Source organism: Dyella sp. 2HG41-7, from assembly GCF_021390675.1.
Lineage (GTDB): Bacteria > Pseudomonadota > Gammaproteobacteria > Xanthomonadales > Rhodanobacteraceae > Dyella_B.
The window spans coordinates 2925595-3040937 of sequence record NZ_JAJEJV010000004.1 but is presented as its reverse complement, the minus strand read 5'-3'; the positions used below and the strand labels follow the sequence as shown (position 1 = coordinate 3040937).

104 protein-coding genes and 13 tRNA genes (2 of these 117 only partly in view) are annotated in these 115343 nt (G+C 60.3%); 87 read left to right on the top strand and 30 right to left on the bottom strand.

Going from position 1 to position 115343, the window contains the following annotated elements; translation table 11 throughout:
* On the bottom strand, positions 1–63 hold the beginning of the coding sequence (locus L0U79_RS15000; RefSeq protein ID WP_233843058.1) for a hypothetical protein. Its footprint begins 390 nt before the window's first position; only the first 63 of its 453 coding nucleotides appear in the window; its start codon is at positions 61–63; its stop codon lies beyond the left edge, outside the window.
* A gap of 195 nt (positions 64–258) precedes the next feature.
* Here L0U79_RS15000 and L0U79_RS14995 point away from each other — a divergent pair, with 195 nt between their 5' ends.
* From L0U79_RS14995 to L0U79_RS14855, 29 genes are all read left to right on the top strand, one after another.
* Entirely contained in the window at positions 259–738 is a 480-nt protein-coding gene (locus L0U79_RS14995) for a YceD family protein (protein ID WP_233843057.1), read from the top strand.
* A gap of 19 nt (positions 739–757) precedes the next feature.
* Positions 758–952 (top strand): 50S ribosomal protein L32, encoded by a 195-nt coding sequence (gene rpmF, locus L0U79_RS14990; protein ID WP_233843056.1) that lies wholly within the window; start codon positions 758–760, stop codon positions 950–952.
* A gap of 196 nt (positions 953–1148) precedes the next feature.
* The gene (locus L0U79_RS14985; RefSeq protein WP_233843055.1) at positions 1149–2123 is read left to right on the top strand and encodes a beta-ketoacyl-ACP synthase III; all 975 of its coding nucleotides are present in this window, start codon (positions 1149–1151) and stop codon (positions 2121–2123) included.
* Positions 2124–2224: 101 nt separating this feature from the next.
* Entirely contained in the window at positions 2225–3172 is a 948-nt protein-coding gene (gene fabD, locus L0U79_RS14980) for an ACP S-malonyltransferase (protein ID WP_233843054.1), read from the top strand.
* A gap of 46 nt (positions 3173–3218) precedes the next feature.
* Positions 3219–3959, top strand: coding sequence for a 3-oxoacyl-ACP reductase FabG (fabG, locus tag L0U79_RS14975; protein ID WP_233843053.1), 741 nt, complete (start codon positions 3219–3221; stop codon positions 3957–3959).
* 299 nt (positions 3960–4258) lie between these two features.
* Positions 4259–4498 (top strand): acyl carrier protein, encoded by a 240-nt coding sequence (gene acpP / locus L0U79_RS14970; protein ID WP_233843052.1) that lies wholly within the window; start codon positions 4259–4261, stop codon positions 4496–4498.
* A gap of 198 nt (positions 4499–4696) precedes the next feature.
* Positions 4697–5935: a beta-ketoacyl-ACP synthase II gene (gene fabF, locus L0U79_RS14965; protein ID WP_233843051.1), complete on the top strand. Its 1239-nt coding sequence runs from the start codon at positions 4697–4699 to the stop codon at positions 5933–5935.
* A 269-nt stretch (positions 5936–6204) separates the two neighbouring features.
* A complete protein-coding gene (locus L0U79_RS14960; protein WP_233843050.1) occupies positions 6205–7554 on the top strand; it encodes an aminodeoxychorismate synthase component I in 1350 nt (449 codons plus the stop codon).
* Entirely contained in the window at positions 7554–8369 is an 816-nt protein-coding gene (gene pabC, locus L0U79_RS14955) for an aminodeoxychorismate lyase (protein WP_233843049.1), read from the top strand. Before L0U79_RS14960 ends, pabC begins: the two co-directional genes overlap by 1 nt.
* Entirely contained in the window at positions 8366–9406 is a 1041-nt protein-coding gene (gene mltG / locus L0U79_RS14950; protein WP_233843048.1) for an endolytic transglycosylase MltG, read from the top strand. The genes pabC and mltG overlap by 4 nt, the downstream gene beginning before the upstream one ends.
* Positions 9403–10038: a dTMP kinase gene (tmk, locus tag L0U79_RS14945; protein ID WP_233843047.1), complete on the top strand. Its 636-nt coding sequence runs from the start codon at positions 9403–9405 to the stop codon at positions 10036–10038. The genes mltG and tmk overlap by 4 nt, the downstream gene beginning before the upstream one ends.
* On the top strand, positions 10035–10970 hold the full coding sequence (gene holB / locus L0U79_RS14940; RefSeq protein WP_233843046.1) for a DNA polymerase III subunit delta': 936 nt from the start codon (positions 10035–10037) through the stop codon (positions 10968–10970). Before tmk ends, holB begins: the two co-directional genes overlap by 4 nt.
* Positions 10970–11881 carry a PIG-L deacetylase family protein gene (locus L0U79_RS14935; RefSeq protein ID WP_233843045.1) on the top strand — a complete coding sequence of 304 codons (912 nt, stop codon included), beginning with the start codon at positions 10970–10972 and terminating at the stop codon, positions 11879–11881. The genes holB and L0U79_RS14935 overlap by 1 nt, the downstream gene beginning before the upstream one ends.
* Before the next feature lie 103 nt (positions 11882–11984).
* Positions 11985–12338 carry a PilZ domain-containing protein gene (locus L0U79_RS14930; protein ID WP_233843044.1) on the top strand — a complete coding sequence of 118 codons (354 nt, stop codon included), beginning with the start codon at positions 11985–11987 and terminating at the stop codon, positions 12336–12338.
* Between the two features lie 298 nt (positions 12339–12636).
* On the top strand, positions 12637–12993 hold the full coding sequence (ndhC, locus tag L0U79_RS14925) for an NADH-quinone oxidoreductase subunit A (RefSeq protein WP_233843043.1): 357 nt from the start codon (positions 12637–12639) through the stop codon (positions 12991–12993).
* Entirely contained in the window at positions 12984–13541 is a 558-nt protein-coding gene (locus tag L0U79_RS14920) for an NADH-quinone oxidoreductase subunit B (RefSeq protein ID WP_233843042.1), read from the top strand. The genes ndhC and L0U79_RS14920 overlap by 10 nt, the downstream gene beginning before the upstream one ends.
* A gap of 11 nt (positions 13542–13552) precedes the next feature.
* Positions 13553–14281, top strand: a complete 729-nt coding sequence (locus tag L0U79_RS14915) for an NADH-quinone oxidoreductase subunit C (protein WP_233843041.1) — start codon at positions 13553–13555, stop codon at positions 14279–14281.
* A gap of 2 nt (positions 14282–14283) precedes the next feature.
* Positions 14284–15543, top strand: coding sequence for an NADH-quinone oxidoreductase subunit D (locus tag L0U79_RS14910; protein ID WP_233843040.1), 1260 nt, complete (start codon positions 14284–14286; stop codon positions 15541–15543).
* A gap of 19 nt (positions 15544–15562) precedes the next feature.
* The gene (gene nuoE / locus L0U79_RS14905) at positions 15563–16090 is read left to right on the top strand and encodes an NADH-quinone oxidoreductase subunit NuoE (protein ID WP_233843039.1); all 528 of its coding nucleotides are present in this window, start codon (positions 15563–15565) and stop codon (positions 16088–16090) included.
* Positions 16091–16101: 11 nt separating this feature from the next.
* On the top strand, positions 16102–17424 hold the full coding sequence (nuoF, locus tag L0U79_RS14900) for an NADH-quinone oxidoreductase subunit NuoF (RefSeq protein WP_233843038.1): 1323 nt from the start codon (positions 16102–16104) through the stop codon (positions 17422–17424).
* Entirely contained in the window at positions 17421–19748 is a 2328-nt protein-coding gene (nuoG, locus tag L0U79_RS14895; RefSeq protein WP_233843037.1) for an NADH-quinone oxidoreductase subunit NuoG, read from the top strand. The genes nuoF and nuoG overlap by 4 nt, the downstream gene beginning before the upstream one ends.
* Before the next feature lie 3 nt (positions 19749–19751).
* On the top strand, positions 19752–20774 hold the full coding sequence (gene nuoH / locus L0U79_RS14890; RefSeq protein ID WP_233843036.1) for an NADH-quinone oxidoreductase subunit NuoH: 1023 nt from the start codon (positions 19752–19754) through the stop codon (positions 20772–20774).
* 8 nt (positions 20775–20782) lie between these two features.
* Positions 20783–21274, top strand: coding sequence for an NADH-quinone oxidoreductase subunit NuoI (gene nuoI / locus L0U79_RS14885; RefSeq protein ID WP_233843035.1), 492 nt, complete (start codon positions 20783–20785; stop codon positions 21272–21274).
* Between the two features lie 11 nt (positions 21275–21285).
* Positions 21286–21939: an NADH-quinone oxidoreductase subunit J gene (locus tag L0U79_RS14880; RefSeq protein ID WP_233843034.1), complete on the top strand. Its 654-nt coding sequence runs from the start codon at positions 21286–21288 to the stop codon at positions 21937–21939.
* Complete coding sequence (gene nuoK / locus L0U79_RS14875) at positions 21936–22241, top strand: NADH-quinone oxidoreductase subunit NuoK (protein ID WP_115476769.1); 306 nt, start codon at positions 21936–21938, stop codon at positions 22239–22241. Before L0U79_RS14880 ends, nuoK begins: the two co-directional genes overlap by 4 nt.
* A gap of 5 nt (positions 22242–22246) precedes the next feature.
* Positions 22247–24310, top strand: a complete 2064-nt coding sequence (gene nuoL, locus L0U79_RS14870) for an NADH-quinone oxidoreductase subunit L (RefSeq protein ID WP_233843033.1) — start codon at positions 22247–22249, stop codon at positions 24308–24310.
* A gap of 14 nt (positions 24311–24324) precedes the next feature.
* Entirely contained in the window at positions 24325–25833 is a 1509-nt protein-coding gene (locus tag L0U79_RS14865) for an NADH-quinone oxidoreductase subunit M (RefSeq protein ID WP_233843032.1), read from the top strand.
* A gap of 12 nt (positions 25834–25845) precedes the next feature.
* The gene (gene nuoN / locus L0U79_RS14860; protein ID WP_233843031.1) at positions 25846–27282 is read left to right on the top strand and encodes an NADH-quinone oxidoreductase subunit NuoN; all 1437 of its coding nucleotides are present in this window, start codon (positions 25846–25848) and stop codon (positions 27280–27282) included.
* 89 nt (positions 27283–27371) lie between these two features.
* Positions 27372–27448: transfer RNA gene (locus L0U79_RS14855), tRNA-Met, on the top strand.
* Between the two features lie 83 nt (positions 27449–27531).
* On the opposite strand, the gene L0U79_RS14850 is transcribed toward L0U79_RS14855, so the two are convergent.
* Positions 27532–29676, bottom strand: a complete 2145-nt coding sequence (locus L0U79_RS14850) for a TonB-dependent receptor (protein ID WP_255682807.1) — start codon at positions 29674–29676, stop codon at positions 27532–27534.
* A gap of 495 nt (positions 29677–30171) precedes the next feature.
* Here L0U79_RS14850 and rimP point away from each other — a divergent pair, with 495 nt between their 5' ends.
* The 12 genes from rimP (at position 30172) to gyrA (ending at position 45799) form a co-directional block, all read left to right on the top strand.
* Positions 30172–30693 carry a ribosome maturation factor RimP gene (gene rimP / locus L0U79_RS14845; protein ID WP_233843029.1) on the top strand — a complete coding sequence of 174 codons (522 nt, stop codon included), beginning with the start codon at positions 30172–30174 and terminating at the stop codon, positions 30691–30693.
* Between the two features lie 48 nt (positions 30694–30741).
* On the top strand, positions 30742–32247 hold the full coding sequence (nusA, locus tag L0U79_RS14840) for a transcription termination factor NusA (protein WP_233843028.1): 1506 nt from the start codon (positions 30742–30744) through the stop codon (positions 32245–32247).
* Between the two features lie 144 nt (positions 32248–32391).
* Positions 32392–35196 carry a translation initiation factor IF-2 gene (gene infB, locus L0U79_RS14835; RefSeq protein WP_233843027.1) on the top strand — a complete coding sequence of 935 codons (2805 nt, stop codon included), beginning with the start codon at positions 32392–32394 and terminating at the stop codon, positions 35194–35196.
* A 170-nt stretch (positions 35197–35366) separates the two neighbouring features.
* A complete protein-coding gene (rbfA, locus tag L0U79_RS14830; protein WP_233843026.1) occupies positions 35367–35744 on the top strand; it encodes a 30S ribosome-binding factor RbfA in 378 nt (125 codons plus the stop codon).
* 57 nt (positions 35745–35801) lie between these two features.
* Positions 35802–36734 carry a tRNA pseudouridine(55) synthase TruB gene (truB, locus tag L0U79_RS14825; protein WP_233843025.1) on the top strand — a complete coding sequence of 311 codons (933 nt, stop codon included), beginning with the start codon at positions 35802–35804 and terminating at the stop codon, positions 36732–36734.
* A 151-nt stretch (positions 36735–36885) separates the two neighbouring features.
* Positions 36886–37155 (top strand): 30S ribosomal protein S15, encoded by a 270-nt coding sequence (rpsO, locus tag L0U79_RS14820; protein WP_233843024.1) that lies wholly within the window; start codon positions 36886–36888, stop codon positions 37153–37155.
* A gap of 78 nt (positions 37156–37233) precedes the next feature.
* Complete coding sequence (pnp, locus tag L0U79_RS14815; RefSeq protein WP_233843023.1) at positions 37234–39339, top strand: polyribonucleotide nucleotidyltransferase; 2106 nt, start codon at positions 37234–37236, stop codon at positions 39337–39339.
* 111 nt (positions 39340–39450) lie between these two features.
* Entirely contained in the window at positions 39451–40482 is a 1032-nt protein-coding gene (locus tag L0U79_RS14810) for a poly(R)-hydroxyalkanoic acid synthase subunit PhaE (RefSeq protein ID WP_233843022.1), read from the top strand.
* Positions 40483–40491: 9 nt separating this feature from the next.
* Positions 40492–41562 (top strand): class III poly(R)-hydroxyalkanoic acid synthase subunit PhaC, encoded by a 1071-nt coding sequence (locus L0U79_RS14805; protein WP_233843021.1) that lies wholly within the window; start codon positions 40492–40494, stop codon positions 41560–41562.
* Positions 41563–41627: 65 nt separating this feature from the next.
* The gene (mtnA, locus tag L0U79_RS14800; RefSeq protein ID WP_233843020.1) at positions 41628–42647 is read left to right on the top strand and encodes an S-methyl-5-thioribose-1-phosphate isomerase; all 1020 of its coding nucleotides are present in this window, start codon (positions 41628–41630) and stop codon (positions 42645–42647) included.
* Positions 42644–43054, top strand: a complete 411-nt coding sequence (locus tag L0U79_RS14795; protein ID WP_233843019.1) for a GtrA family protein — start codon at positions 42644–42646, stop codon at positions 43052–43054. The genes mtnA and L0U79_RS14795 overlap by 4 nt, the downstream gene beginning before the upstream one ends.
* A 138-nt stretch (positions 43055–43192) precedes the next feature.
* Positions 43193–45799: a DNA gyrase subunit A gene (gene gyrA, locus L0U79_RS14790; RefSeq protein WP_233843018.1), complete on the top strand. Its 2607-nt coding sequence runs from the start codon at positions 43193–43195 to the stop codon at positions 45797–45799.
* 58 nt (positions 45800–45857) lie between these two features.
* Here gyrA and L0U79_RS14785 read toward each other — a convergent pair whose 3' ends face one another.
* A complete protein-coding gene (locus L0U79_RS14785) occupies positions 45858–46349 on the bottom strand; it encodes a peroxiredoxin (RefSeq protein WP_233843017.1) in 492 nt (163 codons plus the stop codon).
* 138 nt (positions 46350–46487) lie between these two features.
* Here L0U79_RS14785 and L0U79_RS14780 point away from each other — a divergent pair, with 138 nt between their 5' ends.
* Both L0U79_RS14780 and L0U79_RS14775 read left to right on the top strand, forming a co-directional pair.
* Positions 46488–46940, top strand: coding sequence for an Hsp20/alpha crystallin family protein (locus L0U79_RS14780; protein ID WP_233843016.1), 453 nt, complete (start codon positions 46488–46490; stop codon positions 46938–46940).
* A 96-nt stretch (positions 46941–47036) separates the two neighbouring features.
* Entirely contained in the window at positions 47037–47936 is a 900-nt protein-coding gene (locus L0U79_RS14775; RefSeq protein WP_233843015.1) for a DnaJ C-terminal domain-containing protein, read from the top strand.
* Positions 47937–48008: 72 nt separating this feature from the next.
* Here the strand turns inward: L0U79_RS14775 and pilH are convergent, their stop codons facing one another.
* The 8 genes from pilH to L0U79_RS14735 all read right to left on the bottom strand — a co-directional run bounded on the left by pilH (position 48009) and on the right by L0U79_RS14735 (position 57736).
* Complete coding sequence (pilH, locus tag L0U79_RS14770; RefSeq protein ID WP_192674868.1) at positions 48009–48374, bottom strand: twitching motility response regulator PilH; 366 nt, start codon at positions 48372–48374, stop codon at positions 48009–48011.
* Positions 48375–48435: 61 nt separating this feature from the next.
* On the bottom strand, positions 48436–49431 hold the full coding sequence (locus tag L0U79_RS14765) for a YhdH/YhfP family quinone oxidoreductase (RefSeq protein WP_233843014.1): 996 nt from the start codon (positions 49429–49431) through the stop codon (positions 48436–48438).
* A gap of 11 nt (positions 49432–49442) precedes the next feature.
* The gene (locus L0U79_RS14760; RefSeq protein WP_233843013.1) at positions 49443–50039 is read right to left on the bottom strand and encodes a TIGR00730 family Rossman fold protein; all 597 of its coding nucleotides are present in this window, start codon (positions 50037–50039) and stop codon (positions 49443–49445) included.
* A gap of 103 nt (positions 50040–50142) precedes the next feature.
* A complete protein-coding gene (gene lpdA, locus L0U79_RS14755; protein WP_233843012.1) occupies positions 50143–51567 on the bottom strand; it encodes a dihydrolipoyl dehydrogenase in 1425 nt (474 codons plus the stop codon).
* A 123-nt stretch (positions 51568–51690) separates the two neighbouring features.
* The gene (gene odhB, locus L0U79_RS14750; protein ID WP_233843011.1) at positions 51691–52899 is read right to left on the bottom strand and encodes a 2-oxoglutarate dehydrogenase complex dihydrolipoyllysine-residue succinyltransferase; all 1209 of its coding nucleotides are present in this window, start codon (positions 52897–52899) and stop codon (positions 51691–51693) included.
* Positions 52900–52916: 17 nt separating this feature from the next.
* Positions 52917–55760, bottom strand: a complete 2844-nt coding sequence (locus L0U79_RS14745; RefSeq protein WP_233843010.1) for a 2-oxoglutarate dehydrogenase E1 component — start codon at positions 55758–55760, stop codon at positions 52917–52919.
* Between the two features lie 252 nt (positions 55761–56012).
* Entirely contained in the window at positions 56013–56528 is a 516-nt protein-coding gene (locus L0U79_RS14740) for a hypothetical protein (RefSeq protein ID WP_233843009.1), read from the bottom strand.
* Positions 56525–57736 carry a cupin domain-containing protein gene (locus L0U79_RS14735; protein ID WP_233843008.1) on the bottom strand — a complete coding sequence of 404 codons (1212 nt, stop codon included), beginning with the start codon at positions 57734–57736 and terminating at the stop codon, positions 56525–56527. The genes L0U79_RS14740 and L0U79_RS14735 overlap by 4 nt, the downstream gene beginning before the upstream one ends.
* Before the next feature lie 143 nt (positions 57737–57879).
* On the opposite strand from L0U79_RS14735, the gene L0U79_RS14730 reads away from it, so the two are divergent.
* A complete protein-coding gene (locus tag L0U79_RS14730) occupies positions 57880–58488 on the top strand; it encodes a hypothetical protein (protein ID WP_233843007.1) in 609 nt (202 codons plus the stop codon).
* Positions 58489–58504: 16 nt separating this feature from the next.
* Here L0U79_RS14730 and L0U79_RS14725 read toward each other — a convergent pair whose 3' ends face one another.
* Positions 58505–59257 (bottom strand): sulfite exporter TauE/SafE family protein, encoded by a 753-nt coding sequence (locus tag L0U79_RS14725; protein ID WP_233843006.1) that lies wholly within the window; start codon positions 59255–59257, stop codon positions 58505–58507.
* Between the two features lie 333 nt (positions 59258–59590).
* Positions 59591–60958, bottom strand: coding sequence for an adenylosuccinate lyase (gene purB, locus L0U79_RS14720; RefSeq protein ID WP_233843005.1), 1368 nt, complete (start codon positions 60956–60958; stop codon positions 59591–59593).
* Positions 60959–61060: 102 nt separating this feature from the next.
* Here purB and L0U79_RS14715 point away from each other — a divergent pair, with 102 nt between their 5' ends.
* Complete coding sequence (locus L0U79_RS14715; RefSeq protein WP_233843004.1) at positions 61061–62443, top strand: class II fumarate hydratase; 1383 nt, start codon at positions 61061–61063, stop codon at positions 62441–62443.
* Between the two features lie 33 nt (positions 62444–62476).
* On the opposite strand, the gene L0U79_RS14710 is transcribed toward L0U79_RS14715, so the two are convergent.
* The 6 genes from L0U79_RS14710 to L0U79_RS14685 all read right to left on the bottom strand — a co-directional run bounded on the left by L0U79_RS14710 (position 62477) and on the right by L0U79_RS14685 (position 66396).
* The gene (locus L0U79_RS14710; RefSeq protein WP_233843003.1) at positions 62477–63181 is read right to left on the bottom strand and encodes a YggN family protein; all 705 of its coding nucleotides are present in this window, start codon (positions 63179–63181) and stop codon (positions 62477–62479) included.
* Between the two features lie 125 nt (positions 63182–63306).
* The gene (locus tag L0U79_RS14705; RefSeq protein WP_233843002.1) at positions 63307–63828 is read right to left on the bottom strand and encodes a hypothetical protein; all 522 of its coding nucleotides are present in this window, start codon (positions 63826–63828) and stop codon (positions 63307–63309) included.
* Between the two features lie 49 nt (positions 63829–63877).
* Positions 63878–64843: an ABC-2 transporter permease gene (locus L0U79_RS14700; protein ID WP_233843001.1), complete on the bottom strand. Its 966-nt coding sequence runs from the start codon at positions 64841–64843 to the stop codon at positions 63878–63880.
* Positions 64840–65697 (bottom strand): ABC transporter ATP-binding protein, encoded by an 858-nt coding sequence (locus L0U79_RS14695; RefSeq protein WP_233843000.1) that lies wholly within the window; start codon positions 65695–65697, stop codon positions 64840–64842. Before L0U79_RS14695 ends, L0U79_RS14700 begins: the two co-directional genes overlap by 4 nt.
* A complete protein-coding gene (locus tag L0U79_RS14690) occupies positions 65694–66071 on the bottom strand; it encodes a GntR family transcriptional regulator (protein WP_233842999.1) in 378 nt (125 codons plus the stop codon). The genes L0U79_RS14695 and L0U79_RS14690 overlap by 4 nt, the downstream gene beginning before the upstream one ends.
* Positions 66072–66075: 4 nt before the next feature.
* Positions 66076–66396, bottom strand: a complete 321-nt coding sequence (locus tag L0U79_RS14685) for a hypothetical protein (protein WP_233842998.1) — start codon at positions 66394–66396, stop codon at positions 66076–66078.
* Positions 66397–66721: 325 nt separating this feature from the next.
* Between L0U79_RS14685 and L0U79_RS14680 the strand changes: the two genes are divergently transcribed.
* From L0U79_RS14680 to zipA, 4 genes are all read left to right on the top strand, one after another.
* The gene (locus L0U79_RS14680) at positions 66722–67024 is read left to right on the top strand and encodes a YciI family protein (protein WP_233842997.1); all 303 of its coding nucleotides are present in this window, start codon (positions 66722–66724) and stop codon (positions 67022–67024) included.
* Positions 67021–67281 (top strand): BolA family protein, encoded by a 261-nt coding sequence (locus L0U79_RS14675; protein ID WP_233842996.1) that lies wholly within the window; start codon positions 67021–67023, stop codon positions 67279–67281. Before L0U79_RS14680 ends, L0U79_RS14675 begins: the two co-directional genes overlap by 4 nt.
* 134 nt (positions 67282–67415) lie before the next feature.
* Positions 67416–70925, top strand: coding sequence for a chromosome segregation protein SMC (gene smc, locus L0U79_RS14670; RefSeq protein ID WP_233842995.1), 3510 nt, complete (start codon positions 67416–67418; stop codon positions 70923–70925).
* 11 nt (positions 70926–70936) lie between these two features.
* Positions 70937–71944, top strand: coding sequence for a cell division protein ZipA (gene zipA, locus L0U79_RS14665; RefSeq protein WP_233842994.1), 1008 nt, complete (start codon positions 70937–70939; stop codon positions 71942–71944).
* Between the two features lie 67 nt (positions 71945–72011).
* Here zipA and L0U79_RS14660 read toward each other — a convergent pair whose 3' ends face one another.
* Positions 72012–72593 (bottom strand): NAD(P)H-dependent oxidoreductase, encoded by a 582-nt coding sequence (locus L0U79_RS14660; RefSeq protein ID WP_233842993.1) that lies wholly within the window; start codon positions 72591–72593, stop codon positions 72012–72014.
* A 114-nt stretch (positions 72594–72707) separates the two neighbouring features.
* On the opposite strand from L0U79_RS14660, the gene L0U79_RS14655 reads away from it, so the two are divergent.
* The 17 genes from L0U79_RS14655 (at position 72708) to L0U79_RS14575 (ending at position 85988) form a co-directional block, all read left to right on the top strand.
* Positions 72708–73697, top strand: coding sequence for a LysR substrate-binding domain-containing protein (locus tag L0U79_RS14655; protein ID WP_233842992.1), 990 nt, complete (start codon positions 72708–72710; stop codon positions 73695–73697).
* Positions 73698–73738: 41 nt separating this feature from the next.
* On the top strand, positions 73739–74884 hold the full coding sequence (locus L0U79_RS14650; protein ID WP_233842991.1) for a pyridoxal phosphate-dependent aminotransferase: 1146 nt from the start codon (positions 73739–73741) through the stop codon (positions 74882–74884).
* Positions 74872–75675 carry an amidohydrolase gene (locus L0U79_RS14645; RefSeq protein WP_233842990.1) on the top strand — a complete coding sequence of 268 codons (804 nt, stop codon included), beginning with the start codon at positions 74872–74874 and terminating at the stop codon, positions 75673–75675. Before L0U79_RS14650 ends, L0U79_RS14645 begins: the two co-directional genes overlap by 13 nt.
* Before the next feature lie 172 nt (positions 75676–75847).
* Positions 75848–75924, top strand: a tRNA-Arg gene (locus L0U79_RS14640).
* Positions 75925–76095: 171 nt separating this feature from the next.
* Positions 76096–76172 (top strand) — tRNA-Pro (locus L0U79_RS14635).
* Between the two features lie 24 nt (positions 76173–76196).
* Positions 76197–76273: transfer RNA gene (locus L0U79_RS14630), tRNA-Arg, on the top strand.
* Between the two features lie 15 nt (positions 76274–76288).
* Positions 76289–76365 (top strand) — tRNA-His (locus L0U79_RS14625).
* Positions 76366–76380: 15 nt separating this feature from the next.
* Positions 76381–76456, top strand: a tRNA-Lys gene (locus L0U79_RS14620).
* Positions 76457–76697: 241 nt separating this feature from the next.
* Positions 76698–76782, top strand: a tRNA-Leu gene (locus tag L0U79_RS14615).
* Between the two features lie 83 nt (positions 76783–76865).
* Positions 76866–78158, top strand: coding sequence for a trigger factor (tig, locus tag L0U79_RS14610; RefSeq protein WP_233842989.1), 1293 nt, complete (start codon positions 76866–76868; stop codon positions 78156–78158).
* A 234-nt stretch (positions 78159–78392) separates the two neighbouring features.
* The gene (gene clpP, locus L0U79_RS14605; RefSeq protein ID WP_233842988.1) at positions 78393–79022 is read left to right on the top strand and encodes an ATP-dependent Clp endopeptidase proteolytic subunit ClpP; all 630 of its coding nucleotides are present in this window, start codon (positions 78393–78395) and stop codon (positions 79020–79022) included.
* A 107-nt stretch (positions 79023–79129) separates the two neighbouring features.
* The gene (gene clpX, locus L0U79_RS14600; protein WP_233842987.1) at positions 79130–80431 is read left to right on the top strand and encodes an ATP-dependent Clp protease ATP-binding subunit ClpX; all 1302 of its coding nucleotides are present in this window, start codon (positions 79130–79132) and stop codon (positions 80429–80431) included.
* A gap of 261 nt (positions 80432–80692) precedes the next feature.
* On the top strand, positions 80693–83206 hold the full coding sequence (gene lon / locus L0U79_RS14595) for an endopeptidase La (protein ID WP_233842986.1): 2514 nt from the start codon (positions 80693–80695) through the stop codon (positions 83204–83206).
* 329 nt (positions 83207–83535) lie between these two features.
* A complete protein-coding gene (locus L0U79_RS14590) occupies positions 83536–83808 on the top strand; it encodes an HU family DNA-binding protein (RefSeq protein WP_204632466.1) in 273 nt (90 codons plus the stop codon).
* 17 nt (positions 83809–83825) lie between these two features.
* Positions 83826–83900, top strand: a tRNA-Val gene (locus L0U79_RS14585).
* Between the two features lie 6 nt (positions 83901–83906).
* Positions 83907–83983, top strand: a tRNA-Asp gene (locus tag L0U79_RS14580).
* Positions 83984–84065: 82 nt separating this feature from the next.
* Positions 84066–85988 (top strand): SurA N-terminal domain-containing protein, encoded by a 1923-nt coding sequence (locus tag L0U79_RS14575; protein ID WP_233842985.1) that lies wholly within the window; start codon positions 84066–84068, stop codon positions 85986–85988.
* Between the two features lie 82 nt (positions 85989–86070).
* Here the strand turns inward: L0U79_RS14575 and L0U79_RS14570 are convergent, their stop codons facing one another.
* Both L0U79_RS14570 and gloB read right to left on the bottom strand, forming a co-directional pair.
* Positions 86071–87330 carry a LysM peptidoglycan-binding domain-containing protein gene (locus tag L0U79_RS14570; RefSeq protein ID WP_345778439.1) on the bottom strand — a complete coding sequence of 420 codons (1260 nt, stop codon included), beginning with the start codon at positions 87328–87330 and terminating at the stop codon, positions 86071–86073.
* Positions 87327–88091 carry a hydroxyacylglutathione hydrolase gene (gene gloB / locus L0U79_RS14565; protein WP_233842984.1) on the bottom strand — a complete coding sequence of 255 codons (765 nt, stop codon included), beginning with the start codon at positions 88089–88091 and terminating at the stop codon, positions 87327–87329. Before gloB ends, L0U79_RS14570 begins: the two co-directional genes overlap by 4 nt.
* A gap of 198 nt (positions 88092–88289) precedes the next feature.
* On the opposite strand from gloB, the gene L0U79_RS14560 reads away from it, so the two are divergent.
* From L0U79_RS14560 to dnaQ, 3 genes are read left to right on the top strand one after another with little or no spacing between them, the layout of a single operon-like run.
* Positions 88290–88967: a methyltransferase domain-containing protein gene (locus tag L0U79_RS14560; protein WP_233842983.1), complete on the top strand. Its 678-nt coding sequence runs from the start codon at positions 88290–88292 to the stop codon at positions 88965–88967.
* A gap of 43 nt (positions 88968–89010) precedes the next feature.
* Positions 89011–89454: a ribonuclease HI gene (rnhA, locus tag L0U79_RS14555; protein WP_233842982.1), complete on the top strand. Its 444-nt coding sequence runs from the start codon at positions 89011–89013 to the stop codon at positions 89452–89454.
* A complete protein-coding gene (gene dnaQ / locus L0U79_RS14550; protein ID WP_233842981.1) occupies positions 89451–90167 on the top strand; it encodes a DNA polymerase III subunit epsilon in 717 nt (238 codons plus the stop codon). Before rnhA ends, dnaQ begins: the two co-directional genes overlap by 4 nt.
* A gap of 12 nt (positions 90168–90179) precedes the next feature.
* Here dnaQ and L0U79_RS14545 read toward each other — a convergent pair whose 3' ends face one another.
* The 4 genes from L0U79_RS14545 to ppsA all read right to left on the bottom strand — a co-directional run bounded on the left by L0U79_RS14545 (position 90180) and on the right by ppsA (position 94656).
* Complete coding sequence (locus L0U79_RS14545; RefSeq protein WP_233842980.1) at positions 90180–90881, bottom strand: protein phosphatase 2C domain-containing protein; 702 nt, start codon at positions 90879–90881, stop codon at positions 90180–90182.
* Positions 90882–91281: 400 nt separating this feature from the next.
* A tRNA-Ser gene (locus L0U79_RS14540) sits at positions 91282–91371 on the bottom strand.
* Between the two features lie 75 nt (positions 91372–91446).
* On the bottom strand, positions 91447–92157 hold the full coding sequence (gene lepB / locus L0U79_RS14535; protein ID WP_233842979.1) for a signal peptidase I: 711 nt from the start codon (positions 92155–92157) through the stop codon (positions 91447–91449).
* Between the two features lie 126 nt (positions 92158–92283).
* Positions 92284–94656, bottom strand: a complete 2373-nt coding sequence (gene ppsA, locus L0U79_RS14530) for a phosphoenolpyruvate synthase (protein WP_233842978.1) — start codon at positions 94654–94656, stop codon at positions 92284–92286.
* A gap of 232 nt (positions 94657–94888) precedes the next feature.
* Here ppsA and L0U79_RS14525 point away from each other — a divergent pair, with 232 nt between their 5' ends.
* Together L0U79_RS14525 and L0U79_RS14520 are read left to right on the top strand one after the other, a co-directional pair.
* A complete protein-coding gene (locus L0U79_RS14525; RefSeq protein WP_233842977.1) occupies positions 94889–95704 on the top strand; it encodes a pyruvate, water dikinase regulatory protein in 816 nt (271 codons plus the stop codon).
* A 19-nt stretch (positions 95705–95723) separates the two neighbouring features.
* On the top strand, positions 95724–96188 hold the full coding sequence (locus tag L0U79_RS14520) for a DUF1249 domain-containing protein (protein WP_233842976.1): 465 nt from the start codon (positions 95724–95726) through the stop codon (positions 96186–96188).
* Between the two features lie 62 nt (positions 96189–96250).
* Here the strand turns inward: L0U79_RS14520 and L0U79_RS14515 are convergent.
* The 3 genes from L0U79_RS14515 to L0U79_RS14505 all read right to left on the bottom strand — a co-directional run bounded on the left by L0U79_RS14515 (position 96251) and on the right by L0U79_RS14505 (position 96560).
* A tRNA-Asp gene (locus L0U79_RS14515) sits at positions 96251–96327 on the bottom strand.
* A gap of 73 nt (positions 96328–96400) precedes the next feature.
* A tRNA-Glu gene (locus L0U79_RS14510) sits at positions 96401–96476 on the bottom strand.
* 8 nt (positions 96477–96484) lie between these two features.
* Positions 96485–96560 (bottom strand) — tRNA-Ala (locus L0U79_RS14505).
* Positions 96561–96709: 149 nt separating this feature from the next.
* On the opposite strand from L0U79_RS14505, the gene L0U79_RS14500 reads away from it, so the two are divergent.
* From L0U79_RS14500 to L0U79_RS14480, 5 genes are all read left to right on the top strand, one after another.
* Positions 96710–98476 carry a cation:proton antiporter gene (locus L0U79_RS14500; protein ID WP_233842975.1) on the top strand — a complete coding sequence of 589 codons (1767 nt, stop codon included), beginning with the start codon at positions 96710–96712 and terminating at the stop codon, positions 98474–98476.
* Positions 98477–98645: 169 nt separating this feature from the next.
* Complete coding sequence (locus L0U79_RS14495; protein WP_233842974.1) at positions 98646–99431, top strand: FKBP-type peptidyl-prolyl cis-trans isomerase; 786 nt, start codon at positions 98646–98648, stop codon at positions 99429–99431.
* 151 nt (positions 99432–99582) lie between these two features.
* Positions 99583–100926 carry a UDP-glucose/GDP-mannose dehydrogenase family protein gene (locus L0U79_RS14490; RefSeq protein ID WP_233842973.1) on the top strand — a complete coding sequence of 448 codons (1344 nt, stop codon included), beginning with the start codon at positions 99583–99585 and terminating at the stop codon, positions 100924–100926.
* A 2-nt stretch (positions 100927–100928) separates the two neighbouring features.
* A complete protein-coding gene (locus L0U79_RS14485) occupies positions 100929–101141 on the top strand; it encodes a SlyX family protein (RefSeq protein ID WP_233842972.1) in 213 nt (70 codons plus the stop codon).
* 31 nt (positions 101142–101172) lie between these two features.
* Positions 101173–101730: a DUF2058 family protein gene (locus tag L0U79_RS14480; protein WP_233842971.1), complete on the top strand. Its 558-nt coding sequence runs from the start codon at positions 101173–101175 to the stop codon at positions 101728–101730.
* Between the two features lie 42 nt (positions 101731–101772).
* Here L0U79_RS14480 and L0U79_RS14475 read toward each other — a convergent pair whose 3' ends face one another.
* A complete protein-coding gene (locus L0U79_RS14475; RefSeq protein WP_233842970.1) occupies positions 101773–103848 on the bottom strand; it encodes a 3-hydroxyacyl-CoA dehydrogenase NAD-binding domain-containing protein in 2076 nt (691 codons plus the stop codon).
* A 185-nt stretch (positions 103849–104033) separates the two neighbouring features.
* Between L0U79_RS14475 and L0U79_RS14470 the strand changes: the two genes are divergently transcribed.
* The 11 genes from L0U79_RS14470 to recO all read left to right on the top strand — a co-directional run.
* Positions 104034–104513 (top strand): hypothetical protein, encoded by a 480-nt coding sequence (locus L0U79_RS14470; RefSeq protein WP_233842969.1) that lies wholly within the window; start codon positions 104034–104036, stop codon positions 104511–104513.
* A complete protein-coding gene (locus L0U79_RS14465) occupies positions 104510–107098 on the top strand; it encodes an EAL domain-containing protein (protein WP_345778438.1) in 2589 nt (862 codons plus the stop codon). The genes L0U79_RS14470 and L0U79_RS14465 overlap by 4 nt, the downstream gene beginning before the upstream one ends.
* Before the next feature lie 119 nt (positions 107099–107217).
* Positions 107218–107814, top strand: coding sequence for an RNA polymerase sigma factor RpoE (gene rpoE, locus L0U79_RS14460; protein WP_233843915.1), 597 nt, complete (start codon positions 107218–107220; stop codon positions 107812–107814).
* Complete coding sequence (locus L0U79_RS14455; RefSeq protein WP_233842968.1) at positions 107811–108482, top strand: sigma-E factor negative regulatory protein; 672 nt, start codon at positions 107811–107813, stop codon at positions 108480–108482. Before rpoE ends, L0U79_RS14455 begins: the two co-directional genes overlap by 4 nt.
* Before the next feature lie 210 nt (positions 108483–108692).
* On the top strand, positions 108693–110108 hold the full coding sequence (locus tag L0U79_RS14450) for a DegQ family serine endoprotease (RefSeq protein ID WP_233843914.1): 1416 nt from the start codon (positions 108693–108695) through the stop codon (positions 110106–110108).
* 176 nt (positions 110109–110284) lie between these two features.
* Positions 110285–112075, top strand: coding sequence for a translation elongation factor 4 (gene lepA, locus L0U79_RS14445; RefSeq protein WP_233842967.1), 1791 nt, complete (start codon positions 110285–110287; stop codon positions 112073–112075).
* Positions 112076–112097: 22 nt separating this feature from the next.
* Positions 112098–112997, top strand: coding sequence for a signal peptidase I (gene lepB / locus L0U79_RS14440; protein WP_233842966.1), 900 nt, complete (start codon positions 112098–112100; stop codon positions 112995–112997).
* A gap of 130 nt (positions 112998–113127) precedes the next feature.
* Positions 113128–113514, top strand: a complete 387-nt coding sequence (locus tag L0U79_RS14435) for a DUF4845 domain-containing protein (RefSeq protein WP_233842965.1) — start codon at positions 113128–113130, stop codon at positions 113512–113514.
* 2 nt (positions 113515–113516) lie between these two features.
* The gene (rnc, locus tag L0U79_RS14430) at positions 113517–114176 is read left to right on the top strand and encodes a ribonuclease III (protein ID WP_233842964.1); all 660 of its coding nucleotides are present in this window, start codon (positions 113517–113519) and stop codon (positions 114174–114176) included.
* A 136-nt stretch (positions 114177–114312) separates the two neighbouring features.
* Entirely contained in the window at positions 114313–115248 is a 936-nt protein-coding gene (gene era, locus L0U79_RS14425; RefSeq protein ID WP_233843913.1) for a GTPase Era, read from the top strand.
* Positions 115249–115271: 23 nt separating this feature from the next.
* Positions 115272–115343, top strand: partial view of a DNA repair protein RecO gene (gene recO / locus L0U79_RS14420; protein ID WP_233842963.1) — the beginning only. Its footprint extends 639 nt past the window's final position; 72 of the gene's 711 nt are visible here — the first part of the coding sequence; its start codon is at positions 115272–115274; its stop codon lies off the right edge, out of view.

Genomic DNA, 115343 nt, shown 5'->3' with positions numbered 1-115343 from the left:
AGCCAGGGCGACTGCCAGTAAAATCAGCAGGACAGCCAGGCCGAGCGTCAGGTAAGTGTCCAAGGGATTGTCGGCTCAGGCGGTGGTTGGCGGCAGTCTGCCGCATGCGCCTCATTCAGGCAAAGCTGTAGGCAAGGGTGTGTGATGTGGTTTGCGCCCCCATTGTGGGAGGCGCGTGCGGTTGACTTAACGTCGCGAGAAACTTACTATTTCCCGGTTATGTCCGCGACACTGCCAGAGTCCGTGGACGCTTGGCGCATGGTTTCCGCGCGGCGTTCGTTCCAGGGGTCACTGCCCATCGCCGCAATGTCTCGCTTATGCGAGGCGCTGGCGGATGATGCAGGTTCGGCCCAGTACGAGCTCGATTTCGGTCGAGACGAGTACGGTACCGCCTACGTTGATGTTCGCGTTCAAGCGCCCTTGTGGTTGATTTGTCAGCGCACGCTCGAGCCGTTTGTCATGCCCGTGACGGTGGATAGCCGTCTGGGCCTGATTCGTTCCGAACGTGAGGAAGCCGCGCTTCCGCCGGGATGCGAGCCGCTGCTGATCGCCGAGGACGACAAGCTGAACCCGGTCGATGTGATCGAGGACGAATTGTTGTTGGCGCTGCCGCTGGTGCCGGTCAACCCGGACGGCGTGCTGCCCGAAGAAGTAATCCGCCCGTCGGAGGAAGCCCTTTCCGCCGAAGAGCGTCCCGATAACCCGTTCGCGGTACTGCGCGAACTCAAGAACAAATGATTTAGCTGGAGAAACCATCATGGCCGTTCAAAAGAGCCGCAAGACCCCGTCCACCCGCGGCATGCGTCGCTCGCACGACAAGTTGAGCACTGTCCAGTTGGCCACCGATCCGACCAGCGGCGAAGTGCATCGCCGCCACCACGTGACGGCCGACGGTTACTACCGCGGCAAGAAAGTGGTCGACACCAACGTCGCAGTGGTCGACGAAGACTGAGCACGCCCGGAGCGGTCCACGCTCCAGGAAGCCGGTTCGAACAAAGCGGCGCGGCAACGCGCCGCTTTGCGTTCTGTGAAACCTGCTGCAGAACCTATTGAACGGGCTGTCTCGGCAACGTAACGTTGCGATCTTGGTATTCGGCCTACCGTCATGACGGATGTCCGAAGCACCTCCGCCCGCTGATGGATATTCAATGGCTCAGATCTACTCCCGCATCCTCGCCACTGGCAGCGCGCTGCCGGAACGCGTTCTCACCAACGCCGATCTCGAAAAATTCGTCGACACCAGCGATGAGTGGATTCGCGAACGCACCGGCATTCGTCAGCGTCATATCGCGGCGGAAGGAGAGACCACGGGAGATCTTTCCACGCTTGCCGCGCAGCGCGCGTTGGAAGCGGCTGGCGTCAAGGCGTCGGAACTCGATCTGATCGTCCTGGGCACGACCACGCCCGATATCATTTTTCCCTCCACCGCGTGTCTGGTTCAGCACCGTCTGGGCGCCAACGGCTGCGCGGCGTTCGACGTCAACGCGGCGTGCTCCGGCTTTGTTTACGCCCTGGGCATTGCGGACAAATTCATTCGCAGCGGCCAATCGAAGAAAGTGCTGGTGATCGGTGCGGAAACGCTCACGCGCATGATCGACTGGAATGAGCGCGAAACCTGCGTGCTCTTCGGCGACGGTGCGGGCGCGGTCGTGCTGGAAGCCTCCAGCGAGCCTGGCATCTACGCCACGTGCTTGCACGCGGACGGCGGTCACAAAGAATTGCTGTACAACCCGGTCGGTGTATCGGTGGGCTTCAAGGACGAGCCCAATCACGGCGTGCGCATTCGCATGTCCGGTCGCGAAGTGTTCAAGGTAGCGGTCAAGACGCTCGATTCGCTGGTCGAAGAAACGCTCGGCGCGGCCGGCATGGACGCGTCGCAACTGGATTGGCTGATTCCGCATCAGGCCAACTTGCGCATCATCGAAGCCACAGCCAAGCGCTTGAACATGTCGATGGATCAGGTGATCGTCACCGTCGATCAACATGCCAATACGTCCGCAGGTTCGGTGCCGTTGGCGCTCGATGCGGCCGTCCGTTCGGGCAAGGTCAAGCGCGGTCAGAATTTGCTGCTGGAAGCCTTCGGCGGCGGGTTTACCTGGGCGTCGGCGCTGCTGCGTTACTGATCCAAAACGTTCTTGCCCCACGTCGCGCGCAGCCGAATACGGCTGCGTACGTCGCGCTTTGATGGCACCATTTCGTTTTTATCGGTGGACTGCGCCCGTTCATGACTCAATCGTCCGCATCGCTCGCTTTCGTTTTTCCCGGCCAAGGTTCGCAATCGGTCGGCATGCTTGCCGATTTGGCGGCCGCTCACAGCGACGTGAAAGCCACGTTCGACGAAGCCTCGCAAGGCGCAGGCGTCGATCTGTGGGCGCTTAGCCAGCAGGGTCCGGAAGATCAACTCAATCGCACCGAAAATACGCAGCCGGCCTTGCTTGCCGCGAGCGTGGCGGTGTGGCGCGTATGGCAGAAACTTGGCGGCGCGCAACCTGCGCAATTGTCCGGGCACAGCTTGGGCGAATACAGCGCGCTGGTTTGTGCAGGCGCGTTGTCGCTACACGATGCGGCGGCCCTGGTGGCCGAGCGCGGACGCTTGATGCAGGCCGCTGTGCCCCCCGGCGTCGGCGCGATGGCGGCGATCTTGGGCGGCGACGATCAGCAGATCGCTGCGGTGTGCGAAGAAGTTGCGCAAGGGCAAGTTGTTGCACCCGCGAACTACAACTCACCCGGACAGCTTGTGATTGCCGGCAACGCGGAAGCGGTCGATCGCGCGTTGGCGAAGCTCGCCGAGCAAGGTATCAAGAAGGCGGTGAAATTAGCCGTTTCCGTTCCGTCGCACACCGCGTTGATGCGCGAAGCGTCGGACAAGTTGGGCGAGCGCATGGCGTCTATCGCGTGGCAGTTGCCGACGATTCCTGTCGTGCAAAACGCCGAAGCGCGCAGTTACGCATTGCTGGAAGACATTCGCGGCGCGCTGCAGCGTCAGCTCTATTTGCCCGTGCGTTGGACCGAGTGCGTGCAAGCGCTGGTGGCCGGCGGCGCGACGTGCATTGCCGAATGCGGTCCGGGCAAAGTGTTGGCGGGTCTGATCAAGCGCATCGACAAGAGCGTTGAAGCGCGCGCGATCGGTACGCCTGTCGAACTCGAAGCCGCGCGCAACGAGTGGACTTGAAGCTTCTTTCATCATCGAATCTCGCTTCACCCAAGGACATCGAAGAATGAGCACACTGCAAGGTGAAATCGCACTGGTCACCGGCGCCAGCCGCGGTATCGGCGCAGCCATCGCCGACGAACTGGCGGCCATGGGCGCTACCGTTATCGGTACGGCGACCAGTGAATCGGGCGCGGCGGCGATCGAGGCGCGGCTCGCTCCTCACGGCGGTCATGGACGTGTACTCAATGTGACGGACGCGTCATCGTCCGAAGCCTTGATCGACGATATCGCCAAGCAATTCGGCGCAGTGTCGATTCTGGTTAACAACGCCGGCATCACGCGCGACCAACTGTTGTTGCGCATGCGCGACGAAGACTGGCAGGCCATCCTCGATACCAACCTTACGTCGGTCTATCGCATGTCCAAGGCGGTGATGCGCGGCATGATGAAAGCGCGCAAGGGCCGCATCATTTCCATCGCATCGGTCATCGGACTTACCGGCAATCCGGGGCAGGCCAATTACGCCGCGGCGAAAGCGGGCATCATCGCGTTCTCCAAATCGCTGGCGCGCGAAATCGGCTCGCGCGGCATCACGGTCAATGTGGTGGCGCCGGGCTTTATCGACACCGACATGACGCGCGGCTTGCCGGAAGAATCCAAGCAGGCGCTACTGGGTCAGATTGCTCTGGGTCGTCTGGGCGAGCCCGGCGATATCGCCAAGGCCGTTGGCTTCCTGGCCTCGTCGGCGGCGGGCTATATCACCGGCGAGACTTTGCACGTCAACGGCGGCATGTATATGCCCTGAGATCGGGCTTTCTCAAGCAGGCATGCTTGAAAAGGACCGGGCGGGCACAAGTTCCAGCCGGAAGATTCGCCGTTTCGTTTGAAACCCGGCGATTTGCTAGAAGTTGGTTAAACCGAAAAAAAGTCGTCACGGAGCCCGTTTTGGGCGACAATCGGCGCTTTCACGCCGCGCAACACCCGTGGCGGTTTGTATTTCTGGCATATAATTGGCGGCTTCGCGGCTTAGCCACTACAATGCCGCAGACTTTGCCGGTGGAAAAATCGGCAAGACGAACATATCCCTTGGGAGGCACACGCAACATGAGCACCATCGAAGAACGCGTCAAGAAAATCGTCGTCGAGCAACTTGGCGTGAAGGAAGACGAGGTTCAACCGAACTCTTCGTTCGTTGACGACCTCGGCGCGGATTCGCTGGACACGGTTGAATTGGTGATGGCGCTCGAAGAGGAATTCGAAACCGAAATTCCCGACGAGGAAGCCGAAAAGATCACCACCGTGCAGCAGGCCGTCGATTACATCAAGGCTCACACCAAGGAGTAATCCTCGTGGCGGGGCGAGTCACATCGCGTCCCCTGCACCACGTAGCGATATCGGAAGCTGCGCCATCTCGGCGCAGTTTTCGTTTCTGCAATTTGCAACGTCCGATCCCGTATGGTTTGCGTGATCGGCGCGCATCGCGATTTGCGGAAGGTGATGCCTGAGGGCTGATCTTTCCCGAACCAGCAAGGAATTCGATCCATGAGCAAACGACGTGTGGTAGTGACCGGCATGGGCATCATCTCGCCGGTCGGCAACGACATCGCCACCGCCTGGAACAACATCCTCAAGGGCGTCAGTGGTATTGGCAACGTTACGCACTTCGATGCATCGACGTATGCCACGCGCATCGCCGGTCAGGTGCGCGATTTCGATCCGGTGCAGTGGATCGCCCCGAAAGATGTCAAAAAAATGGACCCGTTCATCCACTACGGCATCGCCGCGGGTACGCAAGCCCTGCGCGATTCCGGATTGGAAATTACGGAAGCCAACGCGCCGCGCATTGGCGTGGCGGTGGGCGCCGGCATCGGTGGCCTCAATACCATCGAAGACACCTCCATCGATTTGCACGAAAAAGGTCCGCGACGCGTGTCGCCGTTCTTCGTGCCCAGCTCGATCATCAACATGGTGTCGGGCAATCTGTCGATCATGTTCGGTCTCAAAGGTCCGAACATCGCGTGCGTCACTGCATGCACCACCGCCACGCACAACATCGGTCTGGCGATGCGCATGATTCAGTACGGCGACGCGGACGTGATGGTGGCCGGCGGTTCCGAATTCGCGACCACGGGCACGGCGATGGCGGGCTTCTGCTCGGCCAAGGCGATGTCCACGCGCAACGACGAACCCACCAAGGCGAGCCGTCCCTGGGATAAGGATCGCGACGGTTTCGTGTTGTCCGACGGCGCCGGCGTGCTGGTGCTCGAAGAATACGAACACGCCAAAGCGCGCGGCGCGAAAATCTACGCCGAGCTGGTCGGCTTCGGCATGAGCGGCGACGCTTTCCACATCACCGCGCCCAGCGAGGGCGGCGAAGGTGCGGGACGCTGCATGGACTCGGCGCTGCGCGACGGTCAGATCAATCCGTCCGACGTGCAATACATCAACGCGCACGGCACCTCCACACCGTTGGGCGATCTCGGCGAAGTGCTGGCAGCCAAGCGCGTGTTCGGCGATCACGCGTACAAGTTGGCGATGAGCTCCACCAAATCCACCACCGGACACCTGCTGGGTGCGGCGGGCGGCGTGGAAGCCATCTTCACCATCCTCGCGATGCGCGATCAGGTGTTGCCGCCGACGATCAATCTCGATGAACCGGGTGAAGGCTGCGATCTTGATTTCGTGGCGAACACGGCGCGCGAGGCGAAGATCGATATCGCCATCTCCAACTCGTTCGGCTTTGGCGGTACCAACGGTACGATCGCATTCCGTCGCATCTAGGGATGCTCTGATCAATGCTACGTAGGCGGCATGATGTCCAGAAGGCTCGCAGGGTGTGTTGCGCGGCGCAGGGCAGACTGGCCGTCTGTTCAAGCCGCGCGGCGCAGCCTGCGAGCCTTCTGGACATCACCCTACGGGCCGGCTTTGTCCGTCCGCGTGCCTTCGGCCCATCGTCTCGACAGACAGCCAGTCTGCCTTCGCCGATGGTCCTGTGGCCTGCGAACGAACAAAGCCGGTGACGCCTGCGTAGCATTGTCAGAGCATCCCTAGTGACCTGCGCAACTCGTACTCTTGCCGGCCGGCGCGATCTCCTCGCGCCGGCCGCTGCATGTCCGGAGCGCTATCCCGCATTGTTGGAAAGCGTTACGCGCAGTAGCGCGCACGCGCGTTACGACATTTTGTTTGCGTTTCCGCAGTCAACGCTCACGTTGACGTCCGACGGCCTTGTCCACGAACCCGATGGACGTGTGCACTCTGGCCGATTTCTCGATGCGCTGGACGCTGCGTGGCATGCCGAGCGTTTACCCTACGGCGCCGACGATGGACTTCCGTTTCACGGCGGCTGGGTGACGTTGCTTGCTTACGAGCTTGCTGCGGAAATCGAGCCGACGTTGCACCTGCATCATTCGGAGATTCTGCCCGTTGCGTTGGCGATCCGCTGTCCGGCCGCCATCATCGTCGATCACTTGCGCGAGCGTACCGTGTTGGTGGCGGAGGCAGGGCACGATGCATGGCTCGATACGATGGAGGCGGACCTTGCACAGTCGCCGACGATTCCATCGTTAGCGACCCCATCGGCCATCGACGAAGACACGCCATCGCTGTTTCTCGATGGCGTAGCGCGCATTCACGAGCATTTGCATGCGGGGGATTTGTTTCAGGCCAATCTGTCGCGTGCTTGGCGTGCGAAATTTGCCAAAGCGCCAACGGCCGCCAGTCTTTACGCCGCGCTTCGTCGCGCCAATCCCGCGCCCTTCGCAGGATTGCTGCAGCAAAAAGATTGGGCCGTGGTCAGTTCCTCGCCGGAGCGCTTGATCGAAGTGCGGCGCGGCGTGGCGCAAACGCGTCCGATTGCGGGTACGCGGCCACGCGTGGCCGGCGACGATGAGCTGGCGCGTATTCGTGAACTAACGGCGCATCCGAAAGAGCGCGCCGAGCACGTCATGCTGATCGATCTGGAGCGCAACGATCTCGGCCGCGTCTGCAAACCGGGCACGGTCGAAGTGAACGAACTGATGGTCGTGGAAAGTTACGCGCATGTGCATCACATCGTTTCCAACGTGCGCGGAAAATTACGCGATGGCGTGACGCCGGGGCAGGTGATTGCAGCGACGTTTCCGGGCGGCACGATCACGGGTTGTCCCAAAGTGCGTTGCATGGAAATCATCGCATCGCTCGAGGATGCGCCACGCGGCGCTTACACCGGCGCCTTGGGTTACCTGGATCGCAACGGCGATCTGGATTTGAACATCCTCATTCGCACACTCACCTTGCACGACCATGACGTGAGTTTGCGCGCCGGCGCCGGCATCGTGGCCGATTCCGATCCCGTCAAAGAATTGGACGAGACGCGTGCGAAGGCGCGTGGCATGTTGCGCGCTCTGGGAGCGGCCGGCTAATGATGCTGATCGACGGCCAGCTGCGCGAGAGCGTCTCAGCGCTCGATCGTGGGCTGAGCTACGGCGATGGTCTTTTCGAGACGATTCGCTTCGAAGGCAAAGTCGCACCTTTGTGGGCGAGGCATATGCAGCGCCTGGCGATCGGTTGCGAGCGCTTGCGCATGCCGCCTCCGGATAGCGCGTTGCTATGGCAAGAGGCGCAAACGGTTGTCGGGAATCTGCAGCGTTGCGTGCTGCGACTTACCCTGACTCGCGGCGTGGGTCAGCGGGGTTATGCGTTGCCCGATGAAACCTTGCCTACCCGCATTGTTGCGGCGTTTCCGATGCCGGCGATATCGGCAAATCTTTATATCGACGGCATACGATTGTATCGCTGCGAAACGACGCTGGCGGATCAACCGCTGCTGGCCGGCATCAAACATCTCAATCGGCTGGAGCAGGTACTAGCTCGCGTGGAATGGACCGATCCGTCGTTTGCCGAGGGGCTCGTTTGCGATAGCCGTCGGCACGTCGTGTCGGCGACGTCGGCCAATCTTTTCGCCATGATCGACGGCGAACTGACCACGCCATCGGTGGATCGCTGCGGTGTGGCCGGCGTAGCCCGCGCGGCGATATTGGGCGCGTTTCCGGGTTGCCGGGTGCGGGATCTACCGATCGACGAAGCGCTGGGCGCCTCCGAGCTCTTTCTCAGTTCCAGCGTTCGCGGCATTCTGCCGGTTCAGGCCGTGGGCGATACCGTGTACGCTCCCGGCCCAGTCGTCCGCGCGGTGCAGCGGCATTGGCGTGAACTGGGTTTCCCGATGGAGCAGGCATGAATCGTAGCGGTAATCAACACGGTCGCGCGTTTGGGCGGTTCGTGCTGTTCGTCCTGTTAGTGGCGTTCGTCGCCGCTGCGGGTTGGTTCTGGCGCGACTTCAACCGGTTTGCCGTGACGCCGCTGCGCGTTAGCGCGACGGGCGAGAGCATCGATATCGGGCGCGGCACCAGTTTCAAGGACATCGTGCACCAATTGCGCGCCGAAGGATTGACCACCTCCGCGCCGTTCTATTGGCGGCTGTTGGCCGAGCGCATGCACGTCGCCGGTCGACTGCATGCTGGCGAATACGCCGTCACGCCCAGCATTACGCCGGAGCAGCTGCTCGATAACATGGCGCAAGGCAAAGTGATGCAGCGCAATGTCACCATTGTCGACGGTTGGACATTTCGCGACGTGCTGCAATCGCTGTCGAAAGCTGACAAGCTGAAACACGATACGGATGGTCTGGACGACGCAGCGATCATGCAAAAACTCGGTGCGCCGGGCGAGAAACCCGAAGGCCGTTTTTTGCCGGAAACGTATGCGTACGTAAAAGGCGACAGCGATCTGGACGTACTTCGTCGCGCGCACGAGGCCATGACGAAAACGCTAGCTTCGCTATGGGCGCAACGCGATCCTAATGTGCCGCTCCATTCGCCTTACGACGCGTTAATCCTTGCGTCGATTATCGAAAAAGAAACCGGTCGCGCCGACGAGCGTTCGCGGGTCGCTGGCGTCTTTGTTCGTCGTCTGCAAAAGAACATGTTGCTGCAGACGGATCCGACCGTAATCTACGGCATGGGGTCGAGTTACACCGGCAATATCCACAAAAGCGATCTGACGACCGATACGCCGTACAACACCTATACGCGTCCCGGCCTTCCGCCGACGCCGATCGCCATGCCTGGTAAGCCTGCGATCGAAGCGGCGTTGCATCCCGCGCCGGGCGATGCGCTTTATTTCGTAGCGCGCGGCGACGGTACACACATTTTCGCCAGCACGTTGGACGAACAAAATCGCAATGTCGCCTGCTATCAACTGAAGCACTGCAAATGACGCAACGCGGACGTTTCATTTCACTGGAAGGCGGCGAAGGCGCGGGCAAGAGCACCTTGCTCGCCGGATTGCGCGACCATTTGGTGGCGCGAGGCGTAACGCTGTTGCAAGTTCGCGAACCCGGTGGCACGCCATTGGGCGAATCGATTCGCGCGATCGTGCTAGATCCGGCGCATTCGTCGATCAGCGCAGAGAGCGAACTGCTGCTGATGTTTGCGGCGCGCGCGCAATTGGTGCGCGAACGCATCGCACCGGCGCTGGACGCGGGGCAATGGGTGTTGTGCGATCGCTACGTCGATGCAAGCTACGCGTATCAAGGCGGTGGGCGCGGGCAACCGATGGAACGCATTGCCGAACTGGAGCGTTGGGCGTGCGCCGGTTTGAAGCCGGATATGACCTTGCTGCTCGATCTGCCTGTGTCGACGGGGCGCGCGCGTGCCGCGGGTCGTGGCGCGGCGGATCGGATCGAAACGGAAGCGGACGCATTTTTCGAACGTGTACGCGAAACCTATCGTGCGCGTGCGCAAAACGAACCGCAGCGTTTCCGCGTCATCGACGCGAGCGCATCTCCCGACAAAGTTTTGCAAGCCGCGATCGCCGCGACGGAACATTTGTTCGAGGCCGCAGCATGAGCATTCCTTCGTGGCACGCCGAGCTTTGGACGCGTCTGCAAGCACGCCGCCAACGCGATGCGTTGCCGCATGCGTTGTTGTTGTGCGGACCGCAGGGCTTGGGCAAGCGCGATTTTCTCCGCCGTTTTGTGCGCGGGCTGCTTTGCCAACATCCTAACGATGGCGATGCCTGCGGCACGTGCCGCAGTTGCTTGCTGCTCGACGCCGGCACGCATCCCGATTACGTTTCGCTGAGCTTCGGTTTGCGCAAAGACGGCGTGCAGCGTTCGGACATCGTGGTCGATCAAATACGCGAGCTCTCGGCGCGCCTGGCGACGGCCAGTCAGTTCGGTGGTTGGCAAATCGCCAGCATCGATCCCGCCGACGCCATGAACAACGCTGCGGCGAACGCCTTGCTCAAGACGTTGGAAGAGCCAGCCACGCAAACGATGCTGATTCTGGTGGCCGATGCGCCATGGCGTATGCCGGCGACGATTCGCAGCCGTTGCCAGCGCATCGATTTCCAATTGCCCTCGAAAGAGGCATCGTTGGCGTGGCTAAAGAGCCTCGGCGTGAAAGATGCGCAAGTTGCGCTGGACGCGGCGGGCGGCAATCCCGGTCTTGCGCGTAAGTGGGCGGAAGAGGGGGCGCTGACGCAGCGCCAAGACGTTCGCAAAGATCTCGCCGCGCTCGCGTCCGGTCGTGGCGATGCCATGACCATGAGCAAGCGCTGGCTCGATGACGCGCCAGAACAACGCCTATGGTTTGCAGCGCAAGCCGTTGCCGATGAAATTCGCGCGCGTACGACCACGCAATCCGCGCCACTGTCCAGCGTGCTCAGCGGCGAAGAGTTGGCGGCGTGGTACGACGCAGCCAATCGCACGCGCGAAGCATTGCGCGGTCCGTTGCGTGGCGATCTGATGTTGCTGGAATTGCTGGGGCGCTGGCGTTGATGCCATCGTCGTCCGTGTCGGCGCAAACCCGTCTGCTGGTTGTCGCGCCGCATCCGGATGACGAAACGATCGGTTGCGGTCTCTTGCTGCAACAGGTTTTGGCCGCGGGCGGAGCGGTCTGCGTTCTGTTGATGACGGACGGCGACAATAATCCTTGGCCGCAGCGTTACATGGAGCGCCGATTTATCATCGATGCTGCCGCACGCAAACGGTGGGGCATTCGGCGACGCGACGAAGTAATGCGCGCGTTGGCGCAATTAGGCGCCGCTGCGTCCGCGCTGCACCCATTGGGTTGGCAGGACATGGAAATAACGGCGCGCCTTGGCGACGACTTCGTTGGATCCGTTGCGGCATTGCGCGCCGCCGTGCAGACCTTTCAACCGAACCTGATCTGTTGCCCCGCGTTGCGGGACAGTCACCCGGATCACGGCGCAGCGCACGTATTGTGTCGCCTGGCGCTGGCGGGTATGCATCCCGCGCCCACGCTATGGGCTTACCCCGTGCATGGCGCGGCGGATACGTCGGCCTATCCGCTATCGATCGATCCCATACCGGAACAGCAAGAGCGCAAGCTGCAGGCCTTGGCCGAACACCGGACGCAAATGGCGCTCAGCGGGAAACGCATGCATCGCTTGGCGAGCGGTGCCGAGTGTTATGCCGTGGTCGATGGTGCGGTTGGCAGTGGAAAGTTGCCTTGGCGTCCGCCCATGTCCTTGCGGCGCTGGTTGCGCTTGCTGGTCGCCACGCCATCGGGTGTTCGCGATGGGTCCTGGGGGGATGCGCCCTTGGATCGGGATGCGGACGGCGCCTATCGACTGCGAGGCGTGAGCGAAGGGCCTGTCTTTGTGAAGCTCCATCTGGATTGGCCTTCCCCCTGGATCTTCGACCATTGGGGCTGGCAGGCCGTGTGAGGATTGGCTCGCGCTTTGTCGCGCAAACCTTTGCGTGGGCAGGGTGGGGTGGTTACGATGTACCCTCGTCATTCGCCGACAGCGCCGCACGACAGGAGTAGGCATGAACCCGGTCGCCGCCCGCCAGGGCATCATCTCGCTGAAGTTCAAGGACACGGCGTCGCTGTACAACTCGTACATGCCGTTCCTCAAGCATGGCGGCCTGTTTGCCCCCACCGCGCAGCGCTACTCGCTGGGCGACGAGGTGGTTCTGCTGATCAGTTTGATCGACGAAAGCGAGCGGCTCTCGGTGGCCGGCAAGGTGGTGTGGATCACCCCGATCGGCGCGCAAGGTAACCGTACGGCCGGCATCGGCGTGCAATTCAACGATTCGAGCGATGGTGAAGCCGCACGCGGCCGAATTGAATCGCTGCTCGCGGGGGCACTTGGCTCCGAGCGCGCCACGCAGACCATGTAAGTCGATATCGCTCGACTTGGCTTTTCTAAAATCGCTGCGTCAAGACGGTGGCTGCATCGAAGGATCGTGCCAAAGGCATCGATCGCTGCAAATTTATTGCAAGAAATGCCCCATGGTGCGCCACACAAGGCTTGTAGGGCTACCCGTACCCGCTGATACAATATCGTGATCCCCGGGCTCGTCCCGTGGATTGTCGAGCGCCCGCATCCACATGCTGGCAGCCCGCTGATTTGAACTTCCGGACCGTTTGCCCCGACGGTCACTGATGCACTCATGTAGTGCGGAGGTAAGTTAAACCGTGCTCGCCGAATATTGGCCCGTTCTCCTGTTCCTAGCCGTTGCCGCCGGAATGGGAATTGTCCTCGTGGTGCTCGGCCTGCTGGTCGGACCCCGTCGTCCCAGCTCAGAGAAGTACTCGCCGTACGAATGCGGCTTTGAGGCCTTCGAGGATGCGCGCATGCAGTTCGACGTGCGCTATTACCTCCTCGCCATCCTCTTCATCATTTTCGATCTGGAAATTGCCTTCCTCTTTCCGTGGGCGGTGGTGTTCCAGCACATCGGCATCGTGGCGCTCATTGAAATGGGCCTGTTCCTGCTGCTGCTGGTGGTCGGTTTCGCTTACGTGTGGAAGAAGGGAGCGCTGGAATGGGAGTGATCTCCGCCTTAGATCGGGTGATGCACAACCCGCAGCCGTTGAACCTGGTGGACGACATCCTGCGTCCGGCTGGCGACAATCCCGTTATTCAGCGCGGTGTCGTGACGACCAGCGTGGACGCTCTGATGAACTGGGCGCGCACCGGTTCGATGTGGCCGATGACCTTCGGTCTCGCTTGCTGCGCCGTCGAGATGATGCATGCGGGCGCCGCACGCCTGGATCTGGATCGCTACGGCGTGGTGTTCCGTCCCAGCCCGCGCCAGTCCGACGTGATGATCGTCGCCGGCACGCTGGTCAACAAAATGGCCCCCGCGCTGCGCAAAGTTTACGACCAGATGCCCGACCCGAAATGGGTGATCTCGATGGGCAGCTGCGCTAACGGTGGTGGTTACTACCACTACTCCTATTCCGTGGTGCGCGGTTGCGATCGTGTCGTTCCGGTAGACATCTACGTGCCGGGCTGCCCGCCCACGGCCGAGGCGTTGATTCACGGCATTTTGCAGTTGCAAAAGAAGATCCGTCGTACCAGCACCATCGCGCGTTCCTGAAAGGCGTCGTCATGAGCGATACACAATTGAACTCGCTGGCCGAGCGCCTCTCCGCGCGATTTGGCGATATGGTGAAAATCACCGTTTCGCATGGTCAGACCACGGCGGAAGTCGCCGCTTCCAACTTGTTGTCCGTCGCCACCGCGTTGCGCGACGAAGCCGGATTCCGCTTCTCCGAAGCGGTCGACCTGTGCGGCGTCGACTATCTCGGCTACGGCCAGACCGAATGGGACACCACCGACGTGTCCGGCACCGGTTTCTCGCGTGGCGTGGAAGGCGAAGCGCAAGGTCGTTTCACGTGGGCGGATCGTCCGCGTCTGGTGTCGATTCCGCGTCGCTTCGCGTCCGTCGTCCATCTGCTTTCGATCGAACTCAACCAGCGCGTGCGCGTGCGCGTGTTCTGCGAAGACGACAGTCTTCCGATGGTGCCGTCGCTCGTGCATATCTGGCCGGGTCTGAACTGGTTCGAACGCGAGTCGTTCGACTTGTTCGGCATCATCTACGACGGTCACCCGGATCTGCGCCGCATCCTGACCGACTACGGTTTCGTCGGCCATCCGTTCCGCAAAGATTTCCCGCTGATCGGCAACGTCGAAGTGCGCTACGACCCCGAGCAGAAGCGTGTGATCTATGAACCTGTTTCGATCGAACCGCGCGTGCTGGTCCCGCGCGTGATCCGCGACGACGCCGACCTGATTCAGGCCCAGGCGGAAGCCGCCGACCACTGGCGGGAGAATTGAGCATGTCCGCACAAGAAATTCGCAATTACACGATGAACTTCGGCCCGCAGCACCCTGCTGCGCACGGCGTGTTGCGCCTGGTGCTGGAGATGGACGGCGAGACCGTCGTCCGTGCCGATCCGCATATCGGTCTGCTGCATCGTGGTACCGAAAAGCTGGCCGAATCCAAGCCGTTCAATCAGTCGATCGGTTACATGGATCGCCTCGATTACGTGTCGATGATGTGCAACGAGCACGCCTACGTGCTTGCGATCGAAAAGCTGCTGAACATCGAAGCGCCCGTGCGTGCGCAGTACATCCGTACGATGTTCGACGAGATCACGCGCATCCTCAATCATTTGATGTGGGTGGGTTCGAACGCGCTCGATCTCGGCGCGATGGCGGTGTTTCTGTACGCCTTCCGGGAACGCGAAGAATTGATGGACTGCTACGAAGCGGTCTCCGGCGCGCGCATGCACGCCACGTACTATCGCCCGGGCGGCGTGTATCGCGATCTGCCGGGCAAAATGTCCCAGTACCGCGAATCGCCGTGGCACAAGGGCAAGGATCTGAAGCGCCTCAACAGCTGGCGCGAAGGTTCCATGCTCGATTACCTCGACGCGTTCACCACCGACTTCTCGACCAAGGTCGACGAGTACGAAGAACTGCTTACCAACAACCGCATCTGGAAGCAACGCACCGTCGGAATCGGCATCGTGTCGCCGGAAATGGCCCAGCAGTGGGGCATGACGGGTGCGATGTTGCGCGGTTCGGGCATTGCGTGGGATCTGCGCAAGAAGCAGCCGTACGCGAAGTACGCCGAGATGGATTTCGACATCCCGGTCGGCGTCAACGGCGACTGCTACGACCGTTACCTGGTGCGCGTCGAAGAAATGCGCCAGTCCAATCGCATCATCAAGCAGTGCGTGGCATGGCTGCGCGCCAACCCCGGCCCGGTGATGGTGGAAAACTTCAAGGTTGCGCCGCCCAAGCGCGAAGCCATGAAGGAAGACATGGAAGCGCTGATTCATCACTTCAAACTCTTCACCGAAGGTTACGGCGTGCCGGCCGGCGAAACCTACGCCGCGGTCGAAGCGCCGAAGGGCGAATTCGGTTGCTACCTCGTTTCCGACGGTGCGAACAAGCCGTTCCGCGTGCATCTGCGCGCGCCTGGTTTTGCGCATCTCTCGTCGATGGATGCTGTCGTGCGTGGCCACATGCTGGCCGACGCGGTCGCCGTCATCGGCACTTATGACCTCGTGTTCGGCGAAGTCGATCGCTGAGCCCGGAGGATACGAACACATGAAAGCCACCGGAAATTACGAGCAGGTCAAGCACATCGATCCGCTCGTCGTGCTTACCGAGCATACGCGTCATCACATCGATCATTGGTTGGGCAAGTTTCCGCCGGATCGCAAGCGCTCGGCGCTGATCCAGGCATTGTTCGCCGCGCAAGAGCAGAACGATGGCTTCCTGACGGACGAGCTGATCACGGCCGTCGCCAAATACATCGACCTTCCGGCGGTGTGGGCGTACGAAGTGGCCAGCTTCTATTCGATGCTGGAAACCAAGCCGGTCGGGCGCAACAACGTTGCGATCTGCACCAACATCTCGTGCTGGCTCAACGGCGCTGAAGACATCGTGCGTCATTGCGAAAAGAAACTCGGCATCAAGCTTGGCGAGAGCACGGCGGACGGTCGCGTGTATCTCAAGCAGGAAGAAGAATGCATCGCTGCGTGCGTGTACGCGCCGGCGATGACGGTCAATGGTCACTACCACGAGCGTCTCACGATCGAAAAGGTCGACGAGATTCTCGACGGTTTGAAGTGAGAGGGCAGGGCATGTCAGTCGGACCCGCACCCCAGGAACATCAGGTCGTCTACACCACGCTGCATTTGGATAAGCCGTGGGCGATGGACAGCTACGAGCAGATGGACGGTTATAAGGCGTGGAAAAAAATCCTCGCCGAAAAACCCGATCCCGCATCGATCGTCGATATCGTCAAGAACAGCAACTTGCGCGGCCGCGGCGGTGCAGGCTTTCCCACGGGTTTGAAGTGGTCCTTCATGCCCAAGGGCGCCATGCAGAAGTACATTCTCTGCAACTCCGACGAATCGGAACCGGGCACCGCGAAAGATCGCGACATTCTGCGCTTCAATCCGCATTCGGTGATCGAAGGCTTGGCCATTGCGTGCTACGCCACCGGTTCCACCGTGGCGTACAACTATCTGCGCGGCGAATTCCATCATGAACCTTTCGAGCATTTCGAAGAGGCGCTGAAGGAAGCGTACGCCGCCGGCCTGCTCGGCAAGAACATCCAGGGCACCGGCATCGACGTCGATATCTATGGCGCGCTCGGCGCCGGCGCGTACATCTGCGGCGAAGAAACCGCTCTGATGGAATCGCTGGAAGGCAAGAAAGGCCAGCCGCGCTTCAAGCCGCCGTTCCCGGCAAACTTCGGTTTGTACGGCAAACCCACCACGATCAACAACACCGAAACGTATGCGTCGGTGCCGGCGATCCTGCGCAACGGCGCCGACTGGTTCCTCAATCTCGGCAAGCCGAACAATGGCGGTCCGAAGATCTTCTCAGTCTCCGGTCACGTCAACAATCCGGGCAACTTCGAAATCCGTCTCGGCACATCCTTCAAGGATCTGCTTGAAATGGCCGGGGGCGTGCGCAACGGCAACAAGCTCAAGGCCGTGATTCCCGGCGGTTCGTCGATGAAGGTGCTGCCTGCCGACGTGATGATGGAATGCACGATGGACTACGACAGCCTGCAAAAGGCAGGTTCGGGTCTGGGTTCGGGCGCCGTGATCGTGATGGACGACACCACCTGCATGGTGAAGGCCTGCCATCGCATCTCGCGTTTCTATTTCAAAGAATCCTGCGGTCAGTGCACGCCGTGCCGCGAAGGTACCGGTTGGATGTACCGCGTGCTGACGCGCATCGTGGAAGGCAAGGGCACGCAGGACGACCTGCATCGCTTGAAAGCCGTCGCGGGACAGATCGAAGGCCACACCATCTGCGCGTTCGGCGAAGCCGCCGCGTGGCCGGTGCAAGGTTTCCTCGCCCGTTTCTGGGATGAATTCGAATATTACGTGCAGCATGGTCGGTCGATGGCCGAAGACAAGCTCGCCGAAAAACGTGGAGTTGCTGCATGAGTGCGCAGCCAGCCAATACCGCGCCGGATCTCGTCAACATCGAAATCGATGGCAAGCCGACGCAGATCCGCAAAGGCGCGATGATCATCGAAGCGGCCGACAACATCGGCATCGCTATCCCGCGCTTCTGCTATCACCGCAAACTTCCCATCGCCGCCAACTGCCGCATGTGCTTGGTCGATGTGGAAATGGGCGGCCGCCCGATGCCCAAGCCGCAGCCGGCGTGCGCCACGCCCGTGGCCGATGGCATGAAGGTCACCACGCGCACCGAGAAAGCGCTGAAATTCCAGCGCGACGTGATGGAATTCCTGCTGATTAACCATCCGCTCGACTGCCCGATCTGCGATCAGGGCGGCGAGTGCGAACTGCAGGACGTGGCGCTGGGTTACGGCCGCAGCGTGTCGCGCTACACCGAGCGCAAGCGCACCATCGCCGACGAAAATCTCGGCTCGCTGGTCGCCACCGAAATGACGCGCTGCATTCAGTGCACGCGCTGCGTGCGCTTCACCAGCGAAATCGCCGGTACGTATGAACTCGGCGGCATGAGCCGCGGCGAAAATCTGCAGATCGGCACGTACATCGGCAAGACGCTGGAGACGGAACTGTCGGGCAACATTATCGACGTGTGTCCGGTCGGCGCGCTGACCAACAAGCCGTTCCAGTTCAAAGCGCGTGCCTGGGAACTGATCGCCAAGCCGTCGATCGGTTATCACGATGCGCTGGGCTCCAACGTGTGGCTGCACACGCGCCGTGGCGAAGTGCTGCGCACGGTGCCGCGCGATAACGAATCGATCAACGAATGCTGGTTGTCCGATCGCGACCGTTATAGCTACGAAGGTTTGTACGCGGCCGATCGCGTGCGCACGCCGGAAGTGAAGCGCAACGGTCGTTGGCAGGGCACCACGTGGGACGACGCGCTCGCGGTGGCGGCTGAAGCATTGAAGGACGTATCGGGCAACGACCTGGGCGTGCTCGTGCATCCGTCGACGACGAACGAAGAAGGCGACTTGCTGGTTCGCCTGGCACGCGGCCTCGGCAGCGCGCATATCGATCATCGTCTGCGTCAGCTCGATTTCGCCGACGATGCCGTCGCGAAGCCGTTCGGCATGCCGGTCGCGGAAGTCGATAAGGTCAAGGCGGCGCTGTTGGTGGGTTCCAATCTGCGCTATGAAATGCCGTTGCTCAATCACCGCATCCATCAGGCGGTGAAGAAGGGCGCGAAGGTATACGCCGTGAATCCGGCGGAATTCCATTTCAACTACAAGCTCGCCGGCGAAGCCATCGCCGCGCCGCAAGCGCTGGTCGATGCGTTGCTGTCGGTCGCCAAGGCGGCGGTTGCCGGTGGCGCGACGGCGCCTGCGCATCTGGCCGATGCGATCAACGGTGCATCGAGCAATCAAGAAGACAGTAACGCGATTGCGGCGTTGAAGTCGGGGCAGGCCGTGGTGATTCTCGGCGAAGCCGCGATCACGCATCCGCAGGCTTCGTGGCTGCGCGCCGTCGCTGGCTTTATCGCGGAGGCCACGGGCGCCGCTTACAACGAACTGCCCGCTGGCGCCAATGCGGTTGGCTTGACCAAGGTCGGCGTGCTGCCGGGTAACGGCGGTCTCAATGCGCAAGCTATGCTGACGCAGCCGCGCAAGGCGTATGTTCTGTATGGCTTGGAATTGCCGCACGACTTCGCCGACGGTTCGGCGGTAACCAATGCATTGCACGGCACGCAGCACATCGTCGCTTTCGCCGCGTTCGCAACGCCGGAATTGCGTGACGTCGCCGATGTGATTCTCCCAATCGGTCTGCTGCCGGAAATCGAAGGCACGCTGGTGAATGTCGATGGCGTGTCGCAGCGCGTGGAAGCGGGTGCGAAAGCGCCGGGTCACGACGTGCGCGCCGGCTGGAAGGTGCTGCGCGCACTCGGCGGCCAAATGAAGCTGCCGGGTTTCGAGTTTGACGATATCGCCGGTCTGCGTGACGGCATCGCCGAACACGGCGCCACGACCAAGCAAGGACTCGCCGAGCGCAAATCCGTGCAGGGCCTCACCCGTCTTGCCACCTGGCCGATCTATCGCAGCGATGCGGTGGTTCGCCGCGCCAACTCGTTGCAGGCGCATCCGCTCAATCGCGCTGCCGCCGTGCGCGTGAATGCAGAGGAAGCGCAGCGTCACGGTTTGGCCGAAGGCAACCAGGTCAAGGTGGCGAATGCCGTTCTGCCGCTGGTGATCGATGCGACGGTGCCCGACGGCGCCGTGTGGATCGAAGCCACGCACGACTCGACCGCGACGCTGCCGCCGTATGGCGCGGCCATCACCTTGAGCAAGGCGTAATCCATGGCCGACCAACTTCTCCATCAGCTGCTTATTCCGATACTGCTGGTTCTGGCGGTCGTGCTGCCGCTCACCATTACGGTAGCCCTGTACGTGTACTGGGAACGCAAGGTGCTGGGCTGGATGCACGTGCGCATGGGACCCAACCAGGTGGGTCCGCTGGGTTTGCTGCAGGCCTTCGCCGACGTGGTGAAGCTGATCTGCAAAGAAGTGGTGCTACCCACCAGTGCCAACCGGTTCCTGTATTACACGGCGCCGCTGCTGGCGTTGATTCCGGCGTTGGCCGCATGGGCGGTGATCCCGTTCGGCGCGAAGTTTGCGCTGTCGAACGCGAACGCGGGTCTGCTTTATCTGCTCGCGATGACCTCGCTGGGCGTGTACGGCATCATCCTCGCCGGTTGGGCGTCTAACTCACGCTATGCGTTGCTTGGCGCGATGCGTTCGGCCGCGCAGGTGATCTCGTACGAACTGGCGATGGGCCTGTGCCTGGTGTGCGTGCTGGTGTTGGCGGGTAGCCTCAACCTCACCGATATCGTGATGGCGCAGAACGGCAGCATCGCGCACTGGTTTATGTGGCCGCTGTTCCCGGTGTTCGTGGTCTATTTCGTGTCGGGCGTGGCGGAAACCAATCGCGCGCCGTTCGACGTGGCGGAAGGCGAATCGGAAATCGTGGCCGGTTTCCACGTGGAATATTCGGGCTCCGCGTTCGCGCTGTTCTTCTTGGCCGAATACGCCAACATGATCCTGGTCGCGTTCCTCGCTTCGATCCTGTTTATGGGCGGCTGGTTGAGCCCGCTCCCGGAAAGCGTGCCGGTGCTTGGGCATTCCAGTTTCCTCTGGCTGCTGGCGAAGGCTTTCTTCTTCGCGTTCCTGTTCCTGTGGTTCCGTGCAACGTTCCCGCGCTATCGCTATGACCAGATCATGCGCCTGGGCTGGAAGGTCTTCATTCCCATCGCCATCGTGTGGGTGTTCGTCGCCGGCTGCATGAAGTACTACGGCTGGGTTCACATCGGCACGGGGGGCTAAAGAAAGCCATGTCTCGCATTACCAACTATTTCAAAAGCCTGCTGCTGATCGAATTGCTCAAAGGTATGGCGCTGACCTGGAAGTACATGTTCAGCCCCAAGTACACCATGCGCTATCCGATGGAGCACATCCCCAAGTCGAACCGCTTTCGTGGTCTGCATGCGTTGCGTCGCTACGCCAATGGCGAAGAGCGTTGCATCGCGTGCAAGCTGTGCGAAGCGGTGTGCCCGGCGCTTGCGATTACGATCGATTCGGCGCCGCGTCCGAGCGACGGTCAACGTCGCACCACGCGTTACGACATCGACTTGTTCAAGTGCATCTTCTGCGGTTTCTGCGAAGAGAGCTGCCCGGTGGACTCGATCGTCGAAACGCACGTGCACGAATATCACTTTGAGCATCGCGGCGAGAACGTGGTGACCAAGCCGCAATTGCTGGCCATTGGCGACCGCTTCGAGGCGGAAATCGCGGCGGCCCGCGCCCAAGACGCGGCCTACCGCTGAGGACACTATCGATGATCGATCCGTCTGTGTTCCAACTCGTCTGCTTCTACGCGTTCTCCATCGTTACGGTGATCGCGGCGCTGTCGGTGGTGACCTTGCGCAACTCGGTGCATGCCGTGTTGGCTCTCGTGCTCACCTTCTTCAGCACCGCGTGCATCTGGATGCTCGCGGAAGCCGAATTCCTCGCCATTGCGCTGATCGTGGTTTACGTCGGCGCGGTGATGGTGCTGTTCCTGTTCGTGGTGATGATGCTCGACATCGATCAGGAAAAGCTGCGCGAGGGCTTCGTCAAGTTTCTGCCCGTCGGTTTGATCGTGGCGGTGGTGATGCTGGTGGAAATGCTCGGCCTGATCGGCGTGCGCGTGATGCATGCGCAGACGATGGGCGATAACCCGGCGACGGTCGCGGGTATGTCCAATACCGCATGGCTCGGTATGGCGCTCTATACGCAGTACCTGCTGCCGTTCGAAATCGCCGCGCTGATTCTTACCGTGGGCGTGATCGCCGCCGTCGCTCTGACGCTGCGTCAGCGCACCGGTGCGCGTCATCAGCAGGCCAGCGAACAGGTGGCCGTCAAGGCGAGCGATCGCGTGCGCATCATCAAGATGGCGGCGGAGCGCCCGGCCGATAGCCAGCCGGCGCCGGCGCAGGAGACCAAGCCATGATTACGCTTTCGCATTACATCGTGCTTGGCGCGATTCTGTTCTGCATCTCGGTGGCCGGGTTGTTCATCAACCGCAAGAACGTCATCGTGCTGCTGATGGCCATCGAGTTGATGCTGCTCGCGGTCAATATCAATTTCGTCGCCTTCTCGCGTTTCAATCACGATGTCGCGGGTCAGGTCTTCGTCTTCTTCATTCTCACTGTGGCTGCCGCGGAATCCGCGATCGGCCTGGCGATTCTGGTGTTGCTGTTCCGTAACCGCAGCACGGTCAACGTCGCCGAAATCGACAGCATGAAGGGCTGAGCATCATGGAACTTTCCTCCTCCATTCTGTTGACCATCGCGCTGGCGCCGCTCGTCGGCTGTCTGTTCGCCGGGTTTCTCGGCAAGCAGATCGGTCGCGTCGGGGCGCACAGCATCACGATTCTCGGTCTGCTGATTTCTTGCGGATTGTCGTTCTACGTGCTCTACCAGATCACGATGGGCGGCGCGCCGGTCTACAACCACAACATCTACACGTGGTTCGAGATCGGCAAATACACCGCGACCGTCGGTTTCCTCATTGATCGCCTGACCGCGATGATGATGGTGGTGGTGACTTTCGTGTCGTTGCTGGTGCACGTGTACACCATCGGCTATATGGCCGACGACGACGGCTATCAGCGCTTCTTCAGCTATATCTCGCTGTTCACCTTCTCGATGTTGATGCTCGTGATGAGCAACAACTTCCTGCAGCTGTTCTTCGGCTGGGAAGCGGTGGGCTTGGTGTCGTACCTGCTGATCGGTTTCTGGTTCAAGCGTCCGACGGCGATTTTCGCGAACCTCAAGGCGTTCCTGGTCAACCGCGTGGGCGACTTCGGCTTCCTGCTCGGCATCGCCGCGATTCTCTACTTCCTCGGCACGTTGGATTACGCCACTGCGTTTGCGGCCGCTCCGACGCTGGTCGGCAAGACGCTCGCGATTACCCAGAACACGCAGTGGGATGCGGCCACGGTGATCTGCATTCTGTTGTTTATCGGCGCCATGGGTAAGTCGGCGCAGGTGCCGCTGCATGTGTGGCTGCCCGACTCGATGGAAGGCCCGACCCCTATCTCCGCGCTGATCCATGCCGCAACGATGGTGACCGCCGGCATCTTCATGGTCGCGCGCATGTCGCCGTTCTATGAGCTGTCGGATACGGCGTTGAGCTTCGTGATGGTGATCGGCGCCACCGGCGCATTGTTCACCGGCCTGATCGGTATCGTGCAGAACGACATCAAGCGCGTGGTGGCCTATTCGACGCTGTCGCAGCTGGGTTATATGACGGTCGCACTCGGCGTGTCGGCCTATGCCGGCGCGGTGTATCACTTGATGACGCACGCGTTCTTCAAGGCGCTACTGTTCCTGGGCGCAGGTTCGGTGATCATCGCCATGCACCATGAGCAGGACATGCGCTACATGGGCGGCCTGCGCAAGTACATGCCGATCACCTGGATCACTATGTGGATCGGCGCGCTGGCGCTGTGCGGCGTGCCGTTCTTTTCGGGTTTTTACTCGAAGGACGCCATCATTGAAGCCGTACACGAGTCGCATCGCTGGGGTTCGGGCTATGCGTACTTTTGCGTGCTGATTGGTGCATTCGTAACGGCGACGTATACGTTCCGCCAGATGTATATGACCTTCCATGGCAAAGAGCGCTTCAAGGTCGTCGAGCATCATGGTCACGACCATCATGGTCACGACCATCACGATGCGCACGGTCACGACGATCATCACGACGACCACGATCACCACGAGTCCGGCGTACTTCATCATCCGCCGAAGGAGTCGCCGTGGGTTGTGACGTTGCCGCTGATCTTGCTGGCTATTCCGTCACTGTTCGTGGGTTGGTTTACCGTAAAGCCGATGCTGTATGGCGATTGGTTCGGCGGTGCGATTCATGTGAATCAGGCCAACAACGTGCTGGAAGAGATTGGCAAAGACTTCCATTCGTGGTGGCAGGCGGGTCTTGAAGGTTTTGCTCAACCGCCGTTCTGGTTGGTGCTGGCTGCTTTCGCACTCACTACCTACATCTATCTCTTTAACCTTCGGCTTGCCGACAAGATCAAGAGCGCCCTCAAGCCGTTCTGGACGATCCTCGATCGCAAGTACTTTGTGGACGACATCTACTTCGCGATCTTTGCCCGTGGCGGCGTCGCGTTGGGTCGCATGTTCTGGAAGGGTGGCGACGCCGCCGTGATCGACGGCGTGCTGATCGACGGTTCGGCCAGCACGATCCAGCGCATTGCGTCGGGCGTGCGCCGCCTGCAATCCGGTTATCTGTATCACTACGCGTTTGCGATGATCCTCGGTCTGATCCTGCTCTTGGGCGGGTACATGTTGGTCGGGCAATAAGGGAAGCGAGCTCCATGTTTAATCATCTGCTCAGCCTGCTGATCTGGCTGCCCATCGCAGGCGCGGTGCCTGTTCTGCTGGCCGGATCCGGTCGTCCCAACACGGCCCGCTGGCTCGCGTTGTTGATGGCCATCCTCACCTTCGCCATCAGCCTGTTCCTCATTCCGCAATACAACGCGGATGTGTCCGGCATGCAGCTGGTCGAAAGCCACATGTGGATCGAGGCGCTCAACGTTCATTACAGCCTCGGCGTCGACGGCATTTCCGTCGCGCTGATTCTGTTGACGACGTTCGTCGGCATCCTGGTCATCATCGGCGCCTGGGATGTCATCCAGGACAAGCCGCATCAGTACATGGCCGCCATGCTGGTGCTTGAAGGCCTGATGATCGGTGTGTTCTGCGCCACCGACGCCTTGCTGTTCTACGTGTTCTTCGAAGCGATGCTGATCCCGATGTTTATCCTCATCGGTATCTGGGGTGGTCCGCGTCGCGTGTACGCCACCTTGAAGTTCTTTATTTATACGTTCCTCGGCTCGATCTTCATGCTGATCGGCCTGATCTATCTGTATCTCAAGGCTGGCACGTTCGATCTGCACACGCTGGCGACGCTGCCGCTGACGATGAAGGAGCAGAGCTGGCTGTTCTTCGCCTTCCTGATCGCCTTTGCCGTAAAGGTGCCGATGGTGCCGGTGCATACATGGTTGCCGGATGCGCACGTGGAAGCGCCGACCGGTGGTTCGGTGGTGCTGGCGGCGGTGATGCTGAAGATTGGCGGATACGGTTTCCTGCGTTTCAGTCTGCCGATCGTGCCGGATGCGTCGATGCACTTCGCGTGGCTCGTGATTCTGCTTAGCCTGATCGCGGTGGTCTATATCGGCTACGTCGCGCTGGTGCAGGAAGACATGAAGAAGCTGGTGGCGTATTCGTCTGTTGCGCACATGGGCTTCGTGACGCTGGGCATCTTTATCGCCTTTATGCTGGTGCGTGAGCAGGGCAATACCGACGCCGCACGCCTGGGCATGCAGGGCGCCATGGTGCAGATGATTTCCCACGGCTTCGTCTCGGGCGCGATGTTCTCGTGCATCGGCGTACTGTACGACCGTCTGCATACGCGCTTGATCAAGGATTACGGCGGCGTGATCAACGTCATGCCGTGGTTCGGCTTCTTCTACGTGTTGTTCGCGATGGCCAACTGCGGCCTGCCGGGCACCAGCGGTTTCGTGGGCGAGTTCATGGTGATCCTGGCCAGCTTCAGCGCCAATCCGTGGATCGCGTTGTTCGCTGCCTTCACGCTGATCATCGGCGCGGCTTATACGTTGTGGCTGGTCAAGCGCGTGTTGTGGGGCGACATCACCAATCCGCATGTGGCCGAAATGAAAGATATCAACGGACGCGAACTCATTGTGCTGGGCTCGTTTGCAGCGCTGGTTCTGGCCGTGGGTATCTGGCCGCAGCCGCTCACCCATTTAATGGACAGCTCCGTGGCGCAGCTTGTGCAAGTGCTCGCCGTTCACAAGGTCTGATCGAGAACGACCATGCCGAATATCAACGACATCCTTATCATGCTGCCGGAGTTTTTCTTGGTAACGGCGGCGTGCATTCTTTTGTTGGCCGACGCCTTCATCAAACCGTCTCAGCGCGCGTTTCTGCACTGGGCTTCGATCTGCGTGCTGATCCTGACCGGCTACTTTGTCGTGCATCAGCCTGCTGGTGCGGTCACGGCGTTCAACGGCATGTTTATCCGCGACGGCGTCGCCGAGATCATCAAGGTCTTCGCGCTGCTCTCCACCATCCTGGTGTTTATCTACGGTCGTCCGTATTTGACGGATCGTAAGCTGTTCGTGGGCGAGTTCTACACGCTTATGCTGTTTGCGGTGATCGGCGTGATGTTGCTGGTGTCCGCCGGCAACCTGGTGATGATCTACCTGGGCCTGGAACTGCTGACGCTGTCGTCGTATGCGCTGGTCGCGTTGAACCGCGATTCCAAGCTGTCGTCGGAAGCGGCCATCAAGTACTTCGTGCTGGGTGCGTTGTCCTCGGGCATGCTGCTGTATGGCATGTCGATGATTTACGGCGCGACGGGTACGTTGGATCTGGTGCAGTTGCATACGGCGGTCACGCATAGCGCCATGCCGCATCTGCTGGTGTTCGGTCTGATCTTCCTGGTGATCGGCGTTGCGTTCAAACTCGGCGCCGCACCGTTCCATATGTGGATTCCGGACGTTTACGAAGGCTCGCCCACGGCGGTGACGGCGTTTATCGGTTCGGCCTCCAAGCTGGCTGCGTTCGGCATGGCGTTCCGTCTGCTGGCGACCGGCATGGGCGATTTCTCGCAGCATTGGCAGTTGATGCTTGCGGCGCTGGCGGTGTTGTCGCTGGCCATCGGCAATGTGGTGGCGATCGTGCAGAGCAACCTCAAGCGTCTGCTCGCGTATTCGACCATCTCGCACATGGGCTATCTGCTGCTGGGTCTGGTCAATGCAGGTCCGGAAGGTTATTCCGCTGCGATGTTCTACGCAGTGAGTTATGCGCTGATGTCCACCGCAGCCTTTGGCGTGATTCTGGCGCTGAGCCGTGCGGGCTTTGAATGCGAAAACATCGACGACTTCAAGGGCCTGAATCAGCGCGCGCCGTGGATGGCGTTCCTGATGATGCTCTCGCTGTTCTCGTTGGCGGGCGTGCCGCCGCTGTTTGGTTTCTTCGCCAAGCTGTTGGTGCTGCAGGCTGCGATCCACGCCGGCATGATGTGGTTGGCGATCGTGGGCGCGGTGTTCGCCATCATCGGTCTGTACTACTACTTGCGCGTGGTCAAGGTAATGTACTTCGACAAGCCGGAACCCGGCACCGAAGTGCGTATTCAGCCTGATTTCACGCTGCGCCTTACGTTGTCGTTGAATGCGTTGGCGTTGCTCGCATTGGGCCTGTATTGGGGTCCCTTGCTTAGCTGGTGCAAGCAGGCATTCGTGGGTTGAGGAGCGCGATTTCCATTCCCGCAACGAGAAAGAAAGCGATTTAAGGCTTGCAAGAAATCTGCCATATCGCTAGAATTCTCGGACTCTGATGCGGGGTGGAGCAGTCTGGCAGCTCGTCGGGCTCATAACCCGAAGGTCGTAGGTTCGAATCCTACCCCCGCTACCACGATTCGAACGAAACGGCGTATTCCTCACGGAATACGCCGTTTTCTTTTGCGCTGAAAATGCGCGCAAGGTTCTGGTTGGGCATCAAAACACCAGACGCGCGCCGAACATGTACGTGCGATCAGGACCTGGTTCGAAATAGCGCCCATTGCTGTCGTTGACGATAACGGACCCGATGTAGCGACGATTGGCGACGTTGTCGATGCGCGCGCTGAGATCCAGCAGCGTGCGTCCGGTTATACGAAACGCGTACCCGGCATCGAGCCCGATCAAGCTATAACCGGCGGCTTGTTGTGTGGCGTTATCGTTGACGGTGACGGAGCCGATGCCGGTGAAATCGATCCCTTCGCGCCAACCGAGATCTTTGCCGTGTTGCAGACGAAGCGATCCGAAATCGTCGGGCACGCCTGGAATGCGCGTTCCCGCCGGAATTCGGATGTTCGGAATCGGGCAGGGCGTGCTGAAGCACGTGAGAAACGCGCTGCGAAAACGCGCTTGCATATGCGTGAAGCCGGCCGTTATGTGCCACTCGTCGGCCAGTGCGCCGGTAAGCGACGATTCCAATCCTTGCCGTCGCGTATCGCCAACGTTCTGATACGTCGAGCGGCCGTTTTCATTTGTGTCGATGGCGAGCTCGTTGTGCGTGTCCGAACGGAACACGTCGGTGTCCCATTCGAGCGCAGGCGTTATCTGCCACTTGAAGCCGACCTCGTAGTTTCTGCTCAAGGCCGGGCGTAGATTGAACGCAAGACCTGGAAGCCCGTCGCTGCGATAACCGAGTTCGTTATAGCTGGGCGTTTCAAATCCTTTGCCTGCGCTGACATAAACACGTGTCGTGCTGTTTGGCCTGAATTGCAGGCCAAGCACAGGCGTAGTGGCGGTGTAATTCACGCCGCCGCTGTCGTTGGGATTTTGCGGCGTGATATAGAAATCGTGTTCCGCAAATCGAACGTCGTCGTGCCGAGCGCCAAACAGCAATACCCACGCATCGGCGAAATGCCAATACCACTGTGCGTATTGATCGGCACTCGTGACATTGTCGTTTTCGTTGCGACGCAGTGCGCCGATAATGCCCAGCACGTCGCCCGCGAAATTGGTGTAACCGAGACGATGTTGGCGTTGGTAATCGCCGCTGGCGCCGAGCACGAATTCATAGCGCCCGGCGAACAACTCGCCATCGTGCGTCCATCGCGCGTCGGCGCCGCCGAATTGCGTATCGAGATCGACCACGGCGCCCGATTGCAATGGATTGCGTTGCACGGCAACCGGAATCGCCTGGAATTGCAGGATGCTGCGCTGACCGTCGTACAGCATTACGCGAACGTGGTCGTCTTCGCCGAGCGATTGCTCGTAGATCGCGCCGCCTTGATTCTGTTCGATACTTTTGCGTGTGTTGAACTGGATTGCCGCAGGATTCGCTTGTCGCGGATCGGCATCGAGTTGCGGGCGCGTCAGCCCCAATTCGTCTTGCGATATCGGTTGATAAAGCCTATTGAAAACTAGCGTGATTTTTTTGCCATCGGCCAAATCGATGCCGAACTTCGCGTTATCCGATTCGCGATGCACGCGACTGTGTTCGCGATATCCGCCGGAAAGAAATTCGGACCCGGCAACGTTGTAATCGACCGGACCTATCGTGCCGCGCGTATCGGCGCTGTAACGAAACGAATCGTTGCTGCCGGCATTTACGCCAAGCGTGGTTTGCGGCTGCGGTGTGCCGTCGGCGCTCCATACTTGCACCACGCCGCCGGCCGCATTGCCGTACAGCACGGAAAAGGGGCCACGCAGAATTTCCACACGATCCGCAGAGTCGAAGTTGAAGTGGGAGACCTGACCTTGGCCATCCGGCAGCGTGGCCGGGATGCCATCCACGTATAGGCGAATGCTGCGCACCCCGAAGGTGGCGCGAGCACCGAATCCGCGTATGGAAATCTGCTCGTCTTGGGCGTAGTTCTGCCGGTCGCGCGCCAGGATGCTGGGAACGCCGACCAGCGACTCGGACAGATTCACGCCGGGTGTTCCCGTGCTGTTCGGCGAAATCTTGACCACGCTAACTGCGGCAGGGACGTCGAATGCGGGCACGTCCAGGCGTGTCGCGTTTACTTTAAGAACGGGCAGCGCAGGCGCGACCTCGGGTTGAGAGGAGGACTGTTGCGCCTCTGCTGTCGAGCAACAGGCGAGAAGGCAGCCGATCACAGGCGCAAAACGGAAGGAAGCCGGTATCACCATGTCGCTTGTCTTCGGGTAACCCTTGTGGACGTCCTGGTTTCCGGACAGGCCCCGAGATTGCGGAACTCGCCGCCATTCAGCAAGCCGCATGCCAGGACGGCGGTCACATCCTTTCAATGGGGAGTCATGATGACGACAAATCGCGTGGCGGCGGGAAAATCGTCGAAATCCAGCGGTAAACCCCGTTTTGACGCCCTCGTTATTGCGCCAAATGGGCGTGCACCGTATACTTTTCAAACTCTGAGCGAGGGAGAGGAACGCGGCAAGGCCTTTGTGACTGGCCTCGATCGCGCCCGCGCTGCCAGATCTTTCTTGCACAAGAAAGCCTCCTCGCGAGGCTTTTTTGTTGGCCGCACGGATGCGAGCGCAAAGGTACCGGGTTCTTTCGAGCCACGGCGATTGCGAGGAAGGATTTGGACGAGTCGGGACATCGGCAAGGTAAGGGAATGGGCCGTCTGAGCCCATTTTTTGTTTCTGGCAACGGTAGACGAGAGATTGGACACACAAGCGCTTGCACGCCGCTTCACCGAGGTTCTGGCTGATCTTCAGCTGGAATGCATTGGCGTGGAATTTTCCCCGTCGCAGGGGCAAAGCACGTTGCGCGTGTATTTGGATGCCGAAGGTCGCGAGGTCAATCTCGACGATTGCGAAGCGGCGAGCCGCGAGCTTTCGGCGCTGCTCGACGTCGAAGACCCGATTCCCGGTCATTACCTGCTGGAAGTGTCTTCGCCCGGCATCGACCGGCCGTTGTTCACCGCCGAGCAGTTCGCCAAGGTGATCGGCCAAGAAGCAAAACTGTTGTTGAAAGCGCCGCTGGAAGGCCGCCGTCGTTTGCGCGGCAAAGTGGTGTCGGTGGACGGCGATCAGATCGTGCTGGAAGCCGAAGGCAAAACATTTCAATTCGGTCACGATGCCGTGGAAAGCGCACGCATCGTGCCGAACTGGGCAGCGCTGGGTTATATGCCGCAGCCCAAACCCGGCGGTCGCAAGCCGGGCAAAAAGAAAGAGTCGAATTAGGTCAATCTGTCGATGGAACGCTAGCTAGGCGTTCACGGAGTGGTTGCAATGAGCAAAGAGCTTTTGCTGGTCGTTGATGCAGTTGCCAACGAAAAAGGCGTGTCGCGCGACGTTATCTTCCAAGCCATGGAAGCTGCGTTAGCGTCGGCCGCGAAAAAGCGTTATCCGGACGAAGATCCGGATATTCGCGTTTCTATCGATCGCAACTCTGGCGATTACGAAACCTTCCGCCGCTGGGAAGTGATTGCGGACGATGGCGAGATGGAATCGCCGTTCCATCAGCTGCGCTTGATGGATGCCGAGGACGAGCGTCCCGGCGCGCAGGTTGGCGAATTCGTTGAACAGCAGATTGAAAACGCCGAATTCGGCCGCATTGCAGCGCAGGCGGCCAAGCAGGTGATCGTGCAGCGCGTGCGCGAAGCCGAACGCCAGCAGGTCGTTGATGCGTTCAACGATCGCGTGGGCGAGTTGGTCACCGGCATCGTGAAGCGCGTCGAGCGCGGCAATGTCTACCTCGATCTGGGCGGCAACGCCGAGGCGTTCATTCCGCGCGATAAGACCATTCCGCGCGAATCGCATCGCGTCGGCGACCGCGTACGCGGTTACCTGCAAGAAGTACGTTCCGAAGCGCGCGGTCCGCAGCTGTTCGTGTCGCGCGCCGCACCGGAATTCATGATCGAACTGTTCAAGCTCGAAGTGCCGGAAGTCGGCCAGGGCTTGGTGGAAATCAAGGGCTGCGCCCGCGATCCGGGCGACCGCGCCAAGATCGCCGTGGTCGCGCACGACAGCCGCACCGATCCTATCGGCGCGTGCATCGGCATGCGCGGTTCGCGCGTGCAGGCTGTGTCGAATGAGCTCAATGGCGAGCGCGTCGACATCATCCTGTGGCACGAAAATCAGGCGCAGTACGTGATCAACGCCATGGCGCCGGCCGAAGTGCAGTCCATCATCATGGACGAAGACAAGCACTCGATGGATATCGCGGTCGCGGAAGACAAGCTCTCGCAAGCCATCGGTCGCGGCGGCCAGAACGTGCGCCTCGCCAGCAAGCTCACCGGCTGGCAGCTCAACGTGATGACGCAGGATCAGGTCGCCGCCAAGAGCGAAGCCGAGCAGGAATCCGCTCGTCAGTTGTTTATGGACAAGCTGGAAGTGGACCAGGAAATCGCCAACATCCTCGTGCAGGAGGGTTTCTCCAGCGTCGAGGAAATTGCTTACGTGCCGAGCGCCGAGCTGCTGGCTATCGAAGGCTTCGACGAAGACATCGTCGAAGAACTTCGCGCCCGCGCTCGCGATTCGTTGCTCACGGAAGCACTGGCGGTCGAAGAGAACCTCGAGGAGCACCAGCCCTCGCAGGAATTGCTCGACATGGAAGGCATGGACGAATCCACCGCGTATGCGCTCGCCGAGCGTGGCGTGGTGACGATGGACGATCTGGGCGATCTGGCGATCGACGACCTGATCGACATCGAAGGCATGGACGAAGATCGTGCTGCGGCACTCATCATGGCGGCTCGTGCGCCGATGATTGCGCGGCTGGAGAAGGGCGGCTAACCGCGGGCGGCAGCGTCCCGGATGGGCGCGCCGGGAGACTGAAACGTCTCCACCAGGGATGGAAGGCAGCCGTGCAAGAACATGTTTTTAGAGAACTGCTTTTGTACGGACGATAAGCGCGGGAACGGCGGAGAAAGAATCACGATGTCGGACGTCACAATCAAACAACTCGCCCAGGTTCTGGGTATGCCAGTCGACAAGCTGCTTGGGCAGCTTGGCGAAGCGGGCATGAAATTCTCCGATCCGGAGCAAGTCATCAGCAGCACCGAAAAGGTGAAACTGCTGGGCTTCCTGCGCCGCACGCACGGCAAGGCCGATGCGACGGTGGAAACCGAGGATTCCGCGCCAAGGCAAATCACCTTGAAGCGTCGCAAGATCAGCGAGCTCAAGGTCTCCACGCCGAGCGGCCGCGGTGCTGCCAGCAGCGCCAAAACGGTGAACGTGGAAGTGCGCGCCAAGCGCACCTACGTCAAGCGCAGCGTGATCGCCGAAGAAGCAAGCACGGATTCGGAACGCGAAGAGGCTTTGCGCCGGCTGCACGAATCGCAGCAGCTGCGCGAGCACGAAGAAACCGAGCGCGTCGAAGCGGAACGTCGTCGCCAGGAAGAAGCGCAGCAACGCGCCGATGAAGAACAATCGCGTCGCGAAGCGGAAGCCGAGCGTGTGCGCGAAGAAGCGCAAGCCGCCGCCGAAGCGCAGGCTGCCAAAGAAAAAGAACAGGCTCAGCATGCTCGCGAGCAGGTCGCATCGGCGCCCGTCGCGCCGCAGACGCCTGCGCCTGAAGTCGTCGAATCGGCCGAGAAGGCTGCGTCGCCTGAAGAATCCGCGTCGGTCAAGCGTATCGATCAGCATTCACTGGGCATGATCCTGCCGCGCATTCACGAACCTCGTAAGCGCGAAAAGAAGCCCGTTGCAGCACCTGCGCCCGCACCCGCTCCGGCGCCTGCGCCGGCCGCGGCCGCTGGCGACGCGCGTGGCAAAGCAAAGCAGCACGGTTTCCGCGAGCGCGACGATGTCGCCGGCGGCAAGCGTTTTGCGGCGGGCGAATTGCATTTGTCTGAAGCCGATCGCGCGCGTCGTTCCAGCAAGCGCGGCAAGCCCGGCAAGGGCGCTGTGCGCGAAGCCGTGCGCGGCGGTGCGCCCGCTAGCGGCGGTGCGCACGGTTTCTCGCGTCCGACCGCACCGGTGGTGCGCGAAGTCGTGATCGGCGATGCGAACGTGGTTGCCGAGCTTGCGCAGAAAATGGCCGTCAAAGGCTCCGAAGTGGTCAAAGCGCTGTTCAAGATGGGCGTGATGGCCACCATCAATCAGACCATCGATCACGACACCGCAGCGCTGGTCGTGGAAGAGCTGGGTCATAAGCCGGTGGAAGCGAGCGATCAAGGTGCGGAAGCCGCACTGGCTGCGCACACGCAAAACGCCGAGCTGGATGGCGAGCGCGAGCCGCGTCCGCCGGTGGTCACCATCATGGGCCACGTCGACCACGGTAAAACGTCGCTGCTCGATTACATCCGTCGCACCAAAGTGGCGTCGGGCGAAGCGGGCGGCATCACGCAGCACATTGGCGCGTATCACGTCTCCACGCCGAAGGGCGTCATCACCTTCCTCGATACGCCAGGCCACGCCGCGTTTACCGCGATGCGTGCGCGTGGTGCGCAGTCGACGGATATCGTGGTGCTGGTGGTGGCGGCCGATGACGGTGTCATGCCGCAAACGCAGGAAGCCGTGCAACACGCTCGCGCCGCCAAGGTGCCGTTGATCGTCGCGATCAACAAAATGGACAAATCCGACGCGAACCCGGACCACGTCAAGCAGGGTCTGGGCAATCTCGAAGTGATTCCGGAAGAGTGGGGCGGCGATACGCCGTTCGTGCCGGTGTCGGCCAAGACCGGCATGGGTGTTGATGCTTTGCTCGACGCGATTTCCGTGCAGGCCGAAGTCATGGAGCTCACCGCGGTCAAGGACGGCCCCGCTTCGGGCGTGGTCATCGAATCGAGCCTCGATCGCGGTCGCGGTCCGGTGGCGACCGTGCTGGTGCAGCAGGGTACGTTGAAGCGCGGCGACTTCGTGGTGTGCGGCATCGAATACGGCCGCATGCGTGCACTGATCGACGAGACCGGCAAAACCGTGCAGGAAGCGGGTCCTTCGATTCCGGTGCAGGTGCTCGGCTTGTCCGGCGTGCCGGAAGCGGGTGACGACTTCGTGGCCGTGGCCGACGAACGCCTTGCGCGCGAAGTGGCGGCAGAGCGTCAGCTGAAGCGTCGCGAGACGCGCATGGTCAGCAAGGCTAATCGTCTCGAAGACATCATGGCGCAGATGGGCCAGGCGACCGAGCAGCAGACGCTCAATATCCTGGTCAAAGCCGACGTACAGGGTTCGGTGCAGGCCTTGCGCGATTCGCTCAGCCAGATCGGCAACGAGAACGTAAAGGTCAACGTGATCGCAGCCGGCGTCGGCGGCATCACCGAATCCGATGCGACGTTGGCGGCGGCATCGAAGGCGCTGATCATCGGCTTCAACGTGCGCGCGGATGCATCCGCACGCAAGGTCATCGATACGGCCGGTTTGGATGTTCGCTACTTCTCGATCATCTATGACGTGATCGATCAGGTGAAACAGGCGGCATCGGGTTTGCTCGGCGTGGAAGTGCGCGAAGAAATCATCGGTACCGCTCAGGTGCGCGATGTGTTCCGCAGTTCCAAGTTCGGCGCGGTCGCCGGTTGCATGGTGGTGGAAGGCATGGTCAAACGCAGCAAGCCGATTCGCGTGCTGCGCAACAACACCGTGATCTTCCAAGGCGAATTGGAATCGCTGCGCCGCTTCAAAGACCTCGTCGACGAAGTGCGCTCCGGCATGGAATGCGGTATCGCGGTGAAGCAGTACAACGATGTGAAGGTGGGCGATCAGATTGAGTGCTTCGAACGTATCGAAGTCGCTCGTACGCTGTAAGCGCATCGGGCGTCGGATAAGTAGCGAGATCGCGAAAATTCGGCGTCAAGAAAATCGGAGGCCCGGGCAAAACGCTTTGTCCGGGCTTCTTCACTTGTTTGGCGCGCGACGCTGTTGCCGCGCGCACTTCGCCCCGCGATAGCCGGGCGGTGTTTTGAAGGAGTTCCCCCATGCCATCACGTGACTTCAAGCGAACCGATCGCGTTGGCGCCGAGCTTCGTCGCGAACTCGGCACCTTGGTCCACGCCGCCGTGCGCGATCACGGCCTGCCGTCGTGCAGCGTGTCGGACGTGGAAGTTACGCGCGATCTGGATTGGGCCACCGTGTGGGTGACGGCGTTGTTGCCGGCGCAGTCGAAAGAAGCGGTGAAAGCGCTCAACGAACTGGGCGGCGAATTTCGCCGTTCGTTGTCGCGCAGCATGCGCCTGCGTCGCGTGCCGGAGCTGCGCTTCAAGTACGACGATTCGGTGGACAAGGGCGAACGCATCGAGCAGCTGTTACGCGATAACCAAGACACTCCGCCGTCGTCGGATCACGATGAAGATTGATGCGTCGCTGCGATGGGCGATAACCACGTATTTCGAACAAATCTTTCCGCGTAACCGATGAGCCGTCGCCGACACCGCCCGCATGCCCGTGATCTGCACGGCATCCTGCTGCTCGACAAACCGCTGCATATGAGTTCTAACAAAGCGCTGCAGGTGGCTTTGGCCATCCTGCGCGCGGCGAAAGGTGGGCACACGGGCGCGCTCGATCCGCTGGCGACGGGTTTGTTGCCGTTGTGTTTCGGCGAAGCCACCAAGATCGCCGGCAACTTGCTGGGTTCGCGCAAGGCCTATGTGGCCGAATGCCGGCTCGGCGTCACCACGACCACCGCCGATCTTGAAGGTGAAGAAGTGAATCGACGCCCGGTCCCGGTGTTGGACGATGCGGCGATCGAGGCGGCGCTTGCGTCGTTTCGCGGACGCATCGTGCAGGTGCCGCCGGTGTATTCGGCGCTCAAGCAGGGTGGAGAGCCGCTCTATCTCAAAGCGCGCCGCGGCGAAGACGTGATGGCGCCGCCGCGCCAAGTGGATATCTACGCCCTGGATTTGCTGGCCCGCACGGACGATACGCTGACCCTGCATGTGGAATGCGGCTCGGGCACGTACATCCGCAGCCTGGCGGTCGATCTGGGCGAAAAGCTCGGCTGCGGCGCACATCTGAGCGGGTTGCGGCGGTTATGGGTGGATCCGTTCCGCGCCCCGGTCATGATCACCATGGACGCCCTGCGGGAAGCGGCCGAGCAGGGCGATCACGCGCTCGATCAGGTGATGCTTCCGCTGTCCGCCGGCGTGGCCGATTGGCCGGCGATGCACCTCGACGAGGCGATGAGCCTGGCCGTCTCACGGGGGCGCCAGATTGAATGGCCCGCAGGGCATCCGGACGAGCGATCCGCGGTTTTTGCCGCCGATGGACGCCTGCTGGCCCTGGTCGATCGCGACGAACAGAACCGGATACGCATCCTTAGGGGCTTCAATTTGCCCGTGCCGGCTTAACGTTTCACGCTATGGTCTTGTTGCAATACGCCTGGGCTCGGTACAATAACCCTCTTGATTCAGTACGTTCACTCAACTGTCGGAGCTTGCGCAACGTCATCGGGCGGTGACGTTGCGCAAGTTCCGCACCCGTTTTTTTAAGGAAACACACATGTCTCTCACCGTTGAACAGTCCAGCAAGATCATTGCTGACTTCGGCCACGCGCCGAACGATACCGGCTCCACCGAAGTGCAGGTTGCGCTGCTCTCTGCGCGTATCGATCACCTCACCGATCACTTCAAGGCGCATAAGCAGGATCATCACTCGCGTCGTGGTTTGCTTAAGCTGGTGAACCAGCGCAAGCGCCTGCTCGGCTACCTCAAGGATCGTGATCTGGGTCGTTATCAGAGCCTGATCGAACGCCTCGGCTTGCGTCGCTGATTTTTTGCGCGCATCCGTGCACGCAAAGGTCAAAAAGCGGTCATCCATGGCCGCACCTTTTAAATCAGGACATCCAAAGTGGCGAAAGTAACCAAGTCATTCCAGTACGGTAACCACGAAGTCACTCTGGAGACGGGCGAAATCGCCCGCCAGGCTTCGGGCGCTGTCATGGTCAGCATGGGCGGTACCGTGGTGCTCGTCACCGTGGTGGCCGCATCGAAAGCGAAAGAAGGTCAAGACTTCTTCCCGCTCACTGTCGACTACGTCGAGAAGTTCTACTCCGCCGGCCGCATTCCCGGCGGTTTCTTCAAGCGCGAAGGTCGCCCGACTGAAAAAGAGACGCTCACTTCGCGTCTGATCGATCGTCCGGTGCGCCCGCTCTTCCCGGAAGAGTTCAAGAACGAAGTGCAGATCATCGCCCAGGTGGTCTCGCTCAATCCGGAAATCGACGGCGACATCGTTTCGATGATCGGCGCTTCCGCTGCGCTGAGCCTGGCCGGCATCCCGTTCAAGGGGCCGATCGGCGCTGCGCGCGTGGGCTACGCCAACGGCAACTACCTGCTGAACCCGACCGTGACCGAGCTGAAGACCTCGGACCTGGATCTGGTGGTCGCCGGTACGTCCAACGCCGTGTTGATGGTGGAATCCGAAGCGAAGCTGCTCAGCGAAGAAGTGATGCTCGGCGCCGTGGTGTTCGGCCACAAGCAGATGCAGGCCGCGATCTCGGCCATCAACGACTTCGTCGCTGAAGCCGGTCGCAAGGCATTTTCGTGGTCCGCTCCGGCCCGCAACGACGCGCTGTACAACGACATCAACGGCATCCTCGGCGATCGCATGGAAAAGGCTTTCGCCATCCGCGACAAGCTGGAACGCCGCGACGCCATCGCCGCGCTGAAGGCCGACATCAAGGCCGGTATCGCTGAAACCGCCGCGTCGCACGGCTGGTCCGATCTGGACATCAGCAATGCGTTTGCGGACATCGAATACCGCACGATGCGCGACGGCGTGCTGAAGACCAAGATCCGCATCGACGGCCGCAAGCTGGACGATATCCGTCCGATCAGCGTGCGCGTTGGCGTATTGCCTCGCACGCACGGTTCGGCGCTTTTCACGCGCGGCGAAACGCAGGCGCTGGTCGTAGCCACGCTCGGCACCGCCCGCGATGCGCAGATCATCGACGCACCGGAAGGCGAATCGAAAGATCCGTTCCTGTTCCACTACAACTTCCCGCCGTTCTCGGTCGGTGAAGCCGGTCGTTTCGGTGCGCCCAAGCGTCGCGAAATCGGCCACGGCCGTCTCGCCAAGCGCGGCGTGCAGGCGGTGAAGCCGTCGCTGGAATCGTTCCCGTACGTCGTGCGCGTGGTGTCGGAAATCACCGAGTCGAACGGTTCGTCCTCGATGGCCTCGGTGTGCGGTTCCTCGCTCGCCATGATGGATGCCGGTGTGCCGCTCAAGGCGCCGGTGGCCGGTATCGCCATGGGCCTGGTGAAGGAAGGCAACGACTACGTCGTGCTCTCCGACATCCTGGGCGACGAAGATCATCTCGGCGACATGGACTTCAAAGTGGCCGGTAGCGCCGATGGCGTGTCCGCGCTGCAGATGGACATCAAGATCGAAGGCATCACCGAAGAGATCATGAAGCTGGCGCTGGAGCAGGCCAAGCGTGGTCGTCTGCACATCCTCGGCGAAATGGCCAAGGTGATCAGCACGGCGCGTGCGGAGATGAGCGAATACGCGCCGCGTCTGCTCACCATCAAGATCCATCCGGACAAGATCCGCGAAGTCATCGGCAAGGGCGGCGCCACCATCCGCTCGATCACCGAAGAAACCGGCACCACCATCGACATCAGCGACGACGGCACCGTGGTCATCGCCTCGGTCAATCGCATGGCGGCGGAAGAAGCGCGCAAGCGCATCGATCAGATCGTCTCCGACGTCGAGCCGGGTCGCATCTACGAAGGCAAGGTCGCCAAGCTGATGGATTTCGGCGCGTTCGTGACCATTCTGCCGGGCAAAGACGGCCTCGTTCACGTCTCGCAGATCTCCAACGAGCGCGTGGAAAAGGTTTCCGACAAGCTCAAGGAAGGCGACATCGTGAAGGTGAAGGTGCTGGAAGTGGACAAGCAGGGCCGTATCCGCCTGTCCATGAAAGCGGTCACTGAGGACGAAAGCGCCAGCGTCTGAGCGCTTTTCCTACACGCCGATTCAACAAAACGCCCGGCTCTCGCAGCCGGGCGTTTTCGTTTCTGAAACCTTGTATTTGGTACGATCACGCCTCTCCTTGAGGATGCAGGCATGCCAGACCAGGCGAATGATTTTCTGAAGGACTACCAGGCTTTCGCGCAGCAATCCTGGGATGCCTGGATGCGATACATGCAGCAGCAAGGGCAGCCCGCTCCCTTTTCGCCCTTTGGCATGGCCGCCACCGCTGTACCGCAGAACGATTTGCTGACGCGTAGCCTGTCCAGCCTCAAGGCCTACGGCAGTTGGCTGCAGCAAGCCGCTGGAGCCGGCATGGGCCCGATGTCGATGGGCAACTGGCAGCAGCCGAGCGCGATGCAATCGTTCCTGGCGGCGTTCAATCAGCCGTTCGCGCAGACCGTAGCGGGCATCGACAGTTCGTCAGCATTTGGTTTGGAACATCAATGGCAGTCGTGGCTGCAAGCCATGCAGCAAAACGCGGGCACGTTTGCGATGCCCAGCCAGATGGCCGCCTTCGGCATCACGCGCGAAGTGCAGCTCGATCAGCAAGCGCTCGCGGCCGCCATGCAACAGTACGCGCAGATCAATGCGCGTTATCAAGGCTTGCTGCAGAAAGTAAACACCCAAGGCATCGCGCGCTTACAGCAAATGCTGTCGCAACAAGCAGAGACTGGAAAACAGGTCGAGTCCCTGAAAGCGTTGTACGACTTGTGGGTGGACGCTATGGAAGAGGCATACGCCACGATGGCGATGTCCGATGAATACCGCGAGGTGTTCGGCGCATTGGCCAACGCGCAAATGCATGTGCGCAAATTGCAACAAGAGCAAACGGAACATATGTGCCGCGAGCTCGGCATTCCCACGCGCAGCGAAGTGAATAGCCTCGGCAAGCGCCTGCAGGAAATGCGGCGCGAATTGAAAGCGCAAAACCAAGGCGCGTCTGCCGTCGACGTGTCGCTGGTCGATACGTTGCAAGCAGAGATCGCCTCGCTCAAGCGCGAATTGGCCGAGAGCAAGGCGACCAAAGTTCATTCCATCGAACGCAAGTCAGGCGAGAACGGTAAAACGGCAAGCCCTTCGCGACGCGCGAAGGCGACACGCTCCGCCACCGGCAAACGCAAGTAAGGAATGCGCATGCAAAATCCGTTTCATATCGACCCGCAGCAAGCCTTCGGCGAAATGGCCGAGTTTCAGCGCAAGCTCGCTGCAGGCATGAAAAATCTTCAGGGGTTGGGCGAACAGGCGTATGCCGATACGCCGCGCGAAGCGATCTATCGCGAAGACAAGCTCACCGTATGGCATATGAAAGGCGCCAACAAGCCGACGGCGCGCGTGCCGACGCTTATCGTCTACGCCTTGGTCAACACCGTGTGGATGACCGATCTGCAGGACGATCGCTCGCTCGTGCGCAACCTGCTCGCGCAGGGCGAGGATGTTTATCTTATCGACTGGGGTTATCCCGACGGCGCCGATCGCTGGCTGACGTTGGACGATTATCTCAACGGTTATCTCGACCGCTGCGTCGATGCGATTTGCAAACGTCATGGCCTGGACGCGATCAATCTGCTTGGCATTTGCCAGGGTGGCACGTTCTCGCTGTGCTACACCGCGATGCACCCGGAGAAGGTCAAGAATCTCGTCACCATGGTGACGCCGGTGGATTTCCGCACGCCCGACAACATGCTGTCGCACTGGGTGCAGAACATGGACATCGATCTGTTCGTAGACACGCTCGGCAATGTGCCGGCGGAGTTGATGAACTGGGTGTACCTGATGCTCAAGCCGTTGCGCTTGAATCAGCAGAAATACGTGAGTCTGGTCGACATTCTCGACAATCCCGCCGAGCTGAAAAATTTCCTTCGCATGGAGCGCTGGATTTTCGATTCGCCCGATCAGGCCGGCGAAGCGTTTCGCGAGTTCATCAAGGAATTCTTCCAGCAGAACAAATTGATCAAAGGCGATTTGCAAATCGGCAAACATCCGGTCGATCTCGGGATGGTGACTCAGCCCGTGCTCAACATTTTCGCGACGCAAGATCACCTCGTGCCGCCGGATGCCTCGCGCGCATTGCAGAAACATGTCGGCACCACCGATTACACCGAGGTGGCCTTCAAGGGCGGCCATATCGGCATTTACGTGTCCGGCCGCGCGCAACGCGAAGTGGCGCCTGCGATTCACCAGTGGTTGCGCGAGCGCAGCGCGTAAAACTGTCCTTTTCGCGACACGTTTTCCGCCGAGGGCAGTGCTGCCATTGCTGATAAACTAGGGCGATGACAAATCTCGCATCTGCCCACGACACCATCCGCGCCGTGCAATGGCGCGGCGACCATCTCAGCTTGCTGGACCAGCGACTGTTGCCGGCCGAAGAACGCTGGCTCGAATGCCGCAGTTCCGCGGACGTAACCCAAGCCATCAAGGATCTGGTGGTGCGCGGTGCGCCCGCCATCGGCATTGCTGCGGCTTGGGGCGTGGTGCTTGCCGCGCAGCAAGGCGCCGAGCTCGATCAGGCGCTGGCGCAATTGCGCGCGGCGCGGCCCACGGCGGTCAATCTGATGTGGGCGCTCGATCGTATGAAGGCGCGCATTGTCGCCGGTGCCGACACCGCCGCGCTGGAGCGCGAGGCGCAGGCCATTCAGGACGAAGACCTCGCCGCTAATCGCCATATGGGCGAGTTGGGCGCGGCGCTGATCGCGCCGGGCTCTGGCGTGATGACTCATTGCAACACCGGCTCGCTCGCCACATCCGGCTACGGCACGGCGCTGGGCGTGATTCGCGCAGGCGTTGCGGCGGGGCGCATCAACCAGGTTTACGCCGGCGAAACGCGGCCGTGGCAGCAGGGCGCGCGTCTCACCATGTGGGAGTTGGTTCGCGACGGCATTCCCGCGCAGCTCATCGCCGATTCCGCCGCATCGCACCTGATGAAATCCGGCGCGGTGAAATGGGTGATGGTGGGTGCGGATCGCATCGCCGCCAACGGCGATACCGCCAACAAGATCGGCACGTACCAACTTGCCATCGCGGCGCGCTATCACGGCGTGAAGTTCATGGTGGTTGCACCGTCTTCCACGGTGGATATGGCGACCGCGTCGGGCGATGACATCGACATCGAATTGCGCGATCCGGCGGAATTGCTCAGCGTGGCGGGACGCCGCACAGTGGTCGACGGCGCGCAAGCATGGAACCCCGTGTTCGACGTCACGCCAGCCTCGTTGATCGACGCCATCGTCACCGAGCGCGGCGTGATCGAGCAGCCGACGCTTGAACGCATGCGAGCCGTTTTCATCGCATGAAGCTGCGCCGCGAAGTGATGCTGTTCGCCATTGGCGGCCTGCTCGGCTTCGTGGTCGACGCAGGTGTCGTGCAGACGCTGGTCACTTTTGCGCACGTCAATCCATACATCGGGCGCGTAATTTCTTTTCTGTTGGCCGCGACGGTGACGTGGTGGTGGAACCGCAGCCAAACGTTTGCGGCGCGCCAGAGCGGGCGATCGCTCACGGTGGAATGGCTGCACTGGATGGCCTTGATGAGCGGTGGCGCGGCGATCAATTACGGCGCTTATGTGGCGTGTTTGATGGCCTTTCCGAGCTGGCATCGGTGGCCGGCGCTGGCCGTTGGCGTGGGCTCTTTTTTTGCCGCGTTCGTCAATTTCGTGAGCGCACGGACGCTGCTTTTTCGTCGCGCCAAAACAGGCTCCTAACTCATTGATTGAAAAGGCTAAAATTAGGCCTCTTCACGCGCCACTGTGTTACACTTTCAACCTACCGTCTGACCCTCGCAGACACGCGCTCGGAGCGCCTGTCTCGGGGCTCCTATTTGTTACCAGGGAAGCTGATTGATGGCAGAGCTCGCCAAAGAAGTCATCCGCGTCAATATCGAAGACGAAATGCGCCAGAGCTATCTCGATTACGCCATGAGCGTGATCGTGGGACGCGCCCTCCCGGACGTTCGCGATGGTTTGAAGCCCGTGCATCGTCGTGTGTTGTTCGCAATGAACGAGCTCGGCAACGCTTGGAACAAGCCGTACAAAAAATCCGCCCGCGTCGTCGGTGACGTGATCGGTAAATACCATCCGCACGGCGATGCATCGGTTTACGACGCCATCGTGCGCATGGCCCAGCCGTTCTCGCTGCGCTACATGCTGGTGGACGGCCAAGGCAACTTCGGTTCGGTCGACGGCGACAATGCGGCGGCGATGCGTTACACCGAAGTGCGCATGTCGCGCCTCACGCACGAGTTGCTAGCCGATATCGACAAGGAAACCGTCGACTTCGGACCTAACTACGACGAAAGCGAGCAGGAACCGCTGGTTCTGCCGACGCGCGTACCGAATCTGCTGGTGAACGGTTCGGCAGGTATCGCGGTGGGCATGGCCACCAACGTGCCGCCGCACAACCTCACTGAGGTGATTTCCGCGACCATCGCGTTGATCGACAACCCGTCGCTCACCGTCGACGAATTGATGCAGCACGTGCCCGGTCCGGATTTCCCGACCGCCGGCATCATCAATGGCGCCGCCGGCATCATCGAAGCGTATCGCACCGGTCGCGGCCGCATTTTGGTGCGCGCGCGCACTGAGATCGAAACCGAATCCAACGGTCGCGAGACGATCCTCGTTCACGAGCTGCCGTATCAGGTGAACAAGGCGCGTCTGATCGAAAAGATCGCCGAGCTGGTCAAGGAAAAGAAAGTCGAGGGCATCTCCGAACTGCGCGACGAGTCCGACAAGGACGGCATGCGCATCGTTATCGAGATCCGCCGCGACGCGATGGGCGATGTGGTGCTCAACAACCTGTTCCAGCAAACGCAGCTGCAGGTTACCTTCGGCATCAACATGGTGGCGCTGCTCGACGGTCAGCCGCGCACGCTCAATTTGAAGGAAATCCTTGAGGCGTTCATTCGCCATCGCCGCGAAGTGGTCACGCGCCGCACGATTTTCGAACTGCGCAAAGCACGCGCACGCGCGCACATTCTGGAAGGCCTCACGGTTGCGCTCGCCAACATCGACGAGATGATCGAGCTGATCAAGACCTCCGCCTCGCCGCAGGAAGCGCGCGAACGCATGCTGGCGCGTAAGTGGCAGCCGGGCATGGTCTCGTCGCTGCTGGCTGCGGCCGGCGCGGAATCGTCGCGACCGGAAGACATGGACCCGCGCGATGGTTTAAAGGCGGACGGCTATCAGCTTTCCGAGACGCAGGCGCAGGAAATCCTCGCCATGCGCCTGCATCGCCTCACGGGTCTTGAGCAGGAAAAACTGTCCGACGAATATCGCGAAATTCTCGAAGTCATCCGCGGCTTGATCGAAATTCTGGAAGATCCCGCGCGTCTGCTGTCGGTGATTCGCGACGAGCTCGAAGCGATCAAGGCCGAATTCGGCGACGCGCGCCGCACCGAAATTCAGCATTCGCAGGAAGATCTCAACGTTCTCGATTTGATCGCGCCGGAAGACGTGGTCGTGACGCTGTCGCATGCCGGTTACGTAAAGCGTCAGTCGACCAGCATCTATCGCGCGCAACGTCGCGGTGGCAAAGGTCGCTCGGCGTCGGCGTTGAAGGAAGAGGATTTCGTCGAACAGTTGTGGGTGGTGAATACACACGACACGCTGCTCACATTCACTAGCACGGGTCGCGTTTACTGGCTGAAGGTGTATCAGATGCCGGAAGCCGGTCCGAATGCGCGCGGCAAGCCGATGGTGAATCTGCTTCCGCTCGCCGAAGGCGAGAAGGTACAGGCCGTGTTGCCGGTGCATGAATACAGCGCTGATCGCTATGTGTTCTTCGCTACGTCGCAAGGCACGGTGAAGAAAACCTCGCTGACCGAATTCGAATACCAGCTGCAGAAAGGCAAGATCGCCATCAATCTGGACGAAGGCGATGCGCTGGTCGGCGTGATGCTGACGGACGGTAACAGCGACGTGCTGCTGTTCGCATCCAACGGCAAGGTCGTCCGCTTCGACGAAAGCGAAGTGCGCCCGATGGGCCGCACGGCCACGGGCGTACGCGGCATGAAGCTCACCGACGAGGCCAAGGTCGTATCGCTGATCGTGGCGGAAGAGGGCGACATTCTTACCGCAACCGAACGCGGTTACGGCAAGCGCACGCAGCTCGACGAATTCCCCAAGAAAGGGCGCGGCACGCAAGGCGTCATCGGCATTCAATGCTCCGAGCGCAACGGTGCGTTGGTCGCCGCGGCGCAAGTCACCGATGCCCACGAACTGATGCTGATCTCCAACCAGGGCACCCTGGTGCGCACGCGCGCGATGGAAATCTCTCAGCTCGGCCGCAACACGCAGGGCGTTACGTTGATTCGCTTGCCGGCAGAAGAGTCACTCGTCAGCGTCGTGCGCTTGGACGCGGACGAAAGCAATGGCGACGAAACGGAAAACGGTGAAGGCCTGCCGCCCGATCAAGACGGTTCGGCAGATACGACGCAACCCGTCGAGTGAAGTTGATGGCAGTATGAAAAAAAAGCCCCGGTTTTCCGGGGCTTTTTTGTTGTCGACGTTACTGGCGCACAAGCGCATCCAGCATCGCTTCGGCGGTCGTCACGCGCAACTCGCCTGGACTTTCGATATTGAGCAATTTCACCACGCCATTCTCTGCATAGAGGGCGAAGCGGCGCGATCGCATGCCCATCCCGTATGCGCTGCCATCCATTTCCAAGCCGAGGGCTTTGGTGAACGAACCATTGCCGTCCGCGAGCAGCTTGAGCCCTGCCGGAACCTGCTGCGAGATGGCCCACGCCTTCATGACGTGCGCATCGTTGACGGCCATGCAATACACCTCGACGCCGCGCGCTTTGAATGCGTCGAAGTGTTTGACGTAACCCGGCAAATGGCGATTCGAGCACGTCGGCGTGAACGCGCCGGGCACGGCAAACAGCACGACGTTCCGGTCGGCGAACAGCGTGGATGTCGTGACGCGTTGTACTTCTGCGCCGTCATCGACAACGGCGATTTCGACATCGGGAAGGGTTTGTTCGATTTGTATGGTCATGGGGTTATCGCTGAAGCGTTGGCAACGTCCACCATGGTACTGCCGGGTTTGGCGGCTTGTCGCCTTGAAACGGGCGACATCGGAACTTATGTGGTTCTCAAGCGGAAAACATGCCGCACCTTTATTGAGGAACTACCCATGATTTCAGTTCGCAGCGCCATCTGGGGCGCTCCCAGCGCGCTTCCTGCCGATGTCCGTCACGCCTTTGATCGCGTCTTTCATCATGCCCAAAACGATAGCACCAATGCCGCAGTGGGCCAGTGGGCGCCGCGTGCGGATATCCTCGAAGAAGCGCAGCGCTTTGTGATTTACGTCGACGTGCCCGGTGTGGATCCGGCAAATATCGAAGTGAGCATGGCCAAAGGCGTTCTCACCATCAAAGGCGAACGCACGGCGGAGAAGGACGATGAGCAAGGCCGTTTTACACGCGTGGAACGTGCGCACGGCAGCTTCCATCGCCGCTTTGCCTTGCCCGATAGCGCCGATGCCGATGCGATCAGCGCATCCGGCAAGCTTGGCGTGCTGGAAATCGTGATTCCCAAGAAAGCCGATACGGCGCCGCGCCGCATTACCATTCACACGGCGCAGTAACCGTATATTGCTTGATGTTGCGCAGATCGCTCGCCACGGACCATGATCCGTGGCGGGCTGTCTCTGTTGGTGTAGTGCCTGCTCTGGGGAGCGACAGTGGAATTCAAAGACTATTACGACACGCTGGGCGTCAAACCCGACGCCAGCGAAGCCGATATCAAGGCGGCTTTTCGCAAGCTCGCGCGCAAATATCATCCTGACAAGAACAAAGACGCGGGCGCGGAAGAGAAGTTCAAGGCCGTCAACGAGGCCAATGAAGTTTTGCGCGATACCGAAAAGCGTCGCGCTTACGATCAGTTGCGTGCGGGCGGTTATCGTTCCGGTGAGCAGTTCCGCCCGCCGCCGAATTGGGGGCAGGGACAAGGCTTCGATTTCAATGAATCGGGCGAAGGCGATTTCAGCGATTTCTTCGAGAGCTTGTTTGGACGCGCGGGCGGCGGTGCGCGCCATGCACCGCGTGCGCGCCGCGGACGCGATGCGCACGCCAAGGTTCAGATCGATTTGCAAACCGCGTTCAATGGCGGCAAGACGCGCTTGAGTCTCGACGACGGCAGCGGTGTCGAGCGCGTGCTTGAAGTGAAGATTCCGGCTGGCATTCAGCCCGCTCAGGTCATTCGACTCGGCGGCCAGGGCCATCCTGGCGCAGGTGGCGGTCCCAATGGCGATCTGTTGCTGGAGGTGGGCATACGCGACGATGCGCGCTTCAAGCTGGACGGTCTAAACGTGCTGCATGTGTTGCCCGTCAGCCCGTGGGAAGCGGCGCTGGGTGCAACGGTGCCTGTGCCGACGCTCGCCGGCACGGTGGATTTGCGCATCCCCGCAGGTACGCAATCGGGACGGAAATTGCGTTTGAAAGGACGAGGGTTGCCGGGAAAGATGGCCGGCGATCAGTTGGTGGAAGTGTCGATCCGAGTACCCCTTGCGGAAAACGATACGCAACGCCAAGCCTATGAAGCATTGCGCACGCAATTCGCCCATTACGATCCGCGACAATGATCGGGTTTTCCGATCGCAGAAAAACAAACGGCGCCTTGAAGGCGCCGTTTGCTTTTGAGGTTGAGCTTTTATTTAAGCCGGCAGCAGCTCTTTCAACACGGCCACCAGCTCTTCTTCTTTGATCGGTTTGGTGACGTAGGCCTTTGCGCCTTGGCGCATGCCCCAGACTTTGTCGGTTTCCTGATCCTTGGTGGTGACCAGCACAATCGGAATATGCGCGGTTTCCGGATCCTTGCTGATGGTGCGGGTTGCCTGGAAGCCGTTGAGGTTCGGCATCACCACGTCCATCAAGATCAGCGCAGGTTTTTCCTGCTTCGCCACAGCGACACCCGCGGCACCGTCTTCGGCGGTCAGCGTTTCATGGCCGAGCTTCTCGACGATGCGCTTGATACCGAGAAGCTGCGACGGAGAATCGTCGACGATAAGAATGCGTGCCATAAGGTGGAAATCCCCTTGTCGTTTCGTTAATTCTAAGTCGTGGCGGCGATGCTTCCAAGCACTAGATGTTGCCGACTCTCACAATTGTACGTCCAAACGATTCACCCCCCAGCATGCGGTCGAATACCTGCGGGAGCTGCTCCAGGCTCACTTCTTGGGTGGCGATACGATCGAGATGGCGCGGTTTCCAGTCGCTGGCGAGATGTTGCCACACCTGATCGCGCAGATCGCGGGCGGTGCCGGCCGAGGCGACGCCGAGCAGGCTGACGCCGCGAATAATGAACGGCATCACGGTACTGTCCAGCTCGATACCGCCGGCGTTGCCGCAAATGGCGACGTTGCCGTACGGCACGATCAGCGGGAGCAGGCCGGCGATCATTGCGCCGCCCACGTTGTCCAGCGCGCCGCCGAAGCGGGCCGAATCCATCGGTTTGCCACTGAATTGGAGTTGGTGACGATCGATGCATTCCGTCGCGCCGAGGCTGCGCAAGAAATCGAAGTGCGCCGATTTTCCGCTGATCGCATGCACCTGGTAACCGGCGCGCGTGAAGATGTCGATGGCGAGCATGCCGACGCCGCCGCTGGCGCCGCTCACGGCAAGTGGGCCGAGCGCGGGCGATTGGCGGTTGTCTTCCATCCGCACCAGCGCCAGCGCAGCCGTAAAGCCGGCTGTTCCGAGAATCATGCTCTCGCGCAGGCTGAGCCCTTGCGGCAACGGAATCGTCCACGACGAAGGCAAGCGAATGTATTCGCCATAGCCGCCGTCGCGCGTTTCGGAGAGGCCGCTGCCGGTGCATAGCACCTGGTCGCCTTCTTTGAAGGCGGTGCTGGTGGACGCCACCACGACACCTGCCGCGTCGATGCCCCCGTTGAGCGGATATTGGCGAAGGATTTTGCCTTTGCCCGTGCCCGCGAGCGCATCTTTGTAATTCACCGACGAGTAGGCGACTTTCACTAACACCTCGCCAGGGCTCAGCGCGTCGGCTTGCAGTGTTTCTATGCCGCCGCGATAGCCATTGGCGTCGTTGTGAATGCGAAATGCCTGAAATGCGGTCATAGCCGTGCGCCTTATGCCTTGATGCTGGAGGTGTCGATGCCGAACGACGTTGCGGCTGCTTGGTAGCGGCTTATCCAATCGAACAACGCGTCGGTGGAGTCGCCGAACCACACGGCGTCGCGACGGCTCTGCGAAACAAAACCTTGCGACACCATGTGATCCATCATGCCGCGCAAGTGTTCGTAATAACCGAGCGTGTTCAGAAATCCGCACGGATAGCTGTGCAATCCCAGTTGCGCCCACGTCAGCATTTCGAACATCTCATCCATGGTGCCGAAGCCGCCGGGCAGCGCGACAAACGCATCGGAGAGTTCGTACATGCGCGTCTTGCGTTGATGCATGGTGTCGACCACCACAAGCTCGCTCAGTCCCGTGTGCGCGACTTCGCGCTCAACCAGCTGGCGTGGAATAACGCCGATAACTTTGCCGCCCGCGTTCAAAGTCGCATTGGCCACCGAGCCCATCAATCCCACTTTGCCGCCGCCATATACCAGGGTGATATTCCGCCGCGCCAACTCGGCGCCGAAGGCCTGCGCCGTTTCGGTGTAGAGAGGGCGGTTGCCGCCTTGGGAGCCGCAGTAGACGCAAAGGGCGGTGGGTTGGGGCATGTCGGTGGGCTCGGCTTTCGGGTGATGGATCGTGACGCAGATGCGGAAATAAAACGGCCCGCGCATGTTGCCATGGGCGGGCCGTGAATCATGTCGAGGTCGATCAGTTGCCTTTGTGAATGGCGCGCTTGTCGACGGAAAGGGCGGCTTCGTGCACGGCTTCCGAAAGCGTCGGATGCGCGTGAACGATGCGAGCCAGGTCTTCGGCCGAGCCCTTGAACTCCATCGCTACCACGGCTTCGGCGATCAGTTCCGACACGCCCGGACCGACCATATGAACGCCTAGCAGGCGGTCGGTGTCGGCATGGGCGATCACCTTCACCTGGCCGATGGCCTCGTTCATGGCGACGGCGCGGCCGATGGCGGCAAACGGGAAGGTGCCGACTTTGTACGGGACGCCTTCTTCCTTGAGCTGCTTTTCGGTCTTACCGGCCCAGGCGATTTCTGGCTCGGTGTAGATCACCCACGGAATGGTGTCGTAATTGATGTGGCCCGCCTTGCCGGCGATCCACTCGGCCACGGCCACGCCTTCCTCGGAGCCCTTGTGCGCAAGCATCGGGCCGCGGACGGCGTCGCCGATCGCCCACACGCCATCGACGCCGGTGTGGTTGTGTTCGTCGACCACGATGCGGCCGCGCTCATCGATCTTCACGCCGGTATCGCCGGCCAGCAGGCCGTCGGTGTACGCGCGACGACCCACCGCGACGAGCAGCTTGTCGACGGTGAGCTCGTGCTTGCCGTCTTTGTCTTCATAGGTGAGTTCGACGGCGTTCTTCTTGATTTCCGCCTTGCTGAGCTTGGCGCCGAGCTTGATGTCGAGGCCCAGTTTGCCGAATTCCTTCAGTGCGATCTTCGCGATGTCGGCGTCGGCGGCGCCGAGGAAATCCGGCAGCGCTTCGAGCACGGTGACTTCCGAACCCAGACGGCGCCACACGCTGCCCAGCTCCAGACCGATGACGCCAGCGCCGATCACGCCCAGGCGCTTGGGCACTTCGTTGATGTCGAGCGCACCGGCGTTGTCGAGGATGAACTTGTTGTCGAACTTCGCGAACGGCAGTTCGATCGGCACCGAACCGGAAGCGAGGATCACGTTGGTGGCGCTGATCGTTTGCTTGCTGCCGTCGTTGCCGGTGATTTCGACGTCGTTGCCCTTCAGCAGCTTGCCCTTGCCGAAGAACGCGGTGACTTTGTTCGCCTTGAACAATTGACCGATGCCGCCGGTGAACTGCTTGACGATCTTGTCCTTGCGGCCGATGAACGTGCCGAGGTCGACCTTTGCGTTTTCGACGCTGATGCCGTGCGCCGGCAGGTTGTGCGACAGGTTGTAGTACTGCTTGGACGAGTCCAGCAGCGCCTTGGACGGAATGCAACCCACGTTGAGGCAGGTGCCGCCGAGCGCTTGCTTGCCGTCTTTGCCGACGAAGGCATCCACGCAGGCGGTCTTGAGGCCCAGCTGCGCGGCGCGAATGGCGGCCACATAACCGGCAGGGCCGGCGCCGATGACGATGACGTCGAATTTTTCGCTCATGATTCGAGGTTCCTGGGGAGCGGATCGTGCCGTATATGGCGGCGCGGTAGGGATTTCGAAAGGGGTGTCACGCGAGCGGCGTGGCGAGGGCAGCGTCGAGCGCGCCCTCGCCAGCCCGTGCGATTACATGCCGAGCAGCATGCGCTGCGGATTTTCCAGCTGGTTCTTGATATCGACCAGGAACAGCACCGCGTCCTTGCCATCGATGATGCGATGATCGTAGGAGATCGCTAGGTACATCATCGGCGCGGCGATCACCTGGCCGTTCTCGACGATCGCACGCTCCTTGATGGTGTGCATGCCGAGGATCGCGCTCTGCGGCGGATTGACAATCGGCGTCGACAACAGCGAACCGAAGGTGCCGCCGTTGGTGATGGTGAACGTGCCGCCTTGCAGATCGTCAAGACCGAGCTTGCCTTCGCGCGCTTTCTTCGCGTAGTTGGCGATGCCCTTTTCGACGTCGGCGAAGCTCATGTTCTGCGCATCGCGCAGCACCGGCGTCACCAAGCCCTTGTCGGTGGCCACGGCGATGGAGATGTCCTGATAGCCGTGATAGATGATGTCGTTGCCGTCGACCGAGGCGTTGATGATCGGATGACGCTTCAGCGCTTCGGTCGCGGCCTTCACGAAGAAGCTCATAAAGCCGAGCTTCACGCCATTGGCTTTTTCGAACTGCTCGCCCAGCGTCTTGCGCATCTTGGACACTTCGGCGAGGTTCACTTCGTTGAACGAGGTGAGCATCGCGATGGAGTTCTTCGACTGCATCAAACGCTCGGCGATGCGTGTGCGGATGCGCGTCATCGGCACGCGTTCTTCCGGACGCGAACCCGGCGTCGGCGCCACGGCCGGCGCGGCAGCAGCGGGAGCGCCACCCTTGCCGTAATTGACCAGGTCTTCTTTGGTCACGCGGCCATCGCGGCCGGTGCCAGCGACCTTGGACGGGTCGATGTTCTGTTCGGTGGCGACACGCAGGCCGGCCGGAGACAGATCGGCGGCGCCCGCAGCGGGAGCCTTCGGAGCGGCCGGAGCCGGCGCGGCGGCCGCCGGGGCCGGAGCGGGTGCAGCGGCCGCGGGAGCCGGCGCGGCAGCAGCTGCGCCTTCCTCGATGATCGCGATCACTTGCTGGCTGTTAACCGTAGCGCCTTCCTGGAACTTGAGTTCCTTCAGCACGCCATCGACCGGCGCCGGCACCTCCAGCACGACTTTGTCGGTTTCCAGATCGACCAGGTTCTCGTCGCGCTTCACAGCGTCGCCGGCTTTCTTGTGCCAGGTCGCGATGGTGGCGTCGGAGACGGACTCGGGCAGAACGGGGACTTTGACTTCGGTAGACATGAGGAATCCTTGAAAATTTATTCTGCTGAGTGATCGGGACCGACCGGTGCAACCAGCGCTTGTTCAACCAGCGACGCTTGTTCGGCAACGTGATCGTTGAGATGACCGGCAGCCGGAGCGGGCGAACGCGCGCGACCGGCGTACGAGAGGCTCTGCTTGTTGTTGACGCAAGCCTGCAAGTGATGACGGATCTGGAACCATGCGCCCTGGTTCATCGGCTCTTCCTGGCACCAGATCACTTCCTTGGCGGAAGGATACTTTTCCAGTTCGGCCGTCACTTCCGGGCGCGGGAACGGATAGAGCTGCTCGACGCGCACGATGGCGACATCGTTGACGCCGCGCTTTTCGGCGTCTTCCAGCAAGTCGTAATAAACCTTGCCCGAACACAGCACCACGCGCTTGACTTTCTTCGCTTGCAGATCGCGATGTTCGCCGATCACCAGCTGGAAGCTGCCGTTGGCCAGTTCGTCCAGCGTGGAGACGGCCAGCTTGTGGCGCAGCAGCGACTTGGGCGTCATCACGATCAGCGGCTTGCGCACCGGGCGCAGCATCTGGCGGCGGATCATGTGGAAATCCTGCGCCGGCGTGGTCGGCACGCACACCTGCATGTTTTCCAGCGCGCACAATTGCAGGAAGCGTTCCAGACGCGCGGAGGAATGCTCCGGACCCTGGCCTTCGTAACCGTGCGGCAGGAACAGCGCCAGACCGCACAGTCGATCCCACTTCGCTTCACCGGAGCTGATGAACTGATCGATCACCACCTGCGCGCCGTTGGCGAAATCGCCGAACTGACCTTCCCAGATGTTGAGCGTGTAAGGATCGGTGGTGGCGTGACCGTATTCGAACGCCATCACGGCTTCTTCGCTGAGCAGCGAATCGATCACTTCGACGTCGGCATCCGGACGCAGCGACGCGAGCGGCATGTACGTATGGCCGTCTTTCTGATCATGCAGCACGGCATGACGATGGAAGAACGTACCGCGACCCGCATCCTGGCCGACCAGACGCAGGTTGTGACCTTCGTCGATCAGCGTGGCGTAGGCGAGGTTTTCGGCGAAGCCCCAGTCGGCCGATTGTTCGCCGCTCGCCATTTTGCGGCGATCGTCGTAGATCTTGGCGACGCGCGATTGCAGCGTCACGTCCTTCGGTAGATCAAGAATGCGCGTAGCGAGTTCGACCAGTTTTTTCTTGGCGATGGTGGTGTCGGTCGGCGTGGAAAGCTTGCCGCCGATGAACTTGCTCCAATCCACTTCCACGTCCTTGGTCAGCGACGGATGCAGATCGGTCATCGCAGCGCCCGCTTCGAGGCGATTGCGGTAATCGTCGACGAGCTTCTGCGCATCGCCATCGGCCAGCGCGCCTTCCTTCGTCAGTTGCTGCGCGTAGAGTTCGCGCGTGGTGGGGCGCTTGCGGATGATTTGATACATCACCGGCTGCGTGGCGGCCGGTTCGTCGGCTTCGTTGTGGCCGTGACGGCGATAGCAGACCAGATCGATCACCACGTCCTTGCGGAATTCTTTGCGGAATTCATACGCGAGTCGCGTGATTTGAATCACCGCTTCCGGATCGTCGCCGTTCACATGGAACACCGGCGCGTTGACCATCTTGGCGATGTCGGTGCAATACAGCGTGGAGCGCGCGTCTTGCGGGTTGGACGTGGTGAAGCCCACTTGGTTGTTCACCACGATATGCAGCGTGCCGCCGATCTTGAAGCCGCGCGCCTGCGACATGTTGAACAATTCCATGTTCACGCCCTGGCCGGCGAGCGCGGCGTCGCCGTGAATCAGCACAGCAAACGACTTGGTGCGGTCGTTGTCGCGACGGCGAACTTGGCGCGCGTGCACGGAACCGGCGACCACCGGGTTGACGATTTCCAAATGCGACGGATTGAACGCCAGCGCCACGTGCACGCCGCCCTTGGGCGTACGCACGTCGGCGGAGAAGCCCATGTGGTACTTCACGTCGCCGGAGTGTGCGGGGTCGTCTTCGTGGTGCTCGAAGATGCCTTCGAATTCGTTGAACAGGGTCTTCGGCGGCTTGCCGAGAATGTTCACCAGCACGTTCAAACGGCCGCGGTGGGCCATGCCGATAACCAGGTCCTTGATACCGTTGTCGCCCGCGGCGCGCACGACGTCGTCGACCATCGGAATCAAGCTGTCGCCGCCTTCCAACGAGAAGCGCTTCTGGCCGACGTACTTCGTGTGCAGGTAGCGCTCCAGACCCTCGGCGGCCGTCAGGCTTCCAAGCAGGTGCTGCTTGCCGGCTTTATCCAGTCCGGCGCTGCCGTTGGCCTGTTCCAGGCGTGTGTAGAGCCAATTGCGCTGCGCGTGGTCGGAGATGTGCATGAACTCCGTACCGATCGTGCCGGTGTACACGCGCTTGAGGCGCGCGAACAGCTCGCGCAGCTTCATGCGCTGACCGCCGCCGGCGAAGTTGCCGCAATCGAATTCGGTATCGAGGTCCGCGTCGGACAGGCCGTGGAAGGCAAGGTCCAGATCGGGAGCGTGCGTCTTGGACGTCAGGCCCAGCGGATCGAGATCGGCGGCGAGGTGGCCGCGAGAACGGTAGGCCGTGAGCAGGCGCAACACACCGGCCTGTTTGCGCGCATGTTCGTCGCTGACGGGGCCCGCTGCGACGAAGCCGGGGCGCTGCTTTTGCGCCGCCTCTATACGCGCAATGGCCGCGGTATGGGAGACGTCTCCCGACTCGCGGCCTTTGAATGCTTTGAAGTAGGTATTCCACTCGGCAGGCACCGACGCGGGGTCGGCTAGCCAGGCGTCATACAACGATTCGACATAGTCGGCGTTGCCGCCTGCGAGTTGCGAGGATTCAAAAAACTCGCGGATCAGGTTTGTGCTCACGTCACCACCGGCAGGGAAGGGAAGCCTCAGCGAACCACTTTGGTCATGCCAGGGGTTCGCCGGCGAAAAATCCTGTTAATTATAGCCTGCGCTTTCCGCAATGCGGCAAGCTGATAAGCGCTGCCGGCCATGGATGCCGGTGTCGGTATCTGCCTACGCGAATGTAGGCCTGACAATGCTTTAGCGCGTCCGGTCGCCGAATAAGCCGACAGTCGCCATTGGCGATGCCTGCATGGGTATTCAGCCAATGGTTTACAAGCCGAGCGCCTGCAGTTGGCTGGCGGGCGCCGCGCGCTCCCAGATTTGTTCGAACTGCAGCAACAAAGGCGCTTGTCCGGGGCCGTCTCGCAGGGCTGCCCGGCCTTCCCAGCGATCGGCATCGGGCTGGAACAGATAGCCGCTGGCGTCGTTGAGCAGCCAGCTGCTGGCGTTTTTGATGCCGTTTTCGTCTTCGTCGTGGGCGGGGCTGCGAATTTGCAGGACGCTGGGGAGTCGTTGCGCCAGATCGATCAGGCGGTGCCCCGTGCGCAACGCCGCCGAGGGATTTCCCAGCAAGACGCGAATCTCTGCCCCGCGGCCGGAGATGGCGATGCGACGCAGCTCGGCCAGCTCGGCCTCGCTGCTCAGCACCGACGCCGGAAGGGTGGGCAGGTGGATGTGCAGCTTGAAGCGCGTCGCGGTCAGCAATTCCAGGCGCATCGCCGCAATGGCATCGAGCCCGGTAACGGCCCGGGCGCCATCGTCCGGGGTGAGCGATGGGGTATTCATGCGCGGTGCCCTCGAAGCCGGCGGGGAATCAGATGTCCATCATTGACCAGCGCCAGCAACAGGGCGAGATCGTTGGCGGACAATTCGAATGGCGGCGACAGCGTACGCTCCGCGCAAAGCTGTGTGGCGCGACGCACCGACGCCGGATAAGCATGGCCATTGACGTACAACCAGCAACGCGAGCCGACCTGCGCCCATGCCATACGCGACCATGGATGGCGCAACAGCGACGCGCCGTTCGACAGTTGCTTCATCAAAGCCGCTTCGCTGACCGGTTTGCTCGGCGCCAACGGCGTCTGCGCGCTGCGATAACGCGTGATAAAGCAGCCGAACCAGTCGACCAACGCGGCGTCATCCAGCGATGCGGCAAACGGCACTGCGACGCGCACGCGATTGAGCGCGGCCTTATCGATTTCACCCGTGCGTTTGACCGGCGCAAGATCCGGATCGGCGTAACGCTGCTCCTCCGACAAGCGCTCGGCGAGGTAATCGGCGAGATCGCCCACCAGTTCGGCTTGCGACGGCGCGCGCATGCCGATGGAGAACGTCATGCACGGGCCACCGAACGCCACGCCGTCGTGTGGGATACCTGGCGGCAAATACAACATGTCGCCCGGATCGAGCAGCCACTCGTGCGTGGGTGCAAAATGCTGCAACTGCTTGAGCTCGACGTCGAGACGAAAATCTTTCGGCGCATGCGGATCGGTGCTGATCGCCCAATGACGTTGCCCGAGACCCTGTAGCAAAAACACATCGTATTGATCGACATGCGCGCCGACGCCGCCACCAGGCTCGGCGTAGGAAATCATCACATCGTCCACGCGCCAGCTGGGCAGAAAGCTGAAATGCACCAGCAGCGCGGCGACGTCCATATCCCACTTGTCGACGTCTTGCACCAGCAGCGTCCAATTGGCGTCGCCGGTTTTGCTGAAATCGTCTTCGCTTAGCGGACCGGTTTTTACCCGCCAGCGTTCGCGATCTTCATCGTGTTGGATTAGACGCGACAGCGCGCTTTCTTCGCACGCCAGTCCGGCCAGATCTTCCGGTTGGATCGGCAAGTGGAAATCGGGGAAGGCGTTGCGAATCAGCAACGGTCGCTTCTGCCAGTAATCGCGCAGAAACTGCGCGTCAGTCATGCCCAGCGGCAGTTTCGACGAACCGCTTACTTCGATGGGTAGTGGTTTACGGGATGCGTTAGAAAGAGTCATAGGTGGTCATTGTATGGAATCCGACTATCGATAAGCGTAGGCCCCGCCGCCACACCCCACCCAGGCGCATGACCTAGCACTGCGCCGGGGGCGGTAACCGGCGGCAACCCCCTTCCTATCGCGTCAACTCGCGGGAGCAGAGCATGGTCGTACGGAAACTGACTAAACCGAAAGCCCTCGTATCGCTAATGATGAGCGCGGCGTTGTTGATGGGGATTGCCGTTCCCGTCGCCGCGGACGACACAGCGTCCAATCCCACGGCGATATTCGCCGGACCGCAGCACGACGGCTCTCACGATTTCGACTTCCTTATCGGCGATTGGAAAGCGCATGTGCGCAGGCTGCCGGATCGACTCAACGGCTCTCACGTCTGGGTCGAATACGACGGTATTTCCAATCATCACAAACTGCTCGACACCAATGCGAATTTCGAGCAATTCGAAGTCACCAGTACGGACGGGAAAGAGCATCTCAAAGCGCAGACCTTGCGTATGTACAACCCGAAAACCCGTCAGTGGATCATCTACGGGCTCGATCTGGACAACGCCGAACTCGATCCGGCGGCGCCTGTCGTTGGCGAATTCCACGGGAATCGCGGTGAGTTTTACAACCGCGTTACATGGAACGGTCGCGTGGTGCTGGTGCGTTGGATGTGGCTCAACGTGTCGCCGCACGCAGCGCATATGGAGCAATCGTTTTCGCCGGACGGCAAAAATTGGGAGGTGAACTGGATCTGCGATTTGTCGCGTTAGCGCTTTCGGGCCCAACTCACCGATGCATCAGGTGATAGAAGTTGTAGATGCCTAGGGCCAGCACGGTCAGGCCGGCCATGAGCGTGGACACGCGCGGCGGCAATCGGCGCACCAGCCATGCGCCGAACGGCGCTGCGGCTACACCGCCGAAAATCAGGCCCAGCACCACATGCAACTTGCTTTGACCAATGCTGAGCAAAAACGTGATGCTCGCAGCGAGGCTCACGATGCATTTGGCCAAATGCACGCTGCCAATGACGGTGCGCGGCTCTTGTCCGCGCGCAACCATCGTCGTCACTGTGAGTGCGCTCCACCCGCCGCCGCCGGCAGCATCGAGCAAGCCGGCGATAAAGCCCAATACGCGCGTGCCGTGCGGCACATCGGTGCGGCGATCTTTGCGGCGCGTAGTGCGAAAGACCAGAAACAAGCCCATGGCGAGCAGATACGGCGTAAGGAAATACCGTATCCATATCGGCGGCATATGCGCGAGCGCAGTCGCACCGATCACCGCGCCGATCACGCCTGGAATCACCAGCGCCCAAAACAAATTGCGTTGCACATTGCCGGCCCACCAGTGGCTGAGGCCCGACGCGCCGCACGTAAAAGTTTCCGCGTAATGCACACTGGCGCTCGCGAGTGCCGGCGGCATGCCGATGCCCAGCAGCATCCCCGCCGACGTGACGCCATAGGCCATGCCCAGCGCGCCGTCCACAAGTTGGGCGAGCGCACCGATACCGGCGAATATCAGGAATTCGGAAAAGGGCGCCATGACTCTCGTTCAGGCCGACAAGGGATGCTCTGATTCATTCCACACAGGTGTCACCGGTACTGTGTGTCTGCAGGCCACAGGGCCATCGGCGAAGACAGACTGGCCGTCTTTCGAGTCGATGGACCGAAGGCATGCGGACACACAGAATCGGCCCGGAGGGTGATGTCCAGAAGGCCCGCATGCTGCGTCGCGCGGCTTGAGCAGACGGCCAGTCTGCCCTGCGCCGCGCAACACACCCTGCGGGCCTTCTGGACATCATGCCACCTATGTGGAATGAATCAGAGCATCCCAAGCATCATGACAAATGCTCCCTGGTTTGTCCGGTCTGTCGAATTAGATGGTTTTTGCCAGATCGACGGCAAGACCGATGTAGGTGCCCGGCGTAAGCTCAAGCAGGCGCTGCTTTGCATCTTCGGGCAGCGCCAAGGTTGCAATGAACTGACGCATGGAATCGCGCGTAATGCCTTGGCCGCGGGTCAGCGCCTTAAGCTGCTCGTACGGCTCCGGCAAACCGTAGCGGCGCATTACCGTCTGCACGGCTTCTGCCAGCACTTCCCAGCTGGCGTCCAGATCGCCGACAAGGCGATCGGCATTTACGTTGAGCTTGCCCAGTCCCTTCTGCAGCGATTCCAGCGCGACTAGGGTGTGACCAAAGGCAGTGCCGAGCGCGCGCAGCACAGTGGAATCGGTGAGGTCGCGCTGCCAGCGGCTGATTGGCAGCTTCTCAGCGAAGTGACCGAGCAGCGCATTGGCGAGACCGAAATTGCCTTCCGCATTTTCGAAATCGATAGGATTGACCTTGTGCGGCATCGTGGACGAGCCGACTTCACCCGCCTTCAACGCCTGCTTGAAATAACCCAGCGAGATATAGCCCCACACGTCGCGCGCCAAGTCGATCATGATGATGTTGGCGCGACGGACGACATCGCAATATTCGGCCACGCCATCGTGCGGTTCGATCTGTGTGGTGTACGGGTTGTAATCCAGACCGAGGCTGGTGACGAAGCGCTGCGAAAACGCGCGCCAGTCGACTTCAGGATAAGCGATGGCGTGCGCGTTGTAGTTGCCCACGGCGCCGTTGATCTTGCCGGGGACTTCCACGGCGGCCAGCTGCTTGCGCTGGCGCTCCAGTCGAGCCACCACGTTGGCGATTTCCTTGCCCAGCGTGCTCGGCGACGCCGTTTGTCCGTGCGTGCGCGAAAGCATTGGCAAGTTGGCGTTTGTATGCGCAAGGTCGCGCAGCGTGGCGATGATCTTGTCGAACCACGGCAGCAGCACGTCTTTGCGCGCATCGCGCAGCATCAAGGCATAGGAAAGATTGTTGATGTCTTCGCTCGTGCAGGCGAAATGCACGAATTCCTTCGCCTGCGCCAAGGTGTCGTCGTGGCCGATGCGTTCTTTGATGAAGTATTCGACCGCCTTCACGTCGTGATTCGTGGTCGCTTCGATCGCCTTGATGCGCGCACCGTCTTCGACGCTGAAGTCGGTCGCGATGGCTTTCAGCTTGGCGATCTGTTCCGCGGTGAACGCGGGAAGTTCCACGATGGCCTTCTCGGCGGCCAACGCCAGCAACCACTCGATCTCCACATGCACGCGACGGTGCATCAGGCCGAACTCGCTGAAGATCGGGCGCAACGCTTCAGTCTTGCCGGCGTAGCGGCCGTCCAGCGGGGAAAGGGCGGTGAGGGCGTGGGTGGACATGGGAGGCTTCCGGGGGATCAGAACCCGGCATTTTACATTGCTCCGCACCTAACGTTTGCAGGCTTATAGTTGTGGGGTCCCTAAAACGCACGAGGCGCGACCATGAGCGGCTTCCGCATGGAACACGACAGCATGGGCGAATTGAAGGTGCCCGCGAAGGCGCTATACGGCGCGCAGACCCAACGCGCCATCGACAACTTTCCGATTTCCGGCCTGCATTTGCCGCGCGCCTTTATCCGCGCGCTGGGCCTGATCAAGGCCGCGGCGGCCGACGCCAACCTGGCATTGGGCCATGTGAAGAAGGGGCAGGCGGCGGCGATTCGCAAAGCCGCATTGGCGGTGGCGGAAGGGCAGTACGACGATCAGTTTCTGATCGACGTGCTCCAGACGGGTTCGGGCACCAGCACCAACATGAATGCCAACGAGGTGATCGCGCATCTCGCCACCAAGGCTGGGACCAAGATCCACCCCAATGATCACGTCAACTACGGACAAAGCTCCAACGATGTGATTCCCACTGCGATTCACGTCAGCGCCACGTTGACGGCGTACGAAGCATTGCTGCCGGCGCTGAAGCACCTCAGACACACGATCGATCGCCGCGCGCGCGAATTGCGCAACGTTCCCAAAACGGGGCGTACGCATTTGATGGACGCGATGCCAGTTACCTTCGGGCAGGAATTGTCGGGTTGGTCGGCGCAAGTCGCGTCGGCGCAAGATCGCATCGACGACAGCCTCAAGCGCATGCGGCAATTGCCGTTAGGTGGCACCGCCGTGGGTACGGGAATCAACGCCGATCCGAAGTTCGGCCCCGCCGTCGCGCGCGCGTTGAAAAAACTCACGGATGTTCGTTTCGAATCGGCGAGCAATTTTTTCGAAGGCATGGCGTCGCAAGACGCGGCAGTTGAGCTTTCCGGTCAGCTAAAAACGCTGGCGGTGACGTTGATGAAGATCGCCAACGATTTGCGCTGGATGAATTCCGGGCCGCTGGCGGGCTTGGGTGAAATCGAATTGCCTGCGTTGCAGCCGGGCTCGTCGATCATGCCGGGCAAAGTGAACCCGGTGATTCCGGAAGCGACGGCGATGGTAGCGGCGCAAGTCATCGGCAACGATGCGGCGATTACCGTGGCCGGACAATCCGGCAATTTTCAGCTCAACGTGATGCTGCCGTTGATCGCCTACAACCTGCTGCAGTCGATACACATCCTCGCCAACGTATCTCGCCTGCTCGCCGATAAAGCGATCGCCGGATTCCGTATCAACAAGGAGCGCGTGAATCAAGCGCTCGCGATGAATCCGATTCTGGTCACCGCGTTGAATCCGGTGATCGGTTACGAAAAAGGCGCGGCGATCGCCAAACAAGCGTACAAAGAAAAGCGCCCCATCATGGATGTGGCGCTGGAGCAATCGGGACTTTCGAAAGCGCGGCTGCAAAAGCTGCTCGATCCGTTGGCATTGACCAAGGGCGGTATTCACGAGGAATGACGCCGGTTGGCGTCGTTCCTCGTCAGCTCGAACTTAGTTGGAAAAAACGGCGGAACCCTTTTTGCCGTTCTGATCGGTCATTTCCTTGCCGCAGTCGTCGACGTCCTTCTGCGTCATCGTGGCGTAGGGTTTGAACGCGGGCATGGCGGCGGCCAGCTTCTGTTGCGAAGCGAGCATGTCGGGCATTCGACCACATAGGCGCTTGGCGTCGGCCTCAATCTGATCGGTCTGCGGTTTGATGCTCGCCTCAATTTCTTTGTCGCTCTTGCCGGTGAGTGCGCCCACGATCGCCTGTTTCGCGGCGGCGACGCCGACGTCCGCGCCGCTGGCGCCGATGTCCATGCCCGCTTCGGCGATGCCGATGATTTGCTGGCGGTAATCCACCAGCATGGCGTGCTGCTCAGCGGTGGCGTCGACCGGCTTGCCGGCGATCACCAAGTTGCCTTGCGGCGTGATCACGGCCTTCGGGAGTTTGTTATCGTCGCTGTCGTGCATGCCGGAGTTGTTGATATGCACGCTGCTCACGTCGATGTCTTGCGTAAGCAGCTCTTGCTTGGCCTTGTCGATGCCCTTGCGAACTTCCGCGGCGATGGCCGACGAAGACGTCTGCTGTTGCACCTCCTTCATCGCCTGCGCCGTGGCGCTATGAGCGTCGTCATCGGACGATTGACTGCAGGCGGTCAGCGGCGGCAACAGCAGCGCGGCAAGTATGGCGAATGCGACTACGTTGGTTTTCATGGATGTGTTCCCCAATTCGGTTCGACAAGATGTCGGGTGCTTCGTGCCGGCGGTGGAATTCCTTGGCGACGGCAAACTTGCGATACGACACCCGCAGCGCCTAGGCGCTTGCTCCGCAAATCGACTTAATCGTCGTCCTTCGTGCACTTATCGCCGTCGTGGTCATCCGCGATATGGCTGTACGGCTTGAAGGCAGGCAACGATGCGGCGATCTGGTCCTGCACGTTTTTGATGTTGACTTGGTCCTGGCAAATCTTCAGCCCAAGCGTTTTCAATTGGCCGCCACCGGCTTTTGCGTCGTTGTCCTTTTCGGTTTTCGACTTGCCGTCGATGGTGTCCTTCAACGCATTGGCGCCGATGTTTGCGCCGATTTTACCCATCTCCGCGCCGGTCTGATGCACGTCCATAACGTTCTGGAAATAGAGCATCAGAAGGCCGCGTTGCGCGGGCGTAACTGGTACGTCCTTGCCGTCGATCTGCAACGCTCCGTCCGAACTTATCAGCGCGTCGGGAGCGTCTTTGGCATGCAAGGTCAGCACGTTGTCCTTGAGCGTGACAGCGCCGTTCATCATGGAAGTGTCAGGAACATCGCAGGCGCTGAGTGCGGCGCAAAGTGCAAACAGCGTTACCGTCCTTGCGTATTTCATGATGGTTCCCCTTGAATTGATCGCGTCGTGAATGATTGGATCGGCGTTCTCAGCTGTCGTCGCGCCAGCGGCGGAACCATACTGCGCCGCCGAGCATCGCGATACCGGCTGCGGCGCCAATCCAGATATTCGGCGAGGCCAGCACGGCGTAGGAGTTCGACAGGCTGAAGACTTGGCCGATGCTTTCCGGATCTTTGCTCAGTTGATGCGCGGCGCTGTCGTGCAACCAGCCACCGGGAAATACGCTGAACAATACGCGGGCCACGATATCGCGCCAGTACCAATTACTCTTGAAATCTTCCGAGCCAAGCAGGTTGAACCAGCTGATGATGACGCCCAGCGCAACCGGAATCACCACGGCCCACAAGAACGGTTTGGTGCGAGCCCAGGACGAGCAGAGCATCAGCCAGCCCACGGTCGGCAACGCCCACAGCAGGTAGAGCGGAATGCTACCGATCAAGAAACCGACCATCTGGAACGGATGCGCCAGCACCAGCAGCGACCACACGCTGACACCATGGAACGACAGTGTGATAGCGAACAGCAGCAGCATCGCAATACCCGTCAAAACACCGCAAACCACCACCGCGATCGGCGCGATCAGCGCACCCGCAATGACTTTGGACAGCACGGTATTGGTGTCGGAAATCGGCAGCGATTTCCAGAACAGGAAGCTGCGGTCGCGACGGTCGTCGTAGAGCGAGCCAAGGCAGTAGAAAAAGACGACGAAGGCGAAGACCACGCTAATTAGTCCGCTGGACGAAAGCATCGCAAGGTCCAGAGCGGAGCCCACTTCCTGCATTTGATGCGCATCCAGCGATTGAAGCTTCGCAGCGATATCTTGACCATCCAACGGGCCGATGTGCAGGCCGTGGCGTGAGCCGAATACTTCGCCGCTCACGATGCCCATCAGATTCAACACCAGAAACACGATGCCAGTGATCACCGGCGCCCAGATAAAGCCGCCGCGATGTTCCCAGAATTCGCGTTTGACGAGCCAATATAGGGTTTTCATGCGTAGGTCCCCTTCATGGTGGCGACGAACAGATCGCTGACCGAGGGACGGCGAATTTCGCCGAGTGCCTGCAGTTGCGTGCGATCGACGCCGTCGAACAGGAAAATGCTCTTGCCGAACACTTGGCGCTCGTCCAGCGGTTTGAGCTGGCGTGCGGTGGCGGCCATATCGGCGTTCACCATGACTTCGGCGAAACGTTCGCTCATCGCATCCATATCGGTGTTGAGCACGATTTTGCCGTCGCGGATAAACATCAGGTCGGTGAGAATGTGTTCGATCTCTTCCACTTGATGCGTGGTGACGATGATCGTCTTGTTCTCGTCGAAATAATCTTCCAGCAGGTTCTGGTAGAACTGCTTGCGGTAGAGAATGTCCAGGCCGAGCGTGGGTTCGTCCAGGATCAGCAGCTTGGCGTCGATGGCCATGACGAGTGCGAGATGCAGCTGCACGATCATGCCTTTGGACATTTGCCGCACGCGTTGATTGGGCGTGAGCTTGGTGCGCGCCAAGAAGGCCTCGCATTTGGCGCGGTTGAAGCGCGGATGCACGTTTGCGACGAAATCGATCGCTTCGCTCACGCGAATCCAGCGCGGCAGCACGGCGACGTCGGCGATAAAGCACACTTGTTCCATCAACTTGTCGCGCTGTGTGCGCGGGTCCAGGCCCAAAACGTTCAATTGGCCCTGGAAGTTGGTGAGGCCCAGAATGGCCTTGAGCGCCGTGGTTTTTCCGGCGCCGTTCGGACCGATCAAGCCCACAATACGCCCGGAAGGAATCTGAAAATTCACGTTATCCAGTGCGAGCGTATCTTTGTAACGCTTGCTCAGGCCATTGGCGGTAACGACCGCGTTCATGGTTGATTCTCCGTGTCGTCCTTGGGCGCTTCGCGCATCAGGGCTTTAAGGTCTAGCCCCAAGCGCTGCAGGCGCGCATAAAGGGCTGGCCATTCTTCGCGCAAAAAGCGCTCGCGTTCGGATTTGAGCAACGCGTCGCGTGCTCCGTCGGTAACGAACATGCCCAGCCCCCTCCTTTTTTCTACAAGTTGATCGTCGACCAGTTCCTGGTACGCCTTCGAAACCGTCAGCGGATTGATCTGAAAATCCGCTGCAACCTGGCGTACTGACGGCAGCGGGTCGCCCTCGTTCAAGGCGCCGTCCAGGATCATCGCCACCACGCGTTCGCGTAACTGGCGATAGATCGGGACGCTGTCGTTCCAGGTAATGGACATGGATTTATTCCTTGCTGATGCCGGCGAACTTGGTAGAACCAAACGAATAGTAGGGCATGCTCAATTGCGCGCCGAGCAGGCTTGCGCCGCTTTCGGCTTTGCTGGCGATCGGCGAGTTGGCGATTGTCAGGCTGGCTTCGGTCAGCATGGCGGCGGCGCGTTGATCGTCGGCAGTGGGGCGAACCACGACCGGCGCCAGGTCGATGACCTTCATGCCGTTGATTTCGGTGGCGGGTGCTTTGGGGGTGTTCGGGCTCAAAGCAATCAGGCTTACCGTGGTGAACAGAACCGCGGCGGTGATGGCGATGGGGTTCGGTGCTTTCATGACGGCTCTCCTTAGTGATCTCGTGGACCGGTGTTGTAGTGAACTATAACACCATCTTCGAAACTGTCAACGACCGCGTGCTATGACTGATGGCCTAGTGCGTTGTGACGGGCTGAAAATGGCTTGGCGCCTGGGCTTGGGTCGATCTGGAACGATCAGATCGGTCCTTTTGCGAGGCAGGGAAAGGGTGCGCGCAAGCCGCCCTGCGGGGCAGCGACCGTTGTCAGGGATCGCTTCTGACAGGTATCACATGGGCGGAAGACGAAGGGCGGTGTTCCGCGTCACGGTCGGATAAAATCGCGGATCGACCGAAGGAGAAACATCCATGTGGTATGCCATTACGGGCACGGATCACCCCGATTCGCTTGAACGCCGGCTCGCAGCGCGTGGCGCGCATTTAGCGCGGCTGGAGGCCCTGCAACAGGAAGGTCGTCTGCTTCTTGCCGGCCCATTTCCCGCCATTGACGCGGAGCAACCGGGCCCGGCGGGCTTTAGCGGCAGCCTGATCGTGGCCGAATTCGATTCACTGAGCGCCGCCGAGCAATGGGCCAAGGCCGATCCTTATATCGATGCCGGCGTCTATGCCCACGTAAGCGTGAAGCCCTTCCGCAAGGTGCTGCCGGCATGACGGCAGCGGTCGCCGAGGAAATCCGCCAACGTCTGACGGCGGCACTTCAACCCGTCGAACTGGATGTGGTGGACGAGGGCTACAAGCACGTCGGCCACGCCAACGAAGGGAAGGGGCATTTCTACGTGCGCATCGTAAGCGCCGCATTCGCAGGCCAGCTGCCGATCAAGCGGCACCGATTGGTGTACGCCGCGCTCGGCGACCTGATGGATCAGGGTATTCATGCGCTTTCGATCGATGCGAAAGCGCCCGATTGAGCCGAATCAATCGTTTGCGCCGCATTCCTCTGAACACTGATCGTTCTCCATGCATTGCGGCGCTGTCCTACGTTTGGCACAGTGACCTGTCGCCCGCGATCGCGGGCTATCACCTTTTGAGCATCTGAATCTGCATGCGCCTAACCACGATCAAACTCGCCGGATTCAAGTCCTTCGTCGACCCGACCACTCTGCATTTGCCCACCAATATGACCGGTGTGGTGGGGCCTAACGGTTGCGGCAAGTCCAACATCATCGACGCCATCCGCTGGGTGATGGGCGAAAGCGCCGCCAGCCGTTTGCGTGGCGATTCGCTGACCGACGTGATCTTTTCAGGCTCCAGCTCTCGCAAGCCGGTCGGACAGGCCACGGTCGAGCTGATCTTTGACAATGCAGACGGCGCCATCCAGGGCGAATACGGCCAATACGCCGAAATTTCGGTGAAGCGTCAGGTGACGCGCGACGGTCAGTCTTCGTATTTCCTCAACGGCGCGCGTTGCCGTCGTCGCGATATCACGGATTTGTTCCTCGGCACGGGCTTGGGTGCGCGCAGCTACTCGATCATCGAGCAGGGCATGATCAGCCAGATCATCGAAGCGCACCCCGAAGAGCTTCGCATGCATCTGGAAGAGGCCGCCGGCATCTCCAAATACAAAGAGCGCCGCAAGGAAACCGAAAGCCGCATCAAGGCCACGCGTGAAAACCTCGATCGCGTGCGCGACGTGCGCGATGAAGTGGACAAGCAGCTCGAGCACCTGAATCGCCAGGCGCGCGCCGCCGAGCGCTGGAAAGGCTACAAGGAAGAGCAAACCCGCAAAGAAGCCGAGCTTCGCGCGCTGGAATATCGCGGGCTCAAGAGTCAGCACGACGGTCAAGGCCAGGGTCTTTCCGCAGCCGAAATTGAAATCGAAAAGCGACTAGCCGATCAGCGCCAGATTGAAGCGCAGATCGAAAGCGGACGCGAACGTCACACCGAAGCAAGCGAGCATCTGAATTCGGTGCAGGCCGAGGTCTACAAAGTCGGCGCCGAAATCGCGCGCGTCGAGCAACAGGTTCGCTATAACAAAGAAACTGCCGAACGCTTGCAGCGCGCGCAACTCGATACCGAGCGCGAACACAGCGAACTGGCCACACATATCGCCACCGACCGCGAGCAAGTGGAAACGCTGCGCATGGCGTTGTCGGAAGGCGAGCCGAAACTGGAATCCCTGCAACAGATGCAGGACGAAACCGCCGATTCGCAGCGCGTAACCGAAACCAAGCTCGCTGACTGGCAGCAGCGTTGGGATACGTACACGCGCACCGCCGGCGAGGCGAGTCGCGCGGCGGAAGTGGAGCGCACCAAGCTGGCGTATCTCGATCGTCAGTCGATGGATTTGTCCAAACGCAAAGAAGCGTTGGATACCGAGCAGAAAGCCACCGATGTCGCAGCGCTCGATGCTGCCGCCGATCAGTTGCACACCGAACACGACACGCAGCGCGAGCGCGTGGAATCGCTCGGTGGCATGCTCGATCAGCACAAGATGTCGTACGAGAAAGTGCTCGACGAAGAGCGTCAGGTTCAAAGTACGCTCAACGATGCGCGTCAGCAATTGCAGACGGCGCGCGGTCGCCTCGCATCGCTCGAAGCGTTGCAGCACGCTGCGCTAGGTCAGGATGAGAGCGCCGCGAGCGGATGGTTGTCGCAATTCGGGCTCGACAAAAACCGTCGCCTGGGCGAAGTGCTGCAAGTTGAAGCCGGCTGGGAAACGGCGGTCGAAACGGTGCTCTCCGGTTTTATCGACAGCGTGCTGGTGGATGGCGCGCACGATTTGGCTAAGGAATTTTCGGCGCTGACCAATGCCGATGTGGCGTTGCTTGACGGCGCGGAAGGCGGCGCCGCCACGGCGGGTACGTTGGCGGCGCATGTGCGCGGCCCGGCGTCCGCCATCGCCATGCTGGGCCACGTGCTCACCGCTGAAGATATCGACGACGCGCATCGTCGCGTGTCGGGTTTGTCGGCGCTGGCGCCTTATCAATCGGTCATCACGCGCACCGGTGAATGGCTCGGGCCAGGCTGGGCTAGCGTGCGTCGTGCGCAAGGCAATCAATTGGGCGTGCTGGCGCGCGAGCGCGAGATTCGCACATTGAACGAACAAGTCGAATCGCTCGAAGCGCGCATCGAAGAAGCCGGTGCGCGACTCGACGATCTGCGCACCAACAAATTCGAAGCCGAACGCGCGCGCGACGATGCGCAGCGCGAGTTGTACAACGCGCATCGCCGCCAATCCGAACTGGCGGGGCAGCTGCAAAGTCATCGCGGCAAGGTCGAAACCGCGCGTGCGCGCGCCGAAAAAGTCTCGGGCGAATTGTCGGCCCTGATCGAACAGATCGACGAATTGCAGGCGCAAACGCGCGATGCGCGTGCGCGTCTGGACGAATCGGTCAACAACATGGGCGATCTGGAAGATCAGCGCCGCGAACTCGAGAACGAACGCCGCGCATTGCTCGAAGCGCGCGAAGAAGCGCGCATGAACGCGCGCGAAGCCGCCGATCAGGCACACGCCTTGGCGTTGAGTTTGGAGTCGAAGCGTTCTTCGTTGACGTCGCTGGAGCAGGCGCTCGCGCGCATGGATAGCCAGATTCGTTTGATCGAAGCACGCCGCAGCGAAATTACCGAGCAGCTGGCGGCTGGTTCCGATCCTATCGCCGAATTGGAAGCGGAGCGTCAGACCTATCTGGATCAACGCTTGTTGGTGGATCGTCAGCTCGTCGACGCACGTCGCGCGCTGGAAGATTGCGATATCGAATTCCGCAAGCTGGAACAGCAACGGCACAATCTGGAGCAGGAGCTCGCGGGCCTGCGCGAGAAAATGTCCGAGCAGAAACTTGCGGCGCAGGCATTGCAGATGCGCGCGGACCAGCTCGCCGAAGCGATTGCCGCCTCTGGTCTGGATCTGGAAACGCTGCTCTCCGAATTGGCCGAAGAGGTGGACGCGTCGCAATGGCGTCAACAGCTCGCCGATCTCGCGCAGAAGATCGCGCGTCTGGAGCCGGTCAACCTTGCGGCGATTCAGGAGCACGCCGAACAAAGCGAGCGCAAGACGTATCTCGACAATCAGCTCACTGATTTGACCAGCGCGATGGAAACGCTGGAAAACGCGATCAAGAAGATCGACCGCGAAACGCGTCAGCGCTTTAAGGAAACCTTCGATCGCGTCAATGCCGGCGTGCAGGAGTTGTTCCCGCGCCTGTTCGGCGGCGGTCACGCGTATTTGGAGCTGACCGGCGACGATCTGCTCAGCACCGGCGTGTCGATCATGGCGCGCCCGCCGGGCAAGCGCGTATCGAACATTACGTTGTTGTCCGGTGGCGAAAAGGCGTTGACCGCCGTGTCGCTCGTGTTTGCGATTTTCGCGTTGAATCCTGCACCGTTCTGCTTGCTGGACGAGGTGGACGCGCCGCTCGACGAAGCGAACGTGGGCCGCTTCTCCAACATGGTGCGCGAGATGAGCGAAAAGGTGCAGTTCATCTTTGTCAGCCATAACAAGGCCACCATGGAAGCGGCCAGCCAGCTTTGCGGCGTTACCATGCGCGAGCCGGGTGTTTCCCGTCTGGTGCAGGTCGATCTGGCTGAAGCGGCTAAGTTGGCCGGAGCTGCGTGAGGACTTAGATCATGATGCTTGGATCCGAATTGGCTTTTGCATGGAATCCCTGGGTGGGCATTCCGCTGGCGGTCGTGGGCGTGCTCGTGTTGGCGCTGGTGTGGTTGTTCGGCGAGCCGAAGAAAGAGCAGGGCAAGCGCCGCCTCGCTCCAGAGCCGGGTGCGGAACGTCGCGAGCCCACCTTGAGTGAATCCCTTGCCGACAACGAAGCATTCGCCGAAGGCACGCGCGATCGCATGGACTCGTTCTTCAACGAGCCCACGCCGCCGCAGCAGGGCGAGCTTGATGTCGGTTTGCGTGCGGAACTGGAGAAACTTGGCGCTACGTTGGCCGATCAACGGCATGAACCCATGCATATGCCGAAGCCGACTGGGCATGCGGCATCCATCGTCGAAGCGCTGCGTGCGCCTTCGCAATCGGCGACTCCGAAAGCGGCGTCGTTTGAATCGACATCGTTCGTTTCTCCAACGCCAACTGCGGCGGTCGAACCCGTCCATGCACCAGCTCCAGCAGCGGCTCCTGCGCCTCGCATTCCGCCGCGTTCCGATTTGGGCAAGCGTCCCGCGCAAATGCCGGTCGAGCGCATCGTGAGCCTGTTCGTGATCGCTCGCGAAGGGCATCACTTCAACGGTGCGGATTTGATCGTCGCCGCCGAGAAAGCGGGCTTGGAATACGGCGATATGGGCATCTATCACCGCTTGGTGGATGGTCGCCGCGAAGCGGGACCGATCTTCAGCGTCGCCAATATGCTCAAGCCAGGCAGTTTCGATTTGACCCGACTCGATGCGCTGCGCACGCCGGGATTGAGCTTCTTCATGGCGCTGCCGGGCGTGGTGTCTGCACTTGATGCGTGGGATGCGATGTTGCCGACAGCGCAACGCATGGCCGAATTGCTCGATGGTCAGGTGCTGGACGAAGAGCGCAATGCGCTCGGCCGTCAGCGTATCGCGCATATCCGCGATGAGCTGCGCGGGTGGGACCGCGAGCACGATGGCGGCGAGATTCGCTTCGGTCGTTGATCGCTGAAAAAAAGAGAGCGTCCGCAAGGGACGCTCTTTTAAGAGGGGAAGGGGGATGCCGCTCTGATTAGGCGGCTTTGGCAGCCAGCGTCGTGATGACGTCGCGCGCGGTGGCGATCGCCTTCACCTTGTGCTCGGCGCCCATGTTGACGCCTTCGGCGCGGATGAACTCGATGTTCGTGACGCCGAGAAAGCCCAGCACGGTGCGCAGATAGGTTTCTTGGAAATCCAGGCCGGCAGCCGGACCGGCGGAATAGATGCCGCCGCGGCTGGAGGCGATGATCACGCGCTTGCCTTCAACGAGGCCTTTCGGGCCATTCTCGGTGTAGCTGAAGGTTTTGCCGGCCACCGCGATGCGATCGATCCAGGCCTTGAGCTGGCTGGGAATCGAGAAGTTGTACATCGGGGCGCCGATCACAACGATGTCGGCCGCCTGAAATTCGTCCATCACGGCCTCGCCCAGCTTCGCGGCGTCGCTTTCGGCATCGACGACCGGAGCCCAGTGCGGAAGCGGGTTCGCAGTCAGGTCGCGGTAGGTAACGTCCAGTGCGGTGTGTTCCTGGGCGAGCTGAGCGACGATCGCGGCGGTCAATTCGCGCGATACGGAGTGCTGACCCAGCGAGCTTGCGTCAAGATGCAAAAGTTTCATGGTGATATCTCGGTCCAAGTCGGGCGAGCCGACGTTGGGATTAAAGATATATTCCGAACAAAGCCGCGATAAGATAGGCTGATCGGAACTTATCGTTCCAAAAGGGAAACGACGATGAGCACGTTGCCTGGCGCCATGCAGGACCTGAACGACCTGTACTTCTTCGCGTCCGTGGTTGAACACGGCGGCTTCTCGTCGGCGGGGCGGGCGCTGGGCGTACCCAAGTCCCGATTGAGCAAGCGGATTGCTCAACTGGAAGACCGATTGGGCGTTCGCCTCCTGCAACGCACGACGCGGCGTTTTGTCGTGACGGAAGTCGGCGAGCGCTTCTACGGCCACTGCCGGGCTGTTCTTGAGGAGGCGAGGGCTGCGCAGGAAGCGGTCGATGAACTGCGCGCCGAGCCGCGCGGGATCGTGCGCGTGAGTTGTCCGGTTTCGATTGTGCAAACCGTGTTGGCGTACATCCTGCCGGAGTTCATGGCGATGTATCCCAAGCTTCAGGTGCGCGTGCTTTCGAATAACCGCCGCGTGGATCTGATCAGCGAAGGTTTCGATCTTGCGATTCGCGTGCGGGCCAAACTCGATACCGACGCCAACATGATCGTGCGCAGCTTCGGTCAATCGCGCGTATTGCCCGTGGCGAGCCCGTCGCTGCTCGACACCTACGGTCGCCCAAAGCATCCAGAGGATTTGGCGCGGCTGCCGGCCTTGTCCATGCAGGAGCATGAAGGCGCGCAAATTTGGGAGCTGATCGACGCCAAAGGCGAGCGTGTCAGCGTGGAAGTGCAGGCGCAACTCATCACCGGCGATTTCGCCATGCTTTTGCAAGCGGCTCGACGAGGCATTGGTGTCACATTGCTGCCTGAGTTTGTTTGCGCGCCGGCCATCGACAGTGGCGAACTGGAAGTAGTGCTGCCGGAATGGAGCGCGCCAGAAGGCATGATGCATTTTGTTTATCCCAGTCGTCGCGGCATGTTGCCAGGCGTCCGTGCGTTGGTGGATTTTCTCGCCGAGCGCTTGCCCGAAGCCACGCGCGTGAATCACGAGCAATGCATGAAGCGTCCGCTCGAAGGAATTGAGGCGCCCGGACAGCCGGCGCCTTAAGCCATGTTAGTCTTTGCATTTGGACATCCATACGGCCGGCCATGACCATCGAAACCAAGCTTCCCAAAGTAGGCACCACGATTTTCAGCGTGATGAGTCATTTGGCCGTACAGCACAAGGCTGTCAATCTCGGTCAGGGCTTTCCGGACTTCGAGCCGCCGCAAGCGCTTCGCGACGCCGTGACTCGCGCGATGGCAAACGGGCTCAATCAATACGCGCCCGGTATCGGTACGGCGGCGTTGCGCGAGCAGATCGCGCAAAAGACTGAGCGACTTTACAAGCACAAAGTCAGCGCAGATACCGACGTTACGGTGACGTCCGGTGCAACGGAGGCATTGTTTGCCGCGATCGCGGCCGTGGTGCGCGCGGGCGACGAAGTTATCGTGTTCGATCCCGCCTACGATTCCTACGAGCCGGCGATCGATCTGCAAGGCGCGCGTGCGATCCATATTCCGCTTACCGTGCCGAGCTTTTCCATCGATTGGCAGCGTGTGCGCGATGCGATTACGCCGCGCACGCGCATGATCCTTATCAATAGTCCGCACAATCCGTCGGGCGCGGTGCTGTCGTCGGCAGATCTGGACGAGCTTGCGCAAATCGTGCGCGATACGCCGATCGTGGTGCTGTCCGACGAAGTGTACGAACACATCGTTTACGATGGCGCCGAGCATCAGAGCGTGCTGCGTCATCCGGAGCTCGCTGCGCGTAGCATCGTGGTGTCGAGTTTCGGCAAAACCTATCACTGCACCGGTTGGAAAGTCGGTTACGCCGTGGCGCCGCCGAAGCTCTCCGCGGAGTTCCGCAAGGTGCATCAGTACCTCACGTTCTGCACGTTTCATCCGGCACAGGTTGCGTTTGCGGAATTTCTCGCGAGTACGCCGGAGCATTACCTGGAACTTCCGGCGTTCTATCAAACCAAACGCGATCGCTTCCGCAAATTGCTCGCGCCCTCGCGCTTGAAATTGCTGGATGTGCCCGGCGGTTACTTCCAGCTGGTCGATTATTCGACGATTCGCGACGAAGACGATCTCGCATTCTGCGAGTGGCTGGTGAAAGAGGGCGGTGTCGCGGCGATTCCGTTGACACCGTTCTACGATAAGGCCCCCGGTACGCGTCTCGCGCGTCTGTGTTTCGCCAAGAGCGATGCGACGATGGAAGCGGCAGCGGAGCGCCTATGCAAACTCTGACGGTGTCGCTGGTGCAAGGCGCAACGCGATGGCATGACGCACCGGCCAATCGCGAGTATTACGGCGCATTGGCGCGAAGCGTCGCCAAGCAGACCGATCTGATCGTGTTGCCGGAAACATTTCTTTCCGGCTTCAGCAATGACACGCGCGCCAGCGCCGAAGGTATGGACGGCGAGGGCATCGCCTGGATGCGCGCGCTGGCTTCCGAAGTTGATGCCGTCGTTACTGGCAGCGTTGCAATCCGCGAAGGTGAGAAGGTCTACAACCGATTGATCTGGGCGCGACCCGACGGCACGTATGCGCAATACGACAAGCGCCATCTGTTTCGCATGGCGGGCGAGCACACGCGATATGGCGGCGGTTCGGAACGCTTGATCGTTGAGTTGAAAGGCTGGCGCATCCTGCCGCAAGTTTGCTACGACCTGCGCTTTCCCGTGTGGTTGCGCAATCGTCGTTTGGAGTCGGCAACGGGTGGCATGGATTACGACCTGGCGTTTTTTGTCGCCAATTGGCCTGCGCCGCGCAGGCAACCTTGGCGCACGCTGTTGCGTGCGCGTGCGATCGAAAATCTTGCTTACGTGATCGGCGTGAATCGCGTTGGCGTGGACGGCAACGATTTGCCGTACGCGGGCGATAGCGCGGTGATCGATCCGGTCGGCGAGCCGCTCGTCGAACTCGGATCGCAAGAGCAAATCGTGACGGTGTCGATCGATCCCGCGCCGCTGCTGCAACATCGCGAGCGTTTTCCCGCATGGATGGATGCAGACGACTTCACGATCAACATGACATGAGCGCCGATGTGCGCGAAACAGACGCTCAAACCAACTCGATGATGAACTAACCCTTCAAAAAAACTTCACAAAGAGTATTGACGATCACCCCAAGTACCTGAATAATTCCGCTTCTTGCTTCGGCGCCTTCCACTTCAGTGGCGGCCGCCACGGCGAAACTAGGTTTAACCACGCGCCCGTAGCTCAGTTGGATAGAGTACCAGGCTACGAACTTGGTGGTCGGGAGTTCGAATCTCTCCGGGCGCGCCATTTACATTGGACACGATGTTGATTTAAGTCGTGTCTGCTTTGCTGGCGGAATATCGCTTGCAAAACCGGACAAGGTTGAAGTCCGGCGTGTTCGATACGGATTGACGGGCCAGAGTGTCACCCGTAGCATTTCTTGACTTCGGTAGCGAAAGCTCACCGGGTTTCGAAAAACGGGGTATAGCTCAGCCTGGTAGAGCGCCAGCTTTGGGAGCTGGATGTCGTGGGTTCGAATCCCTCTGCCCCGACCAGCAGGTGTTCTGCTTTTAGTCAAAGCGCCTGTAGCTCAACCGGATAGAGCATCGGCCTTCTAAGCCGACGGTTGCAGGTTCGATTCCTGTCGGGCGCGCCAGATTCGTGGTTTACGGTGGGCGTAGCTCAGTTGGTTAGAGTACCGGATTGTGATTCCGGTTGTCGTGGGTTCGAGTCCCATCGTCCACCCCATTTTCAAGCAGTTCTGGGCCGTTAGCTCAGCTGGTAGAGCAGTTGACTCTTAATCAATTGGTCGTAGGTTCGAATCCTACACGGCCCACCAGCTAAACGAAGGCACCTAGACCCCCGTCTAGGTGCCTTTTTCTTTGGGTTCCGAAAGGGCGTTCGGCCTATGCCGGACAAGGCATGGAGCGCTTGTGCTGGCGTATTGCCGAACCGTAGAATGGCTGGCTTGGCATAAGGTAATCATCGACTTAGGGTCGTGGTTCGGCAGCCTTTCGACGATTTCGGAATAAACCCCGAAAAATCGTGGAAAATCTGCAGTTTGCCTTGGGGCGAACAATGCGAAAGTGGCGGAATTGGTAGACGCACTGGATTTAGGTTCCAGCGGGTAACCCCGTAAGGGTTCGAGTCCCTTCTTTCGCACCATCGGACCTTAAGCTTGATTTTGCGGGCGGCAAGGGCCGCCGCGGCGCCGGTATGGGCCATTACAGGTAATTCCAGGAGACGTCATGCAGTTTTCGGTTGAAAACGTCGGCAAGCTCGAGCGCAAGCTCACGGTTAAATTTCCGGCAGAGCGCTTCGAGACACAGGTCAATGCGCGCATTGCGGAAATGAGCCGCACCGTTCGCCTCAAGGGCTTCCGCCCGGGCAAGGTGCCTGCCAACGTGATCCAGCAGCGTTTTGGTGCGCAGGTGCGCGGTGAAGTGCTTTCGGACCTGATCGGCAGCACGCTGCGCGAAGCGTTCGAAAAGGAAAATCTGCGTCCCGTCGCCAACCCGGCGATCGACACCACCGGCCAACCGGAAAATGGTGAAATCGCCTACACGGCCACCTTTGAAGTGATGCCGGAATTCCCGGAAATCGACGTTGCTGCGCTTGAAATCAGCCGCCCTGCCGCCGAAGTCACCGACGCCGACGTGGAGAAGATGATCGGCACGCTGCGTCAACAGCGCCGCAGCTTCGACGAAGTCGAGCGCGCGTCGGCCGAAGGCGATTTCGTGATGTTCGAATACGACGCCACCGCCGGCGATTACCGCTTTCCGACCGAAGGTCAGGAACGCGCCGGCAGCGTGATCGGCTCCGGCACGTTGTTCAAGGCGCTGGATAGCGCGTTGACCGGTCGCAAGGGTGACGAGTCCTTCGAATCCGATATCGAATTCCCGGCCGATTTCCGCAATGAGCAGCTTTCCGGCAAGACCGCCAAGGTCAACTTCAAGATTGTGAAGGTGCAAGAGCCGAAGCTGCCGGAAGTGGACGCCGAGTTCATCAAACTCTTCGGCATCGAAGACGGCGATCTGGAACACTTCCGCAAAGAAGTGCGTTCCAACCTGGAGCGCGAACTGAAGGCTGCGCTGATGGGCCGTCTGAAGTCTCAAGTGGCTGAAAAGCTCGCTCAGAAGCACAGCGAACTGGACGTGCCCAATCTGATGGTGCAGTCCGAGGCCCGCAATCTCGCCGCCGGCAGCGTGCCGCGCGGTCAGCAGCCGCCGCCGCAGTTGGTCGATGCGGCCATGCCTGCAGCGCGTTTGCGCGTCATCGCCGGCCTGCTGATGGGCGAAATCGCCCGCAAGCAGGAGCTGAAGCTGGATCGCACGCTTTTGGCCGAGCAGCTCGCGGCGATCGCCTCGACCTACGAAGAGCCGGAAAAGGTCATTGAACTCTACAATGGCGATCCCCAACTCATGTCCGGGTTGCAGAACCGCGTTATGGAAGATCAGGTGGCCGAATGGGTGGCCGACAACGCCAACACCACCGTCCAAAACCTGAGCTTCGACGAAGTCATGCGCCCGGTCGGCGCCTGAGACGATTCGATCAGGCACCGTCAGCATGGATATCGAGGGAATGTGTTTACACATTTCCTCGATGCGCTAAGTTCGACATTCGTTCGAACTTGGGTTTAGCGAATTCGCACGCATTGTGAAGAGTTCGCGGCAGGCCATGGTCGGCTTGCGCTAGCGAGGCGTTTTCTCAACCTGCTAGTCTGACCCTGCTCATACGAATCGATTTTCAGTCCCCACACCCGGAGAGTTGCACGCATGGCCATGGACCCGATCCAGAACCTCAACCTGGTGCCGATCGTTGTCGAGCAGACCGCTCGCGGCGAGCGTTCGTATGACATCTATTCACGCCTGCTCAAAGAGCGCGTGATCTTTCTGGTCGGTGAAGTGAACGATCAGGTCGCCAATCTGCTGGTTGCGCAGATGCTGTTTCTCGAGTCGGAAAATCCCGACAAGGACATCCATCTCTACATCAACAGTCCCGGCGGCGCCGTGACGGCCGGTTTGGCCATCTACGACACCATGCAATTCGTGAAGCCCGACATCAGCACCATGTGCGTGGGTCAGGCTTGCAGCGCCGCGTCGCTGCTGCTGATGGCTGGCGCGAAAGGCAAGCGTTACTCGCTACCCAATTCGCGCGTCATGATCCACCAGCCTTCGGGTGGCGCTCGCGGGCAGGCCACCGATATCGAAATCCAGGCCCAGGAAATCCTGTACCTGCGCCGCCGCCTGAACGACATTTACGTTCAGCACACCGGCCAGCCCCTGGATAAGATCGAGCGCGATATGGAGCGCGACCGCTTCATGAGCGCGGATCAGGCCAAAGAATACGGCCTGATCGATGCCGTTCTCGACCGCCGCGCGGTAGAAACGGTTAAGTCGGCCTGATTTCAGCCGATTTCTTACGCATAAATGGGGTCCCGCGTCCGGGTGCGGACTCGGGACCCTGTGCTATTCTCGACCCGTAACCGGGTTTTTCCAGCAGGATCAAACGAATGAGCGACGAGCGGCAAGGCCGTTCCAACGACAGCGGCAAGATTCTCTACTGCTCCTTCTGCGGTAAGAGCCAGCATGAAGTGCGCAAGCTGATCGCGGGTCCGTCCGTATTCATCTGCGACGAGTGCGTGGAGCTGTGCAACGACATCATCCGTGAAGAGCTTGAAGAGAAGGCCGCCTCCGGGCGTAGCCAGCTGCCCAAGCCCAAGGAAATCATGGAGACCCTCGACCAATACGTGGTCGGGCAGACGCGCGCCAAGAAAGCGCTCGCCGTCGCGGTCTACAACCATTACAAGCGGATGGAATCACGCCAACGCAGCGACGATGTCGAGCTTGGCAAATCCAACATCCTGCTTATCGGTCCGACCGGTTCGGGCAAGACGCTACTAGCCGAAACGCTGGCGCGCCTGCTCAACGTACCGTTCACCATCGCCGACGCCACCACGCTGACCGAAGCCGGCTATGTGGGCGAGGACGTCGAAAATATTATTCAAAAGCTGTTGCAGAAGTGCGACTACGACGTCGAGAAAGCGCAGTCGGGCATCGTGTACATCGACGAGATCGACAAGATCTCGCGCAAGAGCGAAAACCCGTCGATCACGCGCGACGTATCCGGCGAAGGCGTGCAGCAAGCGTTGCTGAAGTTGATCGAAGGCACGCTCGCTTCCGTACCGCCGCAGGGCGGTCGCAAGCATCCGCAGCAGGAATTCCTGCAAGTCGACACCAAGAACATCTTGTTCATTTGCGGCGGCGCGTTCGCGGGTCTGGAAAAAGTGATCCAGCAGCGTTCCGAAACGACCGGCATCGGCTTCTCTGCCGAAGTGCGTTCGAAGGAACGTACGGAAAATCTCGGCAAGGTTTTGGCTGAAGTCGAACCGTCGGATCTCGTGCGCTTTGGTCTGATTCCGGAATTCGTCGGTCGTCTGCCGGTTGTGGCGACGCTGGACGAACTGGACGAAGACGCGTTGGTGAAAATTCTCACCGAGCCGCGCAACGCCGTCACGAAGCAGTTCCGCAAGTTGTTCGAGATGGAAGGCGTCGAATTGGAATTCCGTCCGGAAGCGCTGCAGGCGATTGCACGCAAAGCGCTCAAGCGCAAGACGGGCGCGCGCGGTTTGCGCACCATTCTTGAGCAAGTGCTGCTGGATACGATGTACGAGCTTCCCTCGCTGGAGCATGTCAGCAAAGTCGTGGTCGACGACGCTGTCATCGAAGGTCAGGCGGAGCCTTATCTCATCTATCGCGGGAACTTGCAGCAACAACCGCGAATCAGCAGCGAAAGCGGCGACGCGGCAGCCTGATTGTTTTGACGCTGTTCATACGGCCTCGGTGGACTCCACCGGGGCCGTATTATTTTGTGTTCCCGGGCCGGTACTTGTGTGCGGCTCACATCGCCTCCACTTGACGACTTAATGGCCACGGCGCAGTGTCGGGGTCGTCAGCGGTAGCGGTACTAGGAAGCGCCGCGCGCCTGGGTGTGTGTACCAGGCACGCTGACTCCGAAGAACAGTCAGGACGACGGTTCGAGGGTTTTCATTCTTTTCCGCGAGAGACTCCCTGCGATGGCAAAAAGTGCCGCAACTCCTATCGCTTCTGGTGCCACGCTGGACGCACTACCGGTGCTTCCGCTGCGTGATGTAGTCGTGTACCCGCACATGGTGATTCCGTTGTTCGTCGGGCGCGACAAATCCATGCGCGCGCTCGAGCGTGCGATGGAAGGCGAACGGCAAATTCTACTGGTCGCGCAAAAGAGTCCGGATATCGACGATCCGGAAATCAAAGACCTTCATGAAATCGGCACGCTTGCCGGTGTGCTGCAATTGTTGAAGTTGCCGGACGGCACGGTGAAAGTGCTCGTCGAAGGTCAATCGCGCGTCTCGATCGAGGAATACAACGATGACGCAGGCATGCTCACGGCGCGCTCGCGCGTCATCGAGCCCGTGTACAACGTCAAAGAGCGCGAGCTCGATGTGGTGTCGCGCACGCTCGTTTCGTTGTTCGAACAATTGGTGAAGCAGAGCCGCAAGCTGCCGCCGGAGGTGTTGGCGACGTTGTCGGGCATCGACGATCCGTCGCGTCTTGCGGACTCCATCGCTGCGCACCTTTCCGTGCGCATGGCCGATAAACAGAAAGTGCTCGAAACCGCCGACGTCGCGCAGCGTCTCGAATTGCTCATCGGGCTCGTTGATGGCGAGATCGATTTGCAGCAGGTGGAAAAGCGCATCCGCGGCCGCGTGAAGTCGCAGATGGAAAAGAGCCAGCGCGAGTACTACCTCAACGAGCAGATGAAGGCGATCCAGAAGGAACTGGGCGAGGGCGAAGACAACCCGAACGAGCTCGAAGAGCTGCAGAAGAAAATCGAAGATTCGGGCATGCCCAAGCCGGTGCTCGCCAAGGCGCGCCAGGAATTCGGCAAGCTCCGTCAGATGTCGCCGATGTCCGCGGAAGCGACGGTCGTGCGCAACTATCTCGACTGGCTGATCGGCGTGCCGTGGAAAAAGCGCAGCAAGGTCCGCAAGGATCTCGCGCTCGCCCAAGAAGTGCTCGATGCCGATCACTTCGGTCTGGAGAAAGTCAAAGAGCGCATCCTCGAATACTTGGCCGTGCAGCAGCGCGTGAGCACCATGAAAGGCCCCATCCTGTGCCTAGTGGGTCCGCCTGGTGTGGGCAAGACGTCGCTCGGTCAATCGATCGCCAAGGCGACCAACCGCAAATTCGTTCGCATGAGCCTAGGCGGCGTGCGCGACGAAGCGGAAATTCGCGGTCATCGTCGTACCTACATCGGTTCGATGCCGGGTCGCATCGTGCAGAACATGAATAAGGTCGGATCGAAGAATCCGCTGTTCGTGCTGGACGAAATCGACAAAATGTCGATGGACTTCCGCGGCGATCCGTCGTCCGCGTTGTTGGAAGTGCTCGATCCGGAACAGAACCACACGTTCAACGATCACTATCTGGAAGTCGATCTCGATCTTTCCGAAGTGATGTGGATCGCGACGGCGAACTCGCTGAATATTCCGGGTCCGTTGCTGGATCGTATGGAAGTTATTCGCATCCCCGGTTACACCGAGGATGAGAAGCTCGCGATTGCGCAAAAGTACCTGCTGCCGAAGCAAATCAAGGCAAACGGTTTGAAGTCCGAAGAAGTGTCGGTCGATGAAGAAGCTGTACGCGACATCGTGCGTTACTACACGCGCGAATCGGGCGTGCGTAATCTGGAGCGCGAGATTTCCAAGATCTGCCGCAAAGTGGTCAAGCAGTTGACGCTGGGCGAGAGCAAGAAGAACGCGCAAGCCGCCAAAGCAGAGACGAAGAAAAAGTCGAAGCCGGCGGCACCGGATATGGTGCGTGTCACGTCCGAGAATCTCGAGAAATTCCTTGGCGTGCGCCGCTTCGATTTCGGTCGCAAAGAACTGCAGAACGAAGTCGGCCTGGTGACGGGTCTTGCGTGGACGCAGGTCGGTGGCGATTTGCTCAGCATCGAAGCCTCGATCGTTCCCGGTAAGGGACGTCAGGTGCATACCGGACAACTCGGCGACGTGATGAAGGAATCGATCCAAGCTGCGTTGTCGGTGGTGCGTGCGCGTGCCAGCCAACTCGGTATCGATCCGGATTTCCACGAGAAATACGACTTGCATATCCACGTACCGGAAGGCGCTACGCCGAAGGACGGCCCGAGCGCGGGTATTGCGATGTGCACGGCGTTGGTGTCGGCCTTGACGAAGGTGCCGGTGCGTTCCGAAGTGGCGATGACCGGCGAAATTACGCTGCGTGGCCGCGTGCTTCCGATCGGCGGATTGAAAGAGAAACTGCTCGCGGCGCATCGCGGCGGTATCACCACCGTGATCATTCCGGATGAGAACCGCAAGGATCTTGCGGACATTCCGGAAAACATCACCGGTTCGCTCGACATCCATCCGGTGCGTTGGATCGACGAAGTGCTCGACATCGCATTGGAACGTCCGCTGCAACCGCTGCCGGCAAAGGAAGCAGGCGAGGGCGCCGCGGCATCGGGTAGTGCGAGCGAGGGCGGTCCGCACGACGACAGTGCCGAAACACCGACACGCACGCACTAACTGCATCGTTACATCGGTGGTTTGCGATAGGCGACACGTTTGACGTGTCGCCTATTTCATGTAGGCCACGCATAACCAAATCGTTGTTACAGGACGTATCTAACGGTATGCAAAATGCGCGGTTGAACTTCCGCAATGCGTTGGTATCACTTGTATTGCGGACCCCGGGGGGCGCTGGTATAAAGGCTCACCGTCATCCTGAGGCCTCAGCCGATGCACAGCGATGCGGGATCGCGTGCCGACGCCTCTCATCCATCCATGATCCTTTCTCGCGTTGTCCCGTCCCCAACCTATCCGCGGGCCGAATATCTGTTTAAGGGAGTAACTCAATGAATAAAACCGATCTGATCAATGCCGTCGCCGAACAAGCCGAACTCACCAAGGCAGATGCAGGCCGTGCGCTTGAGGCGTTCTTCGAAACCGTGCAAAAAGCGCTGAAAAACGGCGACGACGTGTCGGTCGTCGGCTTTGGTACCTTCACCGTGCGCAGCCGCGCCGCCCGTACCGGCCGCAATCCCCGTACGAACGAAGAGATCAAGATCGCGGCCTCCAAGGTCCCGGCCTTCAAGGCTGGTAAGACGCTCAAGGACGCCCTAAACTAAGCGGCCCGCTAGGGTCTGGGTGCTTAGCTCAGCGGTAGAGCGTCGCCCTTACAAGGCGAGGGTCGTAGGTTCGATCCCTACAGCACCCACCAGAATGTGGAGCGGTAGTTCAGTCGGTTAGAATGCTGGCCTGTCACGCCGGAGGTCGCGGGTTCGAGTCCCGTCCGCTCCGCCACGGTTTGCAAGGGCGCCCGCGTGGCGCCCTTGTTGTTTAGGTAACGCGCGGTAACGCGCCAACGACATCGCGAGAAAAGCCAATGTTGCAGTCACTACGCGACAAAATGCATGGATGGCCAGCCATTGTGGTGCTGGGCGTAGCCGTTTTTGCGATGTCTTTCTTCGGCATTGAAGGCTACTTCAGCTCGCACATCGAAACCTTCGTCGCGAAGGTCGGCAAGCGCGAAGTCGATCAACAGAAATTTCAGGACACCATCAATCGCATTCGTCAGCAGCAGCGTGCGCAGCTGGGCGATCAATTCGATCCGAGCGTGTTCGAAAAACCAGAATTCAAGCAGCAGATCCTCGACGAGCTGATCGGTCAGCAACTGTTGCTGCAAGCTAACGAAGACCTCGGCATGCGCGTTTCGAATCAGGCATTGCGCGACGCCATCGCCTCAAATCCCATGTTCCAGGTCGACGGCAAATTCAACGCGGACATGTACCGTGCGCAGTTGGCATCCTCCGGCATGACGCCGGACATGTACCAGCAAAGTGTGGGCACGTCGCTGGAAAGCCAATTGCTGCCCGACGCTATCAGCGGCAGCACCATCGTGACGCCCGTCGAGATTGATCGCTATTTGGACGTCAAGCTTCAGCGTCGTGATATCCGCTATTTCGTGCTGCCGCGCCCGACCCCCTCGGACAGTCAGGTTACGGATGCACAGGTGCAGGATTACTACAAAGCGCACCAGTCCGATTTCATGAATGCGGAGCAGGTGTCGCTGAAATACATCGAAGTGAACGGCGCGGACCTGAAACCGGAAGCGCAGCCGACCGATGAAGATCTGCAGAAGCGCTACCAGTCCGAGCTCTCGCGCTTCGGCATGCCGGAAGAGCGCGAGGTTTCGCACATCCTGGTGAATGTGCCCAAGAACGCCACGCCGGCGCAGCAGAAAGCAGCGCTGGACAAGGCAGACAAGATCGCCTCCGAAGCAAACGCGGCCAACTTCGCCAAGCTGGCGCAGCAGGATTCGGACGACTTGGGTTCGAAGCTGCAAGGCGGCGATCTGGGCTGGCTGCAGAAGGGCGTGACGAACGCGGCGTTCGATTCGGCCATGTTCTCCATGCAGAAAGGGCAGATCTCCAAGCCGGTGTTGTCCGATGAGGGCTATCACATCATCTTCCTGCGCGACGTGCGCAGCGGCCAGACCAAGTCGTTCGCCGAAGTGCGCGATCAGCTTCTAAAGGAAGCGACGTCTTCCGACAGCGACCGTGTGTACAACGAAGCGGCTGGCAAGATGACCGATCTCACGTCGCAGAATCCGGGCTCGCTTGATCCGGCTGCGCAAGCATTGAAGCTGCAGGTTAAAGAAACGCCGCTATTTAGCCGTGCAGGCGCGCAAGACGCTGCTGCAAATCCCATCCTTGCCAACCCCAAAGTCATCGCCGCCGCGTTCTCCAATGACGTGCTGACGGCAGGCAACAATTCCGCCTTGATCAATCTGGGCAAGACCGATTCGATCATCGCGCGCGTGGACAAGCACGTGCCGGCGTCACCTAAGCCGATTGCGGAAGTGCATGACGCGATCGTGCAGAAGCTGCTCGACGAGCGTATCGCCGAAGCGGCGCATCAGAAGGCCGATGTGCTGGTGCAGCGTTTGAGCAAGGGCGAAGACCTCGTTGAGGTCGCCAAAGCGGAACACGCCGATTTGCAGACGGTGAATCAGGTACAGCGCGTTCAGCAGAACGTGCCGCAACCCGTGTTGATGCAAGCGTTCAAGACGCCGCATCCGGCTGCGGATGGAAAGTCGCAGTTTGCCGACGTGGAGTTGGACCATGGCACCTACGCCGTGCTGGCGGTCGACAAGGTCCAGGGCGGCGATCTTTCCAAGATGACGGCGGATGATCGTCAGCAGCTCTATCGCCAGATGATGCAAGCCTACGGCGGCGTGGAAACCCAGGGTTTCATCGACATGCTGAAGGCCGGAACCAAGGTTGAAATCGCCAAGGATCGTATGTAATCGCGGCGATCTTTGACTCAAAAAAAGCGGCTCTAAGAGCCGCTTTTTTTATGGGTGATGACCTGCGCGGACAATGCGAACGTTAGCGCGACTTGCCCGGTGGATCGATCTTCAATACTTGACCCGGCTTCAACGATTTGCCGCGTAGATTGTTCAAACGTTCCAGCGTGCTGACACTCACGGAATAGTGATGCGCGATCTGCCAAAGACTCTCGCCGGAGCGAACAACGTGCGTACGCGCATGCTGGGACGGTTTCGCCTGCGCCGTGTTGTCGTTTTGCGGATCGGCCGAATCGTCCGCATACACGCTCGGCAACGGCGCATCCGACGACTCGCTCGCCGTCATGCTCTGATCGTCCGATGTTTGCATGGCGCTGCGAAAAAGCTCCGCATTGCGATGCGGTAGCAGTAGATGCGTGCTCGTATCGGTCGTGAGGAAATCGCCTTGCAGCGCCGGGTTCAAACGCTTGAGCGTGTCCGTCTGCATGCCGGCGTGACCGGCGGCGGTCGATAGCGTCATGCCGTGGCTGACTTCCACGGTTTCCAAATGCTGATCGCTGGGAAGGCTCGGTAGCTCGACATGGAAGCGCGACGGTTCGCGCACCACGCACGAAATGGCCAGTAACTTGGTGAGGTGTTCACGCGTGATGCGGGGAACCGGCAGCTTTGGAATAGCCGGCTCATCCGGCGGCATGCCATGTTGCTGCACGAGTCGCTGGATGCCGAACTCGCCGCGATTGTAGGCGTAGTCGACCAAGCGCCAATCATGCAACTCGTTGTGATAATCGCGCAGCATGCGCATGACACCGTCCGTCGAGGCGGATGTGTCCAGACGGCCGTCGTAGCGATGATCGACATGCAAGCCCATCACGTGCGCCGTGCTTTGCACAAGCTGCCACATGCCCGCCGGTGAATTGCGATGCCCGGGTACGGGCCGATATTGGCTTTCCACCCACGGCAATAACACGAATTCGCCCGCGACGCCGAATTTTTCGGCGGATTGTTGCACGTACACCAATTGCGGCAGCGCTTCTTTCATCTGAGCTTCGAAGCGCTGGGGGTTTTGCGTGTAGCGACGCGCCCACGTCATGATCTGCGGATCCGCATCGCAGTCGGACATGGCAAAGCTACCGCGCAGCTTGTCCCAAACCGGCGCCGACGCTTCGCTCGGCGAAGTCGTTTGCACAGGCACAACGGATGGCGTAGCTGCGGGAGCAACTTCCAACCCGCCAGATGGCGCAGCGACTTTGGGCGGCTTCGACGGATTGTTGATCGGTGGCGTTGCGCATGCGGTCAGCAGCGATGCAAGCGCAATAGGAAGAAGTCGACGCCTATGTTTCATGCGCGAAAGTCATCCTTGGCGGCGCGCAAGGCTGCAAAGCGCGCGACCGGATCGTTTTGAGCGCCGTGCTCGCCACACCAGCGAATTACGCTGTCGCTGTCTACGCGCAAGAAAGGATTGCAGGCAAGTTCGCTCGCCAGGGTCGCTGGCACGCTGGGTTGTTGTGCTGCGCGGAGTTTCGCTACGTCGTCCAAACGCCGCTTCAGCTCGACGTTATCGGGCTCCACGGTTAGCGCGAAGCGCCCGTTCGCCGCCGTGTATTCGTGACCGCAACACACCAACGTGTCGCCCGGCAGCGATGCGAGTCGCTGCAGCGAGGACAGCATCTGTGCGGGCGTGCCTTCGAACAAGCGCCCGCAGCCGAGGCTGAAAAGCGTGTCGCCACAAAGCAATACGCTTTCGCCTGCATACACGATGTGGCTCAGCGTATGCCCAGGTACAGCCATTACACGAAATCGTGCAGCGGGGTGTTGCAAGGTAACGGTGTCGCCATCATGGACGCGATGCGTCGCGACGGCGATTCGCGCGTCGTCGGGTGCGTACACCGGTACGCCGTGCGTTTCAGCCAACTCGCCCGCACCGCCGATGTGATCGTTGTGGTGATGCGTGAGCAGGATCGCGCACAGCTTCAAGCCGCGTGCGCGCATCGCTGCGTCGACCGGCGCGGATTCGCCGGGATCGACGACGATGGCCTGACCGTGGTCATCGTGCAGAAGCCAGATGTAATTGTCGGCAAGCGCCGGTAACGGTACGACGTGCAAGGCGAACTCCGCTCTGTTTTCGTATCGACTGACGCAGGCGTCCTGCTTGCGCGTGGCCGCCGACTATAAGGCTCACGGCAGCCATGATCGTTAGTTCTGCGTTAAACGAAATATTGTGCGAACGCTGTTATGCAATGGTTCGTCTTTGTCGGGCCAACCGCTAAACTCTGGCTGTACGTTTTTAACAGGCCTTGGTTGATGCGACAGCGCGCCCACGATATCTATGCCAGTGCGCCCATGCGTCATCTGCTGGCCGATGAAACGGTCGCGTATATGCCCGATGTGCGCCGTTGTTCAGGCTCCCGCGCCTTGCTGTTGTCGGCCGCCGCGCACGACGAGCCACCGAATCCCCCCTATTTGGGCCAGTGGGTGACGCTGCGGCTCGCCGAAGGACGACTGGCTGGTGACCTTTCTGCCAGCGCCGATGAGCCGCTGCCGTTCCTGGACGAAACGTTCGACCTGATCCTGCTGCGGCACGCGCTGGAGCTGGCGCCGCGATTGCTGGCCGATATCGTGCGCGTGCTCGCTCCCGGCGGCGTGCTCGTGCTTACGGGCGTCAGTCCGTTGAGCGGGTGGACGCCATGGTGGCTGTGGCGCACGCGGGGCAGTGCGACGCACGCCAGATCGCCCATTGAGGTCGCCGCGCGCCTTCGTCGCACCGAAGTGCAGATAGAGCGGGTGCAGCGGGTCGGCAAGTTGCTGCCCTTGTCCTCGGCCGCGCTGGACGGCTCACCGGGCTGGCTGGGCGGCGGCTACGTGCTGGTCGCGCGCAAGAAGGGCCCTGCAAGCGTCCCGACGCGTCTGCGGCCTAAACCGATGACCGCGCGCGTGGGCGCTGGCCTTGCGCCGGGCGCGCGGCGCAGCTCGGTCAGCTGAAGATCGTCGACAACAACACCATCAGGAAAACGGAGCGGAACGAGTGGCGGATGTGGAAGCGTTTACCGACGGCGCGTGCCTCGGCAATCCTGGCCCGGGAGGATGGGCTGCTTTGCTGAGAGCGAAGGGCACCGAACGGTTATTGAGCGGCGGCGAAGCGCAAACCACCAACAACCGCATGGAGCTGCTCGCTGCCATCAGCGCACTGGAAGCACTCAAGCGGCCTTGCCAAGTCGTGGTGACCACGGATTCTCGCTATGTCATGCAAGGCATCGAAGAATGGGTGCCGCGCTGGATCAAAAATGGCTGGCGCACGGCCGACAAAAAGCCGGTGAAGAATCAGGATCTTTGGGAACGCTTGGCCGCAGCCGCCGCGCGTCATCAGGTGACATGGAAATGGGTGCGCGGCCACAGCGGTCACGATGAAAACGAACGCGTGGATCAGGCTGCGCGCGAGCAAGCAGAGCAATTTCGGATGACGCCATGAGACAAATCGTTCTCGATACGGAAACCACGGGTCTGGAGGTTCGTCAGGGGCATCGCCTGATCGAAATCGCGTGTGTCGAGATGGTGGAGCGCCGGCTGACCGGACGTCACTATCAAACGTACCTTAATCCCGATCGCGCGATCGACGAAGGCGCGCGCGAAGTCACCGGTATCGCGGATGAATTCCTGCTCGACAAGCCACGCTTTCACGAGATCGTGGATGAATTTCTCGCGTTCATCGATGGCGCCGAACTGATCATTCACAACGCGGCGTTCGACGTCGGATTTATCGACGCGGAACTTGCGCGCGCCGGTGAGCAGTTCGGGCGGCTTCGCGATCGCAATTCCGTATTGGACACGCTGGCGATGGCGCGCGAGCGCTACCCAGGCCAGCGCAATAGCTTGGATGCGCTGTGCAAGCGTCTCGGTGTCGACAACTCAGCGCGCGATCTACACGGCGGCCTGATCGACGCGCAGTTGCTCGCGGACGTCTATCTGGCGATGACGTCCGGTCAAGTCGTGCTGGATTTGGGCTTCGAAGGCAAAGCCGATAGCGGCGTGCGCGCCGTGATCGCGCCGGTGGTATTGGCGCGTCGTCCTCGCGTGCTGCGCGCGAATGAGCAAGAAACCGGCGCGCACTTGCAACGCCTCGATGCGCTGGACAAAAGCGCCGGCGGTCAATCCGTGTGGCGAAAGCAGGAGTCGGAATCCTGAGTCGCGAATTCGCTAGTGGATGCGCGCCAAGATCGCGGTGATATTGTCGCTGCCGCCGCCCTCAAGCGCGGCCAGCAGTAAATGATCCAGGCACTCCTGCGCGGCCAAATCGGTGCGACCGATGATCCGCGCAATGCCGGCATCGTCCACTTCTTCGGTGAGTCCATCGCTGCACAACAAGAAACTTATGCCGACTTCAAGCTGGCCTTTTGCCATGCTGATATGCAATTGGTCGAGCGCGGTGATGCCTAGCGCCTGGGTGAGAATATTGCGCTGTGGATGGCGTTTGGCTTGCGCTTCGTCGATCGCGCCGGCTTCAACGAGTTGCTGCACCAACGAATGATCGTGGCTGATCTGGTGCAAACCGTTTTTCCATTGATAGATGCGGCTGTCGCCCACCCACGCTACCTCGTAGCCTTGTTCGGAAAAACGGATCGCCGCGACGGTAGTGCCCATCGGCAGCGCATCGTCATAGCGTTGCGCATGTTCCAACAAGCGCGCAGCCGCGACGTGCACGGCTTCCGCGAGCGACTTTCCGTTGCGGATGGCTCCAACGATGGTGTCGCGCGCCAACGCCGAAGCTACTTCGCCATGCTGGTGTCCGCCCATGCCGTCGGCAACTAAAAACAAGCCGAGCGATGCGTCGGCGTAGTAGGTGTCTTCGTTGCGCGTGCGGCGCAATCCGACATGGGTTCCGTGTCCAAATTCGATCATGGGTGTCCGCCGGGTGGATGGGCGCAGCATGACGGATGTGGGGGTGTGGCGCAAAAGATTTGGGGCATCATGAATTGTGTATGCGCCATGGTTGAGCTACTTCGTACTTTTTATCGCGAGGCCATACTTCTCGTGCGTTGGGTGGGATTGTTCGGCCCTTCCCTGGGCCTCACCCCTCCGCGCTATGCGCTCCGGGGCCAGCCTTCGGCTGTCCAAATTTGTTCCTGACAAATTGTGCTCGGTCCATCCATGGGCCTCGCCCCTTCGCGCTATGCGCTACGGGGCCAACCTTCGGTTGTCCAAATTTGCTCCAGGCAAATTTGTGTCGAACCGTATGGGTTCTCATCGGGCCACCCTCTCCGCCACATAAAAAAACGCCCTCTAGGGGCGTTTTTTTATGTGGCGGAGAGGGTGGGATTCGAACCCACGGTGCGCTTACACGCACGCCTGATTTCGAGTCAGGTACATTCGACCACTCTGCCACCTCTCCGAAAAGGTGCGCGTTGGTCAGCGCGAGCCGAACATGATACGTGGTGGGCTGGGTTGTGACAACTGGCTGGAGGGGTTATTCCGCGCCGGATTTGCTTGGCGGGGCAGGAGCTTGGTCTAGCGCAGCTGTGAGGCGATGCGTTCGGGGCAGGAAGTGGTGATCGGGATCGAACGACAAGGCTACGTAGCGGGAGCGGCCGACGATTTCGTTGCGCGGGAAAAAGCCGAAGTAGCGCGAGTCCTCGCTGTTGTCGCGGTTGTCTCCCATCAAGAGGTATTGGCCGGCGGGGACGGTGACGGGGCCAAAATCGCGCATCTCACTGGGAAAGTAGAGCGAAAGACGGATCAGGTGCTGCATGGCGCCCCATCGCTCGACTTCGTAACGCGCGGGGTCTCGCAGATCGTCGTGAATGCCTGCCACGGCGGCAGGGGCGTAGCGGGCGGCCGTGCCGTTCACATAGAGCACGTTGCCGCGCAGTGCGATCTGGTCGCCGGGGACGCCGATAACGCGTTTCACCAGTCGTTCCTTCGCGGCGTGCGAATCGAGCACGACGATGTCGCCGCGCTTGGGGTCGGCGAGATGGATCAACGACAGGTGCGTGAATGGCACGCGGATGTCGTAGGCGGCTTTGTCGACGAAGATGCGATCCCCGATTTGTATGGTCGGTTGCATCGAGCCCGTGGGCACCACGCTCCAATCCGCGAAGGCGCTGCGAAACATCAGCATGCCCAGCATGAAGGCGATAAATCCTTTGTTGCTGGCGAGGAAAGACCACAGCTTGCGCATGACAAACCCCTTGGCGGCGAGGACGGCGTTCCTTGATAAAAAGGACATCGCAAACGTGGCGTAGTTTCTCGGCGCCCAAAAAGAAACGGGGCGATGTCGCCATCGCCCCGTTCGATCTTGCGCCGCTTAGCCGGCCTTTTTCTTCGCCAGTCGCAGCCAGGTGTCGACCACGGTATCGGGATTCAGCGACACCGATTCGATGCCCTGATCCATCAACCATTCGGCCAGATCCGGATGATCGGAAGGACCCTGGCCGCAAATGCCGACGTATTTGCCGCGCGCGCGCGCCGTCTTGATCGCCATCGAGAGCAGTTTTTTCACCGCCGCATCGCGCTCGTCGAAGAGGTGAGCGACGACACTTGAATCGCGATCCAAACCAAGCGTGAGTTGGGTGAGATCGTTCGAGCCGATCGAGAAGCCGTCGAAGATATCGAGGAACTCATCGGCGAGCAGCGCGTTGGACGGCAGTTCGCACATCATGATGATCTTCAGATCGTGCTCGCCTTGCTTGAGCCCGTTTTTGTCGAGCACCTCGACCACTTTGCGACCTTCGCCAAGCGTGCGCACGAACGGAATCATCACCCAAACGTTGGTGAGTCCCATCACTTCGCGCACGCGCTTTACGGCCTTGCATTCCAGGCTGAACGATTCGGCGAATCCGGCGTCGACATAACGGCTGGCGCCGCGATAGCCGATCATCGGATTCTCTTCGTGCGGCTCGTAGCGTTGGCCGCCGAGCAGGTTGGCGTATTCGTTGGATTTGAAATCCGACAGACGCACGATCACCGGCTTGGGGTACACCGACGCAGCAATCGTGGCGATACCTTCGGCGAGGCGATCGACATAGAAGCTCACCGGGTCTTTGTATCCGGCAATGCGCGCGTCGATTTTTGCCTTGGTTTCGGCGTCCTGCTTGTTGTATTCGAGCAGCGCTTTCGGATGTACGCCGATGTGGCTGGCGATGATCATTTCCAAACGCGCAAGACCGATGCCGGCGTTCGGCAGCATGCCGAAGTCGAACGCGCGCTCGGGGTTGGCGACGTTCATCATGATCTTGAGCGGCGCTTCGGGCATCGCGCCGAGATCGGCGGTGACGCGGTCGAATTTCAACAGGCCTTCGTAGATCGTGCCGGTATCGCCTTCGGCGCAAGAAACCGTCACTTCATGATCGTCCGGAATGGTATCGAGCGCGTTGCCGGTGCCAACCACGGCGGGCACGCCCAGCTCGCGCGCAATGATCGCGGCGTGACACGTGCGTCCGCCGCGATTGGTCACAATCGCCGACGCGCGCTTCATCACCGGCTCCCAATCGGGATCGGTCATGTCGGCAATCAGCACGTCGCCGGGCTGCACTTTATTCATATCGGCAAGGGAACGAATCACGCGCGCTTTGCCGGAGCCGATCTTCTGGCCGATGGCGCGACCTTCCGCCAGTACTTTGCCTTTTTCGGCCAGATGAAAGCGTTCCAGCTGCGTGGCGTGCGCGCGGGATTTCACGGTTTCGGGACGCGCTTGCACGATGTACAGCTTGCCGGTGTTGCCGTCCTTCGCCCATTCGATATCCATGGGGCGCTTGTAGTGTTGCTCGATCACCAGAGACTGCTTCGCCAATTCCTGCACGTCTTCGTCGGTGATGCAGAAGCGGTTGCGGTCGGAGGCCGGCGTTTCTTCGACGCGAACGCGCTCGCCGGGTTTGGTGGAATACACCATGCGCTGTTGCTTGGCGCCAAGGCTGCGGCGCAGTACGGCGGGCTTGCCGTCTTTCAGTGTGGGTTTGAAGACGTAGAACTCATCGGGATTCACCGCGCCTTGCACCACCATTTCGCCCAGGCCGTAGCTGCCGGTGACGAACACCACGTCGCGGAAACCCGATTCGGTGTCGAGCGTAAACAGCACGCCGGATGCGCCGATATCCGAGCGCACCATCAACTGCACGCCGGCCGAAAGGAATACGTCTTCGTGCTTGAAGCCGTGGTGCACGCGATACGCAATCGCGCGGTCGTTATAAAGCGACGCAAAAACTTCTTTCACCTTATGCAACACATCGTCGATACCGACGACGTTGAGGAAGGTTTCCTGCTGGCCGGCGAAGGATGCGTCCGGCAAATCTTCCGCGGTGGCGGACGAGCGCACAGCCACTGCGATATTGTCGGCGCCCGCGTCTTTGCACAATTTGGCGTATGCGTCGCGAATCGCGTTTTCGAGTTCGGCGGGCAGGGCGGTGTCGACAATCCAGCCGCGAATTTCCTTGCCGCCGGCGACCAGTGCATCGACGTCGTCGACGTCCAGCGTGGATAGGCGATCGGCGATCCGCTTGGCCAAGCCGCTTTTTTCCAGGTACTCCTGGAAGGCGTCGGCGGTGGTCGCAAATCCGCCGGGTACGGACACCCCGAGCTGGGCCAGGTTGCCGATCATCTCGCCGAGCGACGCATTTTTGCCGCCGACCTTGGCAAGGTCGGTCATGCGCAGTTGGTCGAGCCAAAGCACCAGGTCGTTCAAGGGCGTCTCCTCAAGAGCTTATAAAAGAATAGAAAAGCGGGGAGCGGGCGCGCAGTCATAGCGGTCGCATAAGATTGGTATTGTCCGCTGTCGATGGTGCGCGGCACAAGAAGACCATTGCCGTTCTTCGGCACGCCAGCTGCATACCAGTCAGGTGAAAGTCAATCAAAGACAGGGGTTCTTGCTTGGGTTATGGTGCAAGGCAAGGATCACCATATCCCATGGAAAACGCATGCAACGCTCGGTTTTTTTCATCTCCGATTCCACTGGTATTACGGCCGAAACCATTGGCAACAGCATCCTTGCGCAATTTGAGGGGGTGCAGTTCGAAAGGCATCGCCTGCCGTTTATCGACGATCCGCATAAGGCGGAGAATGCCGCGTTGCGCATCAAGACCCGGTATGCGCAGAGCGGTCAGCGGCCGATCGTGGTTAACACCATGGCCGATCCGGCGTTGTGTGAGATCGTGGCGTCCAGCGGCGCGCTGATGCTGGATGTGTTCGCGCCGTTTATCGGCCCGTTGGAGGACGAACTGGGCACGCGACATTCGGGCGCGGTAAATCGCTCCCACGGTCTGGTGGATTTCGCCAAGTACGAGGCGCGCATCAACGCGACCAACTATGCGTTGAGCCATGACGACGGTATTTCGGTGGATTACGCGCAGGCGGATCTGATTCTGGTCGGCGTATCCCGCTCCGGCAAAACGCCGACCTGTCTGTACATGGCCTTGCATTACGGCATCAGCGCCGCCAATTACCCTCTGACCGACGACGACCTGGACAAGCTGGAACTGCCCTCCCGCTTGCGCAATCACAAACATCGCCTGTTCGGCCTCACGATCGAACCCACGCGCTTGGCGCAGATTCGCCAGGAACGCCGCCCAGGCAGCCGATACGCGGAGTTGAAGCAATGCCGCTGGGAGCTGGAGCAGGCGGAAAGGCTGATGCGCCAAGCCGGCATCCAGTACCTCAACACAACGCACGTGTCGATCGAGGAGATTGCGAGCAAAATCCTCGATCAATTTGGCATCGACAAAACCATGTTTTGATGGAGACTGTTCCCACCTTATGAGTGCCGTACTCGACCGCCGTACCGCTTTGCTGCCAGGACGTTTTGAGTTCCTGATGGGGCTCTATGCCGAAAATTATCATCGGCTAACGCGTTTGTTCGAGCCGCAGAAGCTGGAGGTGGGCGACTACGTGTCGGATATCGACGACGGACTTCCCGTGCACCTGGTGCTGCAAGAACGTCATCCCTACACGCTTGAGCTTGAGCTCACGTACGGGTTCGTCGATACGCAGACCGGTCGTCGCGCGCCATCCGCGCAGTTGCGCATGTATAGCGATGCGCATGTGGCGGAAGCCTTGCATTGCCATCCCGGCCGCCACTTGTGGCAAGTGTTAGGACCGTTTCCGCCGGCACACACCGTGTTCCAACATCGGCTGCAGATGAACAGCTTTCTCACCCGCTGGCTCGAATATCTGGTGGAGCAGGGGCATTCGGCCGGCACGCTGGAACGCGTGACCAAATAGCGCGAAACGCGCCGAATCGCAGGCAACAAAAAAGCCCGCTTGCGCGAGCTTCTTCAAGACAGTGGCGGAGCGGACGGGACTCGAACCCGCGACCTCCGGCGTGACAGGCCAGCATTCTAACCGACTGAACTACCGCTCCGCGTTGTACTGCTTCTTTCCAACTTTCCAACACACTAAGTCCATTTCCACTTCGTGCCGTTTCCGGTTTGAAGTGGCGTCCCCACGGGGATTCGAACCCCGGTCGCCACCGTGAAAGGGTGATGTCCTAGGCCTCTAGACGATGGGGACGTATGTGTTGGTGGAGCCAGCCGGGATCGAACCGGCGACCTCTTGCATGCCATGCAAGCGCTCTCCCAGCTGAGCTATGGCCCCGCCGCTGGAAGCAAGAAAGAATAGGGTGGGTTCGGATTTCCGTCAAGCTTTTTTTACAAGAAAAATCACGTTGCATGAACCCATTCAGACGGGCGGCAAGCGCGTTGCTTCGGTTTAAGCTGTGAGCGAAACATCGTGATGAGAGCGGCATGCACGACATCGGTTTTATTCGCGACCTTGCGCTAGTGATGCTCGTGGCTGGCGCCACGACAATCCTATTTCAACGGCTGCGCCTGCCTGTGCTTCCCGGATACATTTTGGCCGGCATGGTGATCGGTCCGCATACGCCAGGCGTGTTGGTCAACGATCCGCGCGCGATTTCCGATATCTCCAATTTGGGCGTGGTTTTGTTGATGTTCACGCTCGGACTTGAGTTCAGTGTGCGCAAGTTGCGCCAAGTGGGCGGCACGTTGTTGCTGGTCACCGTGATCGAAGTGGGATTCATGTTGTGGGTGGGCTATCAGCTAGGCCTGCTGTTCGGGTGGGGCGGACGAAGCGCGTTGTTTCTCGGCGCGATCATGGCGTTGTCGTCCACCATGGTGGCGACGCGCGCGTTGATGGAAAACGGCTTCAGTCAGTGGCCGTTCGCGCGTTTGGTGATCGGCATGTTGGTCGCCGAAGATATGCTGGCCATCGTGCTGCTGACATTGCTCACTGCCATCGCCATCAGCGGAACGGTGGAAACCGAAGCGGCTTTTACGGTGGTCGGGCATTTGGGTTTGTTTGTCGTGGCCGGGATGATCGTTGGCCTGTTGTTGCTGCCGCGGTTGGTGGATTACGTCGCACGATTTGATCGCGATGAAACCCTTTTGGTCAGTGTTCTTGGCATCTGCTTCGGCACCAGCTTGTTGGCCGCATGGTTGGGTTTCAGCGTTGCGTTGGGCGCGTTTCTCGCTGGCGCCGTGGTCGCCGAAGCGCGTAGCGCGCCGCGCATCGTGCATTTGGTGGAGCCGTTGCGCGACATGTTTGCGGCGCTGTTTTTCGTGGCGATCGGCCTCAAGATCGATCCATCTCAGTTGGTGCATTACGCGCTTCCTGCCGTGCTAATCGCGGTGACGGTGATGCTTGGCAAAAGCATTGTCTGCAGCGTCGGCATGTTCTTTATCGGTCACGACTTGCGTACGTCGTTGCGCGCGGGACTCTGCATGGCGCAGATCGGCGAGTTCTCGTTCGTCATCGCGGCGCTCGGCCTTACGTTGCGTGCGGTCGACGATTTTATTTATCCGACGGCGGTGGCTACGGCGCTGATCTGCATGGTGGTGTCGCCTTATTTGCTGCGCGGCGCCGATCTCATCGCCAATGGGGGGCGGCGCATTATTCCCCGTCCTTTGCGTTTGTTGATCACCAGCTACAGCGGCTGGTTGGAGAATCTGCGTCCCGTCGACGAGAACGCGATGGTGGCGCGCATGTTTCGCCGTTTGCTCTGGCATATCGCGGTGAACATCGCGCTCGTCGTGACGTTGTTCGTGATTGGCGCTTACGTCAACGCGCATAACGCCGCCTGGTTCGAACAATGGGGACTAAGCCGCGACATGCGTCATTCGCTGATCTGGGCGTGCGCGCTGTTTGTATCGCTGCCGTTGTTGATTGCGGTGTATCGCAAAGCGGAAGCCTTGGGCATGCTGCTTGCGGAATTGGGAATCAGCGAGCGCCTGGCCGGCTCCTACACGCGCGCCATTCGGCAGGTTCTTGCGAAATTGATTCCGCTGGCGACGCTATTGGCGCTGGCACTTCTCGTCGGCGTACTTGGATCGACGATTTTGCCGCCGCGTGGTGTAGCGCTTTCGCTCATTGCGGTGTGCGTAATTCTCGCAATCGTGCTCTGGCGTGGGTTAGTCAAAGTCCATGCGAGATTGCAGGCAGCATTGCGAGAAACGCTGGAAAAGCCTTCATCTTCCCCTAACGAACCCAGCTGAATGAGGCCTCACGCACGCTTATTCGCATGAACTTTTCCCAGCATGAACGGTCTAGTTCGAATCGTCGTTGCCAAGACCGGACTGGACACCGCACAATGCGGGGCCAGCCTCCATTTGGGGGGAGGTCCGGCCGGTACGCCGGCTTATTCCATAATCTAGGGAGTTCCAAATGAAGCAATTTCTGCGACCCACGCTGACGGCGGCCGCCCTGGCTGTTGCGCTGGGCATGACCGCTGGCGCGCAGGCCCAGACGTCCAGCAGCACCGGCGCGACCGGTACGGTTGACAAGATCAAGGCCAGCACCGTGGTCGGCTATGAACTGGCCGGTTCCGTTCCCCCGATCATGCGTGAAGCCGTGGATCCGGCGACTGTCGCGAAGGCCGTCCAAGACGCGCTCTCCGGCAAAAAGCCGCCGATGTCCGAGCAGGAATTCAATTCCACCGCTCAGGCTTTCGAAGCGCAGCTGCGCGCCAAGGCTAAGACGGAATTCGACGCCGCTTCGGCCAAGAACAAGACCGAAGGCGATGCTTATCTCGCCAAGAACAAGTCCGCTGCCGGCGTGAAGACCACCGCTTCGGGCCTGCAGTACCAGGTGCTCTCGCAGGGTACCGGCGCACGTCCAGGTCCGAACGACACCGTGAAGGTGAACTACACGGGCACGTTCGTGAATGGCGAAGTGTTCGACAGCTCGTCGAAGAACAATCCGCCGGGACCGACCGCGATTCCGCTCGCTCGCGTGATCCCCGGTTTCCGCGAAGGTCTGCAGTTGATGCAGGTTGGCGGTCACTACAAGTTCTTCATCCCGCCGAACCTGGCTTATGGTTCGGAGCCGAACCGTCCGTTCCCGCCGAATGCCACGTTGATCTTCGACGTGACCTTGGTGAGCACCGGTCCGACGCCGGCCAGTGCGCAGCAAGCACCGCAGGGTGGCGAACCCGCCGGTGGCGGTCAGTAATAGCTGCCGCATAAAGCTCGAACTTGAACGGGGCGCGAACGAATCGCGCCCCGTTTGTTTTTTGGCCCCTTTAAGCGGCCGACGTTGACATAAGCGTTTCTTTTGAGGCTGTTAAAATCGCGCTCCCCCCGAAGAAGGCTGATTCGACACGATGAAAGTCACCATATTTGGTACCGGCTACGTGGGCCTCGTTACCGGAGCCTGCCTGGCCGAGATGGGTAACCATGTCGTTTGTGTAGATATCGATGAAAACAAAGTCGCGCGTCTTCGTCGCGGCGAAATACCTATTTTTGAGCCCGGCCTCGAACCTATCGTTCGACGCAACCACGCTAACGGACAACTCGAGTTCACCACCGATGCGGCTACCGCGACGGCGCATGCGCAAATCATTTTTATCGCGGTGGGAACACCGCCGGATGAAGACGGCAGCGCCGATCTGCAATATGTATTGAGCGTCGCCAAATCCGTCGGTCGGCATTTGGATCGTTATGCGGTGATCGTCAATAAATCCACGGTGCCTGTCGGTACGGCGGATCGCGTACGTGAAGCGGTCGCGGCGGAACTCTCCGCGCGTGGCGCCGATGTCGAGTTCGATGTGGCGTCCAATCCGGAGTTTTTGAAAGAAGGCGATGCGGTGGAAGATTGCTTGCGCCCCGATCGCATCGTGATCGGCAGCTCGAGCGCGCGCGCCATCAGCATGCTGCGCAAACTTTACGCGCCCTTTAATCGCAATCACGATCGCGCTGTCGTCATGGATGTGCGCTCGGCCGAGCTCACCAAATATGCGGCCAATGCGATGTTGGCGACCAAGATCAGCTTTATGAACGAGATCGCCAATATTGCCGAGCGTGTGGGTGCCGACATCGAGCAGGTACGCCAAGGTATCGGTTCGGATCCGCGTATCGGGTATCACTTTATTTATCCCGGCGCCGGTTATGGCGGTTCGTGTTTTCCGAAAGATGTGCAAGCGTTGGAGCGTACGGCGCGCGGGGTGGGCTACAGCGCGCGCTTGCTTGAAGCGGTCGAATCGGTCAATCACGATCAGAAAGTGAAGCTTTTCGATTTCATCTCGCGTCATTTCAACGGGAATGTGCGTGGGCGCACCATCGCGCTTTGGGGATTGGCTTTCAAACCCAACACGGACGACATGCGCGAAGCGTCGAGTCGTCGACTGATGGAGTCGTTGTGGGAAGCCGGCGCCAAGGTTCGTGCTTACGACCCGGAAGCGCGCGACGAAACGCGTCGTCTGTATGGCGAGCGCGAGGATCTGGTGTTGTGCGACAGCGCCTATCAAACCCTCGACGGTGCGGACGTGTTGGCGATCGTGACCGAATGGAAGGCGTTCCGCAGTCCGGATTTCGTGCGGATTCGCGCGACGCTCAAAGAGCCGGCCATCTTCGACGGGCGGAACATGTATGAGCCTGCAGTTGTCGAAGAAGCCGGTTTGGCTTATTACGGCATCGGTCGCGGGCGCAGCGTGGCGCAGCCAGGTTAACCATGAGCAACACCGAGCAACGTCTCACGGAGCTGGAAGTTCGGCTCGCTTTTATCGATGATGCCGTCCAGGCATTGGTGGCGGCTGATGCGGATCAGTCGCTACGTCTTGTCGCGCTGGAACGGATGGTGCGCGAACTTCGCAACGAACTGGAAACGGTGCGGGCGGGGCAGGCGCACGACCCGCATAGCGAACCGCCGCCGCCGCACTATTGAAAAACGTAACAGGTAGAACCGGATTTCGATCATGGTCGATTCATTGCGAGATCAACTCCTCAAGAGCGGCATCGTCAAGCAGCTCAAAGAGGAACAACGTAAGTCAGCACCCGCGCCAAAACCGAACACATCGTTCGCCAAGGGCAAGCCGCCGCACAAGCCAAGGCCTCCCCGCAGCGATGCAGAGATCGATCTGGCCAAAGCCTATGCCGTGCGTGCGCAGACCGAGGCGGCCGAACGCAAGCGCGCCGAACAGGAAGCGGCCGAATTGGCGCGTGTGAAGCGCGAACGCAAGGCGAAAGTGCACAAGCTGCTTGACGGCGCTGCACTCAACAAGGCCGATGCCGATCAAGTGCGTCATTTCGAATACGGCGGCAAGATTCGTCGCGTGTATGTGGATGCTTTGCAGCTTGCCGATCTCAACGCCGGCAAGCTCGGTGTCATCCAGAATGGCGGGCGCTATGTGTTGGTCACCCAAGCAGTGGCCGAACAAGTGCGCGATGTCGATGCGCATTTGGTCGCGCTCTTGGTCGACCCCGCGGCGGCCGGCGTGGATGAAGACGGCGTGCCTACTGATCTGATGTGGTGAAAAAAAGCCGGGTTTTGCCCGGCTTTTTTCCCGAAGAAGCGTCTAGCTTGCTGAGGGGAATTCAAAGCCGCTTTGTTTCAGCGCCGGGTGATCCCATCCGTTTTTCGGCGTGAAACGTTCGCCGTAGCGCTTCGACAGCGCTTCGAGTTTTTGTTGGATTTTCCCCGCGCCTTCGCTGCGTACGAATTGGATCGGGCCGCCGCGGAATGGCGCAAAACCGGTGCCGAAAATAACGCCGGCGTCGAGCAGGTCGGCATCGTCCACGATGTTGTCGCCCAGGCATGCGACGGCCTCGTTCACCATGGCGAGAATCATGCGATCTTGCAGATCCGGTGGCGGCGTGTAGTCGGCATCGACTTCGGGTTTTTGCGGTTTGCCGTCCTGCCAGGTGTACAAGCCTTGGCCATCCTTCTTGCCGCGCTTGCCGGCTTGGAGTTTGTCTTCCAGGCCCGGCGGAAGCTCCAGTCCCAGGAACGGCGCAAGCTCTTTGCCGACCGACGCGCACACGTCGAGGCCGACGGTGTCGGCCAGCTCGATCGGTCCCATCGGCATGCCGAAGGCTTTGGCGGTTTTGTCGAGGATCGGGCCCGGCACGCCTTCGCTGTAAAGGCGCAGGGCTTCCAGCAAGTAGGGCATCAGGATGCGATTCACAAGGAAACCCGGCGTGCCCTTGACCGCCACCGGCAGCTTGCCGATCGCCTTGCAGAACGCCATTGCGCGTTTTTCGATGGCGGGATCAAGTCGATCATGACGCACCACTTCCACCAGCGGCATTTGCGCGACGGGATTGAAGAAGTGCAAGCCGAGAAAACGCTGCGGCGCCGTCAGTCGCTTGCGCAGTTCGTCCAGCGGAATGGACGAGGTATTGGTAGCGAGGATGCCGCTTGCGCCGAGCTGCGGTTCGATCGTCGCGTACAGCGCTTCTTTCGCGTCCGGGTTTTCGAAAATTGCTTCGATGGCGAGATCGGCTTGCGCGATGCCGGCGCCTTCCACATCCGCGCGCAGACGGCGACGCGTTTCTTCAACCTTTTCCGGTGTTTTCAATTTCTTTTCGTACAGCGCTTGCGCGCGATCCAACGCGGGTTGGATGTACTGCATCTCGCGATCTTGCAGCGTAACGTCGAAACCTTTGAATGCCGCCCACGCTGCGATGTCGCCTCCCATCACCCCGGCGCCGACCACGTGGATATGACGAATGCCTGCATCGATACCGCCACCTTGCCCTTTGAGGCGTTCCTGCAAAAAGAAAATGCGGATGAGGTTTTGAGCGGTGGGCGTTTGCGCGAGTTTCGCCACCGAGCGCGCTTCCAGCTTCAAACGTTGCTGGATGTTGCCGCCGCCGCGTTTCCACACATCAATCAACGCGAAGGGCGCAGGGTAATGATCTTTGCGGACCTTTGCCGCCGTTTGCTTGACCACCATCGGGGCGAGTATCTGCCGCGCCAGCCACGTGTTGGTGAGCCAGGCGTTTGCCCGTTGGGCGAACGGCGGGGTGTGGGGGTTGCGAAGAAGGGCACGCGCCTCGGCCATCAGCTCCTCCGGACAGGCCAAGCGATCGACGACGCCCAGGGCCTTGGCCCGTCGCGCAGACAAGGCCTTGCCGGTCAACATGACGGGCAGGGCTTCCGTCGCGCCGATAAGGCGCGGCAGGCGAGCGGACCCGCCCCAGCCCGGGTGGATGCCTAGCATTACCTCGGGCAGCCCGATCCGGGTCTTGTCGTCATCGGCCGCGATGCGTTGGCGGCAGGCCAGGATCAACTCGGTACCGCCACCCATGCATGCGCCATGCACAACCGCCACAGTCGGGCAGGGCAGACGCGCCAGCGATTCATACACGCGCTGGCCGTTCTCGATGTTTTCCAACACCGTGCCGTGCTTGGCGTATTCCACGAATTCTTTGATATCGGCGCCGACCGCAAAACCGTTCGCCTTAGCCGAGTGGATGATCACCCCGGCCGGCTTTTCGATGGCCAGTCGCTCCACGATCTGCCCCAGCTCATCCAGTACTTCCCGGGAAATGGCGTTGACGCTGCTTTGGGCGCGGTCCAGGGTCAGGGTGACGATGCCGCTGTCGTCCAGGCTCGTCTTCCAGTGATTGAAACGCAGTCCTTCGAACATGGGGATGAGGGTATGGCCGAGGGGCCCTCACCATACCGTCCCGCCGCGATGAATGCGAGACATCGGCGGAGCGCCGGGTATGCCGCCCAGATCACGCCTCGGCAAACGGGGTATTGCGCTTGGCGTGCGACCGCGTAACGTACGGGATGCCGCGACTTCTTTTTTTGGGCGTTATGACTTCCCTGATGGCCCCTGCACCGCTTGCCGGTAGCGACATCTACGAGCGCATCCTGACTGCGCCCGGTGGGTTGGTCGTGCTCGATCATGTGGACAGCAACGCGTTGATCGATCAGTTTCGCGCCATCGCACGCAATAACGGTCAGTCGGTGTATGTCTGGCGCTCGGAAATTGGAATGGAAAATTTGCGCGAGGCGCATGCGGTCATTCCCGGGTCGCAACGTATCGGCAATGTATTGCGATATATCCAGCAGAGCATTCACTTCGGCATCTATCTGCTCTCACCGTTTCCGTTGCCGTTAGTGCCGGCGGAAAATACGCTACTGCGTCAGCTTGCGCGCGCGCCGGCCGGGCACGTTCGTCGGGTCGTGCTGCTTGATGCATTGCCGGCATTGGTCTCCAGCGTCGACGATGTCGCTGTGCGCCTCGGCAGCACGGCGCATCTGATACAGCGTCCACGATTGCGTGATGGACGCTGGCTGCTGTGACGACAGTTACTCTGAAAGCGGGCATCTTGTTGGTCGCCGCGCAGCGCGAGCTTCGTCGCGAGCTGTTCGACGTGCTGGATGCGGAAGGTCACCCGATGATCCATTCCGCGCGCGACACGACGCACGCGGCTATTTTGCTGGAAGGGCGCGATCCGCTTGCGTTGATCGTCGTGGTATTCGAAGGCGACGGACGCACCAGCGCAACGCTTTGCGAACAACTTCGACTGCTGCCGCCGTGCGTCAGTGCGCCCATCATTGCGGTGCTGCACGACGACGCGTCGATCAAACCCACGCAGCTGCCCTCGGCGATTGCGGGTTGGCTTTACGCGTCGCAGATCGGTACCGAACTGATTCCTCGATGGCAGCAACTGCATAGCGGACGGCAAGCGACCGTTGTCGAGCAAGCAGGAAAACCCGCTGCGCCACTCGTGTTTGCGCAGTCCGGTAACGACTATCGCTTTGTATTCGAAGATGTCGATAGCGATTGGCTGATTATCGATCCGCTAGCCGAATGCATTGTCGAAGCCAATCCGTCCTATATGCGGCACTGCGGATTGGCCAACAGCGTGCTGCTTGGGTTGCCATGGCAAGACGTGTTGATCTTCGAATCTGGCGGTTTGGACAAGGCGTGCAGCGACGCCGATCGGCGCTGGCTGGCATGCAAGCGTAAATCCATTCGCGGTTACGACCTCGGCGAGGCGAGCATGCGCCGCGTGCTTCATAACGCGCGCGACATGGTGGCGGTGCAATTTAGAAACGCCAGCGCCAGCGTGCGTCCGACAGCGGCGTTGTCGGTATTGGCGCGCGTGTTTACCAGCAGTCACGACGACGCCAGCGTGCCGGAAACGGTCCAGCTTCTGTTGGATAACATGGATCTGGATTACGTCGCGGTATGGTCGGCGCGTCCGGAAGAAAGCAGCGTTCCGGTGCAAGTCGTGCAGCGTTGGCGTGGCGATGAGCAGGCGTTGCCCGGGCCGCAATTGCAGAGTTCGCTGCGCTTGGTGCTCAGCGGACGCACGTTGATGCATCCCAGCGATGCGCGCCGTTTGGCCGATGTGGATCCGCTGATCGGAACCTTGGGGCTGCGTGGATTCGTCGGCTTGCCTTTGCTGGACGAGCGGCGCAACGTGATCGGCGCGTTGCTGGCGGGCAGCCGTCATCCCTTTAGCGAGCCGGATATCGTCGAGCCCGTCATGCACGGCGTGGCCGCGTATTTTGCGCACATGCTCGAACTGCGGCGCACGCGAGAACAAGGGCGCGCCGAAGGCCTGTTGGACGCGCTCACGGGTTTGCCGAACCGGCTGCTATTCAATGATCGACTCGATACCATCATCCGCGAAGCGAACCGCACCGGCGAAACCTTTGCCGTGCTGTTCGTGGATCTGGATCGCTTCAAATTCATCAACGACACCTTGGGTCATGCCGTCGGCGACCAGGTGCTGGTGGCAGTCACGCAACGGTTGCGCAGCAGCGTTCGTGCATCCGACACGGTCGCGCGCTATGCGGGCGACGAGTTCACGATCGTCTTGCGTCACATCGTAAAAACCGACGACGTGCTGCGCGTTGCGGAAAAAATCGTGCAATTGATGGAAGCGCCGTTGCATCTGGACGATGGTCCAGAGCTGCAAGTGACCGCGTCCATCGGTATCAGCTTCTTCCCGGAAGATGCGCCCGACGCCGAAACGCTGCTCAAGCATGCCGATGAAGCGATGTATGCGGCCAAGAGTCTGGGGCGCAACAACTACCGTGTTTACGACGTAAGCCCCGCGCAGGAACAGCAGAACGCTGCGTTGAAGGCTCGATTGCGCCACGCGGAAGGCAACGGCGAGCTTCGCGTGTTCTATCAGCCGCAGATCAACGCCGAGTCGGAAGACATCGTCGGCATGGAAGCGCTGTTGCGGTGGGAGCATCCAGAACTGGGCAATATCGGTCCTGGCTTCTTTATTCCGCTGGCGGAGGAAACGGGTCTGATCGTTTCCATCGGTGAGTGGGTGCTACGCACGGCGTGCAAGCAAGCCAAGGCGTGGGACGACCGGTTCGGCATGCGTTTGCGTTTGGGCGTGAATCTTTCGGCCGTGCAGTTGATGCAGCCGGATATCTCCGATGTCGTGGCGAAAGTGCTCGAGGAGACCGGCCTCGATCCCGGCCTGCTGGAGCTGGAAGTCACCGAAAGCATCAGCATCAAGGCCGCGCCCAATCTGATGGATAACATGCAGAAACTGCATCGCCTCGGGTGCCATATCGCCATCGACGATTTCGGTACCGGTGCGGCGTCGCTGGATTACCTGCGCAAGTTGCCGGCCGATCGCATCAAGATCGATCAAAGCTTTGTACGCAATATCGGCGTTGATCCCGACGACGAAGCCATCGTGCGCGCCACCATCGAAATGGCCCATCGCCTCAAGCGCGGCGTGGTGGCCGAAGGGGTGGAAATTGAACAGCATCTGCAGTTCCTGCGCGCCAACCAATGCGACGAATTGCAGGGATATCTGTTCTGCCGACCCTTGCCTCAGGGTAGTTTCGAGCGGCTATTGAGCGAGCGCGAACGGCTGTTGTCCGAGATTCAGGACAAACTGCCGGCTTGAGCCTCATCGGGTAGCCCCTATCTTAGAATGCAGGGGCTCGGCACTTGCTGCTGAACTTGCTGGCGCATTACGGGTCAGAGCAGCTCAACCCATCCCTCGAGACGAAGGAGACGGCCCGGATGGGCGAAAACGAACTCGATAGTGCGCTGGTTGAGCGAGTACAAAACGGGGACAAACGCGCTTTCGACCTGCTGGTGCGCAAATATCAGAACAAGGTCATCGCCCTGATTTCCCGCTACGTGCACAACGCAGCCGAATGTGAAGATGTGGCTCAGGAAGCTTTCGTCCGAGCGTGGCGAGCCATTGGCTCGTTTCGTGGCGAAAGCGCTTTCTATACTTGGATGTACAAAATTGCCGTGAACACGGCCAAGAATCACCTCGTGGCGATGGGGCGTCGACCGCCGACCGACGATATCGCCATCGAGGACGCCGTTTTCGTGCCCGGCGCCGATCGCATGCACGAAGGGGCCACTCCTGAACGCGAATTAATGCGACAGGAAATTGAACAAACGGTGTTTGCCACTGTCCAAGCTTTGCCCGAGGAGCTGCGGACAGCCATCACATTGCGTGAAGTGGAAGGCCTCAGCTACGAAGAGATTGCCGATGCCATGGGCTGCCCGATCGGTACGGTGCGTTCGCGCATCTTCCGGGCACGCGAGGCGATCGATGAGAAGTTGCGGCCACTGCTTTCAGACCGCGAGGACCGAATGTCATGAGTGAAGCCAACATGGAAAATCTTTCCGCGGCCATGGACGGCGAATTGTCCAGGGAAGAGTTGCGCTTTTTATTGCGCAGGCTCGACCACGACACGTCGCTGCTGCAAGCATGGACGCACTATCACGTCGCCGGCGACGGCTTGCGCCGCCAGCTGCCCACTGTGGCCAGCGTCGGGTTCGCTTCACGCGTGATGGTGGCGATCGAAGGCGAACAAATCTCTTCCAATGTTGCACCCAAGCGCGACTGGCTGCGGCTGTCGCTCGGTGGCGCCATCGCCGCCAGCGTCGCGGTGGCGGCGTTGATGGTTTCGCAACCGACCTCACCCGATTCGGAACGTCCAGCGCGATTGGCGGCCAATGGCAACGCAGCGATATCTTCCGGCGCGCGGTCGGTGGCTTCGATTTCCCCGGCCGCTGCCGCACGCGCCAGCAACGACGTATTGGGCGCCGTGCCGCCGTCGTTGAGTCCTTATTCGGCTTCCGGGCTGAGCCAGCGCGCCTCCGTGACGTTGGGCGACTCGTCCGACAATCCGCTGTTTCAACGCTATGCCAGCCAGACGTATTCCATCCATGGCTACAAAGCGGTGAACAATCAGGATGGTAGCTATCTGCTGCTGATCGATACGCCGCAGGCCCGCTCCGCGCCGGCGCAAGCAGCGCATCAGTAAGCCAATGGTTTAACGGAAGTCTGGGGTCTAACCCTCAGGCTTCCGTACGGGTGACCGAAGCACCCGCTCTCCAATGTTGCCCTTTCTCCCGTTCCACCCTACGAGCCATGGAGCGGAAGTGGGGTGTCCAGAACCCGAGGAGGCGTCATGAGTTTTCCCCGTTTCGTCAGCAGCCGCTTGTGTCATGGCTTGATGGGTTGTGCGTTGGTCATGGGCATCACCATGCCAGGCATCACGATGGCGCAAGTCGCCCCGGCTGCCGCACTGCCTGATTTCACGGGCATCGTCCAAAAGAATGCGCCTGCCGTCGTGCACGTGGAGGCGAAGTATTCCGGTCGCCGCCCGAAAAACAGCGCGGGTGGTCAGCCGATGCAGGGCATGGATCCGGGGCAGGCGGAAATCTTTCGGCGCTTCTTCGGCATGCCGATGATGCCCTCGCCGGAAGAACAGGCGCACACGTCGTTGGGTTCGGGTTTCATCATTTCCGGTGACGGCTACATCCTTACCAATAATCACGTCGTCGATCACGCGGACGTTGTGACCGTGCGTTTGCAAGATCGCCGAACATTGACCGCCAAAGTGGTGGGCACCGATGCGACTTATGACATCGCTTTGTTGAAAGTCGATGCGACCGGCAGCTTGCCGACGGTAAGCATTGGCGATTCGCGCACGCTGAAGCCGGGCCAATGGGTGTTGGCGATCGGTTCGCCGTTCGGCTTCGATTACACCGTGACCCAAGGCATCGTCAGCGCCGTGGGGCGTAGCTTGGGCGGGGGCGATCAACCCAGCACGTCGTTTATCCAGACCGACGTGCCGATCAACCGTGGAAATTCCGGCGGCCCGCTGTTCAATCTGCAAGGCCAGGTGGTAGGTATCAACTCGCAGATCTATTCCGACACTGGCGGTTATCAGGGCGTAGCGTTTTCGATCCCAATCGATCTGGCGATGAACGCAGTCGATCAGCTCAAAGCTAAGGGCTTTGTCACGCGCGGCATGCTGGGCGTCGAGATCAAGCCGGTCGACGAAGATGTCGTGAAAGCGCTGAAACTCGATAGCGCGAAAGGCGCCATCGTCGTCAACGTGACGCCCGATAGCGCCGCGCAGAAAGCCGGCTTGCAATCGGGCGACGTCATCCTTGCGTTCAACGGCCACGATATCGTGCAGGGTACGGATCTGCCGCCGTTGGTTTCCCTGACCAAGCCGGGTACCTCGGTGCCGATCAAGATCTTGCGCGACGGCAGCGAAAAAACCATCAACGCGACGATCGGCGCGATGCCGCGCAACCAGAATGAACAGTCTGCGCTTGGCAAGGTCGCGCCGAGTGGCGGATCGAGCGCTCTAGGCCTGAGCGTCGAAAACCTGGATTCGGCCACGCGCAGTCAGCTCGGCCTTAAGGCAGGCGAGGGGGTCGGGATTTCCGATGTGACAGGCCCCGTTGCGGCGCAAGCAGGTCTGCAGCAGGGCGATGTCATCCTGATGGTCAATCAGAAGAAAGTCGGCACGGTCGAAGCCTTCCGCGCCGCGACGGCGAATGTGAAGCCCGGCGATACCGTGCTGTTGCTGGTGCGTCGCGGCGACACCACCAACTTTATCGGTCTGACGGTACCGAACGGCAAGGACGAGTAACGGACGCCTGGAGGCCTGCTTGCCCGGCAGGCCTCCCGCTGGAGCGGGCACACAACGCGGGGCCCCCGCATTGCGGTTCATCCTCTCAAACCATGCGATAATGCGCGGCTAATATCGCCATCCCGGTGATAGGCTGCCTGTGCATCGCGCGAGGCGGTGAAGCTGATAGCGTGCCCATGGAACTGATCCGCAATTTCTCCATCATCGCCCACATCGATCACGGCAAATCAACGCTTGCCGACCGCATCATTCAGATTTGCGGCGGTCTCGCCGAGCGCGAGATGGAAGCCCAGGTGCTCGATAGCAACCCGATCGAACGCGAGCGGGGCATCACCATCAAGGCGCAGTCGGTGTCGCTGCCTTACAAGGCGCGCGACGGCAAAACCTATCAGCTCAATTTTATCGATACGCCCGGGCACGTTGATTTCTCGTATGAAGTGAGCCGTTCGCTCGCGGCGTGCGAGGGCGCGTTGCTGGTCGTGGACGCGGCCCAGGGTGTGGAGGCGCAGTCCGTCGCCAACTGTTACACGGCGGTGGAGCAGGGGCTGGAAGTGGTGCCCGTGCTCAACAAGATCGACCTGCCGACCGCCGATCCGGAAAAGGTGAAAGGCGAGATCGAGGCCGTCATCGGCATCCATGCCGAAGATGCCGTATCGGTCAGCGCCAAGACGGGTCAGAACGTGGTCGAGGTGCTGGAAGCCATCGTCGCGCGCATTCCGCCACCGAAGCCGCGCGATACCGATCGCTTGCAAGCGTTGATCATCGATTCCTGGTTCGACAATTACCTCGGTGTGGTGTCGCTGGTGCGTGTCATGCAGGGCGAAATCAAACCCGGCGAGAAGCTGCTGGTGATGTCGACGGGCCGCACGCACGAAGTGAGCGAAGTCGGCGTCTTTACGCCCAAGCGCAAGAAACTGGAAAAGCTCGCCGCGGGTGAGGTGGGTTGGATTACCGCGTCCATCAAAGACGTGCACGGCGCGCCGGTCGGCGATACGTTGACGTCGGCTGGCAAGCCCGCGCCGCATCCGCTGCCCGGTTTCCAAACGATGCAACCGCGCGTTTTCGCCGGTTTGTTTCCGGTGTCCGCCGACGACTACCCGGCGCTGCGCGAAGCGTTGGACAAGTTGCGACTCAACGACGCCGCGTTGTTCTTCGAACCGGAAAGTTCAGAAGCGATGGGCTTCGGTTTTCGCTGCGGCTTCCTCGGCATGTTGCACATGGAAATCGTGCAGGAACGCTTAGAGCGCGAATACGATCTGAACCTCATCACCACCGCGCCAACGGTGGTCTATGAAGTGCTCAAGACCGACGGTTCGTTGATGCAGCTGGACAATCCCGCGCGTCTCCCGGCGTTGCCGCAGATCGAAGAGATTCGTGAGCCCATCATCGTCGCGAACATCCTTACGCCGCCGGATTACATCGGCAACATCATCACCTTGTGCGAAGAAAAGCGCGGCGTGCAGCGCTCGATCCAATATCTCGCCACGCAGGTGCAGATCAGCTACGAGCTGCCGCTTGCCGAAGTGGTGTTAGATTTCTTCGATAAGTTGAAGTCGGTATCGCGCGGTTACGCGTCGATGGACTATCACATGGAACGGTTCGATGCCGGCCCGTTCGTGCGCGTCGATATTCTTATCAACGGCGAACGCGTGGACGCGCTCAGCCTGATCGTCCACCGCAGTCACGCCGACCGCCGCGGGCGCGAATTGGTCGAGCGCATGAAAGATCTGATTCCGCGTCAGCAGTTCGATGTGGCCATCCAGGCCGCCATCGGGGCGCAGGTCATCGCACGTTCGACCGTAAAGGCCTTGCGCAAAAACGTGCTGGCGAAGTGTTACGGTGGTGACGTCAGCCGCAAAAAGAAGCTTCTAGAGAAACAAAAAGAAGGCAAGAAGCGAATGAAGCAGGTCGGTCGGGTTGAGATTCCTCAGGAAGCCTTCCTCGCCGTGCTTAAAGTCGACAAATAGCAGCGGGCTATGGAGTCATCGCATGGATTTTGATTTTTCGGCCATTTTGCTCGCCCTCACCGTGTTGTTCGGTGTGGTGTGGGGCTTGGATCGCCTGTTTTTCTATAAGAAGCGGCAAGCGCGTTTCAAAGCGGCCCGCGAGGAATACCGCGATCCGGCGCCAGTGGATTGGGCGCGCTCGCTGTTTCCGGTGATCTTTGTCGTGTTGATTCTGCGTTCCTTCGTGGCCGAGCCGTTTCGCATTCCTTCGGGCTCGATGATGCCGACGTTGGACGTGGGCGATTTCATTCTCGTCAACAAGTTCGCTTACGGCCTGCGTCTGCCGGCGTTCAACAACAAAGTCATTAGCCTGGGCGAGCCCAAGCGCGGCGATGTAGTCGTTTTCCGATTCCCCGGTTACATCTGCCAGGACGACAATGGCAACACCGTGCGCAGCGGCGACGTGACCTGCTCCGATCCGCGCGCGCCCGTCGCGAGCCAGAACTGGATCAAACGCGTCGTCGGTCTGCCAGGCGACACGATTGAAGTGCACGACAGCCAGATCGTGATCAACGGTAAGCCGGTGGTCGATACGCAGATCGGTTCCTTCCAAGGCAATCCGGCCCGCCCTGAAGACAACGAACTTCTGTACTACAACGCCACCATCTGGCGTGAGCAACTCGGTCCCGTCAATCACCTGATCGCACGCATGCCGTCGCGCGGCCCGACGCCAGCCATTCCCAACGCGCACGTGCCGTCGGTAGTTCCTCCGAACTGCTATCTGGTGATGGGCGACGATCGCGAGAACAGCGAAGACAGCCGCTGGTGGGGTTGTATGCCGGAGGAAAACCTGGTCGGCAAGGCCTTCATGATCTGGCTCAGCTGGAAGGGTTGGGGCACCGGGATGGTAGATTTCCACCGCATTGGCAAGGTCATCCATTGAATGGCTTGTCCGGTTCGCGGCGGAATCGTGAACGTGTCGCTGGCGATACCTGCGTGGACCGGGCAAAGTACGCGTATTCGGTGTCTGGCAAAAAACAGGGTGGCCGCGTCAGCGGCATAGCGAGGGGACTATGAAATCGAAGCAAACGGGCATCACGCTCATCGGGTTCCTGGTGGTCTTGATCGTGGCTGTCTTTTTCGCCTACATGGCGATGAAGTTGGTACCCGCATATACGGAGTTCGCAGGCGTAGTAAAAGCCATGAATCAGGTTTCCACCGAGGGCGTTGAAGGCAAGACGCTGGATCAGGTTCGTCGCGATCTCGTGCGCAAGCTCGACTTTCAATACGTCGATGACGCGACGATTCATCCCAGCGACATTACGTTCGAACAGGGCGCCAGCGGCAATCAGCTGCACGTGAGCTACGACAAACAAATTCCGTTTATCTACAACATCGATTTCCTGGTTCATTTCGACAAGAGCGTGCCGGTGTCAGGTAACGTCGCTCCACCGCAATAATCGTGGCACTGGATTATCCTTTTCGAGACCCTGCGCTTGCCGCGCTTGCGCTGACCCATCGCAGCGCGGGCAGGCCCAATAATGAGCGCATGGAGTTTCTCGGCGACGCGCTGCTTGGCGCGATCGTCGCCGAGATGTTGTACGAAACCCATCCCAAGGCGGCCGAAGGCGAAATGTCTCGCCTGCGCGCTCAGCTCGTGAACGGCCAAGCGCTTGCGTCGTTAGCGCGCGAGCTGGAATTGGGAGATCAACTCAAGCTTGGTTCCGGCGAGCTTAAAAGCGGCGGTTTCCGGCGCGACTCGATCCTCGCCGACGCCTTCGAAGCGCTGGTCGCGGCGGTTTATCTGGACGGCGGATTCGAGGCGTGCCGGGAAACGGTGCGCGCGCTCTTTGTCGATCGCGTCGCCGCGTTGCCTCGTTCCTCCAAGGATGCCAAGACCCGGCTCCAGGAGTGGCTACAGGGGCAAGGCTGGCCTTTGCCTCAATACGAACTAGTAGCGACTGAAGGTGAGGAGCACGCGCGGGTCTTTGAAGTGAACTGCGTGGTAACCGAACCGGTCGCGGTGGTGGCGCCCGGACGTGGCAGCAGCCGGCGGCTCGCCGAACAGGATGCCGCCGAGGTAGTGCTGACCCGCCTCGCAGGTGTTCAGGAAGGGTCTTGATCCACCCATCTGCGCTGTAAACCGCCTTTATTCAACCCTGATTTTCCCGCGTGGCGTGTCATATCGCCATGTCCAGTGGCGTTCGCGAGCGCGCAGCGCCATGCTTATACCCGTCTACGAAGAGTATCTGCGTATCATGAACGACGAAAACGACGACATCGTCGAAAACGAACTGCCGCATCCGGATTACCGTTGCGGATTCGTGGCGCTTGCCGGTCGACCGAATGTCGGCAAATCGACGCTGCTCAATGCGCTGATCGGCTTTCGTCTGTCGATCGTCAGCCCAAGGCCGCAAACCACCCGCCACCGCATTCTGGGCATTGCCAGCAGCGAAGCGGGGCAGATTCTGTATGTCGATACGCCTGGCCTTCATCGTGGCGCCAAGCGCGCGATGAATCGCAGCCTCAATCGCGCCGTGCGTTCGGTGATTGGCGAAGTGGAGCTGGCTGCGCAGGTAATCGAAGCGGGACGTTGGACGGACGAGGACGAAGCGCTTTACGAAGCGCTAGCGGAACAAAATATTCCGCGCTTGCTGGTCATCAACAAGGTCGACCTCAGCAAGGACAAATCCACGTTATTACCTTTTGTGGCCGACCTTTGCGACAAACACAGCTTCGATGCCGTGCATTACGTCAGTGCCTTGAAGCGAAAGGGACTGGATTCGCTTTCGCAAGACATTCTTAAGCGCTTGCCAGTGCGCGCCCCGATCTTCGGCGAAGACGAAATCACCGATCGCAGCGAACGCTTTCTCGCTGCAGAAATGGTGCGTGAGCAGCTGATGTTGCGGCTCGATCAAGAGCTTCCTTACGCCACCACGGTCGAGATCGAACAGTTCAAAGACCGTCCTGACGGTGTCGCGGAAATTCACGCGGTAATCTGGGTAGAACGCGATGGACAGAAGGCTATCGTGATCGGTCAGGGCGGCGCGCAGCTAAAAGTCATCGGCAGCGCCGCGCGTCGTCATATGGAGCGCATGTTCGATCGCAAGGTATTCCTGCGGCTTTGGGTGAAAGTGCGCGAAGGCTGGGCTGACGACGAAGCACTGCTCAAACAATTCGGCTACACCGATTAGTTGCGCGTTGCCGGACAACCGACATGCTCATCGAGCAACAGCCTGCGTATGTCTTGCACACGCGTCCCTATCGGGAAACGTCGCTGTTGATCGAA

Excerpts from the sequence above, each read along its gene's own strand:
- L0U79_RS14660 (WP_233842993.1), bottom strand. The coding sequence starts at position 72,593 with ATGAAACTTTTGCATCTTGACGCAAGCTCGCTGGGTCAGCACTCCGTA.
- nusA (WP_233843028.1), top strand. The coding sequence starts at position 30,742 with ATGAGCAAAGAGCTTTTGCTGGTCGTTGATGCAGTTGCCAACGAAAAA.
- L0U79_RS14850 (WP_255682807.1), bottom strand. The coding sequence starts at position 29,676 with ATGGTGATACCGGCTTCCTTCCGTTTTGCGCCTGTGATCGGCTGCCTT.
- dnaQ (WP_233842981.1), top strand. The coding sequence starts at position 89,451 with ATGAGACAAATCGTTCTCGATACGGAAACCACGGGTCTGGAGGTTCGT.
- odhB (WP_233843011.1), bottom strand. The coding sequence starts at position 52,899 with ATGTCTACCGAAGTCAAAGTCCCCGTTCTGCCCGAGTCCGTCTCCGAC.
- L0U79_RS14710 (WP_233843003.1), bottom strand. The coding sequence starts at position 63,181 with ATGAAAACCAACGTAGTCGCATTCGCCATACTTGCCGCGCTGCTGTTG.
- L0U79_RS14810 (WP_233843022.1), top strand. The coding sequence starts at position 39,451 with ATGCCAGACCAGGCGAATGATTTTCTGAAGGACTACCAGGCTTTCGCG.
- L0U79_RS14700 (WP_233843001.1), bottom strand. The coding sequence starts at position 64,843 with ATGAAAACCCTATATTGGCTCGTCAAACGCGAATTCTGGGAACATCGC.
- rpmF (WP_233843056.1), top strand. The coding sequence starts at position 758 with ATGGCCGTTCAAAAGAGCCGCAAGACCCCGTCCACCCGCGGCATGCGT.
- holB (WP_233843046.1), top strand. The coding sequence starts at position 10,035 with ATGAGCATTCCTTCGTGGCACGCCGAGCTTTGGACGCGTCTGCAAGCA.
- zipA (WP_233842994.1), top strand. The coding sequence starts at position 70,937 with ATGATGCTTGGATCCGAATTGGCTTTTGCATGGAATCCCTGGGTGGGC.
- L0U79_RS14715 (WP_233843004.1), top strand. The coding sequence starts at position 61,061 with ATGAGCGGCTTCCGCATGGAACACGACAGCATGGGCGAATTGAAGGTG.
- L0U79_RS14930 (WP_233843044.1), top strand. The coding sequence starts at position 11,985 with ATGAACCCGGTCGCCGCCCGCCAGGGCATCATCTCGCTGAAGTTCAAG.
- L0U79_RS14910 (WP_233843040.1), top strand. The coding sequence starts at position 14,284 with ATGTCCGCACAAGAAATTCGCAATTACACGATGAACTTCGGCCCGCAG.
- rbfA (WP_233843026.1), top strand. The coding sequence starts at position 35,367 with ATGCCATCACGTGACTTCAAGCGAACCGATCGCGTTGGCGCCGAGCTT.
- pabC (WP_233843049.1), top strand. The coding sequence starts at position 7,554 with ATGATGCTGATCGACGGCCAGCTGCGCGAGAGCGTCTCAGCGCTCGAT.
- lon (WP_233842986.1), top strand. The coding sequence starts at position 80,693 with ATGGCAAAAAGTGCCGCAACTCCTATCGCTTCTGGTGCCACGCTGGAC.
- nuoE (WP_233843039.1), top strand. The coding sequence starts at position 15,563 with ATGAAAGCCACCGGAAATTACGAGCAGGTCAAGCACATCGATCCGCTC.
- lepB (WP_233842979.1), bottom strand. The coding sequence starts at position 92,157 with ATGCGCAAGCTGTGGTCTTTCCTCGCCAGCAACAAAGGATTTATCGCC.
- fabF (WP_233843051.1), top strand. The coding sequence starts at position 4,697 with ATGAGCAAACGACGTGTGGTAGTGACCGGCATGGGCATCATCTCGCCG.
- L0U79_RS14475 (WP_233842970.1), bottom strand. The coding sequence starts at position 103,848 with ATGTTCGAAGGACTGCGTTTCAATCACTGGAAGACGAGCCTGGACGAC.
- fabD (WP_233843054.1), top strand. The coding sequence starts at position 2,225 with ATGACTCAATCGTCCGCATCGCTCGCTTTCGTTTTTCCCGGCCAAGGT.
- L0U79_RS14495 (WP_233842974.1), top strand. The coding sequence starts at position 98,646 with ATGAAGCAATTTCTGCGACCCACGCTGACGGCGGCCGCCCTGGCTGTT.
- L0U79_RS14485 (WP_233842972.1), top strand. The coding sequence starts at position 100,929 with ATGAGCAACACCGAGCAACGTCTCACGGAGCTGGAAGTTCGGCTCGCT.
- L0U79_RS14570 (WP_345778439.1), bottom strand. The coding sequence starts at position 87,330 with ATGAAACATAGGCGTCGACTTCTTCCTATTGCGCTTGCATCGCTGCTG.
- L0U79_RS14765 (WP_233843014.1), bottom strand. The coding sequence starts at position 49,431 with ATGACCGCATTTCAGGCATTTCGCATTCACAACGACGCCAATGGCTAT.
- L0U79_RS14650 (WP_233842991.1), top strand. The coding sequence starts at position 73,739 with ATGACCATCGAAACCAAGCTTCCCAAAGTAGGCACCACGATTTTCAGC.
- L0U79_RS14675 (WP_233842996.1), top strand. The coding sequence starts at position 67,021 with ATGACGGCAGCGGTCGCCGAGGAAATCCGCCAACGTCTGACGGCGGCA.
- clpP (WP_233842988.1), top strand. The coding sequence starts at position 78,393 with ATGGCCATGGACCCGATCCAGAACCTCAACCTGGTGCCGATCGTTGTC.
- L0U79_RS14695 (WP_233843000.1), bottom strand. The coding sequence starts at position 65,697 with ATGAACGCGGTCGTTACCGCCAATGGCCTGAGCAAGCGTTACAAAGAT.
- L0U79_RS14685 (WP_233842998.1), bottom strand. The coding sequence starts at position 66,396 with ATGAAAGCACCGAACCCCATCGCCATCACCGCCGCGGTTCTGTTCACC.
- nuoL (WP_233843033.1), top strand. The coding sequence starts at position 22,247 with ATGGAACTTTCCTCCTCCATTCTGTTGACCATCGCGCTGGCGCCGCTC.
- L0U79_RS14935 (WP_233843045.1), top strand. The coding sequence starts at position 10,970 with ATGCCATCGTCGTCCGTGTCGGCGCAAACCCGTCTGCTGGTTGTCGCG.
- lpdA (WP_233843012.1), bottom strand. The coding sequence starts at position 51,567 with ATGAGCGAAAAATTCGACGTCATCGTCATCGGCGCCGGCCCTGCCGGT.
- L0U79_RS14735 (WP_233843008.1), bottom strand. The coding sequence starts at position 57,736 with ATGACTCTTTCTAACGCATCCCGTAAACCACTACCCATCGAAGTAAGC.
- nuoG (WP_233843037.1), top strand. The coding sequence starts at position 17,421 with ATGAGTGCGCAGCCAGCCAATACCGCGCCGGATCTCGTCAACATCGAA.
- L0U79_RS14680 (WP_233842997.1), top strand. The coding sequence starts at position 66,722 with ATGTGGTATGCCATTACGGGCACGGATCACCCCGATTCGCTTGAACGC.
- gyrA (WP_233843018.1), top strand. The coding sequence starts at position 43,193 with ATGGCAGAGCTCGCCAAAGAAGTCATCCGCGTCAATATCGAAGACGAA.
- L0U79_RS14995 (WP_233843057.1), top strand. The coding sequence starts at position 259 with ATGGTTTCCGCGCGGCGTTCGTTCCAGGGGTCACTGCCCATCGCCGCA.
- L0U79_RS14655 (WP_233842992.1), top strand. The coding sequence starts at position 72,708 with ATGAGCACGTTGCCTGGCGCCATGCAGGACCTGAACGACCTGTACTTC.
- rpsO (WP_233843024.1), top strand. The coding sequence starts at position 36,886 with ATGTCTCTCACCGTTGAACAGTCCAGCAAGATCATTGCTGACTTCGGC.
- L0U79_RS14435 (WP_233842965.1), top strand. The coding sequence starts at position 113,128 with ATGAAATCGAAGCAAACGGGCATCACGCTCATCGGGTTCCTGGTGGTC.
- L0U79_RS14740 (WP_233843009.1), bottom strand. The coding sequence starts at position 56,528 with ATGAATACCCCATCGCTCACCCCGGACGATGGCGCCCGGGCCGTTACC.
- acpP (WP_233843052.1), top strand. The coding sequence starts at position 4,259 with ATGAGCACCATCGAAGAACGCGTCAAGAAAATCGTCGTCGAGCAACTT.
- L0U79_RS14795 (WP_233843019.1), top strand. The coding sequence starts at position 42,644 with ATGAAGCTGCGCCGCGAAGTGATGCTGTTCGCCATTGGCGGCCTGCTC.
- L0U79_RS14705 (WP_233843002.1), bottom strand. The coding sequence starts at position 63,828 with ATGAAATACGCAAGGACGGTAACGCTGTTTGCACTTTGCGCCGCACTC.
- era (WP_233843913.1), top strand. The coding sequence starts at position 114,313 with ATGAACGACGAAAACGACGACATCGTCGAAAACGAACTGCCGCATCCG.
- mltG (WP_233843048.1), top strand. The coding sequence starts at position 8,366 with ATGAATCGTAGCGGTAATCAACACGGTCGCGCGTTTGGGCGGTTCGTG.
- L0U79_RS14920 (WP_233843042.1), top strand. The coding sequence starts at position 12,984 with ATGGGAGTGATCTCCGCCTTAGATCGGGTGATGCACAACCCGCAGCCG.
- L0U79_RS14645 (WP_233842990.1), top strand. The coding sequence starts at position 74,872 with ATGCAAACTCTGACGGTGTCGCTGGTGCAAGGCGCAACGCGATGGCAT.
- L0U79_RS14545 (WP_233842980.1), bottom strand. The coding sequence starts at position 90,881 with ATGATCGAATTTGGACACGGAACCCATGTCGGATTGCGCCGCACGCGC.
- L0U79_RS14730 (WP_233843007.1), top strand. The coding sequence starts at position 57,880 with ATGGTCGTACGGAAACTGACTAAACCGAAAGCCCTCGTATCGCTAATG.
- smc (WP_233842995.1), top strand. The coding sequence starts at position 67,416 with ATGCGCCTAACCACGATCAAACTCGCCGGATTCAAGTCCTTCGTCGAC.
- pilH (WP_192674868.1), bottom strand. The coding sequence starts at position 48,374 with ATGGCACGCATTCTTATCGTCGACGATTCTCCGTCGCAGCTTCTCGGT.
- nuoI (WP_233843035.1), top strand. The coding sequence starts at position 20,783 with ATGTCTCGCATTACCAACTATTTCAAAAGCCTGCTGCTGATCGAATTG.
- L0U79_RS14590 (WP_204632466.1), top strand. The coding sequence starts at position 83,536 with ATGAATAAAACCGATCTGATCAATGCCGTCGCCGAACAAGCCGAACTC.
- L0U79_RS14490 (WP_233842973.1), top strand. The coding sequence starts at position 99,583 with ATGAAAGTCACCATATTTGGTACCGGCTACGTGGGCCTCGTTACCGGA.
- L0U79_RS14455 (WP_233842968.1), top strand. The coding sequence starts at position 107,811 with ATGAGTGAAGCCAACATGGAAAATCTTTCCGCGGCCATGGACGGCGAA.
- L0U79_RS14575 (WP_233842985.1), top strand. The coding sequence starts at position 84,066 with ATGTTGCAGTCACTACGCGACAAAATGCATGGATGGCCAGCCATTGTG.
- L0U79_RS14525 (WP_233842977.1), top strand. The coding sequence starts at position 94,889 with ATGCAACGCTCGGTTTTTTTCATCTCCGATTCCACTGGTATTACGGCC.
- L0U79_RS14865 (WP_233843032.1), top strand. The coding sequence starts at position 24,325 with ATGTTTAATCATCTGCTCAGCCTGCTGATCTGGCTGCCCATCGCAGGC.
- tmk (WP_233843047.1), top strand. The coding sequence starts at position 9,403 with ATGACGCAACGCGGACGTTTCATTTCACTGGAAGGCGGCGAAGGCGCG.
- L0U79_RS14470 (WP_233842969.1), top strand. The coding sequence starts at position 104,034 with ATGGCCCCTGCACCGCTTGCCGGTAGCGACATCTACGAGCGCATCCTG.
- lepA (WP_233842967.1), top strand. The coding sequence starts at position 110,285 with ATGGAACTGATCCGCAATTTCTCCATCATCGCCCACATCGATCACGGC.
- purB (WP_233843005.1), bottom strand. The coding sequence starts at position 60,958 with ATGTCCACCCACGCCCTCACCGCCCTTTCCCCGCTGGACGGCCGCTAC.
- L0U79_RS14780 (WP_233843016.1), top strand. The coding sequence starts at position 46,488 with ATGATTTCAGTTCGCAGCGCCATCTGGGGCGCTCCCAGCGCGCTTCCT.
- L0U79_RS14805 (WP_233843021.1), top strand. The coding sequence starts at position 40,492 with ATGCAAAATCCGTTTCATATCGACCCGCAGCAAGCCTTCGGCGAAATG.
- clpX (WP_233842987.1), top strand. The coding sequence starts at position 79,130 with ATGAGCGACGAGCGGCAAGGCCGTTCCAACGACAGCGGCAAGATTCTC.
- L0U79_RS14880 (WP_233843034.1), top strand. The coding sequence starts at position 21,286 with ATGATCGATCCGTCTGTGTTCCAACTCGTCTGCTTCTACGCGTTCTCC.
- nuoF (WP_233843038.1), top strand. The coding sequence starts at position 16,102 with ATGTCAGTCGGACCCGCACCCCAGGAACATCAGGTCGTCTACACCACG.
- fabG (WP_233843053.1), top strand. The coding sequence starts at position 3,219 with ATGAGCACACTGCAAGGTGAAATCGCACTGGTCACCGGCGCCAGCCGC.
- L0U79_RS14520 (WP_233842976.1), top strand. The coding sequence starts at position 95,724 with ATGAGTGCCGTACTCGACCGCCGTACCGCTTTGCTGCCAGGACGTTTT.
- lepB (WP_233842966.1), top strand. The coding sequence starts at position 112,098 with ATGGATTTTGATTTTTCGGCCATTTTGCTCGCCCTCACCGTGTTGTTC.
- truB (WP_233843025.1), top strand. The coding sequence starts at position 35,802 with ATGAGCCGTCGCCGACACCGCCCGCATGCCCGTGATCTGCACGGCATC.
- L0U79_RS14560 (WP_233842983.1), top strand. The coding sequence starts at position 88,290 with ATGCGACAGCGCGCCCACGATATCTATGCCAGTGCGCCCATGCGTCAT.
- nuoN (WP_233843031.1), top strand. The coding sequence starts at position 25,846 with ATGCCGAATATCAACGACATCCTTATCATGCTGCCGGAGTTTTTCTTG.
- L0U79_RS14690 (WP_233842999.1), bottom strand. The coding sequence starts at position 66,071 with ATGTCCATTACCTGGAACGACAGCGTCCCGATCTATCGCCAGTTACGC.
- infB (WP_233843027.1), top strand. The coding sequence starts at position 32,392 with ATGTCGGACGTCACAATCAAACAACTCGCCCAGGTTCTGGGTATGCCA.
- mtnA (WP_233843020.1), top strand. The coding sequence starts at position 41,628 with ATGACAAATCTCGCATCTGCCCACGACACCATCCGCGCCGTGCAATGG.
- L0U79_RS14985 (WP_233843055.1), top strand. The coding sequence starts at position 1,149 with ATGGCTCAGATCTACTCCCGCATCCTCGCCACTGGCAGCGCGCTGCCG.
- L0U79_RS14760 (WP_233843013.1), bottom strand. The coding sequence starts at position 50,039 with ATGCCCCAACCCACCGCCCTTTGCGTCTACTGCGGCTCCCAAGGCGGC.
- L0U79_RS14500 (WP_233842975.1), top strand. The coding sequence starts at position 96,710 with ATGCACGACATCGGTTTTATTCGCGACCTTGCGCTAGTGATGCTCGTG.
- L0U79_RS14785 (WP_233843017.1), bottom strand. The coding sequence starts at position 46,349 with ATGACCATACAAATCGAACAAACCCTTCCCGATGTCGAAATCGCCGTT.
- L0U79_RS14450 (WP_233843914.1), top strand. The coding sequence starts at position 108,693 with ATGGGCATCACCATGCCAGGCATCACGATGGCGCAAGTCGCCCCGGCT.
- tig (WP_233842989.1), top strand. The coding sequence starts at position 76,866 with ATGCAGTTTTCGGTTGAAAACGTCGGCAAGCTCGAGCGCAAGCTCACG.
- L0U79_RS14725 (WP_233843006.1), bottom strand. The coding sequence starts at position 59,257 with ATGGCGCCCTTTTCCGAATTCCTGATATTCGCCGGTATCGGTGCGCTC.
- nuoH (WP_233843036.1), top strand. The coding sequence starts at position 19,752 with ATGGCCGACCAACTTCTCCATCAGCTGCTTATTCCGATACTGCTGGTT.
- rpoE (WP_233843915.1), top strand. The coding sequence starts at position 107,218 with ATGGGCGAAAACGAACTCGATAGTGCGCTGGTTGAGCGAGTACAAAAC.
- nuoK (WP_115476769.1), top strand. The coding sequence starts at position 21,936 with ATGATTACGCTTTCGCATTACATCGTGCTTGGCGCGATTCTGTTCTGC.
- L0U79_RS14915 (WP_233843041.1), top strand. The coding sequence starts at position 13,553 with ATGAGCGATACACAATTGAACTCGCTGGCCGAGCGCCTCTCCGCGCGA.
- L0U79_RS14480 (WP_233842971.1), top strand. The coding sequence starts at position 101,173 with ATGGTCGATTCATTGCGAGATCAACTCCTCAAGAGCGGCATCGTCAAG.